Genomic DNA, 115,343 nt, shown 5'->3' on the forward strand with positions numbered 1-115,343 from the left:
TTTTGTCCCTGCCGGACGCAGGAAATAATCAGGCCGCTTGCTTACACTGGGAACCCTTCACCGCTCTCCCGGTTTTTTTGCATTCCGCAGCATCGCGCCTTACCCCGTCCCCATGACCGCCGCCACCATTAACGCCGGGCACAACGCCCCCGCCTCCACCCTGCTTCCCACGCTGTCGCTGATCGGCGCCATGGCCTCGCTGTGCATCGGCACCTCGTTCGCCAAATCCCTGTTTCCGGAAGTGGGCGCGCAGGGCACGACGGCCTATCGCATCGTCATCGGCGCCATCATCCTAATGGCGTTCTGGCGTCCGTGGCGTTTTCCGCTGACCCGCCAGAACGCCGCCAAGATCGCGCTGTACGGTGTGACGCTGGCGTGCATGAACCTGCTGTTTTACATGGCGTTGCGCACGCTGCCGCTGGGCGTGGCGATTGCCATTGAATTCACCGGGCCGCTGACGCTGGCGGTGGTGCTGTCGCGGCGCGCCATCGATTTTGTGTGGATCGCCTGCGCGCTGGGCGGCCTGGTGCTGCTGATCCCCACCGGCCAATCCCTCCACGACCTGGACCCGACCGGCATCGCCTACGCGCTGGCCGCCGCCGTGTGCTGGGCGCTGTACATCATCTTCGGCAAATTGGCCGGCAACGTGCATGGTGGCCAGGCGACGTCGTTAGGCTTGCTGGCGGCCACGATGGTGGCGCTGCCCGTGGGCGCGGCGCATGCGGGCATGGCCTTGCTGGACCCGTCGTTGATCCTGGCCGGGATCGGGGTGGGCATTCTGTCCAGCGCCTTGCCCTATTCGCTGGAAATGGTCGCGCTGCGGCGCTTGCCGCAGAAGACGTTTGGCGTGCTGCTCAGCATGGAACCCGCCATGGGCGCGCTGGCCGGCGTGATCGTGCTGAATGAACATCTGACCCAGACGCAATGGCTGGCCATCGGCGGCATCATCATTGCATCGGCGGGTTGCGCGGCCACGGCGCAGCGTGGCAAGAAGCGTCAGGCGCCGGTGCACGACTAGGGGCGCGCCCACTCGGCACGATCAGGCACGCACCCGTGCAAGGCCAAGCGCGCACCGGCAAGATCAAAGGGGCGCGCAACCGGCGCTTATTCCACCGAAATACCCTTGTGGCGGATCACCGCGCCCCAGCGCTCGCGCTCTTCGCTTGCATACTCGGCGAATTGCGCCGGCGTGCTGCCCGTGGGTTCCATGCCCTGCAACCGCAGTTGCTTGACCACGTCGGGTGATTGCAATGCCGCCACGATGGCGCGGCTGAGCTTATCGACGATGGGCGCGGGCGTGCCAGACGGCGCCACCACGCCTTGCCATGCCGCGGCCTCGAATGGGTTCGCGCCCGCTTCGGCAAACGTTGGCACGTCGGGCAATTGCGCCGAACGCTGCGCGGCCGGCACGGCAATGGCGCGCAGCTTGCCCGCCTGAATCAGCGGCCGGGCGGCGGCCAGGTCAGCCATCATCAAGGGCACCACGCCGGACGCCACGTCTTGCAACGCGGGCGGCGTGCCCTTGTACGGAATGGCGGTGGCGCGGCCGCCGATTGATTCCAGGAACAGTTCCATCGCCAGATGGTGCGGGCTGCCCACGCCTAAAGACGCATAACTGCCCGGCTGCTCGCTACGCAAATAACGCAAGACGGCCGGCATGTCGGTCAGATCGGAACCCGGCGAGGTCACCAACACGATGGGCAAGGCCACCAAGGTGGACACCGGCGTCAGGTTGCGGCCCGGATCGTAAGGCAGGTTCTTGTATAGCGAGGGGTTCAACGCCAAGGTGCTCATGCCCGCCGTCATCAAGGTGTAGCCGTCGGGCGCGGCGCGGGCGGTTTCTTGCGCCGCGACGATGGTGGCGGCGCCCGGTCGGTTTTCAACGACGACCGGTTGGCCCAGCGCGTCGCCCACGTGCTTGGCCACGATGCGGGTGGCGATATCGCTGCCGCCGCCAGCACTGAACGGCACGAGCCAGCGGATGGGATGATCGGGGAATTCCGCCGCCGATGCGGTGTCGGGCAACACGGTGAACGCCATGGCGCAAAGCGCGGCGGCGCCCCTCAATGCCACGTTGAAAAACGTCGCCTTCAACAACGCCGCCTTCAACACCACGCGCGGCAGGAAGCTGCTAGTCATGTCCTGGTCTCCTCGAACCACGATCGAATAAATTTTTATTAACATATTAATGATTATTGATGCGTACGCAAGCCCGGGAATTTACCGTAAACGGTCACCGGGACGCGGGCAGCGGAAGGTATGGAGACGAGAACAGCAGAAGCGCAAGGCAGGCAGGCCGCCTACCGATTACGCCGATCACGAACGCGCGGCATTGAGCCATCGCAGACCCATCGACGTATCGCTTGCCGGACGGTATTCGCAACCGATCCAGCCGGTGTAGTGCAATTCGCGCAGTACGCTGAACACCCATCCGTAATCGAGCTCACCCCGATCGGGCTCCTGGCGCAGCGGCACCCCCGCGATCTGCAAATGCCCCACCCTGCCGGTTGGCAGATATTCACGCAGTTTGGTGGTGACGTCGCCTTCCACGATCTGGCAGTGGTAAAGATCCATCTGCACTTTCAGGTTCGATGCATTGACGGCCTGCACGATCGCGTGCGCCTCGTCCTGGCGGTTCAGGATATAGCCCGGAATGTCGCGGGTATTGATGGGTTCGATCAGCAAGGTCACGCCGGCCGACCTTGCCTGGCGAGCGGCCCAGTCCAGGTTTTCGCGGTAGCAATCCAGCAGCGCCTCGCGCGGCACGCCGTCCGGCGCCAGGCCCGCCATGACGTGCACGTTGGAACAAGACAGCGTGGTAGCGTAGGCCAGCGCCTGTTCGACGCCTGCCTGAAATTCCGCCTGCCGCCCGGGCAGCGCCGCCAGCCCGCGCTCGCCACGGCTGGTCACGCCCGGTGGCGCATTGAACAGCACTTGCGACACCCCCACCGCATCCATGCGCTCGCGCACGAAGGCAGCGGGTTCCGCGTAGGGAAACATGCATTCCACCCCCATGAAGCCGTCCGACGCTGCGGCGGCATAGCGGTCCAGGAAGGCGTGTTCCTGATACATCATCGACAGATTGGCGGCGAATTTCAGCATGGCGGGGCTCCGGTCCGGGCGGGATTCCCGGCAACTTAGCACACGCCCACGCCACGCGCGCTATCCGGCGGCGTCCGGCGCCGGATGCAGGGTAAGCCGCGGTCCCGCCTTCAGAATCTGGCTGGGGATGTCGTGCCCAACCAGCGCGGGCAAGGTCGCCGCGATACCCAGGATGCGTGTCAGGTCCACGCCGGTGTCGTAGCCCATCAATGCCAGCATGTGCACCAGTTCTTCCGTGCAGACATTGCCGCTGGCGCCAGGCGCGTAGGGGCAGCCCCCAAGCCCGCCCAGCGATGCGTCGAAGCGGTCGATCCCCGCCTCCAGCGCCGCCACGGTATTGGCCAACGCCATGCCGCGCGTGTTGTGAAAATGCAGGGTTGTGGTCAGATCGGGAAACAGCCTGCGGACATCGCGGCTGATCTTGCCTACCTGCGTGGGGTACGCCATCCCAGTTGTGTCGCACAGGGTCACGCCGTCCACGCCCAAGGCGGCAAAGCGGCCCACAAGTTCCAGCACGTCGAAGGCGCTGATGTCGCCTTCCATCGGGCAACCGAACACTGTGGACAGCGACACATTGACCTCAACCTGACTGCCACGCACCGCATTCACCACATCGCTCAATTGCTCGAACGACTGTTCGCGCGACATGCGCAGATTGGCCCGGTTGTGCGTTTCGCTGACCGACATCACCAGGTTGATCTCGTCCACGTTGCACTCCAGCGCCCGTTGCGCCCCGCGTACGTTGGGCACCAGCACCGTGTAGACCACGTCCGGATTGCGCACGATCTGGTGCATCACCGCTTCGGCATCGCGCAGCGCCGGAATTGCCTTGGGAGACGTGAACGAGGTGGCCTCGATCTTGGCAAAGCCGCTTTGCGACAGCGCGTTGATAAAGTCGATCTTGTCCTGCGTTTCAATGAACTGCTTTTCGTTCTGGAAGCCGTCACGGGGCGCAACTTCCTGGATGTACAGCTTCTTGCGGCTTGCGTCCGGTTCGTTCATGTCGGTTCCTTTCAAATGATGCCGCGCTTGCGCCAGTCGGCCCGCTTGGCGTCGTCCACCCCCAGCCCGGCCAACACGGCGTCCGTATCCTGTCCGAGCGCTGGCGCGGCGCCGCGCACCTCACCTGGCGTTTCAGACAGCTTGGGCACAATGCCCGGCAGCTTGATCGGCGTGCCGTCAGACAGCACGTCGTCCAGGATCATGCCGCGCGCCAGGTAATGCGGGTCGGTTGCGATATCGGCTACGTCGTATATCTTGCCGGCGGGAACCTGTCCTTCGTTCAGGCGTTCCAGCACGACGTCCAGCGGATGCTGCCCGGTCCATTGCGAAATGGCCTCGTCCAGCATCACCACATGCCTCACGCGGCCCGCGTTATTTGCCAGGTCGGGCGAGGCCGCCAGGTCGGCGCGGCCGATCACGCCCATCAGGCGCTTGAAGATGCTGTCGCCATTGCCCGCGATCAGCACGTACTTGTTGTCCTGGCAACGGTAGGCGTTGCTGGGCGCGATGCCTGGCAGGCTGCTGCCGGCCGCTTGGCGGACTTCACCAAACACCGCATATTCCGGCAGCAGGCTTTCCATCATGTTGAAGACGGACTCGTACAGCGCCACGTCGATCATCTGACCCTGGCCATTCTGATCACGCGCCCGCAAGGCCAGCAGGATACCGATGACACCGTGCAACGCGGACAGCGAATCGCCAATGGAAATGCCCACGCGCACCGGCGTGCGGTCCGGCTCGCCGCTCAGATGGCGCAGGCCCCCCATGGCCTCGCCAATGGCGCCAAAGCCGGGCAGGTCACGGTACGGCCCCGTCTGGCCGTAGCCCGACACGCGCAGCATCACCAGGCGCGGATTGATCGCGCGCAAATCTTCCCAGCCCAGCCCCCAGTTCTCCATCGTGCCCGGCTTGAAATTCTCGACCACAACATCGATATCCTTGACCAGTGCGCGGATCAGGTCCTGTGCCTCGGGCTGGCGCAAGTCCAGGCTGACCGACTTCTTGTTGCGCGACTGCACCTGCCACCAGACCGACGTGCCGTCGTGGATCAGGCGCCAGTTGCGTAAGGGGTCGCCCTTGCCGGGTGGCTCGATCTTGATCACCTCGGCACCGAACTCGCCCAGCATCTTGGCGGCGAACGGCCCGGCGATCAACTGGCCCAACTCCAGTACGCGGATCCCGCTCAAAGGTTTGGATGACATGATTGCCTCGTCAGTTCTTGTGTTTACCCAAATAGGCTTCGCGCACACGCTCGCTCGCCAACAACTCCTGGCCGGTGCCTTCCATCACGATAGACCCCACTTCCAGCACATACGCGCGGTCCGAAATGGATAGCGCCTGGTTCGCCATCTGCTCGACCAGCAAGATCGTCATGCCGCGTTCCTTCAGCGACTTGATGATCTTGAAGATCTCGGACACGATCAGCGGCGCCAGCCCCAACGACGGTTCATCCAGCATCAGAATGCGCGGCTTGCTCATCAGCGCGCGGCAAATGGCCAGCATCTGCTGCTCGCCGCCCGACAAGGTGCCCGCATACTGATCCCGTCGCTCTTTCAGGCGCGGAAACATCGCAAAGCAACCTTCAATTTCGGCCTCCAGGTCGGCCGGTGATTCACGGCGCAGAAAGGCGCCCAGCATCAGGTTGTCGAACACCGTCTGGTCAGGGAACACCTGTCGTCCTTCCGGCACGTGGGCAATACCCAGCCCCACGCGCTTGTGCGCGCTGACGCCGCCCAGGTCCTGCCCAGCGAACGCGATGGACCCCGTTGATTTCTCAATGCCGGACAGCGCGCGCATCATCGTGCTCTTGCCCGCGCCGTTGCCACCGATGATGGTCACGATTTCGTTCGTGTCCACATGCAGTGACACTTGCTTCAACGCATTGACGGCGCCGTAGCTGACCGCCAGGTTCTTGATATCCAGTAATCGGCTCATGATGGTCTCCTATGCGGGCGCGCCCAGGTAGGCTTCGATCACTTTCGGATTCTCCTGGATGTGGGTCGGCAGGCCGGAGGCGATCTTCACGCCGTAGTCCAGCACAACGATATGGTCCGAAATCGCCATGACCAGATCCATGTGATGCTCGATCAGCAGGATGGTCAGGCCCATGTTCTTGAGCTTCACGATGAGGTCGGTCAGCTGCTCCGTTTCGGCCGGATTCAAGCCAGCGGCGGGTTCGTCCAGCAACAGCAGGTCGGGCATGGCCGCCACCGCGCGGGCAATCTCCAGGCGACGCTGCAAGCCATAGGGCAGGCTGTTGGCCATGTCATCGGCGTAGCGGTCCAGATCAAAGAATTTCAGGATGGCGTACGCTTCACGACGCATGCGCCGTTCCTCGAGCAGGCTGGCCGGCAGGCCCAGCAGATTCGCGAGAAAACCGGACTTCTGCACCCGGTAGAAGCCAACCATGACGTTCTCAAGCGCCGACAACCCGTCAAACAACTTCAAGTTCTGGAACGTGCGCCCAATGCCGGACGCCGCGATCTCGTTGGGAGACAAGCCCACCATTTGCTTGCCCTTGAAGCGAATGCTGCCCGCGTCGGGCGCGACCAGGCCCGACAACAGGTTCAGCGTCGTGGTCTTGCCGGCGCCGTTGGGGCCGATCAGCGACACGATCGAACCTTTCGCCAGGGAAAACGACACTTTGTTGGTCGGAATCACGCCGCCGAATGCTTTGTACAGATCATTCACTTCCAGGAAATCCGGGCCCGCGCTGCGCATGGACTGCCCGCTGGCAAGCGTCGGCGGCCATTCGGCGGCAGCCGCGCTGCGTTCCAATGCATCGTGCTGCCCGCGTTGCGGCAGCAAGCGGCGCAGCAGGCCAGCCAAGCCCTCCGGCATGGCATACAGCGCAAACAGCAAGATCAGGCCGTAGGCAAAGTGCTGCACCTCGGGCCAGCGCGCCAGCATGGCGTCCAACACCGTCAGCACCACCGCGCCCAGGAAAGAGCCCACCGGCGTGCGTCCCCCGAACAACACCAGCACCAGGAAGAACACCGACAGGTTGAAGTTGACGAAATCCGAGTTGATGTACTGATTCTGCTGCGCCACCAACCCACCGGCGATGCCGCAGGTGATGGCGCTGATCGCGAACGCAAGAATCTTGAAACGGTAGACGCTGATGCCCACACTTTCCGCCGCGATCTCGGAGGTGCGCACGGCGGCAAAGCCGCGGCCGAAGCGCCCGCGCAGCAGCAGCGACGTCATCGCATGCAAGGCCAGGCCCAGAACCACTACCACCACCACCCACTGGCGGCTGTCCAGCGTGGCACCGTTGAACGTCAGCGCGCTGATGCCGTAGAAGCCTTCCTGGCCCTTGAACACATCCGTCCATTCCGACACGATCTTTTCAATCAGCAGCCCGAACGCAATGGTGACCATGGCCAGGCTGGGGCCCTTGACCTTCAGCGCTGGAATGGCGATGGCCACGCCGAACACCGCCGATACGCCCGCGGCGCACAATAGCGCCAGCCAGGGGTTGACCTGATAGTTCACCGTCAACAGCGCCACGGTATAGGCGCCCACGCCGAACAGGCCCGCATGCCCCAGCGACTTCTGGCCGGTCTGCCCGACCAGGATGTTGAAGCCCGTGGCGGCAATGTAATAGACCCCGATATTGAACAGGATCAACAGATAGAAATCGTTCAGCCCCGAATAGGCGAACCCCACGGCAAGCGCCGCGATGACAAGCGGAATAAGCAGTTTTGACATGTTCACACCTTCTCCGCATGCACGCGGCCGAGGATGCCCGCCGGGCGGAAATACAGCACGACGATGATCAGCGCGAACACCGCGATTTCGCGCAGGTTCGAATACCACAGGCCGATCAGCGATTCCAGCAAGCCAATCAAAAAGCCGCCGAAGATGCAGCCGCGCGGATTCTCAAGCCCGCCCAAAATGGCGGCCGAAAACGCCTTCAATGACAGCAGCGTGCCCACGAACACCGATGCGGTAGCGATGGGCGCAATCATCACGCCGGCAATGGCGGCCAATGCCGAGCTGATGACGAACACCGCCACAGCTACTGCATTGGCATTGATGCCCATCAGGCTGGCGGTGGACTTGCTGAACGCCACCGCGCGCACCGCCTTGCCCATCTTGGTCTTGTGCAACGCCCAGTCAAACACAATCATCAACACCAGCGTCGTACCGAACACCAGGATCTCTTGAGGGCGCACCCCGGTGCCGAAAATGGTGACGATGCCGTCACCCAGCGGCGAGGCCACCGCGATAGGCGCCGGCCCCCAGATCAGCAGTGCCAGGTTCTGAATGATGATGCCAAAGCCAATGGTGCTCATCACCCACGACAGTCCGGCTTCGCCCACGAAGTGCTTGATGGCCGTGATGTACAGCACGAATCCCAGCAGGCCCAGTATCAGCATGGCCGCCAGCAGCGCGAACAGGAACGATCCCCAGGTCACGTCCTCCGGGTTGGGAAAGCCGATGAGCTTGCCCTGTGTGACCAGCAGGATGGCGCTGATGCCGATCAGGCTGGCCAAGGCCAGGAAGGCGCCCTGGCCGAAGTTGAACGTCTTGGTCGTGGTGTAGGTAATGCTGAACCCGAACGCGACCAGGGCATAGACGCTGCCCATGGCCAATCCACTCAATATGGCTTGTAGTATTTGCATGCTGAAGGCCCCCCTTTTGACGACTCCCGCGCAAGGCCTGCGTCGCGCGGGAGAGATCCTTGATGTCCGGCTGATCGACTTACTTACCGCTTCAGGTCTTCCGGTTTGATGGCGCGCGTGATCTCGTCGTCCACCGTCACCACCTTGCCATCGATCCAGCGCACCAGGCGGAAGTCATTCACCGACAGCGCTTCGTGGTTGCTGGCCGAAAACGGATGCTGATAGGTCTTGATCACGCCAGGCGCCTGCGCCAATTGCTCCAGCGCGGCTTGCACTGCCGGCCCGTCGGTGGACTTGGCCTGCTCCATGGCGGCGGCGATCAGCTTGACCGAGTCATAGGCCTGCGCGGCCATCACGTACGTCGGCACGCGCCCGCCGCGCTTCATCAGCGTGTCGTACAGCGCCTTCGATTGCGCCGACGAATCCTCGGTGATCGATGCGGTAAAGATCATCTTGCCCGCCAGTTCCGCGCCGGCAATGCGCAGGAACGGCGAGCTCAGGTTGGCCCAGGAGGCCAATGTGGTCGGGAAGTAGTTGATCTTCTCCAGGCTACGCATGACGTGCGCGTTGGAGTCCGCCAGCGCGTAGACGATCAGAGTGTCCGCGCCCGACGCCTTGATCTTGTTCAACTGCGAGCTCATGTCCGTGTCTTTCGGGCCGAATTTCTCGTTGGCGACCGGCGTGATCTGGTGCAACGCGAGGATCTCGATCGCGTCCTTCGCACCCTGCTGGCCGTAGCCGGTGGTGTCGGCAATGATCGCCACTTTGCCCGACTTGCTGGCGCGGGCGGCATAGGCCGCCAGCAGCGCGATCTGATCGCGGTCGCGCATGGACACGCGGAACACATAGTTCGGCGGTGTCTTGGCGTAGCGGCCGGTGATGTCGGTGGCCGTGGCCACCGGCGAGATCGTCGGAATCTTCTTCTGCTGCACGAGGTGCAACCACGCCAGCATGTTGCCGGAGTTCACGCCGCCCAACATCGCGTTGACCTTGACGTTGTCGACAAGTTCATTGGTATTCTGGATGGCCTTGGGCGGTGCGCCCACGTCATCGCGTTCGACGATGACGACTTTCTTGCCCAGCACGCCGCCCGCCGCGTTCAGGTCGTCGGCCGCCTGGCGCGCGCCGGCCAGCGCCGAAATGCCGAAGTCGGCCGAGCCAGTGGCCGACATGTCGCTGTTGAAGCCGATCTTGATGTCATCGGCCTGCGCCGCGGCGCTGACGCCTATCAGTGCCGCCGACAGCAGCAGCGCTTTCATGGTCTTGGGGAAATGCTTGGTATACACGTTGTCTCCTAGGGATCACTCGGGTGATCACGATGGCTTATTCAGGCGTTCTTGATCAGGTCGGCCGCCTTGTTGCCGATCATCATGGTGGCGGCGCAGATGTTCGCCGACGGCATGCAAGGCATGACCGATGAGTCGATCACACGCAGGTTCTGCACCCCATGCACGCGCAACTGCGCATCCACGACGGCGTAGGGGTCGCCGGCCGGCCCCATGCGGGCCGTGCCGTTGACGTGATAGGACGACACGCCGAAACGGCGCGCAAAATCCAGCAACTCGGAATCGGATTCGCAGAGCGGCCCGGGCAACGCCTCACCATCCGAAAATGGCGCCAGCGCTTGCGATTGCAGCAGCCGGCGCGCCAGTCGGATACCGCGCACCAGCGTGACCTGGTCACGCTCGTCTTGCAGGTAGTTGGCCAGGATGAGCGGGTCCTGCAAGGGGTCGGCCGAACGGATGCGTACTTGCCCACGGCTGTCTGGGCGGTGCTGCCACACGCCCGTCGTCATGCCCGGAAAATCATCCAGCACGCCGACATAGCCTTCCTTGTAGCTGGCCGGGGTGAACACGCCCTGCAGATCAGGCGCAGTGAGTTCGGGCGTGGACTTCCAGAAGTAGTGCAGCAGCGACGGACTCAGCGCCATGATGCTGGGCCGCTTCATCATCCAGCGGCTGATCTGGCCGGCCAGGCTAAAGCCCTTCACCAGCTCGTTCATGGTCTTGCTGTTCTTGACGCGCGCCACGATGCGCACCGAATAGTGATCGCTCAGGTTCTCGCCCACGCCGGGCAAGTCGCGCACCACCGCAATACCATGCTGACGCAGCAGGTCAGCCGGCCCCAAGCCGGATAGCTGCAGCAGCTTGGGCGTGTTGATGGCGCCGCAGGCCACGATGACTTCGCGGCCTGCGCGCACGGCGCGCACACGCTTGGGATGCGCCGGGTGGCAATACGCCACCCCCACCGCCCGCGTGCCCTCGAACAGCACGCGCGTGGCTTGCGCATAGGTACGCACGTCCAGATTCTTGCGCGCCATGGCGGGCTTCAAGAAACACTTCGCGGTGCTCATGCGCCAGCCGTTGCTGATGGTGCGCTGGAAGTAGCCCACGCCCGCCTGGTCCGCGCCGTTGTAATCGGGGTTGCGGGGCAGGCCCTGCTCCACCGCACCCGCGATGAACGCCTCGCAAAGCGGATGGATCCAGTCTATGTCGGTCACGGGCAACTCGCCCTGGCGGCCGCGGAAGCGGTCGTCGCCGCCCTCGCGGCGTTCCATGGACTTGAAGTAGGGCAACACGTCCGCATACGACCATCCCGGGTTGCCCAGGCTGGCCCAATGATCGAAATCCGCGGCTTGTCCGCGGTTGTAGACCAGCCCGTTGATGGAGGTCGAGCCACCCAGCGTGCGGCCTTGCGGGATCGGCACGCGCCGCCCATGGGTCTGCGTGCTGGCCTCGCTGGAAAACTGCCAGGCGTACTTCTTGTTGAAAACCGCCTTGATGAAGCCGGCCGGAATATGCAGGAAGGGGCTGTTGTCCGGCGGTCCCGCCTCCAGCACGCATACCGTTGCGCCATCGGCGGACAGACGGTTGGCCAGGATGGAACCGGCCGCGCCGGAGCCGACGATCACGTAGTCGAACGTGTCGGCATCCTGCAGGGATGCTTGCTGTGCTTGGCTCATATCAGGAATCCGGAAAGGGTTAGCGCGGCGCGTTGAACGCCTTGCCGGCCAGGCAGACGTATTTGATTTCGAGGAATTCTTCGATCCCGTACTTGGAGCCTTCGCGGCCCACGCCTGATTCCTTGACGCCGCCAAACGGGCCGACCTCATTGGACACCGCGCCCGTGTTCACGCCCACGATGCCGTATTCCAGCCCTTCCATCATGCGCCAGATTCTTTCCTGGTTGCTCGTGTAGAAATAGGCGGCAAGGCCCGAGGTGCTGTCATTCGCGCGCGCCAGCACGGCGGCTTCGTTCTGAAAGGTGCTGATGCCCACCACCGGACCAAAGATCTCTTCGTGCGCCAGCTCCATGGCGTCGGTAATGCCCGTCAGCAGCGTGGGCTCGTACAACAAAGTGTCTGGCGCACGCAGCTTGCCGCCCGCCAACAGCGACGCGCCGTGTGCCATGGCGTCTGCCGCCAGGCGTGTCACCTTGTCGACCGCCCGCTGGTCGATCAGCGGGCCTTGCGTCACGCCGTCTTCCAGCCCGCCGCCCACCTTCATGCGCCGGATCTCGGCCAGCAGCTTGTCATTAAAGGCGTCCGCGATGCGCGTGTGCACATAGACGCGATTGGCGCAGACGCAGGTCTGTCCGGCATTGCGAAACTTCGACAGCATCAGCCCGGCCACGGCTTCGTCCAGGTCGGCGTCTTCGAACACGATGAACGGCGCATTGCCCCCGAGTTCCAGCGACAGCTTCTTGATGTTGGATGCGCTTTGCTGCATCAGCAGGCGGCCGGTCTGGGTGGAGCCGGTGAATGTCAGCTTGCGTACCGTGGGGTTCTGCGTCAGCTCAGTGCCGATGGGCGCCGGATCGCCGATGACCACATTCAAGACCCCCGGCGGAATGCCGGCCTGCTCGCCCAGCCAGGCCAGCGCCAACGCGGTGAAGGGCGTCAGCTCGGAAGGCTTGAGCACCACGGTGCAGCCCGCAGCCAGTGCCGGGCTGACCTTGCGCGTGACCAACGCCGACGGAAAATTCCAGGCAATGATGGCGGCGCATACGCCCACGGGTTGGCGGATGGCCAACATGCGCTGGTCGCCGCGTGTGGAAGGCAGTACGTCGCCATAGATGCGTTTGGCTTCCTCGGAAAACCACTCCACGAAGGACAGCGCGTAGTTCAGTTCGCCGCGCGCCTCGGCCAGGGGCTTGCCCTGCTCAAGCGTCAGCAGCAGCGCCAGGTCGTCGCAATGGGCTTCGATCAAGCCATGCCAGCGACGCAGGATCGCGCCACGCTCCTTACCGGTCAGGGCGCGCCAGGCAGGCAGCGCGGCATCGGCTGCCGCGATGGCGCGGGCGGTCTCGGTCTGGCCCAGGTTGGGCACCGTGCCCAGCGCGCGGCCATCAAACGGGTTGCGCACGGTAAGGGTGGCGCCGCTATCGGCATCGCACCAGGCGCCGCCGATGTACGCCTGCTGCCGCAGCAGTTGGCTGTTCTGCAGATTCATTGTCTTCTCGCTCCATCCATCATTCTTGCGTCGCTCGTCCATCGGACGCCGACGCTATTTTTCGTGAGGATAGCCCTGGCCCTGGCGTCCCCAACAGCAGTCATTAACGATGCCGCCATCGCCAAACGCGATGGCAACAGCCGCGCGTGGCTACAATGGCCCGTCCTGTTCGATGCCTGTCCCGCCTCATGCGTTTAGACCCCACTTCCCTCAAGCTCTTCATCAGCGTGGTCGAACAAGGCACCATCGCGGCGGCCGCTGAACACGAGCACATCGCCGCGGCGGCCATCAGCAAACGCATCAGCGAGCTGGAACAAAGCCTCAAAATCCGGCTTCTGATCCGCACCAACAAGGGCATCCGTCCCACGCCGGCGGGCATCGCCCTGTCGACCATGGCACGCCGCGCCCTGCACGAGCTGGATGAGATCGCCGTCCACATGCGTGACTACTCGCGCGGCCTGCGCGGCTTCATTCGCGTCTATGCCAATATCTCGGCCATTACGCAATTCCTGCCGCAAGACATCAAGCTGTTCCTGAACGACTACCCCAATGTGCAGGTGGACCTGGAAGAAAAAATCACGTCCACCATCATCAAGTCGGTCGCCGAAAACGCGGCCGACGTCGGCATTTTTTCCGGCTCCCCGCCGGACCACGATGTTGAGATCCGCCCCTACCGGGAAGACACACTGGCGCTGGTCGTACCCGCCGACCATCCGCTGCGCGACAAGCCCGGCTTTCGCTTCGCCGACGCGCTGGAACACGACTTCATCGGACTGCATCGGGGCAGCGCCATCAACCGCATCCTGACCCATGCCGCCACCGACGAAAAGCGCAATATCCGGCTCAAGGTGCAGGTCACGGGCTTTGATGCCCTGTGCTTCATGGTGAATTCCGGGCTGGGCGTTGGCGTACTGCCGCTGGACATTGCGCGGCGTTACTCGGTGATGTTCGACTTGCGCATCATCCCGCTGTCCGAGCCGTGGGCGCGACGCAAGATCCAGATCTGCATGCGGTCATTCGATTCGCTGCCCACCGCCGCCAAGCTCTTCGTCAACCACTTGAGCAGCGGTCAGGCCCAGGCCTGACCGCTGCCCACAAGGGCCTATTGCTTCAGATCTTCGGGCTTGATTGCCTGCGTAATGGCGTCGTCCACGGACGTCACCTTGCCGTCCACCCAGCGCACCAGTCGGAAGTCCTTGTACGACAAAGCTTCGTGGTTTTCCTTGGTGAACGCGGGCGCGTAGGTCTTGATCACGCCATCGACCTTGCCCAGGTTCTCGAGTGCGTGCTGCACCTTGTCGCCGTCGGTGGATTTGGCCTGCGTCATGGCCGCCGCCAGGATCTTCACCGAGTCATAGGCGTGCGCGGCGAACACATAGGTAGGCAGCTTGCCCTCTTTCTTCATGATGGTGTCGTACAGCGCCTTGGACTGCGGCGTGGAGTCTTCCGTGATGGACGCCGAGAAAATCATCTTCTTGGCCAATTCGGGCCCGGCAATGCGCAGGAACGGGGGGCTGAGGTTCGACCAAGACCCCAACGTGGTCGGGAAGTAGCCGATCTTCTCCTGGCTGCGCATCAGGTGGCCATTGGAATCCGCCAGCGCGTAGACAATCAGCGTGTCCGCCCCGGTCGCCTTGATCTTGTTCAATTGCGAGCTCATGTCCGTGTCCTTCGGACCGAACTTCTCGTTGGCCACGGGCGTGATGCCGTGCAGCTTCAACACGGCGGCGGCGTCTTTCGCGCCCTGCTGGCCATAGCCCGTTGTGTCGGCAATGATCGCAACCTTCTGATTCTTCGTGGCGCGCGCCGCATACGCCGCCAGCAGCGTGATCTGGTCCAGGTCCCGCATCGACACGCGGAAGATGTAATTGGCCGGTTCCTTGCTGTAGCGGTTGGTGATCTCGGTGGCGGTGGCCGACGGCGAAATGGTCGGAATCTTCTTCTGCTGCACGATGTGCAGCCACGCCAGCATGTTGCCCGAATTCACACCGCCCAACATCGCGACAACCTTCTCGTTGTCCACCAATTCATTGGTGTTCTGGATGGACTTGGGTGGCGACCCTACATCGTCGCGCGGCACGATGACGATTTTCCTGCCCAATACGCCGCCCGCCGCGTTGATCTCTTCGGCGGCCTGCCGCGCGCCGGACAGCGCCGAAACACCAAAGTCGGCCGAACCACTGGCCGACATGTCGCTGTTGTATCCGATCTTGATATCACTCTGCGCCCAGGCGCCCTGCGCGGCGACCATCAGTGCGGCGGTGCACGCGAGGCGCAAAAGGGGATTTTGCTTGCTCATTGTTTTGTCTCCAGACTTTTAGGTAATGGTGCTTCAACTTGCCGCCGCCATCGGTCTGTCGCCGTTCGCGGTCCACCCTGCGCGCTGCTGTGTGGACACTGCCAGGAACCACGCTTCCACTCAGCCCGCTAGAGAATCAATTCGATGGGATGCTCCAGAAAATGCCTGACTTCCTTCAAGAACCGCGCCCCCACCGCGCCGTCCACCACGCGATGGTCCGCCGACAGCGTCAGGCTCATCACGTGGCCGATGGCCAGGGTGTCGCCGTCCACCACGGGCTGACGCGTTACCGCGCCCACCGCCAGAATGGCGGCCTGCGGCGGGTTGATGATCGCCGCGAACGACCGCACCCCATGCATGCCCAGATTCGACACCGTCAGGCTGCCGCCTTCGTATTGCTCGGGCCGCAAGCGGCCGCCCCGCGCCTGTTCGGTCAACTGCCGTACTTGCGTCGCAATGTCGTGCAGGCCCTTGCGGCCGGCGTCACGCAAGATCGGCGTGATCAAACCCGTATCCAGCGAAACGGCAATACTCAGGTCGATCTGCTCCAAGCGCAGCACGCCCTCGTCGGTCCATTGGGCGTTGATCTCTGGCACCCGCGCCACGGCGCGCGACACGGCCAACAGCAGCAGATCGTTCAGGGAATAACGGATAGGATCGGGGCCGACCTGTGCGTTGCGATTCAGCGATTCGCGCGCGGCCAGCATGCTGTCCATGCGGCAATCGACAGCCAGGTAGAAGTGCGGTATCTGCTGCTTGGACTGCACCAGGCGACGCGCGATGGTGGCGCGCATGGACGTGTGGGGCGTCAGCCTGCCGGCGTGGGCAGGGGTGGCGACCGCCGTATCCGAGGACGTCGCGGGTTTGGCGGTCGGCGCGGCGCGATCTTGCGCGGCGTGTTCGATATCCACACGCACGATGCGCCCGTTCGGGCCACTGCCCGTCAAGGCCTGCAGATCCACGCCCATCAAGCGCGCCAGGCGCCGCGCCGAGGGGCTGGCGAACAAGCGGTGCGAGGGCGCAGCCGCTGCGCCACCGGTAGCGGATAACGCCGCCGCGGCCTGGGCAACAGGCGTGGGTTCTACCGCGTTTCGTTCCACCTGTCGTTCCGCTTGCCGTTCCGCTTGCGCCTCAGCGCGCGGCTGCGCCATCAAGGTTGCAATCACGTCGCCCACGGGCACTGCCGTGTCGCCCGCTTCGACATGGATACGATCCAGCACGCCGTTGTCCACGGCCTCCAGTTCAATGACCGCCTTGTCCGTTTCAATTTCGGCCAGAATATCGCCCACCTTGACCGTATCGCCGGACTGCTTCAACCACTGGAGGATTTTCCCCTCTGTCGTGCCCGCGCCAATCGCGGGCATTACGACCTCGATATCCATGTCTCACTCGCTTTTAGGTTGGGCTTAAGTTACCCGTCTTCTCGATATAGGTAGCCGCATCGGAAATGTCCGCCACCACCGCGTCGCGCGCGCCATCGGCATCGCGGCGGCGCAGCGCTTGCAGCAGTTTGTCGTGATGGCTGAACGACTCCCAGCTTTCCGACTTGCGGTCCTTGCTGCTCATGCTCAATGAAAACAGCGGCGCGATCTGCAGCCAAATGTTCTCGATCATCGTCACCAGCAACGGCATCGATGCCGCTTCGTACAAGGTGAAATGCAGATTGCGGTTGGCCTGGATCGTCTTCAGCGTATCGATCTTGCGCTGATGTCCCAACTTGTCGAACTCCTGCGCGTAGTGTTCGATGCGCGCCACGGTCTCGTCGCTGATGATCTTCACGGCTTCCGCCGCGGCGAAACCCTCCAGGCAGCAGCGGATGCGCACCACTTCCCGAAATCTCGGCAGGCTGGGCTTGGGCACGCGCACACCACGGGTAGGCAGCATTTCCAATGCCCCTTCGGCCACCAGTTTGTTGACTGCTTCACGCACCGGCATCGGGCTGGTGCTCAGCGCCGCGGCCAGGCCGCGCAGCGTGACCTTTTCGCCGGGCGGCACGGCCCCGCTCATCAAGAGCTCCCGCGTGCGTTGATAGATCTGATCCGCGACGGTTACGCGTTCCTGCTTGTTTAGCAGGCCTTCCAGGATGCTGTTGTCCATCTGTACGCCTAAGTCATGTAGACGCCACCGTTCACGTCCAGCGTGGCGCCGCATAGGTAGCTTGCGCCATCGGAGCATAGAAAGGCGATGGGCAAGGCGATCTCGCGGGGCTGGGCCATGCGTCGCAGGGGAATTTTATTCGTATCCAGCGCAGCGCCGTGGGTCATTCCCGTATCGGTGGCCCCGGGCGCGACGCTATTGACGTTTACGCCGGACTCCGCCGCCTTGCGCGCCAGCCATTTCACGAATGCGTGCGTGCCCCCCTTGGCCGCCACGTAGTGCGGACTGGCCGCCAGCCCGCCCATGCGCGCCGCCACCGACGACACCAGCACCATGCGCCCGCATCCCTGGCCCGCCATCTTGGCCAGCGCGGCGCGCGTCAGGTGCATGACGCCCAGCAGATTGATGTCGATGACCTGATGAAACACCTGATCCCAGCCCTCGGCATTCCAGTCGTCCCAGGGGCAGTAACCCGCGTTGGCCACCAGGGCATCCAGCCGGTCGATGCCGGCAATGGCGGCCTCGGTGGCGGCGCGGTCGGTCACGTCGAACGCCACCGCGCGGGCCGGCACGTTGCGCGCGCGCAGTTCCGCCGCCAAGGCCTCCGGGGCATCACGATCCGCCAGCACGAGCGACGCGCCCTGCTCGGCGCACACGTGCGCGGTCGCGCTGCCGATGCCGCCGGCCGCGCCCGTGATCAATATGGTCTTGCCTTCAAGCGCGCAGGGCATGGACGTTTCCTGGTTGAGGGATCAGGCCGCTGTCTTGCAGCATGGTGCTCAGGCGCGAGCGGATATCGTCTTCGCCCGCCAGCGCCGCGCGCTCCAGGGCCTGCGACACCGTCGGCGGCGCCCAGCGGCCCGTCACTCGTTGCACGGGCTGATCCAGATAATCGAAGTAGCGGCGCTGGATCTCATCGGCGATCAGCGCGCCCAGGCTGGCCCCCCGCGTGGTCTGCTCGACAATCGCGACCCGGCCCGTCTTCATGACCGATGCGCCGATGGTGTCGTAATCGATGTCGCGCTGCGACAAGGTGCGCAGGTCGATGATGTCGGCGCTCACGCCCATCTCGGCCGCCACCTGCACGCAGCGGTCCACCATCGTCAGCGTGGCCAGCAATGTAATCTGCTCGCCTTCTTGCACCCGCTTGGCGCGGCCAATCGGAATGTAGTAGTCCAGGTTCTTGGGCACCGGGGTCTTGCGCTTGTGCAATTCTTGCGGTTCGATCACCAGCACCGGATCTTCGCAGCGCAGCGCCGAATTCATCAGGCCCACGTAATCAAAGGCATTGGACGGCGCCAAGATGCGCCATCCGGGGAACAACGCAAACACCCCGGCCGGATCCATGGAATGCTGCGATCCATAGCCCTCCGCGCCCGGGATGCGCGTGCGCAACACCAGCGGCACGCTTGCCGTGCCGTTGAACAGATGGCGGATCTTGCCCGCCTGGTTCAGCAACTGGTCGCCCGCCACCAAGAAGAAATCGCTGTACATCAGCTCGACCACGGGCCTCAAGCCCGACAGGGCCGCGCCGGTGGCCAGGCCGCAAAAGCCGTTTTCCGTGATGGGCGTATTGACCAGGCGCCCGGCATAGGTTTCCGTCAGGCCACGCGTGGCGCCCACTGTACCGCCGCCCATGTTGGCGACGTCTTCGCCAAAGACATAGATGCGTTCGTCCTCGGCCATGCGCGCGCCCATCGTGCGCGACATGGCTTCAATGTAGGAAAGGTCTTCCATGTCCTGGGCGGCGTAGTCTTCCGACTCCGCAAAGCGCACGCCCTCGAATTCCCGCATGTCGCTGTTCAGGTTAGCGTCCACGCTTGCCGCCTCGGGCCAGAGTTCGGGACGAATGCGCGCCGACGAACCCGCGCCCTCCACGCAGGATGCCGCAGCTGCGTCCATGGCATCGGACACCGCCGTGTCGATGGCGGCCAACTCATCGGCCCCCAGGATGCCGCGATCGGTCAGTTCACGTTGCAGGAACAGCCACGGGTCGCGCGCCTTCCAGGCGTTCTCTTCGTCGCGCGTGCGGTATCCAAATGCGCTGCCGGGAATGGAGGAGCTCTGGTGGTAATAGCGGTAGACCTCGGCCAGGATAAACGCCGGCTTGCCTTCGCGTTCGATGTGCTCGCGCGCCCAGCGCGTGGCGAGCCAGACGGCGTAGGGGTTCATGCCGTCGACCTTGACCGCCGCGATGCCGTGGCCCTGCGGGCGCGTCAGCAGCTCGGTCTGAAAAGTGGATTGCTCCACGCTCATCGACACGGCGTACTTGTTGTTCTCCAGGAAGAAGATCATGGGCAGGCCGTACAGCGCCGCCAGGTTCATGGCTTCATGGGTGGCGCCTTGGTGCACGGCGCCGTCGCCAAAGAAGGTGACCATCAGCTTGCCGGATCGGCGCTGTTTTTCCGCGAATGCGTGGCCGCACGCGATGGGAATTCCGCCCGCCACAATGGCGTTCGTGCCCATGATGCCCAGGTCGGCGCGGCGCAAATGCATCGACCCCCCGCGTCCCCCTGTCCAGCCGTCCTTCAGGCCCAGGATCTCTTGCATCAGGCCCTGGATCTCTTGGCGCATGCGCAAGCTCAGTCCGCTTGCGACCGGATCCGTGCTTTCGTCATACAGCGCGTTGACGGCCTTGGCCACACATTGGTGGTGCGCGCGGTGCGTGCCATTCATCAGCGTGTCGATCGGTAGCGCCGCGATGCAGCCCGCCGCCCCACCCTCCTGACCGATGCTGGAATGCGCGGGCCCGTGCACCAGGTTCAGCTTGTCCAGCAACAGAATCTTTTCTTCGAAGCGGCGCGCTGCCAGGAACAGCGTCGTCAGGCGCATGGCGTCGGCGCGGGTCAATTGCGCCCAGTCGCTCTCTTCCACGACCAGGGTGCGGGCCGGCGTCGTCTGACCGATGTCCTCAAGTTGCATGTCTCCTCCTTGTGCCGTGCCGGCTCTCGTGGGCCGGCTCGCTGCGTTCAACAATGCGCATTCAAATATGGGCGGTCACGCCGCCGTCCACGACGAGGCTTGCACCCGTCACGAAATCGGATGCGGCACTGGCCAGGAACAAGGTCGAACCGATAAGGTCTTCCGGCTCGCCCCAACGGCCCAGCGGCGTGGTGGCGACCACGCGCTCTGCGTGGCCGGGGATGTCCACGCGCGCCTGACGCGACAAGGCGGTGTCGATCCAGCCGGGCTGGATCACGTTGACGGTGATGCCATCCGAGGCCCAGGCGCAGGCCAGCGAACGCGTCAGTTGCAACACCCCCCCCTTGCTCGCCGAGTACGCCGCCGTAACAGCATTGGAGGCCAGCGCCAGAATCGAACCGATGTTGATGATCTTGCCCTTGCCACGCAGGCTCATTGTGGAGTGCACCGCCTGGCACATGTTGAACGTGCCCTTCAGATTGATATCGACGATGCGGTCCCATTCGTCTTCGGCGTAAAGCTCCGGCCGCATGCGCGTATTGACCCCGGCGCAGTTGATCAGCACATCGATGCCGCCGTACTTGGCAACCGCGTCGGCCACGGCGTTCGCGCAGGCTTCGCGGTCTTGCACGCGCAGCGCGATGGCGCCGGTCTTCACGCCGGCTGCGCGCAGCTCGGACGCCAGCGCGTCCAGCTTTTCCCCCGCCAGGTCGGCCAGCACCAGCGTTGCGCCACCCTGGGCGAATGCCCGGCTGAGCGCAGCGCCAATGCCGCCCGCGGCACCGGTAATCAATACGATCTTGTCTCGAACACTGAATAGTTGTTGGGTCATGCTCTGCTTCGCTGCTGACCGCGTGCCGGCGGATGCCGGACGATATTTCTGATATGTGATCACAAATTGGATTCTAGGAAGGCGAGGGACCAGCGTCAACCTGATTGGGCTCGGGGTCTACCCGTAGACCTTATCGCTCTCGCAATGCAACAAAAAAAGGCCGGGGCACCCCGCCCCGGCCTCGCTGCATCCCTGGGCGCCCCTTGTAGGGCACCCCGGCGCATCAATACGTCAACCGCACCCCCAGCAACACGCTGCGGCCCGGCAGCGGGGCCACCGACGAGATGAACGATGCGTGGTTGTAAGCCAGCTTGTTCAGCAGGTTGGTGCCGCGCAGATAGACTTCGTAGCCCGTCGTGTTGTAGCGGCCGCGATAGGCGACCACCGCGTTGACCAGGTTGTAGCCCGGCGTGCTGTCTTCATAGGCCGCGATGTCTTTCTGCGAGAACACGCGCGCGTATTCCACGCCGCCCGACCACTGCTGCCACTTCACGTTGCCGCGCACGCCCGCGCGCGCCGCCGGGATGCGTGGCAGATTGCCGTCGCCACCCGTCAGCTTGCCGCGCACGTAGTCGCCGAACACGGCGGCCGAGAATATCGGCGTGAACTGGTGGCGCAGTTCGCCTTCCACGCCCGTGAATTCCGCGTCGCGTTGCGTGTACTCGATCAGGCGGAAGTCTTCATAGCGGTCCAGCGTATTGGCGTAGATGTAGTTCTTCACGCGGTTGTGGAACACGCTGGCCGAGAACGTCGTGTCGCCGGCATGCTTGCGCAAGGTCAGGTCGATGTTGTGCGAGGTTTCGCGGCCCAGATCGGCGTTGCCCAATTCGTAGGTATTGGTGGCCAGGTGCACGCCATCGGCGTAGAGCTCCTGCGCGTTCGGCAGGCGTTGCGAACGCGACAGCGACAACGCCACGGAGTACTGCGGCGCAAAGTCCCAGATAGCGGCGGCCGACAGGGACGTGCCCGACAGGCTGCTGCGCGATGCGCCGCCTTCCGGCGAGATGTTTTGCCAGTCCTGGCGCGCGCCCACTTCGAAACGCCAGTCGTTCAACTGGTATTCCTCAAGCACGAACAGGCCGTTCGAGCGCGTGCGGCTGCGCGGCAGGAAGGCTTCTTCGCCGTCGGCGCGGAAATCGCTGTAGGCGTTCTGGAAGCCCACCACGCCACGCCAGCCGGCGATGGGCTTGTGCTGCAATTCCACGCGCAGGTCGTAGCCCTTGTTCTTGAAGCGCGTGCCGACTTCGCCGCCTTCGATCTCGTCGTGCTGATAATCGGTCAAGCCGCCGCGCACGCGGATCTTTTCAAAGCCGGCGAAGGGGTCCTGGTATTCCGCGCGCAGGTCCAGACGATTGCTGCGCAGCTTCACATAGGGCACGCCGCCGTGTTCATGGTCGTGGTCGTGGCCTTCTTCTTCATGGCCTTCTTCGTGGTCATGATCGTCGTGGCCGCCGCAGTGCAGGTGCGTGCCGTGCGGGTGGCAACCTTCATATTCGTGGTTGTGCCCCGGCAAGCCGTACTTGCTTTCCAGGTGCGTGAACGCCAGGCCGACGTAGCCACGCGGCGTAATCCACGACATGCCGACGGAGCCCTGGCTGGATTCGCTGTACGAGCCTTCCAGCTTGCCGCCCGGCCAATCGGGTACGTCGTAGTCGCTGGTGCGGCGCTTCATGCCTTCGACGCGCACGGCGAACTGGCCTTCGCCCGCGGTGATGCCGACGACACCCGCGCGTTCCTTCGTGCCGGTGGCGCCACGCAATTCCATTTCGGCTTCAACGCCTTTTTCCGGCACGGCGGTGGGCACCTTCTTGTCCACCACGTTCACCACGCCGCCGATGGCGCCGCCGCCATACAGCAGCGTCGCCGGGCCGCGCAGCACTTCGATGCGTTCGGCCAGCAGCGGTTCGACAGTCACGGCGTGGTCGGGGGAAATGCTGGAGGCATCCATCACTTCGGAGCCATCGGACAGCACCTTCACGCGCGGCGCGGTCTGGCCGCGTATCACCGGACGGCTGGCGCCGCCCCCAAACGTGTCGCTGTTGACACCGGGCAGGCTCGTCAGGGACTCACCCAGCGTGCCGCTACGCCGTTCGATCAGCTCGTTGCCTTCCAACACAGAGGCCGGCAGCGTGGTGCTGTTGAGGTCCAAGCCCAGCGGGTTGGCGGAAACCGTAATGGGCGCCAGCGTCTTGGCGCGCTTGCTGTCCGCCTCGGTCTCGGCTTGCGCGATAGGTGCGATCAGCATCAGCGAGCACACCAGCGGTTTGAGGCTGCCACGGCGTGTTGGCCGGGCAATTGCAATCTTGCGGCTTCCCTTCTTGAACCCCAGTTTCTTGCCTTTCATCGTATTCTCTCGGATGTTATATCATTACAAATTGCGGACGAATGATATAACATTTCAGAATCAAAGCGATGAAAGTTTGGCGATGAACTGACGCGAACATGCCACGGTTTAGGGATCAGGCGCTATCGAGCGGCCATTGCTGCGCGGCGTGCAGAATCGCCAGCAAATCCTCGCGAGCCGTTTCGCGCCATTCAAGAGCCGGCACGGCGCTTCTTCTTGCTGATCAGGGCACGAGCCTCGTCCATGACCGCTTCATGGGCGACCGGTGGTCGCGTATCGGCCAAGGCCTCATGTACCTTCGCGTGAAACCACGAGTCGTAGCTCCCGGCGTCGACGGCCAGGCCGGCGGGCAAACCGCCCTCTTTTGCCACTCTCGTTAGCAAGATACGCACCGCATCCGAGATGGTCAGGCCAACGTTGGCGAGCTTTTCCGCCGCTTCGGCCTTGAGCTTGTCGTCGACACGGACGTGCAACATTGAAGTGGGTGCCATGGAAGTCTCCGGGGATGGATCGGCCATTATGTATCTCAATTGAGATACATACAAACGGCTCCCCGTTTGCCACAAAAACCTGACAGTTGAAACGGGATTTGGCGAACGAGAATCGGCGCCACTGACCGAGTATCCTCAACACCACGAACCCCTGCACGTGATGTGCGCCGGTTGTTCGGGCGCCAGGCGTCGACGGGTTTTCAACCAACCAGGAGACCCCCGATGATTCCCAAGAACACCATTTGTCTTTGGTACGAAAGCGATGCGCTGGAAGCGGCGCAGTTCTATGCCAAGACGTTTCCCGATAGTGCCGTGGGCGCTGTGCACCATGCCCCATCCGACTACCCTTCCGGCGAGGAAGGCGATGTGCTGACCGTGGAATTCACGGTGATGGGCATCCCCTGCCTGGGCCTGAATGGCGGCCCGGCGTTCCAGCACAATGAGTCTTTCTCGTTTCAGGTGGCCACTGACGACCAGGCGGAAACCGACCGCTTGTGGGATGCCATCGTGGGCAATGGCGGGCAGGAAAGCGAGTGCGGCTGGTGCAAGGACAAGTGGGGAATTTCGTGGCAGATCACGCCGCGCGTGTTGACCGAGGCTTACACGGGCGCTGACCGCGCCGCCGCCAAGCGCGTGTTTGAAGCCATGATGACGATGGGCAAGATCGACGTTGCCACGATCGAGGCGGCGCGGCGCGGGTGAGGGTTTGCGCAGGGGCCAGCCGCGCCGGCCCCTGCCTTATCCACCTGCCAGATCAACCTGCCTTGAATTCCTTGTTCCAGAATTCCAGCATGTCGGCCTTGCCTTCGGTCAGGCCCTTCAAGTCGTACGCCTTCAAGAGCTTTACCTCGGCCTCGGTGAACCCAACGCGCTTCAGATTTTCCGGCAGCGACGCATTGGTCACGGTCGGCGCGTAGCCCATCTTTTCCGCGAAGCCAACCTGGCCGGTCGGGTCCAGCATGGCGTTCAGGTATTCCCACGCGGCGTCCTTGTTGCGGCTGTTCTTCGCCACGCCCGCTTCAAAAGACACCGGCACCGAGCCTTCCTTCGGGATCACGAAGCCCAGCGGCAGGCCGCTGTCTTTCCATTGCAGCGCGCGCGCCTTCCACATGCACGCAATGGCGATCTCGCCCGACTTGAAGGCGGACGCCACCGCTTCGTTGGACGGGTAGATGCGCGGCTCGTTGCCCTTGAGCTTGGCCAGAAAGCGCTTGCCGCCATCAAAGCTCTTGGTGTCGCCGCCCGCGCCCAGCCCGACGAACACCGAGTTGTACAGATACAGGATGTCCGAGAAGCCCACCTGGCCCTTCAACTTCGGGTCCAGCAGCACTTCCAGCGAGTCCGGCGGCGTGGGGAATTTTTCGGTGTTGTAGACCAGCGTCATGGCGCTGAAGATGTGCGGAATGGAATACGGCGTTTTCAGCGCGGCGATGGCGTGCGCCAGGTTGGGCAGCTTCTTCGCGTCGATGGGTTCCAGCGTGCCCGAGCGTTCGGCGTCGTACATGTCGACTTCGCCCAGCAGCGCCACGTCCATGCTGCCGCGCCGCGAGTTCTTTTCGGCGCGCAGCTTGGTCACGCGACCGACCGCGTTGCCGGTGTCGTACACCACGTTCACGCCCTGCTTGGTGACGATGGGGTTGATGATCTGTTGCAGCAGGTTTTGGTAATCGCCGCCCCACGTGCCCACGACGATCTGTTTGTCGGCGGCGAGCGCCATGCCAGGCACCCAGCCCAACGCGGGGGCCAGCGCCAGGCCAGAGGCGGATTTGATGAAGCCACGGCGAGTCAGGTTTTTCTCTTGCATAACAACCTCGTATCGAAGGGGGACTAGCAACTTGCTACGGTGCGGCTGCGCGGCGCGGCTGTGCCCGGCCGCGCAGCCAGGGTTCTTGCATACGTTCAGGCCAGCATTTCCACCGGCGCATCGGGCGCCAAGGCGCGGATCTCCTCCGCATCAATGTCGCGCGCGATCACGATGATGGCGGCGCTGGCGTCGGGTTGGCGCGTCAGCCGTTGCGGCGCGCTGAAGGTGGTGCCCACGGACTGGATCAGGATGGGCTCGGCGCAGTCAGCCACGCGCACCACTGCCTTCACGCGCAGCAGGCGTTCGCCGCACAGGCCCGCCAGGTTATCCAGCCATTCTGAAAAATCCGTCCAACTGATGTCCTCGCGCGCCCGTGCCGCCATGACGCGAATGCGCGGGTGCGGCAGGCCGGGTTTGCTTGCGGCCAACATCCGCGCGGCCAGCCCCGCCAGGTCGGCCACGCCTTGCGACGGCGCGAACGCGGCCTGTACGGCGCGGCGGCGGTCGGGTTCGGCGATCACGTCCGCCAGCGGATTCAGCAAGGCGGCGCGCGCGGCGCGGGCATCCAGCGCGGACGCCGGCAGCAGGTCAGTCTTGGTCAGCACAATGCGGTGCGCGGCGCCAAACTGCGCCATGGCTTCGTCCATCTCGGCCAGCGCATCGGGGTCGCGCGCGCAGTCGTCGGTGCAGACCACCGTCAGCCGCAGGCCACGGCTGGCCAGTTCAGGATCGGCCAACGACGCGATGATGGGGCCGGGCCGCGACAGGCCGCTGCATTCCAGGATCACGCGCTGCAAGGGCCCTTCGCCCTCGGGGCGCGGTGCGTCCAGTAGCGCGCTCAAGGTGTAGACCAGATCGCTGCGCAGCGAGCAGCACACGCAGCCATTGGCCATCAGCGTCATCGGCACGTTGTCGCTGTCGTTGGCCACAATGGCGCCGTCCACGCCGATTTCTCCCGCCTCGTTGACGATCACGCCCGTATCGCGAGAGGTCGGATCGCGCAGGTAATCCACCAGCAGCGTGGTCTTGCCGCTGCCCAGAAACCCGCACAAGAGGAACAGATCCACCGCCATGTCAGGACGCCTGATCCGCGCTGTCGCAAGGCGAGCCCGCGGGCGATCCACCAAACGGCGGACGCTCGCCATCGGGGTCGTCGGCCCAGCTGTCCTTGACCATCTTGCGCACGTCCGCCAGCAGTTCGGCGGTGTCATACACCACGCCGGACTTGATGGTGGTTTGCAGGCAGCGCTTCCATTCCACCTTGGCCGTATCGTCGTTCAGGCGCATGGCGCCGGTGCCGAACAGCAGCTTGAAATCGGTCAGTGGGTTCTGGTCGTGGATCAGCAGATCGGCGCGCTTTTGCACGTCGATGGAGCCGGTATCGTCATCGATGCCCAGCAGCGCGGCGCTTTGCGAGGTGGCGGCGCGCAGCACTTCAATCGGATGAAAGCCCGCTTCCTGCAGCAGTTCCAGTTCACGCACGAACCCAAAGCCGTAGATCTGGAAAATGAAGCCGGAGTCGCTGCCCGCGCACACGCGGCCGCCCAGGTTCTTGTATTCGTTGATGAACTGCATCCACAGGCGATAGTTCTGCTTCCACTCAATCTCGTTGGTGGTGCTCCAGCGATACCAGTAGGCGCCGTGCCCGCCGCGTTGCGGCTGGAAGTACTTCCAAACCGCCTTCCAGGTGTAGTCGTCGTGCCAGTCGGCCCGGCGCGCGCGCATCAGGTCGCGGTTGGCGTCGTAGATGTTGAAGGTGGGCACGAAGGTGTGGCCCAGCTCCAGAAACTGGTCCATCACCTGGCGCCACTTGGCCGACCCCGGTTGCGCCGCCTGCATGAAGGTCTGGCCGGCCACGGCGAAGCGGTAGTACTCGTCGCTGTAGTTGTAGTCGGTGGGAAAGGACTGCACGACGCGGTCTTCGAACAAGGCTTCGGGCAGGCCGTAATAGTGTTCGGAACTGGTCAGGCCCCAGCGCGCGGACTTCAGCGCGTTCACGCGCGTCACCGCCATCTGCGCGTGGTGGCAGCCCGAACGCAGGCCCAGTTGCGCGGCCTCGTCCAGCGCCGCTTCCATGATGGCGGGCGGCGCACCGAAGAACTTGATGCCGTCCGCGCCGCGCGCGGCCAGCTTGCGCACCCATTCGCGGCCCTGCTCGGGCGTGTGGATGGTCTTCACGCGGTCGTTCACGGCGGGAAACACCGAATGCACCACCATGCGCGGCGCGGCGATCTTGTTGGCGGCCGAGAGCTCGCGCTGCTCCATCGTCCAGCCCAGGCCGCCCATCGCGCCCATCTCACGCACCGTCGTCACGCCATGCGCCAACCACAGCTTGTAGATGTAGTCGGCGGGCGGCACGATGCCGCTCATGGCGTGATACGGCGTGCCGATGTGCGCGTGCGCGTCCACGAAGCCTGGCGTGACGAACTTGCCGTGGCAATCAATTTCGTGGTCGCCCGGGCCGGGCCGGCGCTTGGGGTCGATGGCTTTGTGCGGCGTGCCCACGTTGACCAGGGCGGTGATGCGGTCGTTCTCGATCACGATGTCCACCGGCCCCCAGGGCGGCGCGCCGGTGCCGTCGATGATGGTGGCGCCGCGCAAAATCAGCCTGGGAAACGGCCCCAGCCCCCGATCGCGCGACGCGGGCGCGGACGGCGGATGCCAGCCCTTGGCGGCGTTGACGTCGCGGGATTCCTCACCAACTTCCGACTGCGAAAACGTGGGATCGCTCATGGCCTTTACACCCCCAGCCCGTTATGTTCGATGACGCCTTCCTTCATGATGAGGTCGATGTGATCGCCCTGGCCCAGCAGGCAGGACAGGTCGCGATACGGGTTGCCGTCCACCAGCAGCACGTCCGCCAGCGCGCCCACCTGGATGCGGCCCAACTGGCCGACCTGGTTCAGCACTTCGGCGGCGGTGGTGGTGGCGCACTGGATCACTTCCTGCGCGGACAGCACTTCGTTGCGAATGCGGAATTCATCGCTTTGCAGGCGCTGCGACGGCCCGAGCAGATCCGAGCCATAGCCGATCTTCACGCCCGCTTTCTTGTAGATTTCCAGCGAATGCAGCCCGGCGGTGCGCACCGTGGCAATCTTCGCCACCGAATCGGGCGGCAGCCCGTAGTCGGCGCCCTCGTTGGCCAGCGCTTCGTAGGTCACCAGCGTGGGCACTACGAACGCGCCCTTCTCGGCCATGAAGCGCGCCACGCGCTCGTCCACCAGGTTGCCGTGTTCAATGGTGCGCACGCCGTTGCGAATGGCGCGCTCGATAGCGTCGGCCGTGTAGGAATGCGCCATCACATAGGTTTGGCGGCTGGCGGCTTCGTCGACGATGACGCGGATTTCTTCTTCCGAATACCCGTAGGACGCAATCGGGTCAGTCGGCGATGCCACGCCGCCCGAGGCCATCATCTTGATCTGATCCGCGCCCATCTGGAGTTCCTGGCGCACGGCCTTGCGCACGTCGTCGATGCCGTCGGCCACGCGGCCGATGTCGCCCGCGCGGAAGCAGCAGCCGCAAAAGCTCATCGGGCGCAGGTGGTCGGAACGCGGACGCGGGTCCCCATGGCCGCCCGTCTGGCTGATGGCGCGGCCGGAAATGAACAGGCGCGGCCCCTTCACCGTGCCTTCGTTGACGGCACACTTCAGGCCCCAGCCGGCGCCGCCCGCATCGCGCACGGTGGTGAAGCCCCGGCGCAGCATCGCCGCCATGATGGGCACCGCGCGCATCATCACCAGCGCATCGGGCAAGACGCCTTGCGTGCTCAGGTTCAGTTGCGTGGCCAACACGTGCACGTGCAGGTCGATCAGGCCAGGCATCAGCGTGCGGCCGGCGGCGTCGATCACCTGCGCCGACGCGCTGGTGATGGGCTTGTCCGACACTTCCTTGATGACGCCATCCTCGACCAGCACGTGGTGGCCTTCCTGCAGGTCAGCCAGCAAGGGGTCGAGCAGGTTCGCGTTCTTGAACAATACGGATGCCATGAAATTTCCTTGTTGTGGCTCGGGCTCAAGACGCCATGGTCTTGATGTAGCGCCGATGGATCAGCCAGTTCGAAAGCAGTGCAATGATCAGCGTGCCGCACACCAGAATGACGGCCAGCGCGGCGCCGAACGGCCAGTTCGATGCGCGCGTGATCTGGTCATACAGCGCGGGCGCCATCATCGTCAGGCCGGAACCGCCCAGCAGCACCGGCGTGGCGTAGGCGTTCATGCACAAGATGAACACCAGCATCGTGCCCGCCGCCACGCCCGGCGCGGCAATGGGCAGCACGATGCGGCGAAACGTGGTGAAGAAGCTGGCGCCGACGTTGCGCGCGGCTTCTTCCACCGACAGGTCCATGCCTTCCAGCACGCTTTGCAGCGTCAGGATCAGGTAGGGCATGACCACCGCCGTGGTGCCGATGACGACCGCCGTGGGCGTGTACATCAGCGAGATGGGCTTGTCGATCAGGCCCAGGCCCTGCAGCGTGGCGTTCAGCACGCCCGCATTGCCCAGCGCCACCATCCAGCCCGCCGCGCGCACCACGTTGCCCACCATCAGCGGAAACACGAGCAGGATCACGAACAGGCTTTTGTATTTGCTCTGCGTGCGCGCCAGAAAGTACGCCACCGGAAAGCCCAGCACCAGCGCAAGCAGCGTGCACAGCCCCGCCACCCACAAGGTGGTGAAGAAGATGTCGCGGTAATACGCATCACCAAAGAACTTGGCGTAGTTCTCGAAGGTGAAGGCGGTTTGCATCAGATCGACCGGGTCGAACTGGTTGAAGCTGTAGCGCGCCAGTTGCAGGATGGGCACCATGATGATCACCAGCACCACCAGCGATGCCGGAAAGGCCAGCCCCGGCCCCAGCCAGCGGCTGGGACGCCCGTCTACGGTTGCAGTTGTCATGGCGGCTCCTATTGCGTGAAGGCCACGCAGTCTTCGGGCTCGAAGCACGCGTACACGCGCGCACCGGGCGCCGGCTGCGCGCGGCCCGCGCCGCCATTGGCCACCTGGCTGATCATGCGGTTGCCGCCTTCCAGTTGCACGCGCACTTCCAGCACCGACCCCAGGTACAGCGACGACTCCACCACACCCGGCAAGGCGTTGCCGCCCGACGGCTGCTCGGCCAGGCGCACGCGCTCGGGCCGCACACCCACATGCGTGGCCCCTGCCCCGCCCGGCGTGGTGATACGCTGGCCCGCGTCGGTATGGAACTGGTTATCGGCCTGGCCGCGGCCGGTAAACACGTTCATCTTGCCCAGGAAGTCGGCCACGAAAAGATTGGCGGGGTGTTCATACAAGGTGTCGGGCGCGCCCACTTGCTGCACGATGCCGTCATGCATGATGGCCATGCGGTCGGCAATCGCCAGGGCTTCTTCCTGGTCGTGCGTGACGAACACGGTGGTCAGGCCCAGGCGCTGCTGCAAGGAACGGATTTCTTCACGCACTTCCAGCCGCAGCTTGGCGTCCAGGTTGGACAAGGGTTCGTCCAGCAAGAACACCTTCGGTTCGATGGCCAGCGCGCGTGCAATGGCCACGCGTTGCTGCTGGCCGCCCGACAACTGGCGCGGATAGCGGTCGCGCAATTCGGTCATGCGCACCATGTCGAGCACGCGGCGGATCTTGGCGTCGCGCTCGGCCTTGGGCACCTTGTGCATTTCCAGCCCGAAGGCCACGTTCTCGGCCACCGTCATGTGCGGAAACAGCGCGTAGCGCTGGAACACCATGCCGGTGTCGCGCTTGTGCACAGGCAGCCGGGTCACGTCGGTGTCGCCGATCAGGATGCGGCCGGCGGTGGGCGTGATGAAGCCGGCAATCATGCGCAGCGTGGTTGTCTTGCCGCAGCCGCTGGGGCCCAGGAACGTGACCAGCTCGCCTTCCGCGATTTCCAGTGAAAAGTCAGACACCGCCACTGCCGCACCGAATTGCTTGCGGATATTCTCGATTGAGACCTTCGCCATTTTCTTACACCACCTGACTGAGTTTCACATAGCGGTCGGTCACAAGCATGATGATGCCCAACAGCAAGATTTGCACCGAAGCCACCGAAGCGATGGTCGGGTCCAGATTGAATTCCAGGTACTGCATGATGGCGATCGGCAGCGTGGTGCGGCCCGGCCCCACCAGTGAGAGCGACAGTTCCAGGTTTTCAAAAGACACCACGAAACTGAACAGCGCGGCCGCCACGATGGACGGGCGCAGCATGGGCAGCGTCACGCGCATGAAGGCTTTGGGCGCGCTGGCGCCCAGGTTGCGCGCGGCTTCCTCGATGGAGCCGTCCAGCCCGGCCATGCCTGCCGTGACCAGTCGCACCGTCCAGGGAATCGTCAGGCAGACGTGCGCGATGATCAGGCCGCCGAAAGTGCCGACGATGTCCTGGTCCAACACTTCTTCAGCGCGCAGATAGAACAGGTAGATGCCCACGCCCGCCACGATTCCGGGTATCAGCAAGGGCGACAGCAGCAAGGTGTTGACGCCCTTGCTGCCCTGGAAGCGGTAACGCGCAATGCCGACGGCGGCCAGCACGCCCATCACCACGCCAATGGCGGCGGCCACCAGCGACACTTGCAGGCTGAACAGGAAGCCGTTGGCGAACGCGGGGTTGTCCCACGCTTTCACGTACCAGGACAGCGTGTAGCCCGACGGGGGGAAATAGAGGATGGCGTCCTTGAAAAAGCTCAACCAGACCACCAGCACGATGGGGCAGAGCATGAACGCATACATCAATACGACGAAGACCCGATGCAGCCACGTTGCCCACGGAATCACGCGTATGGGCGTGGCCTGGGCGGCAGTGGCGGCCGAGTTCAAGGGAGGCGCGCTATGCAAATCCTGTGTTCCTTGTCAGCGAGGTGCCGGCTCGGTTTCAAACTCCTCCGTTTGGAACTCTTTGATTCCTTCGGTTAACCGAAGCATATCGATGGGTTGCTGCGCGGTTCAACTAGGGATTACCCAACATGGTGCATGCCGCGCGGGTAATTCCGTAGCACGGTGCAAACGCGCGGGTGCAACCCGCCGCAACGTCTTGACGGCGGCAGGTTGCACCCGGGGTTTACATGCAGGATGGCGGCGCTAGACACGCGCCTGGGATCAATGCGCGGCTTCAAGCCCGCATAGCGCTTGCAGCACGGCCACGCGGCTTTGGCCCAGCACCATGCCGTGCCAGTCGTAGGCGTGGCAATAGAACGCATCTTGCGTGGCTTGCAGGATGTCTCGGCGCAGCGCCGCGGGGGCATCGGGGTTAGCCCGCAGCCAGTTGCGGCCGCGCAGCGCCAGCACCACGTCATCGAATGGCACGGTGCCGTATTCCAAGGCCATCAGCGTGGGCGAAGACCGCGGGCACGCCTGGTAGATCAGGCTGGCCAGGTGGCCGGTAATGTCCACCGATGCCGACGTGCCCTGGAACGGCACCGCGATGTCCAGGCCCCACCATTGGCGCGCGCGCGCCACTTCGGCGTCATCGCGACGGCCGGCGTAGATTTTTTCACCATGGCCGCGCGGACCCAGCCCGGTATGCACGTCGATCCAGCCGATATGCGCGTAGGGGCTGGCATGCGTGTCCAGGATGCGACGCAGGTTCTCGCGCGATGCGGCAGGTGCCGCGCCGCCGTAGAACAGGCCATCGGCATGGGTGTATTGGCCGCGCGACACCGCTTGCGCGAACGCGGCTTGCCCATGTTCGGCCACATACCGCGCGACGTCGCGCTGGTTGTCTTCCGACGGCGGCCATTGCGCCGGCAGCAGCAGCGGATGCAGCGCGCCGTAGCCCGGATTCGCCGGCGGCGGCGTGCCGTCAAAGGGCTGGACGTTGCGGTTCAAGTCGACGTTGCCTTCGTCGGTGCGCGCCATCCACGAATAACCGTGGGGGTTCACCGCGTGCACCAGCAGCAGGGCCACGCCCGCCTGGCGCGCGCGCTTCAACATCGGTGCATCGTCCATCAAGGAAAACTGGCAGCCCGCGCCGCAGAATCCTTCAACGCCATGCGTGGCGGACGTCATGATCAACAGACGTTGCGCGTTGGGCGCGCCGATCAGCGCCACGTCGGTGCCCAAGGCTTCGCCCTCGCTGCCGCGCGCCTCGATCGGGTAGGACGCGACCGAGGCGCCCAGGCGCTCGGCGTCGGCCAGGAATCGCTCACGCGATTCCGCGTAGCTGCGGGGAAAGTAGCTGGTACTGCTGGGCATCATGCCTCCTGAGTGTCGATTGCATGGCCGGTGCGGTCCTGTATCCAGAACAGCACCACGGTGGAAAGCGTCACGGTCACCATCAAGTACCAGGCGGGCGCCATGGGGTTGCCGGTGACGTGCAGCAGCCAGGTCACGAAGAACTGCGCAAAGCCGCCAAAAACCGAGATGCCCAGACCATACACGACAGACATGCCGGTGGTGCGCACCGCCTTCGGAAACAGCTCGGGCAGCATCGTGATGACCGGCGCCGTCTGCAAGGCCAGCAACACGGCCAGCAGCGCAATCACCGTCATCAGCCGCGCCGTGCTGGGCGCGGACACCAGCCACTGAAAGCAGGGCAGCAAGGCGCACACCGTGGCCGCGCGCGACCAGAAGATGACCTTCTTGCGGCCCACCCGGTCGGCCAGCATGCCGACAAAGGGCGCGATCACAAAGCCGATGGCGCCCAGCACCACGCTGGCGAACAGCGTGGACGTGGCGGGCAGGCCCAATTCCTTGTTGGCGTAGGCCGGCATGTAGAAGCCGATGATCTGCGCGCACACCATGCCGCCGATCACCAGCAGGATGCCCTTGACGACCAGCGCCTTGTGTTCGGTGAAGACGCGGCGCAGCGGCTGGTGGGTGGGCGCCTGGCGCGCCGTCTCGGGCGCATGCGTGGATGCTGGCGTGGGTTCCAGCGCGGGGGCCAACGCGGGTTCCAAGGTTTCTTCCAGGTTGCGGCGGATGTAGGCGCCCACCGGCACGGTCAAAATGCCGATCACGAACGGCACGCGCCAGCCCCAGGCTTGCATCTGTTCCTGGCTGAGCGTGGCGGTCAGCAACGCCACCGTCAGCGCGCCCAGCATCACGCCCAACGACTGGCTGCCGAACTGCCAGCTTGAGTAGAAGCCGCGCTGGTTCGCGGGCGCGTGTTCAACCAGCAGCGTGGTCGAGGCCCCCACTTCGCCGCCCGCGGCGAAGCCCTGGATCAAGCGCGCCAGCACCATCAGCACGGGGCCGGCCACGCCCATCTGCGCATACGTGGGCGCGGCGGCGATCAGCGCGCAGCCCAGGCCCATCAGCCACAGCGTCAGCGTCATGGCGGCGCGGCGGCCGTGGCGGTCGGCGTAGGACCCGATCAGCATGCCGCCCACCGGCCGCATCAGGAAGCCCACGCCAAAGGTAGCGGTGGTCAGCAGTAATTGACCGTAGCTGGAGGCGGCCGGAAAGAATAGCGGCCCAATGACCAGCATCAGGAACGTGAAGACGGTGAAGTCGAAGAACTCCAGCGCGTTGCCGATGGTGGTGCCGGCGATCACGCGCCGGCGCATCGTCGACGAATGCAAAGGCTGCTGCCGGCCGGACGCGGCGGCGATGGCGATAGACATGTTTTCCCCTTGATGTCCGTGGCGGGGCGGTGCGCGGACCACGCGGTCCCCAAGCCCGCCCCATCCGCGTGAATATACGGATGGCGCACGATAAGGAAAAGACAGTATTTTTGTTCCAGTGAAACCTTTTTGTTATACCCCTGCCCCATGAACCTTCGTCAGTTGCGCGCCTTTGTCCTGATTGCCGAACACGGCAGCATCCGCGCGGCCGCGCGCGCCCTGTTCGTGACGCAGCCGGCTGCCACGCGCAGCCTGCGCGAGCTTGAGCAAAGCGTGGGCGCCGAACTGGTGCGGCGCAGCGCGCGCGGGGTCGAACTCACGCCTTACGGCTCGGCGTTGTACAAGCGCGCCGTGGTGATCCTGCAAGAGGCCAGGCGCGCGCAGGAAGAGATCGGGCAAATGCGCGACGGCGAAGGGGGTTCCTTGAACCTGGCCATCAGTTCGGCCGCCTTGACGGTGCTGCCCGCCGCGCTGGCGGCATTCCGCGCGCGCATGCCGCGCGTGTCGGTGGCCTTCAACGAAGTGGCGCCGCCCTTCAGCCACGAACAACTGGAATCCGGCCGCTACGACTTCCTGGTGCAAACCGAATACGACGGCGAGATCGACGACGGCTTTGCCCGCACCACGCTCTTCACGCTGCCGCTGGCGGTGGGCGCGCGCGCGGGCCATCCGTTGCGGCATGCACAAACGCTGGCCGACCTGCACGACGCGCTGTGGCTGCTGCCCGGCAACATCCAGGCACCCGCCAACCTGCTGCGGCTGGCGTTTGCGGCGCACAAGCTGCCCGCGCCGCGCGACGTGATTCCGTGCCAGTCCATCGCGGTGGCGCTGGCCATCATTGCCGACAGCGACGCGCTGGGCATCTTCGTGCGCAATCTGTTTGACCATCGGCTGCTGCCGCGCGGCCTGCGCATGGTGCCCTTGTCCCACGAACTACCGGCCGCGCGCGTGTCCATCCTGACCCGGGCGGATTCCCCGCCCACGCCCGCCGCGCAGTGCTTCATCGACTGCCTGCTCGACGCCCATGCCGCGCCCACGCGCTAAGCCGAGCAAACGACCGGTTATCATGGGCGCCGGGCCGGCCGACGGCCTTGATAAGATAAGCGGCCACTCACCCCTGCCGGCCGCTCCCACCCTTGCACTCAAGATCCATGGTGTTCCCCCGACTTCCGTCCCCGCCCACGTTGACCGACACGGTCGCCAAGCGCCTGCTCGCCGAAATCGACGAAGGCCGCGTGCTGCCGGGTGAAAAGCTGCCCACCGAGGCCGCGCTGGCCGAGCAGTTTGGCGTGAGTCGCACCGTCATCCGCGAAGCGGTGTCGCGGCTGCGGCAGGACGGCATCGTGGAAGCGCGGCAAGGCAGCGGCGTGTACGTCACCGGGCTGACGGGCAACCGGGCCTTGCGCATCGACGCCACCGAACTCACATCGCTAGACGCAGTGCTGCACATTGTGGATCTGCGCCGCGCGCTGGAAACCGAAATCGCGGCCCAGGCCGCGGCGGTGCGCAAGAAGCGCGACATGGTCGAGATCGACCGCGCGCTAGCCGCGATTTCACAAGCCGTGGCGGACGGCGGCGACGGCGTGAAGGAAGACGTGGCGTTTCACCGCAGCATTGCGCGCGCCACCGGCAACCCCTATTTTCTGACCACGCTGGCGTTCGTCAGCCAGTTCCTGGAAGCCGCCACCCGCGTGACGCGTGGCAACGAAGCCCGCCATGCCGATTTGATGCGCGACGTGCTGCACGAACACGTCGCCATCGTCGAAGCCATCCGCCAGCAAGACGTGGAAGGCGCGCGCGAGGCAGCGCGCATCCACATGGTGAACGCGGCCAAGCGCCTTAGCCAGGCGCACCGCTGAGCTGCTCGCGCCGCTGGCGGGTGCCGATGCCCCAGCGCTGCGCGATCAGACCCATCAGCACAATCACCCCCGCCAGCAAGGACGTGTAGGCAACTTCGTTCCGGTAGGTGCCTTCCACCACCATCGTGATCAACGCGGCGATGATGCACACGATGACCGCATAGGTCAGCCACGGAAACAGCCACATCTTGAACGTCAGCTCAACGCCTTGCGCTTGCAGCCGATAGCGCATGCGCAACTGCGACAGCGCAATGGCCAGGTACACGAACAACGCGATGGTGCCGGTGGCCTGCATCAGCACGTCGTACAGATCCATCTTGGACGTGGCCATCATCCACACCGCCACGAACGCGAACGCGCTGGAGATCAGCACGCCCACATACGGCGTGCCGGTGCGGCGGCCGGTCACCTGCATGATGCGATGCGCGTCGCCACGCCGCGACAGCGAATACAGCATGCGCGAGGCCGTGTACAAGGCCGAATTGAAGCAACTGCACACAGACGTCAGCACGATGAAGTTGACGATGGCCTGCGCGTACGGCACGCCCAACCTGCTAAGCGCCACGTTGTAGCTGCCGTGCGTGGGCTGCGACAGCAGCGGGTCGTTGTACGGCACCAGGCAGACGATGATGAAGATGGAGCCCACGTAGAACAGGCAGATTCGCCACACCACCGAGCGCGTGGTCTTGATGATTTCACGCGCGGGGTCGGCCGATTCGGCGGCGGCCACCGTGACGATTTCCGCGCCGATGAAGGCGAACATCACCCCCAGCATGGCCACCACCACCGACTTGATGCCATTGGGCATGAAGCCCTGCGCGGTCAACTGCGATACGCCGCGCGCTTCGCCCCACGGCCACAGATGCACCACCGCCAGGCTGCCGATGACCAGGAACGCCACGATGGCAATCACCTTGATCAGCGCGAACCAAAACTCGAATTCACCGTAGTTGCGCACGTTCATGAAGTTGACGACGATAAGCGCCACGGTGATGAAGAGCGCATAGCCCCAGTCCGGCACCATCGGAAACCAGCCGTGCAGGATCTGCCCGGCCACATAGGCTTCCCAGCCCATCAGCAAGGCCCAGAAATACCAGTACAGCCAGCCGATGGTGAAACCGGCCCAGCGCCCGATGGCGCGGTCGGCGTAGGTGGAAAACGACCCTGTGTCGGGCTGCGCCACCGCCATCTCACCCAGCATGCGCATGGCCAGAATGACCAGGATGCCGCCACCCAGATAGGCCAGGATGACGGCCGGCCCCGCCAGCGCGATCTGCTTGCCGGACCCGACGAACAACGCCGCCCCGATGACCCCGGCGATCGACATCATCGTCAGGTGGCGTGATTTCAAGCCACCCTTGAGCTCGGTATTTTGTTTGCTGGCCAATGCCCTGCTCCTGTTTCTGTTGCTGCTGCTGTTGCTGCTGCTGCGGCGTCTGCGTCTGCCGCTGCTTCGATGTCCGGCCTCAGCCGAATGCCTTAGTGAAGAAGTCCCGCGTACCGAAGTTGCCGGACTTCAGCGCGATGCTGACCTCGCCACGCGCCACCGGTGAGTAGCCCGCGCACCACGGCACGCCCGGGTCGATCTGCTCGCCGATGGCCATCTGCTGCAAGCCCAACGCCTGCACCACCGCGCCCGAGGTTTCGCCGCCCGCGACAATCAATTGGCGCACGCCGCGCTCAACCAGCCCAACCGCGATGCGCGCAATGGCCGCTTCGATCAGCGCGCCCGCATGCGCCACGCCCAGCGCGCCTTGCGCCGCCTTGACCGCCTCAGGCTCGGCGGTGGAATAGACCAGCACCGGGCCGTGCTGCATGCGCGGCTCGGCCCAGCCCAGCACCTGCGTCACCACGTTCTCTTCCGATGCCAGCCGCATCGGGTCCAGCGCCAGCGCCGGCCGGCCGCTTTCGATGAAAGCCGCCACCTGTGCATTGGTGGCGCTGGAGCAGCTACCCGCCACCACGGCCTGCAAACCGGGCACGCGTGCCTGGCTGGCCGCGCTGGCCGGCGCCAGGCCCCAGTTGCCCGGCAGACCGATCGCCACGCCCGAACCCGCCGTCACCAGCGGCATGCCGCGCAGCGCCGGGCCAAGCCGCAACAGATCATCGTTGGACACCGCGTCCACAATCGCAATTTCCACGCCCTCGTCTTGCAAGGCCTGCATACGCGCAAGAATCGCGTCGGCCCCCGCGGCCACCACGCTGTAGTCGATCAGCCCGACCTTGCGCGCGGTCTGCGCCTGCAACACGCGCACGAGGTTCGGGTCGGTCATCGGCGTCAGCGGGTGATGCTGCATGCCCGATTCGTTCAGCAGCACGTCGCCCGCGAACAGGTAGCCCTTGAAGACGGTGCGCTTGTTGTCAGGAAACGCGGGCGTGGCGATGGAGAAGCGCGTGCCCAGCCGCGTCATCAAGGCATCGGTCACCGGGCCGATATTGCCGTCCGGCGTGCTGTCGAAGGTGGAGCAGTATTTGAAGTAGATCTGCTCGGCGCCTTGCTGCTGCAACCATTCCAGCGCGGCCAGGGATTGCGCCACGGCGTCTTCCACCGGCTGCGTGCGCGTTTTCAAGGCCACCACCACGGCGTCCGCATCGGCGCGCAGGGGCTCGCCCGGTACGCCAATGGTTTGCACCGTGCGCATGCCCGCGCGCACCAGGTTGTTGGCCAGATCGGTGGCGCCCGTGAAGTCGTCGGCGATACAGCCTAGCTTGATAGTCATTTGGCCTCCGGCAAGCTGATGCCAGGAAAAATCTTGATGACGGCGCTGTCGTCCTCGCGGCCATGCCCCGCCGTGGACGCCTGCATGAACATCTGATGCGCGGTGGACGCCAACGGCAGCGGAAACTTGCTGTGCCGCGCGGTGTCCAGCACCAGCCCCAGGTCCTTCACAAAAATATCCACGGCCGACAAGGGCGTGTAGTCCGCCGCCAGCACATGGGGCATGCGGTTTTCGAACATCCAGCTATTGCCGGCGCTGTGCGTGATGACCTCGTACAGCGCGTCCGCGTCTACTCCCTCCCGCAAGCCCAGCGCCATGGCTTCGGCCGCGACGGCAATGTGCACGCCAGCCAGCAGTTGGTTGATGATCTTGACCTTGCTGCCCGCCCCCGCGCGGTCGCCCAGCCGGTAGACCTTGCCGGCCATGGATTCCAGCACCGCGCCGCAGGCGGCGTAGGCCGCCGCGCTGCCCGCCGTCATCATCGTCATCTGGCCGGCGGCGGCCTTGGCCGCCCCGCCCGAGATCGGCGCGTCCAGGTACAGCACGCCCAGTTCGGCCAGGCGTGCTTCCTGCGCAATGGACCAGTTGGGGTCGACGGTGGAACACATCACAAAGACGGCGCCGGCGCGCAGGGCGGCGGCGATACCGCCGTCGCCATACAGCACGGCCTCGGTCTGCTGCGCGTTGACGACCACGCTCACAACGATGTCGCAGGCGGCGGCCATCTCGGCCAGCGTGGCGCAGGCCACGCCGCCTTCGGCGGCGAAGGCTGCGGCGGCCTCGGGGCGGATGTCATAGACGTGCACATCGTGGCCGGCGCGGCGCAGGCTTTGGGCAATGCCCGCGCCCATGGCGCCCAGGCCGATAACGCCGACGCGGCGGGGGGAAGGTTGCGGATGGCTCATGGCGGTGTCGTCCGGAATGTCGATGGGAATGGCGATAGGAAAGTGTCGGTACGGAATAGCGGTACGGTGTATCGATGCCGTGTATCGATGCGGTGTATCGATGCGGTGTGTCGATACGGAGGCGTCGCGCCGCGCTTTACCGCGGCAGGTCGTCGGCCAGATAGGCGCGGATGATGTCGGCAAAGCTCTTATCGCCCGCCAAACCCAACCGGTTGGCGCGCGTGGTGTCCCAGCGGCCAGGCCAACTGCCCACGATGCGTTCCACCTTTTCATCCGGCCGCCAGGTGATGCGGTCGGCCACGGCGTCGCCCGCCACGTCGCGCAGCGCCTGTTCCATGTCGGCCACGGTGACGGACACGCCCGGCAGGTTGATCGGCGCGCGGTCGGCCACGGTATCGGCGGGCAGTTCGCAACCGGCAATCAGCGCCTGGATGGCGCCGCGTGGCGACAGCAGCCACAGGCGCGTATCGGGGCCGACCGGACACACGGCGGCTTCGCCGTTGAGCGGTTCGCGGATGATGCCGCTGGCAAACGACGAGGCGGCCGCGTTGGGCCGGCCGGGGCGCACGCTGATCGTCGGCAGACGCAGCACGCGCCCATCCACAAAGCCGCGCCGCGTGTAGTCGGCCAGCAGCAGTTCGGCAATGGCCTTCTGCGTGCCGTAGGACGACTGCGGGCACAACGCGGTGTCGTCGCGCACGGTGTCGGGCAAGTCGCCGCCATACACCGCCACCGAACTGGTGAAGATCACGCGCGGCTGGTGGCCCAGCGCGCGGCACACGTCCAGCAAGGCGCGCGATGCATCCAGGTTGATGCGCATGCCCAGATCGAAATCCGCCTCGGCCTGGCCGCTGACGATGGCCGCCAGGTGAAAGATGGCGCGCGTATCGGTGTCGATGGCGTCGCGCAGCACGGCGGGGTCGGCGATGTCGCCCACCCGCGAATGCACGCGCGGGTCAGTGAAGGCGTCGGTCTTCACGACGTCCAGCAGGTCGATGCGCGTGATGGTTTGCGGGCCGCTGGCGTCCAGCGTCAGCGTGCCTTGCTCAAGCAGTTGTCGAGCCAGCCGCTGGCCCAGGAATCCGGCGCCGCCGGTGATCAGGATTTTCATGTGGAGCTCGCTTCTTGTTGACTCAGTGCGTGGCCAGATAGGCTTGGGCCCAGCCCAGGCCCGCGCGCGTGCCGGCCTTGGGGCGGTATTCGCAGCCGACCCAGCCGGCATAACCCAGCGCATCGATGCGGTCGAATAGATAGGGGTAATTCAGTTCGCCCAGGTTGGGCTCGTGACGGTCGGGCACGCCGGCAATCTGGATGTGCCCAATGCCAGCCATATCGCGTTCCAGCTTCACGGCGATGTCGCCTTCGACGATCTGGCAGTGATAGCAATCGAACTGCACTTTCAGGTTGGCCGCGCCGACTTCTGCGCAAATGGCCTGGGCCTCATCTTGGCGGTTCAGAAAGAAGCCGGGGATGTCGCGCGTGTTGATGGGTTCGATCACCACCGTGATGCCCGCCGACGCGGCGGCGCTGGCGGCTCGCGCCAGGTTCCGCACATAGACCTCGCGATGCGCCGCGCGATCCTGATCAGGCCGGATCAGGCCCGCCATCACGTGCAGGCTGCGGTTGCCCAATTGCGCCGCATAGCTCAGCGCCTGGTCCAGGCCGCGCAGGAATTCGTCTTCACGGCCAGGCAGCGACGCAATGCCGCGTTCGCCGGTCGCCCAGTCACCGGGCGGCGCGTTGAACAAGGCTTGAGTCAGCCCGTTATCCTGCAACCGCGCGCGGATGTCAGCGGCGGCGAAGTCGTAGGGGAACAGAAACTCCACCCCCTGGAACCCGTCGCTGGCGGCGGCCTGGAAGCGGTCCAGGAAGGGGTGCTCGTTGTACATCATGGTCAAATTGGCGGCCAGGCGCGGCATGGCGGGTCCTTATCTATCGGGGTTGCGTGGGCCGTCGGGCCATTAGCGGTTGACCAGCTTGGCGGGTGTGAACCAGACCGCGATGGCGCCGATGACCAGCACGGCGGCCAGCACGTACATGCCGGACGCGGTGGATTGGGTCAGGTCTTTCAGGTAGCCAATCATGTAGGGGCTGGCGAAGCCCGCCAGGTTGCCCACCGAGTTGACGATGGCGATGCCCGCCGCCGCCGCGGTGCCCGACAGAAAGGCCGTGGGCAAGGACCAGAACAGCGGCGCGCACGTCAGCACACCGGCCGCGGCCAGGGACAGGCAGATCAGCGAAATGACAGTGCTGTCGGCAAAGGACGCCGCGGCGGTAAAGCCCACCGCGCCCGCCAGCGCCGGCACGATCAGGTGCCAGCGGCGTTCGCGCCGCTTGTCGGCCGAGTGGCCCAGCAGGTTCATCACGATGATGGCGCAGATGAACGGAATGGCGCTGAGCAGGCCGATGTTGAACGCGCCCGTCACGCCCGTCGATTTGATCAGCGTGGGCATCCAGAAGGTCAGGCCATATTGGCCCGCGACGAAGGCGAAGTAGATCAGGCACATCCACCACACGCGCTTGTCAGAAAACACCGCGCGCAGCGAGTGCTTTTGCGTGCCCGTCTGCTTCTGGTCCTGTTCGATCTCGCGTGTCAGCAACTGCTTTTCATCGGCCGTCAGCCATTTGGCGCTGGCGATGCCGTTGTCCAGGTACATGATGGTGACCACGCCGATGAGCAGCGCGGGTATGGCCTCGATCAGGAACATCCACTGCCAGCCCTGCAAGCCGTGCGTGCCGTGGAAGGCTTCCATGATCCAGCCCGACAAGGGGTTGCCGAAGATACCGGCCACGGGAATGGCGGACATGAACAGCGCGATGATCTTGGCGCGGCGGTGCGCGGGATACCAGTAGGTCAGGTACAGGATGACGCCGGGGTAGAAACCCGCTTCGGCCAGGCCAAGCAGGAAGCGCAGGATGTAGAAGCCGGTGGGCGTTTCCACGAACATGAACATGCCGGAAAGAATGCCCCAGGTGATCATGATGCGCGCGATCCAGACGCGCGCGCCCAGGCGATGCATGAGCAGGTTGCTGGGCACTTCAAAAAGGAAGTAGCCAATGAAGAACACGCCGGCGCCCAGGCCGAACACGGTTTCGCTGAACCCCAGGTCTTGCGACATTTGCAGCTTGGCGAAGCCGACGTTGACGCGGTCCAGGTAAGCGATGACATAGCACAGCATCAAGAACGGCACGAGCCGCCAGAACACCTTGGCGTAGGCGCGCGCGGTTTCCAGGGAATCCGGCTGCGGCGCGCCAGCGGTGGCGGCGGTGCCGGGGTTGCCGGGTTTGCCAGGCACAGCGCCGGACGTCAAATCCATCGGGGGCATGCATCGTCTCCAAAAGAGTGCGCCGACCCGGTCCGCAGCAGGGCGGCCAGGCGGCTTTGTACAGGTGAGGGAATCAGTAACGCGTGCCGAAGGTGGCTCGAAGTTCATCGATGGCCTGGGCGGACAGCGGCGCGGGGCGCGGCTGGCTCATCAGCCACAGGCGGGCGGTTTCTTCCAGCTCTTCCAGCGCGTATGACGCATGCGCCACCGAGCGTTCCCACACCACCGGCCCCAGCCTTTCGAACAGCGCGCCGCGCACCTGGCCCGCCACGGCGGCAACTTCCGCGGCGGCTTGCGGGTCGCCCGGCCGGCGATAAGCAATCAAGGGAATGCGGCCCACTTTCATGACCTGGTAGGGCGTGATGGGTGGCAGCACTTCATCAGGCCGCCACACGCCGGCAAGCGTCAAGGCCACCAGATGCGTGGAATGCGTGTGGATGATGCCGCGCGATTCGGGGCTGGCGCGATAGATGCCCTGATGCAGCACCAGCGTCTTGGACGGCTTGGCGCCGGACACCCAATTGCCGTCCAGGTCGACCTTGGCCAGATCGGCCGGGTCCAACCGCCCGAGGCAGGCGTCGGTGGGGGTGATGAGCCAGCCATCATCCAGCCGGGCGCTGATGTTGCCGGCCGCGCCCACGGTGTAGCCGCGTTGGTAGAGGCTGGCGCCGACGACGCAGATTTCTTCGCGGATGCGGGCTTCATCAGTCATGAAAAAACCCCTGATTGGCAGGGGTGCATGTCTGGAGTAAACGGCGCGAAAGGTTCGGCGCGAAACGCAGCGGCTGGGCCAGCATGATGGGATGTCTCTTGTATTGAATTTATCGGGTCATCATACAAATTTAATGATCACGACCATATCGGGTAAACCCCTATACAGCAAACAAAAGGCCCGGGCAGATGCCCAGGCCCCAGGGACGAAAACTAGCGCGAACAGCAGCGCAAACGCAGCGCAAAAACAGCCTGCGCGACGCTTATTCCAGCACGCGCCCCTTCGTCTCGGGCAGCAGCAGCGCCGTTACGATCACCACCGCGTACGCCCCCGTGGCAAACGCGCCGATGGCCCAACCCAGCCCGTGCGTCTGGCTAAGAAAGCCGACCAGGCTGGGAAACAGCGCACCAATGCCGCGCCCGAAGTTGTAGGCGAAACCTTGGCCCGACGCCCGCACGCCTGACGGGAACAGCTCGGTCAGGTAAGCGCCGATGCCGCTGAAAATGCCCGACGCCGCAAAGCCCAGCGGAAAGCCCAGGAACAGCATCTGGTGATCGGTCAGCGGCAATTGCGTGTACACATAAACGCTGATGGTCGACAGCACCGAGAAGATCAGCAGGTTTGCGCGACGGCCCAGGCGGTCGGCCAAATAGGCCCCCGCAATGTAGCCGCAGAACGAACCGAAAATAATGACCATCAGGTAACCGCCCGTGTTCAGCACCGACAGTTGGCGCTCCACTTTCAGGTAGGTTGGCAACCAGGTCGTGATGGCGTAGTAACCGCCCTGCACGCCCGTGCAAAGAATGGCCGTGATGACGGTGGTCTTGATCAGCGCGGGCGAAAAGATCTTCCAGAACGACGCGCGCGCCTCGCCCGCATGCACCCTGGCCTGCGCGCGCTTGAACACTTCGGGTTCGGGCACGTTCTTGCGGATGTACAGCACCAGGAACGCGGGCAGCACGCCGATCCAGAACAGGCTGCGCCATGCCCATTCCGGCGGCAACAACGAGAACGCCACGGTGTACAAGACCGCCGCCGCGCCCCAACCTACCGCCCAGCCGCTTTGCACGGTGCCCACCGCTTTACCCCGGTGTTCGGCGCGCACGATCTCGCCCATCAACACCGAGCCCACGGCCCACTCGCCGCCAAAGCCCAAGCCTTGCAACGCGCGCAGTAAAAACAACTGCTCGAAGTTCTGCGCGAAGCCAATGGCCACGGTGCAGGCCGAAAACCACAGGATCGTGTATTGCAGGACGCGCACGCGGCCGTAGCGGTCGGCCAGGATGCCGGCCAGCCAACCGCCGATGGCGGAGAACAGCAGCGTGACCGTGCCCAGCATGCCCGCCTGGCCCTTATCGATGCCCCACAGGCTCATCAGCGTGGCGATCACGAAGGTGAACACCATGAAGTCCAGGGCGTCGATGGCCCAGCCGCCGAACGCGGCAATGAAGGTGCGGCGTTCGGTCTTGTTCAGCTCTCTATACCATTGCATGGCTTGTCTCTTGAATCGTTCTGAAGGGGCTGGCGCTTAGCGCGCCGGGGTGAATCCGTACAGGCGTTCGGGGTTGCTGACCAGGATGCGGTGGCGCACGTCGGCATCCGGCGCCCACTGCGCAAGCTGGTTGCGCAGGCGGCCCGTGTTGACCATGCGCGTTTGATGCACATGCGGCCAGTCGCTGCCCCACAGCATGCGGTCGGGCGCGGTGTCGATCAGCGTTTGCGCCCACGGCGTCACGTCGCTGAAGTCATCGAAGCGATCGCTGATGCGGTAGGCGCCCGACAGCTTGACCCACCAGCCGTGGTCGCGCACCAGGTGCTGCAGGGCCAGAAAGCCCGCGCTGTCAGTGCCATCCGCCACCGGCATGTGCCCCATGTGGTCCACCACGCCCGGCACCGGCAGCTTGCGCATGCGCGGCAGCAAATCGGGCAATTGGCGCGCATCCATCAGGAATTGCATGTGCCAACCCAGCCCGGCAATGCGGTGCGCCAGCGTTTCCATGGCGTCAAAGCCAATGCCGCCACCAAACAAGACGTTGATGCGCAGGCCACGCACGCCAGCGGCATGCATGGCTTCCAGCTCCTGGTCGCTGACGTCGGGCGCGACGACGCCAACCCCGCGCAGTTGGTCGGGATGGCGGCGCAGCACTTCCAGCATGTAGCGGTTGTCGGTGCCATAGACGCTGATCTGCACCAGCACGCCGCGCGACATGCCGGTCTGGCGCAGCATGCCCAGGTAAGCGGACTCGGGCGCGGGCGGCGGTGTGTAGGTGCGCTCGGGCACGAGCGGATACGCGCTGCTGTCAGCGGCGACCACGTGCGCATGCGTGTCGCAGGCGCCGGGCGGGATGTCGAAGGTGGCGGCGTCCATGTCGGGCAAGGGTGCCAGGCACAGCGGGGGCTGGCTGGCAGTCGAAGGGGAAGAGCTCATGCGTGGGTCTCCTTGGTTCGTGATCGTCTTGTGATCATGCCAGCGGACCGGGGTGGCGCCAAAGGGGCTGGCAACAACGCGGCTGGCGCCACCCCGGCCTTCAATTGACGGTGATGTTGGCGTCCTGGATCAAGGCCGCGAAATGCGGCACGTCGCGCGCGATCAGCGCCTGGAAGGCCGCCGCGCCCTGGTCTTTGCCGACGGGTGCCTGCGCCGCCAGCTTGTCCAGCGAGTCCTGCACGCCGGGGCTGTTCAGCGCTGCCGCCAAGGCCTGTTCCAAACGCGCGATGACGGCGGGCGGCGTGCCGGCCGGCGCGGCGATGCCGTTCCAGACGCTCATGTTGAACGCCGGCACGCCGGCTTCCGCAAAGGTCGGCACATCGGGAATCTGCGGCAGGCGCGATTCGCTGGCCACGGCCAGGGCCGTGACGCGCTTGCCTTCGTGGATGGGAATCATCGTGACGGTCTGGTCGATCACCGCGTCCACCGTGCCGGCCATCAGGTCGGCGATGGCCGGCCCCGCCCCGCGATACGGAATCTGCATGCCCTTGGTATTGGTCACGTGCATGAAGTAGGCGGCCGCGATGTGGCTGGTGGAGCCCGAGCCCGCGTTGCCGAAGTTCACGTCCGCACCGTTCTTCTTCATGCGCGCAACGAAGTCGGGCAGCGTGGTGATGCCGCTTTTCTTGCTGACCGACAGCACCATCGGCACCGTCGCCACCAGGCCGATGGCGGCCATGTCGCGGCGCGGATCGAACTTGGCCTTGGGATATAGCGACGGCGCAATCGCCAGCGACCCCATGTTGCCGAAGGTGATGGTGTAGCCGTCGGGCGCGGCGCGCGTCACGCGTTGGTTGCCGATCATGGTGCCGCCGCCGCCCAGGTTTTCCACAACAATGGTCTGGCCCAGGTTCTCGCCCATGGCCTGCGCCACGATGCGGGCCAGGCCATCCGTGGAGCCGCCCGCCGCATAGGGCACCACCATCGAGATGGACCGCGTGGGGTAGTCCTGCGCGCTTGCGTTGGCGCCAAGCGCCATCAGGCCGACGGCCAGGGCCGCCCGGAATGTCTTCTTCATGTCTCGCTCCTTGCTATGTGTGCCGGCAATAGCCGGCCCCTCCGCCTGGTGCCGGCGGTTATGGGTGATGCAGGTTGAAAAAAAGCGGCGCGGACCATGCCGCGCCGTAGGTCTGAATCTAGGAATCCGCTTTCTTTGCGCTCAACTCCACGCCCGCCAACTGTTCGGACAGGCGCGCCACGGCGGTGTGGTCCTGCCCCTTGCCCAGCGTCTTGCCCGCCGAGGCCCAGAGCTCGCGGCACAGCGACGCAAACGGCGTGGGCGTGCCGGTGTCGGTGGCGATGCCCAGCGCAATGCCCAGGTCTTTCACCATCAGGTCCAGCCCGAAGCCCGAGTTGAATTCGCGTGACAGCACGAACTGCTTGAACTTCTTTTGCGTGGAATTGTTCATGCCGGTGGACGCGTTCAACACATCCACGATCACGTTCGGGTCCAGGCCGAACTGCTGGCCGATCAGCATGGCTTCCACGCCGATCAAGAAGCCGCCCGCGGACACCAGATTGTTCAGCGCCTTCATGGCATGGGCGCTGCCCACATCGCCCACCGGCGTGATGGATGTGCCCATGGCCGACAGTGCCGGGCGCACGCGCTCAAGCGTGGCGGCCGGGCCGCCGAACATGATGGAGAGCTCACCGGTGCGCGCGCGCGGCACGCCACCGGACACGGGCGCATCCACCATCTGCCCGCCCGCCTCGGCCACAGCCTGGGCCAGGCGCTGCGTATGGGCCGGCACGCCCGAGCTCATTTCCACCACCACGCTGCCGGCACGCAGGCCCGCCAACACGCCATCGGCGCCGCTCAGCACTTGTTCAACGATGCCGCTGGTGGGCAGCATGGTGACGATGATGTCGCTTTGCGCGGCCAGCGCCGCGCAGGTGGCGGCTGCCTGCCCGCCGACTTCCTGCGCGAACTTGTCGGCCTGGCCCGGCACGGCATCAAACACCGTCACCGCGAAGCCGGCCTGCACCAGCCTCGCCGCCATCGGCCAGCCCATGCTGCCGATGCCGATCAGCCCCACGCGCTCTTGCGCTGCGCTCATGCTTGCTGCTCCTTGAAGGCGCCCTCTTCTTCCAGTACCTGGTTGGCCACCTTGAAGGCGTCCAGCCCCGCCGGAATGCCGCAGTACACGGTGGCTTGCAGCAGGATCTCTTTGATCTCTTCCACCGTGACGCCGTTGTTCAGCGCGCCCTTGACGTGCAGCTTGATCTCGGCCGGGCGGTTCAGCGCCGTCAGCATGGCCAGGTTCAGCATGCTGCGCGTCTTCTTCTCCAGGCCCGGACGGCCCCAGGTGTAGCCCCAGCACCATTCGGTGGTGATGTTCTGGAACGCCATCATGAAGTCGTTCGCGCGCGCCAGCGAACCGTCCACGTACTCGGTGCCCAGCACCTCGCGACGCAGGTTCAGACCTTGGTCGAACAGGGCTTGGGTTTCGGATTTGATGTCTGCCATGAGTTCCTCACTGGTGATGGATGAAAGGCGATTACGTGATCGATTACGCGATGGATTGTCTGCCCATTTTTGTCAGATCGTCAATAGTCGGATTGTCGGACAATATGCTTGACTGCGTAAATATTGAGCACAATAATGCGGCAAAGCGCCGGGCTGGCTGCCGTGCGCCCATTTCCCATAAAAGCCAGGAGACAAGCATGAAAAGCAACCCCAAACAGGCCGTGCACCCCGCAGTCGTACGCCACGGGCGCCGGGAATTTGTCGCTGGGCTGGGCGCCGCCGCGCTGGCGGCCTCGCTGCCGGGCATGGCACGGGCGGCACCGGCCGAGATCAATGTCGGCGTCATCCTGCCGCTATCCGGCGCCAACGCGCAGTTCGGCATCAATTCCCGCCAGGGGCTGGAATTGGCCGCGGACGAGATCAACGCGGCCGGCGGCATCAAGTCGCTGGGTGGCGCCAAGCTCAAGCTGATCATCGCGGACGCCACCTCGCAGCCCACCACCGCCGCCACCGTGGCACAGCGCCTGATCACGCAGAACCGCTGCGTGGCGATCATTGGCGCGTACGCCTCGTCGTTGACGCTGGCGGTGTCGGAGGTGACCGAACGCCGTGGCATCCCGCTGTTGACCATGTCGTTCTCGGACATGCTCACCGAGCGCGGCTTCAAGCACATCTTCCAGGTGGTGTCCAAGGGCTCGGTGCTGGGCCGCGCTCAGTACGATTACGCCGCGTCGGTCGTGGCGGGCGCGTCAGACATCAAGAAGATCGCGCTGCTGTACGAAGACACCGCCTATGGCACCTCGCAGGCGGTGGGCGTGCGCAACGCGGCCAAGGCGGCCGGCGCCCAGATCGTGCTGGACGAGGCCTATCCGCTGGGCATCACCGACGTGACGCCGCTGATCAGCAAACTGCGCGGCTCCGACGCGCAGATCGTGTTCCCCATTTCGTATCTAAACGACAGCCTGTTGATCATCCGCGTGATGCGCCAGCAACGGCTGACGGTGCCCGTGGTGGGCGGCGCGGCGGGCTACGTAATTCCCGACTTCGCCCGCGCGTTGGGCCAGTACGCGCAGGCGGTGCTGTCGATTGCGCCGGCCAACTACGACCAGGCGCCCGAATACACCGAACGCTATCGCAAGCGCTTCGGCACCTTCATGCCGCACGAAGCGCTGGAACACGCCGTGTGCGCGGGGGTGCTGGCCGCGGCGCTGGAGGTGGCGGCGTCCGACAAGCCCGAGGCAGTGACCAAGGCGTTGCGTGCGCAGAAGTACGACCAGGGCTGGGCGGGCGTGATGTCGGGCGGCGGCGTGCATTTCGACGCCAAGGGCCTGAACACGCTGGCCCAGCCCGTCATGGTGCAGTGGCAGAACAACGAACTGGTGTCGGTCTGGCCGCAGGCTTTGGCCAAGGGTCGAGTCATCAGCGCCACTTGAGCGGCATCTAGGCGGCATCACGCAAGACGGAGGGGGACGGTCATGCAATTCTTGCAGGCGCTGGTGGACGGCATTCTGCTGGGCGGCGTTTACGCGGTGATCTCGATTGGGCTGACGCTCGTCTTCGGGGTGGTGTCCATCGTCAACTTCGCCCAGGCAGAATTCCTGATGGTGGGCATGTTCGTGGCGTACTTCGCCTGGAAGCTGCTGGGGCTGGACCCGTTGGTGGGGTCGCTGCTGTCATTCGCCGTGGCCTTCGTGCTGGGCGTGCTGACGCAGAAGTTCCTGATCAACCGGGTGATGAAGGCGCCCGCCGTGGCGCAGATTTTCCTGACGGTGGGCTTGCTGATCGTCATGGAAAACCTGGCGCTGATCCTGTTCGGATCAGAGTTCCGCTCGGTGCAAACGCCCTACCAGATGACCGCGCTGGCCGTGGGCCCCATTCTGTTCAGCGCGCCGTATCTGCTGGCTTTCGTGGTGGCGTCGGTAGCCGGGCTGACGCTGTGGTGGGTGCTGAAGAAAACCTGGTGGGGCATGGCCGTGCGCGCCACCGCCCAAGACCCGATGGCCGCGCGGCTGTCGGGCATCTCCACCCACCGCGTGCATCAGTTGGCCTTTGGCCTGGGCGTGGGGCTGACGGCCCTGGGCGGCGGCATCATCCTGCCGTATCTCACGGCGTCCACCACCGTGGGCGCGCAGTTCAGCGTGCTGATGTTCACGGCGGTGGTGCTGGGCGGCCTGGGCAGCGTGCTGGGCGCGGTGGTGGGCGGTGTGGCGGTGGGCGTGATCCAGTCGCTGTCGTCGCTGGTGCTGCCCATGCAGTTGCAGAACCTGGTGCTGTTCGTCATCTTCATTCTGGTCCTGGCCGTGCGCCCGGAAGGTCTTTTGAAAAGGGCCGCATGATGCGCATGAATCGACAACTCCTGCCTTGGGCGCTGCTGCTTGCGGTGGCGCTGGCGGCTCCCTGGCTGATGGAAGACCAGGGCTATGCCATACGCGTAGTGACGCTGGTGCTGCTGTTCGCGGCGATGGGCCAATCGTGGAATATCGTGGGCGGCCTGGCCAACCAGATCTCGTTGGGCCATGCGGCCTTCTTCGGCCTGGGCGCGTATACGTCCACTCTGCTGCTGATGCGCTATGGCATTTCACCCTGGCTGGGCATCGTGGCCGCAATGGCGGTGGCGGCGGTGGCCGGCGCGCTGCTCAGCCTGCCCACCATGCGGCTGCGCGGGCATTACTTCGCGCTGGCAACGCTGGCGTTTGGCGAAGTGCTGCGCGCCATCGCCAATACCTGGGCGTCCGTCACGGGCGGGCCGGTGGGCCTGTCCATTCCGTTTGCCGAAGGCTGGGCGCAGATGCAGTTCAAGTCCAGCATTCCGTACTACTACCTGATGCTGGGGGCCGCCATCATCACGTCCGTGGTCTTTGCGCTGATCAGCCGGTCGCGGCTAGGCTACCGCCTGCGCGCGGTGAAGGCCAACCCGCAAGCGGCGGAAGTGATCGGCGTGAACACCGCGCAAACGCGCATCCTGGCCGCCGTGGTGTCCGCCGCGCTGATGGGCGCCTGCGGCACGCTGTACGCGCAGTTCATCTACTTCTTCGACCCGGACACGGTGTTCTCGCTGGTGGGCGTGTCGGTGCGCGTGGCGCTCATCTGCATCATCGGCGGCGTGGGCACGGTGGCGGGGCCGCTGATCGGCGCGCTGGTCATCATTCCGTTGGAAGAGGTGTTCAACGATTGGCTGTCGGGCCACACGGCCGGCGTGTCGCAGTTGGCGTTTGGCCTGATCCTGATCGCCATCATCCTGATCGAGCCGCGCGGCCTGTCGGCACTGTGGACGCGGCTGCGCAACCTGAAGCGGGGCCAGCATGCCTGACATCCTGAAAGTCTCGAACATCCAGCGCCGCTTCGGCGGCCTGAAGGCGGTGGACGACGTGTCGTTCAGCGTGGCGCGCGGCGACATCCTGGGCCTGATCGGGCCGAACGGCGCCGGCAAGACCACGGTGTTCAACCTGCTGATGGGTTTGTACGCCAGCCAGGGCGGGCGCATCGAACTGGAAGGCCGCGACGTCAACGGCCTGCGGCCCCACCAGATCGCGGCGCTGGGCATGACCAAGACCTTCCAGAACGTCGCGCTGTTTCCCGAGATGACGGTGCTGGACAACGTGCTGGTGGGCGGCCTGCTGCGCCACGACGTGCCACGTGCCCGCCAGGTAGCGCGCGACAGCCTGGACCGCGTGGGCCTGTCCGCCATTGCCGCCAAGCCCGCCGGCGAACTGTCGTTTCCCGAACAGGCGCGGGTGGAACTGGCGCGCGCGCTGTGTACCGACCCCAGGGTGTTCCTGCTGGACGAGGTGATGGCCGCGCTGAACGAAGCCGAGATGGACACCATGCTGGACCTGATCCGCACGCTGCGCGATGAATCCGGCATCAGCTTCATCGTGGTGGAACATCACATGCGCGCCATCATGCGGTTATGTAACCGCATCCTGGTGCTGTCGTTCGGGCAGAAGATCGCCGAGGGCAGCCCGGCCGAGATCGCGGCGAACCCCACGGTGATCGAGGTGTACCTGGGCAAGTCGATGGAACACGTGGAGGCCAGCGCATGAGCCTGTTGCAGATTCAGGGGCTGACCGCCTCTTACGACCGCAGCCCGGTCCTGCACGACGTGTCGCTGGACGTGCCGCAAGGCGGCTTCATCGCGGTGGTGGGTGCCAATACCGCGGGCAAGAGCACGCTGCTGCGCTGCGTATCGGGCTTGCTGGACAAGGTCAGCGGCAGCATCGTCTTCGACGGGCACGACATCCTGCGCCTGCCGCCGCACCGCATTCCCGAGCTGGGCATCGCCCATGTTCCGGAAGGCCGCCATGTTTTCCCCGAGATGACCGTGGAAGAAAACCTCTACCTGGGCGGCTACACCCGCCGCCGTGACGGCGCGGCCCTCAAACGCGGCTGCGACGAGGTCTATGCCTTGTTTCCCCGGCTACTGGAGCGCCGTCGGCAGGCCGCCGGCACCTTGTCGGGCGGCGAGCAGCAAATGGTGGCGTTCGGCCGCGCGCTGATGCTCAAGCCCCGGCTGCTGCTGCTGGACGAGCCCAGCCACGGTCTGGCGCCCAAGGTGGTCGAGGAAATGCACCAGGCCATGATCGACATCCACCGCAGCGGGCTGACCATTTTGCTGGTGGAACAGAACACGCGGCTGGCGTTGTCGGTGGCAGAACACGCTTACGTGCTGCAATCCGGCGCGATGGTGCTGTCCGGCCCCAGCCACGCGCTGATGGAAGACAGCCGCGTGCGCGAAGCGTACCTGGGGCTGTAGCGATGGGGCCATGGCGATGGGGTCGAAGCGATGAGGGTGAGGCTAAGGCTATGAGGTTAAGGCTATGACCCGTCGGCGGGATATATTGCGTCTTTACGTTGAATCGGCGGTGCGCGGCGCCCTGGCCAAAAGCCTGGATGACGCCTTGCGCCCGCCGCCACGCTAAGCGAGAGACAGCCATGCCCACCCCCACCGGTGCGATTTTCGAGAAGCCCACCACCCTGCGCACCCGCGTCGAGGAATATCTGCGCGGCGCCATCATGGACGGCCACATCAAGGGCGGTGAACGCCTGCGCGAAGTGGAGCTCTGTGAGCAACTGAGCATCAGCCGCAGCACGCTGCGCGAGGCCCTGCGCACCCTGGAGGCCGAAAGGCTGATTTCCATCGAACCCCATCGTGGTCCCACGGTGGTGCGCATCACTGAAAAGGCGGCGCACGACCTGTATGCCCTGCGCGCGCTGCTGGAAGGCTTTGCCGCGCACGAGTTCGCGCGCCTGGCCAGCGATGCCGACGTTGACCGGCTGCGCAAGGCCGTCGATGCGCTGCACCGCCAGGCCAAGGGCAGCAACAAGTCGGCCCTGCTGGCCGCCAAGCGCGATTTCTACGACGTGCTGCTGTCGGGCTGTGACAACGACCTGATCAAGGACATGCTGCCGGGGCTGCTGTCACGCATCAACCTGCTGCGCGCCACCTCGTTCGCGCGCCCCGACCGGCTGCCGGAAAGCATGGCCGAAATCGACGACATCTACGAGCGCATCCGTGCTCGGGACCCACAAGGCGCCCAAGCGGCCGCACAGAGCCATATCGTGAACGCGGAACGCACCGCGCTCGACGTGCTCAGGCGCCAACAAGAGGAGGCATCAACCCGTGAAGGCGACCGTCCAGGAACTGAGGGCCGTGGCGGCCCTGGCACAGCAGGATAGCGAATTCATCGGCGCAGCCAGGGGCCTGCCCTGCGCCATCTGGCTGCAAGTGGGCGCGGATCCGGAAGACCGGATTTGCGCCTGGGCCGGCCAGCCCGCCGCGCCCTCGCAGTGCATTGTCATCAGCGCCTTGCCGGACACCTGGCACAAGCTGATGACTCCCACCCCGCCCCCCGGCTACCACTCATTCACCGCCGCGCATCGGCAGGCTCAGGGCCTGCGTGTCAAAGGCGACGCGCTGGCCATTGCGCAAGCACTGCATCCCCTGGAACGGCTGTTTGAAATCCTGCGCGGGCAGATCGAAGACGCAGCGCCCGACCTGCTTGATCGCTCCTGCATCGCCGGCCACTACGCCACGCTGGACCTGGGCGACACCCGCACTTCGCTCTACGTCGAAACCAGCGGCCTGGCCAACGGCCCGCCGCTCTTGATGCTGCATACCGCCGGCGCCGATTCACGCCAATACCACGCGCTGATGGCCGATGCCGAGCTGCGCGCCCAATGGCGGATGATGGCCTTCGACATGCCCGGCCATGGGCGCAGCATGCCCCTGCCCGGCCACGCCTGGACCGATACCGGGCTGACCCGCGAAGCCTATCTGCGCACCTGTCTGGCCGTGATCCGGCAACTGGCGGGCGCGCCCGTCGTCTTGCTTGGCTGCTCGATGGGCGCGGCGATGGCCCTGGTGATTGCCGCCCGCAGCCCGGCGGACGTGGCGGGCGTGGTGGCGCTGGAAGCGCCGGACAAGGCCGTTGGCCGCCGCACACCCATGCTGTGCCATCCCCAGGTGAATCAGGCGGCGCACAACCCGGCCTATGTGCGCGGGCTGATGGGCCCAGCCGCCACCTTGCAGGCGCGCCGCGAGGCGGCCTGGATCTATGCGCAAGGCGGCTACAACGTGTACGCCAACGACCTCTGCTTCTACAGCGAAGACTTCGACGCTTCCCTGCATCTGGACGGCCTGGACACGCGCGCGTTCGGTATATCGCTGCTGACGGGCGCCTACGACTATTCCGCCAGCCCGGAAGATTCTCGCCGCGTTGCGGCGCGGATTCCCGGCGCGCGCTTTACCGCCATGCCGGACCTGGGCCACTTCCCCATGGTGGAAAGCCCGCGGCGCCTGATGCACTACCTGAAGCCCGAACTCGACCACATCCGAACCATCCGAGGAATCGCATGATGCTGCCTGAATACGAAGTCTATGCCCTGCGCTATGCCACCGTGGCGCGCCGCCGCGCGCAGAACTTCATCACGCCGCCCGATCCGCACGACGGCCCGATGCCCATGGATTATTTCGTCTGGGTCATACGCCGCGACCAGCGCGTCTGGCTGGTCGACACAGGCTTCAACCAAGCCGCCGCCGACGCACGCGGCCGCGAACTCCTGCGCTGCCCGATCGAGGCCTTGAAGACCTTGGGGCTGGCGCCCGAAGACATCCAGGACGTCATCGTCACGCACCTGCACTACGACCACGCCGGCAACCTTCGCAAACTGCCGCATGCCCGCCTGCATCTGCAGGAAAGCGAGCTGCACTATGCCTGCGGCTGCAACATGCGCTTCGACATGCTGCGCCACGCCTATGCGGTTGAAGACGTGCTTGATGTGGTGCGGGGCGTGTACGACAAGCGGGTGGCGTTCCATCACGGCCACGACGAAATTGCGCCAGGCCTGCAACTGCTGCACATCGGCGGACACACGCAGGGGCTGCAAGCGGTGCGGGTGCATACGGCGCGCGGCTGGATCGTGCTGGCCTCGGATGCCAGCCACTACTACGACAACATGGGCCTGGATGCGCCGTTTCCCATCGTGCTGAACGTGGCCGACATGCTGGCCGGGTACGAAACCTTGCTACGCCACGCCGAATCGCCGGACCACATCGTGCCGGGACACGACCCGCTGGTTCGAAGCCGCTACCCCGGCATCGTTCAGGGCAACACCGAAGTCGTGGCGCTGCACCTGCCGTGCCTCCCTTCGGATTGAGCCCTTACAGCGAATACCGGTACTCGCAATTCAGCGTGGCGGTCAACGGCGTTGCCGTCTGCACGCCCGTGGCCGAGCGTGGGCGGGGCGCGGTCAATTTGGCCTGGAAGGTACCTGAGCGGTCGCCGCTGTCGCTCGTCTTTTCCACCGCCATGGTCGCGGGCAGCGCGTGCAGCGTCAGCGCGGTGCCGGGGGATGGCACCAATAGCACGAACACCGATTGCGGAAAATCCGAGACCACGTAGCTGCCGTCGGTGGTGCTGTCGTTGAAGCTGAGCTGCGCGTCGAAGTAGCTCAGCGTCAGGTTCAGGTCTTCGGATGAAGGCGACGGGATGACGCCCTTCAAGGCCACCTTGCCGCTGTCCGACAGGCACGACAATTCGGCCGGGGCCGACCCGGCGTGGGCGGCTCCCGAAAGGGTCCCCCCGGCAAGGGCTGCCCCGATCAACACCATGCAGGACAAAAGCGAAAGCGCGCGTGCGGGCATGTGGGATTCCTTGCTGGGTCGGCGGGTGATGAAGCCGCCAAGTTTATGCGCAATTTCCGCCCTGCAATTTCTGCCGCAATGCCCGCCGCGCTTCCCCCCCGACCCGCGCGGCCTTCAATAGCGCAGTTGCGCGTCCCGTCCGGCCGAGGCCGCCTGCGCCAGCGCCCGCGTAATGATGCTGGTGGACACGTTGGCGAAATAGCGGGCGCCCATTGCGCCGTACTTTGCTTCGTCCTCAGGCGTCAGCGCAATGATGCCGGGGCATTTTCCGGCTGATGCAATGGCCTTCAAGCCCTGCTCGATGGCCTGCTGCACGGGCGCGGCCGTCCAGTCGCTGCCATGGCCCATCGCGTGGGCCAGGTCATTGGGGCCGATGAAGACCGCATCCACGCCCTCCACCGCCGCGATCTCCGCCGCCACGGCAATGGCTTCGGGGGTTTCGATCATGGCGATAAAGCCGATGCCGTCGTTGCTGCGCTGCGTGTGCCCTGCCCCGCCGAACGCGCCATAGCCGGCCGCGCGCGTGCTGAAGGCGCTGCCACGGCGGCCCAGGGGCGGGTAATGCACCATGGCCGCCAGCCGCCGCGCCTGCTCGGCGCTTTCCACCATGGGCACCTGCACCGCGCTGGCCCCCATGTCCAGCACGCGCGGCAGGTCGTGTTCAAAGCAGCGCACCACCGGCACGATGCCCGCCGCGCGGGCGGCGCGCAGCATGTGTTCGGTGGTGCCGAGATCAGCGCTGCCGTGTTCGTTATCAAGAATGATGAAATCAAAACCGGCATACGCGCACATCTCCACGATGGCCGGGCTGGGCAGCCCGTTGAACAAGCCGCGCAAGGGCTTGCCGCTGCGCAGCATGTCCGGCAGGCGGCCGTCCAGGGGATGGTGGGAAGGGGTCATGGAAGTCTCCTGCGATGGCTGGGAAAAGCGATCAGTCTGCCTGGATACCGGCAGCCTTGATCACTTTGCCCCATTTCTCGATTTCGCTGCGCTGAAATTGCGAGAACGCCGCCGAGCCGCGCCCGTCCGGCGCCACGCCCAGCGTCAGCAGCTTGGCGCGCACTTCAGGCGTTTTCACGATGGCCGCGATTTCGCGCGCCAGTCGGTCCACCACGGGCTTGGGCGTGCCGGCAGGCGCGAAGATGCCTTGCCAGGACTGCATTTCAAAGCCGGGCAAGCCCAGTTCGGCCAAGGGCTTCACGCCCGGCAGGTCGGCCAGCGGCGCGGCGGACGTCACGCCCAGCACCTTGACGCGCTTGGCGTCGATCATCGGGCGCGCGGCGGCCACGGTTTCAAAGACCATGTCGATCTGCCCGCCAATCAAGTCCACCATGGATTGCGAGCCGCCCTTGTAGACGATCTGGCGCAATTGCGTGCCGGAGATGGACTGGAACAGCTGACCCGACAGATGTTGCGAGGTGCCCGCGCCCGCCGTGCCATAGGTCAGCGTGTCCGGCTTGGCGCGCGCCGCATCGATCACCTGCTGCACCGTGTTGAAGGGGCTGTCGGCACGCACCACCAGCGCGTTGCTGACCATGCCCACCAGGGCAATCGGCGTGAAGTCCTTGACCGGGTCGTAGCCCAGCTTTTTGATGAAGAACGGGTTGACGGCGTGCGTGGTGATGGTGCCACCTTCGATCGTGTAGCCGTCGGGCTCGGCGCGCGCGGTCAACTGCGTGCCCACGATGCCGGATACGCCCGGCTTGTTTTCAACGATGACGGATTGCCCCAGCCGCGCGCTCAGTTGCTCGGCCATCAGGCGCGCCACGCCGTCAGACACGCCCCCGGGTGAGAACGGCACGATGTATCGGATGTTCTTGGTGGGCCAGGCGGCGGCGTCGCCTTGGGCGTGGGCCAGGGTGGCGGTCAGGCCGAACGCCGCGACGGCGCTCAGGGTACGGATGAAAATGCTGCGCATGGGTATGTCTCCTGCTGAGTGTGTTGAGCGCATCTGTTGCGCGCTTTGCGTTGTTGCCGGTAAAAAAATCAAAGGGAAATCAGGGTCCTGCGCGGACGGTGGCGCGTTCCATCAAGGTGCAGGGCACGACGATGTCGCGCGGTCGTAGTTCGGCGTGCATCTGTTCGCGCAGCAAGGCCACGGTCGCGTCCACCATGGGTTCGACCTGCTGGCGTATCGTCGTCAGGCGGTAAGCGCCCCATGCCGCTTGCGGCACATCGTCGAAACCCACCACGGCCACGTCTTGCGGCACGCGCACGCCAAGCTCCTGGCGTAGTACATCCAAGGCCGCGATCGCCATGTGGTCGTTGCCGGCAAAGAGCGCGTCGGGCGCGATGGACGCATCGTCGGCAAACAGCCGGCGCACCGCCTCCTGCGCGCGGTCAAAGTCGTAGTGCCCCACCTCGCGGCGGTGCAGCGCGTGGCCCAGTTCATGCAGGCCGTCGACAAAGCCGCGTTCGCGTTCGATGCTGGTCGATGAATCTTCCAGGCCCGCCAGATAGGCAAAGCGCCGGTAGCCGCGTTCCACCAACAAGCGCGCCGCCATCTGGCCGCCCGCGTAGTTGTCGGACGTGACCGAGCTGCTGGCGTACCGCGCCAACCCGCCCAGAATGGAAACGCGGTTGAACTGCACCACCGGCACGCCGACCTCGGCGCAACTGCGCGCCACGTTCGAGGACAACATGGCGGACGCCATGACGATGCCGTCCACCTGGTATTGCAAAATTTCCGCCAGCACCCCGTCGGCCGCCTCATCGACTTCGGCGATGAACATCAGCACGTGATAGCCCTCTTTCTGCAGCTTCTGCGACAGCTTCTCGATGACCAGCGGATAGAACTGGTTTTCCAGATAGCTCATCACCAGGGCCACGATGCGGCTGCGCCGCGTGATCAGGCTGCGGGCCAGCGCGTTGGGCCGGTAGCCCAGCTTCTGCGCCGCCGCCAGCACCTTGCGGCGCGTGGCTTCCGACACGCTGGCCCCCGGCGTAAAGGTGCGGCTGACGGCGGACTGGGACACGTCCGCCAGGTCCGCCACGTCTTGTGCGCGGGGCGCGGTCTTCATGCGGCCGTCCATCCCGCGTCCAGCATCAGCGCGCTGCCCGTCATCAGGCTGGACGCCTCGCTGGCCAGGAACACAATGGCGCCCATCACTTCTTCCAGCCGTCCGACGCGGCCCAGCGCGTTGCGCGCGCAGACCCAATCGCGAAAGCCGGGCTGCTCCAGCATGCCGGCGGTCATGGGGGTTTCGATGAAGGTCGGGCACACGGTATTCACGCGGATGCCCGCCCCACCCACTTCCCACGCCAGCGCGCGCGTCATGCCTTCCAGCGCGTGCTTGCTGGCGCAGTACAAGGTGCGGCGGGGGCTGCCCACATGCCCCATCTGCGACGACACGTTGATGATCGACCCCGGCTGGCCTTCCTTGAGCAGGCGGCGCCCCACCGCGCGGCTCATGTAAAACGCTGCCTTGACGTTCAGGTCCAGCACCGCGTCGATATCCTCGTCGGACTGCTCCACCAAGGGCTTGGGGCGATTCATGCCGGCGTTGTTCACCAGGATGTCGAAGGGGTCGGCTTGCGCCACCGCAGCGTCCACAGCAGCAGAGTCCGTCACGTCCAATATCAGCGGCGCGCAGCCGATGCCTTCCGCGCGCAAGGCCTCACAGACTTGCAGCAATTCAGGCTCGCGGCGCGCCGCCACGGTCACGTGCGCACCGGCGCGCCCCAGTGCGGCGGCGGCAGCCAGGCCGATGCCGCCGCTGCCGCCCGTCACCAGGGCACGGCGTCCGTCCAGACGGAAGTCGGGTCCTTTGGGCAGCGCAATCATGCCTGCGCCTCAACGGGCTGATACCAGGGCAGGTCGGGCCGGTCGCCATAGCGGCGCACGCGGATGTTGGCCTGTTCGCCGTGGCCGGCGAAATTCTCCATATGGCACAGGCGCGAGCAGTACTCGCCCATCGTCGCGCTGGCGGCGTCGGTCAGCACGCGCTGGTAGGTGCAGGTCTTCAAGAACTTGCCCACCCACAAGCCGCCGGTGTAGCGCGCGTTGCGGTTGGTCGGCAGCGTGTGGTTGGTGCCGATCACCTTGTCGCCGAAGCTGACGTTGGTGCGCGGGCCCAGGAACAGCGCGCCGTAGTTGGTCATGTTGTGCAGGAAGTAGTCGGGGTCGCGGGTCATGACCTGTACGTGCTCGAAAGCCAGTTCATCGGCCACTTGCAGCATTTCCTCGATCGTGTCGCAGACGATGACCTCGCCGCAATCCGCCCAGGCCTGCGACGCGATGCCGGCGGTGGGCAGGATGGCCAGTTGGCGTTCGACTTCGGCCAGGGTGTCCTGCGCCAGTTGTTCACTGTTGGTCAGCAGCACGGCGGGTGAGGTGGGGCCGTGCTCGGCCTGCCCCAGCAGGTCCACCGCGCACAATTCGCCGTCCACGCTGTCGTCCGCGATCACCAGCGTTTCAGTGGGGCCGGCAAACAGGTCGATACCCACGCGCCCGTACAGTTGCCGCTTGGCCTCGGCCACGAACATATTGCCCGGCCCGACCAGCATGTCCACGGGCGCCACGCTGGGCGTGCCCACCGCCATCGCCACCACGGCCTGCACGCCGCCCAGCACCAGGATCTCGTCCGCGCCGGCCATGTCCATGGCGGTCACGATGGCCGGATGCGGCTTGCCTTGATACGGCGGCGCGGTCGACACAATGCGCTTCACCCCCGCCACCTTGGCGGTCAGCACGCTCATGTGCGCAGAAGCCAGAAGCGGATACTTGCCGCCCGGGATGTAGCAACCCACCGCGTTCATCGGCACGTGCTTGTGGCCCAGCACCACGCCGGGATACGTTTCCACTTCCACGTCGCGCATCGAATCGCGCTGGATCTGGGCAAAGTTGCGCACCTGGGATTGGGCGAACGCGATGTCCTCGATTTCCCGCGCCGACAACTGCTTGCGGGCGGCTTCGATTTCCGCGCGCGACAGGCGGAAGTCCGCCGGATCCCAATTGTCGAACTTGCGGCTGTAGTCGCGCACGGCGTCGTCGCCGCGTGTCTCGATGTCGCGGATGATGGCTTCGACGGTGGCGCGTACCTTGGCGTCATCGTCGGTTTTTACGGCGGCGGTGCGGCCGCGCTTCAGATAGCGAATCATGGTTTTCTGGCCCTGCAATCGTGAGTGGTTCAACAAAGTGAGGCCACTTTCGAAGGCTTGCATACGTATGCAAATAGGGAGAAACCCGGATAAGGAACGCCGCCGCTTAGCCGCCCATCGCCCGGCAAAACGCCTGCGCGTCGCCGTCGATGATGACGCCCGACGGCAGATAGCCTTCGCGCTGCCTGGTCGCGCGCAGTTGCTGCGCCAGGGCCGCGTCGCCGCCCACCGCGTACACGAAGACGCGCACCGATTGCGCCGCCGCGTCGCGCAGCAATTGCGGGTTGGCGGCAAGCGTCATGGCGTCCACATGCACACCCACGGGCGCGCCGACCGTGGCGGCCAGGTTGGCCAGCCATGGCCGGGTGAGCTTGGGCGCCGTGGCGCGCTGCGACACGTACTTGCCCAGCGGATTCGCGCTGACGGATTCCGCATGGCGCGGGTCGAACACGATCAAGCCCAGATAGCCCTGCGGGTCCGTGCCGCGCACGCAGCGCAGCGCTTCGGGAAACGCCGACGTAATCATCCAGTTGCCATGCGGCAGCGCCTGCTGCAGGTTGGCAACCAGCTTGCCCACCGGCGCGCAGTCGCGGTAGACAACCTTGAGTTCGGCGTTGAACGTCTTGGCCGGCTGCGTGGCCGCGACTTGCAGGGCGTCGTCCAGGAACGGTGGCGGCTGCCCGCCGCCCTGCCCCGTCAGCTTGGCACCGCGCCAGTCCGCGCTGCTCAGTTGCAGCACCGCGCGGCGGCCGACGCCGCTTACCGTCCTGCCCGTCAGCAGGTCGTGATGCAGGACCCAGCGGCCGTCCTTCAGGCGCTGCATGTCGATTTCCACGCCGTCCCAGCCGCCCGCATACGCCGCGCGGATGGACGCCAGCGAATTCTCGGGCAGCGTGGGCGCGCCGCGATGCGCGTGCACCTGCATGCCCAGGCAAGCCGCGCCGGCGTCCGCCCAGGGCAATATCGCGGCCAGCGCCGCGACCATCAAGCGCCTAGCTTGCATCGCCGTGATATCCGTATTTGATGCCGCCCAACACGCGCGTGCGCAGGGCTTCGTTGAAGGGATAGGTGTAGGCCTGACCCACCACCACCACGTGCGCCACATTCGCCAGCACGCGGCGGCGCAGCGCCTGGCCAAGGGATTCGTCGTCGCGCCCGGACTCCGCGCGCGACATCTGCTGGAACAGCTCGCTTTGCGTGACGCCGTTCTGCATGAAGGAAAACGCTGTCCACACGCAGACCAGCGTCAACACCAAGGCCGCGCCCGCCGCGCGTGTCGCGGTGCGGCCGGGTTCCTGGCCCGCGGGCGTGCGCAGCCAGACGACCAGCTTGGCAATCAGGTACAGCAGCTTGGCGAAGTGACCCACCGCGCCCAACAGCGAGCACAGCAGGGCCACGGGCGGCACGATGGCCGCGCGGGCCGCGTCCTGGCCCAACTGCTGATGCTGTCCGCCGCGCTGAAAGTCCGCGGTTTGCGCGGAAAAGCGGGGCATGGCTTCGTCCACCGCGTGGTCCAGCATGCCGTCGTACAGCCGCTTGAAGCTGGCGGCATCGGTGTAGTTGGCCGCCACGTTCATGTTGGCCGGCACCAAGAGCGCCTGCCGCAACAGCTTCTGCACACCAGGACGGGCCACGAAGTCTTCATACGACAGACCAGGCGGAATGGCATCGCCTTCAACATGTACGGTACGGCTGCGCAGGGTCTTCCAATACTGCTGCGCGACCGCGTCGTTGAAAGTCGCGCGGTCATACGGCTGCCAGTCGGCCGGCACCGGCACACGCTTGCGCACGTCGCGCACCACGCGGCTCTCGTAGCGCGCGGGCACCGTTTCCGGGGTCCAGCCGCGCCGCGATAAATTCTTGCGGTAGTCGCTCCAGGCGCGGTCCTGCTCGCGCGCCAGGCCGATGTCGGAGGCCACGGGCACCCCGGCGTATTTCTTCCAGCGCTCGGCCACGGACTGCATCACCGTGGTGTAGACCTGGTGATAGCCACGTATGCCCGGCGCCGTCATGCGCACGTCGCGGCCATCGAACGTGAAGGTCTTCATCTGGCGTTGCAGATCGGCGCGGATGACCTGGCGCTTCTTGGGTTCGACCTTCTCGTCCAGGTTATCGATGTTGGACAGCAGCACCTGGAACACCGCCAGGAACGCCTTGCCCTCGGGCCGCGCATAGACCGCGTCATCTACCAGACCGTCCAGATGCAGATCGCCCTGCACCAGCGAGCGCTGCAGCAAGCCGGCATTGGTGGCGATGCGGCGGAAGTCCCCATCGCGCGTATCCACCAACACATTCACCAAGGTCTTGATGGCGCCGAACACCACGAACGCGGTCACGGCGCAGGCGATGGTGATCTTCAGAAACGAAGGCTTGCCGGTACGCAAGCGCCGCGTCCACAGCACCTGCAACACCACCAGCGCGGCGGCAATGCCCGACAGGCTGCGGCCGAAGAACTCCAGTTCTTCGATGTCGTGCGGCGTGGCGCGGCTGCCCACCACGTCAAGCAGGCGCGCGTTGAAACCAAGCTCAAAGCTCAGGTAGACGACCGTCAGCGCGATCAGGATAAGAATCTGGCGAATCTGGGCTTGCCGCACGTCAATCTCTCAGGTCGATTCGGGTCGAGGTGATTTCCTCGTCGGGCAGGTCCAGCTTGGCGGGCGTGCGCGAGGCGCCGGCGCGTGGCGACGAGACGCTGGCGCTGGCCGCCGTCGCGTTGCCGCCCGACACGGGGGCAGGCGGCGCGGGCACGACGCGACCCGCGCTCTGTGATGGCGCGGTGGCGGGCGTTGCCGGCGTCGGCGCGGGGGACTTGTTAGGCCGACCGGACTTGCCCGACTTGCCCTTGGCGGTCGGCGCGGCCGGTGGCGGATACACGCCGTACTGACGGATCGATTCCAGATAGCCCGAGGGGTACAGCGATTCGTCGGCGAAGGGTTTGGCGCGCGGGTTCATGCCCGCCACCGACTTCACGTCGCCACGGCGCATGCGGCCGTCCTGCGTGTAGACAAAGCGCTCAATCGCGGCGCCTTTGGGAAAGTCCAACGTCATGGCGCTGCGGTCGTCTTGCACCAGCACGGCCGGGCGGTCGCGGCAATTGCCCAGGTCCCAGGACAGCACGTCCGAGCCCTCGATGGCCAGCACCGTGTAGCGGTAGTCGCAACGGCGGGTTTGCGTCTCGATGAGCACCACCGTGCGCGGGCCCACGTTCTCGGTGCGCGCCACTCGGGCCGATTCCACGTTGTTCAAGGGCACCACGCGCTGGTTGCCCGAGAGCTTGACCGAGAAGTTCTTGCCTTCGCGCCGCAACGTGCCCAAGCCCCCGTCTTGCAAGGGAAACTGGCCGATCTCGGTGCCGAACAAGGCCGCGGTATCGACGCTATAGACGAAGTTGCCACGGGAATTGGTCTTGATCGCGCAGGCGCTCAAGCCCCCCAGCAACAGCAGCATCGCCGCAAGGCGCAGGGTCAACGAACGGAACAAGAACGGGTGCATCGAAATCATCGTGGTATCTGGAAGGCCCCGCAATGTATCTCAAAGTTACAAGGCGAGGCCAGGCTTGTTTCAATTCCGCGAACGCCGCAGCGCCCGCATTTTTTAATCAGCTTGCGCTGACGCCGCCTTGCTTGCTTTCCAGCGCGTCCTTGACCAGTTCGCCCGCGCTATGGCGGATGACCGACACGCAACGCGCCACGATGGCGCGCAGCAAGGCTTCGGCCGGCAGCGTATCGGCGGCGGCCACAAAGCTCTCGAGCGATGCCGTCACGCGTCCGGGCTTGCCGTCGCGGTCTTGCTGCAAGCTGAGCTTGACCGCCTTGCAGCGGTGATTGACCGCGTTGATGACTTCCAGCAGTTGCACGCGGCTCAGGCCCAGTTCCTCGGCATCGACGAAGCTCGGGTACACCAGGCGCAGGAACTCCGGATCCGACTCGCTCAGGCTGAAGAACATGGTGCCCAGGTCGGGGTGGCGAAACAGCACGTCGCCGTCTTCGTCAATGCGGGCGACCAGGCCCAGTTCTTCCTGGACCACGTTCTGGTACAGGACGGTCAGCGGGGTGGGGTTGGACATGAGGGGACTCTCCGTGGGGGTGTGGCAAAGGGGATATGGCGGCGCGACAATCCGCGCCCTTGCCCTCTGCTACGCACCCGGCGCGGAAAGGTTCGAAAAATATGTTTGAGGAAACCCCATAAAAATAAATCGAACCTTTTCGCGCGCCGCGCATAGCGATGGGTACAGGCACACATGTGCCGCCACCCACAAGGAAAGACCATGCAAGAGAAAGCGCTGCGCGACGCCCTGACCCAGGCCAAAACCCTTGGCGGCCGTTTGGCGGCCATGGCCGCCCCCGCCGCCGCCCGTGTCAACCGCGGTGACGCCGTGGGCGCATTGCTGTTTTTGCTGGCCACGACTGTGTTCTCGGTGCTCACCGTGCGCATGATGGGGTCCAACGCCAGCCTCAGCTTCTATGACCTCTTGTGCCTGCAAAACGGCGGCAGCGCGCAAGGCGCGATGGCGGGTGAAGCGTCGGGCGCGGGCATCTATGCGCTGCTGTGGCTGCTGGCGGTGGTGGGCCCCCTGCTGCCGTCGCTGATGCCGCAGCGCGCCGCCCGCCTGGGCTACTTCCTGCCGCTGGCCTTATGGGGCATTGCACTGGCCGGTGTGGTCTCGCAAGTGCGCGAACTGATGGAGGCCACGCGCCAGTTCGCCGGCTTCATGGGGAATTCGCGCGCCAGCCGCAACATGGCGGGCGACATGGCCTCCACGCTGTGGAGCAGCCTGAGCTTTGGTTTCGGCTTCTATCTGTCGCTGGCGATCGTGGCGGGCTTCACCATTCGCGGCATCGCCGTGCTGCGCCGCCGCGCTTGATTTTCCTGGCTTGCACGGCTAAGGTGCCGCTGCCCTCGCCTTGCAGGGCGGCGGCGTCCCGCGCCGATGGGCTGACGTCACGCGCGTCCAGTTCGCCAACAACAAGCTGAACCATGAACTCGCTCGAACCCAAGCGCTACGTCATCACCAATGTCGACGCGCTGTTGCGCATCATGCATGCCGACCCGCGCTACGCGCTGGAGTTCCGCAACAAGGCCGAACAACACATCACGCTGAAGCTGCGCAAGAAGTTCTTCAATACCTCGCCGGAAGGCGTGGTGGACGCATTCAACAACGCGCTGATGAAGTTCCTGCAAACCCGCACGTTCAAGGACGAAGGCTTTCAGCACGGCCAGCCGCCGGGCGGTTGGGCGGCGCATGAGTTGGCGGTCAGCAAGCTGGGCGGCTACCTGTACCGGGGTTCATTGCACGAGCTGATTCAGATGCATCGGCGCACGCGGCACGAAGTGCGCTGGAGCGGACCGAACGCCGACGGCGATGCGGACGACAACGTCTTTGACGACGCCGAAGACGTTGGCGACCCCTCGCCGTTTGCCGACCCGGCGCATGCCTACGAGCACCTGTCGGTCGTGCAGCGCATGCGCGACTGCCTCAACAAACTAAGCGATACCTTGCGCGCCACGATGTTCCTGTATCTGGACGAAGTGCCAATGGAACAGATCGCCAAGCAGCAAGATCTGCACGTGCCCACCGTCAAGAGCCGCCTGCATGCGGCGCGCAAGCTTGTGGCGGACTGCACGCGCAAAGGAATGGACTGATCATGTCTGAAGACCGCGTACTGTCCTACCTGTCGGGCGAGCTCGACGACGACGCGCGCCGCGCGTTCGAGGCCGACCTGGCGCGCGACCCCGCGCTACAGGCCGAAGTCGACGACTGGCGCACGCTGGCGCAAGCGCGCCAGATGGCGCACAACGACATCGGCCAGGCCGCGCGCGACACCGGCTTTCTGCGGGCACTGGCCGAGCAGGCGCGGATAGCGTCCACGCCGAAGCCCGAGATCAAAACCACCCGTGCCCGCCTGTGGCAATGGCTGTGGCCCACGCCTGCCAGCCCGCTCATGCCTTTGGGCTGGGCGCTGGCGATTGCACTGTCGGTCGTGGTCGTGCTGCAAGCGCCGCACGACGGCAGCGTGACAGGCGCAGGATCGGGTGCACTGCCGGGCACCATGTCCGACGGCGTGCCGCTATCGGGCGGCACGCTGACCCGGGGCGGCGGCGCTTGCCCGCGCCTGGTGGTGGATTTGCCCGACGGCGTGACCGCCAAGCAACTGCGCAACACCTTGTCCCAGTACGCCGTGTCGATCGTCGCGGGCCCTGACGAAGACGGCCGCTCTGTGTTGAGCGCCGCGCGCGAGTCCTCCCTGCACGACGCCGCGCAGGCGCTGGGCGCGCGGTCCGTGTCCGTGGCGCCGGCCGGCGCCTGCCCCAAACCATGAAAGCGCCAGTGATTGTCATGCCCCCCTCGATTTCGCACCAGCCCGCGCGACGCCGTCTGCTGGCCGCCTCCCTCGGCGCCGGCCTGCTGGCCTGGCACGGCATTGGCTTGAGCAACCCCGCACCAACCCCGGTGCCGGCCAAGCGCCGCTTTGCCCTGGTCATCGGCAACGCCCGCTACGCACTGCCCGCCAACGCCTTGGCGAACCCGGTCAACGACGCGCGCCTGATCGCGGACACGCTGCGCAAGCGGAACCTGGACGTCACCTTGCTGACCGACCTGACCACCGCCCAGATGGAAGCGGCGGTGGACGAGTTCGCCACCCGCGCCACGGGCGCCGATCTGGCGCTGGTGTACTTCGCGGGTCACGCGGTGGCCGTGGACGATGTGAACTATCTGTTCGGCGTGGAGCTTCCCGTGCCGCTGGCCGAGGTGCGCATCCGTACCGCCCAGCAAGGCTCGCTGAGCTTGAAGCGCGTGTCGCAGGCCCTGCGCCGCGCGCAAGTGCGCGCCCGCCTGCTGGTGCTGGACGCCTGCCGCACCAACCTGACGCGCGGCGCGCCGTCGGCGGGGCTGGTCCATACCGTGCCCGCGGGCGGTGAACTGATCGCGTTCTCTACCCAGCCCGGCGCCACGGCCGAAGACGGCTTTGGCAACGAGGGGCCGCGCCACAGCCCCTATGCGTTCTACTTCGCGCAAGGCCTGGCCGACTTGCCCGCGTCCGCACCGGTGGAAACGTTCTTCAAGCAATTGACGGGCGACGTGCAGGTGGCCACCGCCTATCGGCAGATTCCACACTACGCCAGCAGCCTGGTCGGCACCATCACCTTCACCAGCCTGGCGGACGGCCAGACGCCGGCCGTGCCCGGTGCTAATCCCGCCAAACCGGCCAACGCTGGCGCGTCCGGCCGAGGCCCGTCGCCCACGCTGGGCCGCGATTTGATCAAGGCCCGCATCAGCGCCTGGGAATATGAAATCGAACGCGGCGCGCAATACCTGGACGAGCCGCGTCTGGCCTCATTACAGGCGCGCGCGCAAGCGGGCGACGTGGTGGCCATGACCACGCTGGGCCTGATCGCCGAAAACGGCGAACACGTCACGCAGGACTACAAGGCCGCTGCCCGCTGGTATCAACGCGCCGCCGACCAGGGCTTCGCGCCCGCGCAGACCTATCTGGGTGAATTGGCCGGCATGGGGCGCGGCATGCCCAAGAATTACAACGTGGCGGAACGGCTGTTTCGCGATGCCGCCGAAGCCGGCCACCGCCGCGCGGCGCTGAATCTGCTGGACCTGCGTGTTCGCATGGGCGAACCCCTGGACCCGCGCGAATGGGCCGAGGTATTGCAAGACGCGGTACGCAACCCCGTCGGGCTGCCGCTGCCAGGCATGCCGCCCATCCAGGGTCTGCCCGACATGCCCTGGATGCGCGCCCTGGGCGTGCGCCCGCCCGGGCAGCCTTGAGGCGAACGGCAGGCGCCACTTCGGCTAGGATAAAGGCGTTGCCCAACCGCAGGAGTTTGCGATGCCCTCACTGAGACACATCATCCTGGCGGCCGCCGCCGCCCTGGCCATGCCGCTAGCGGCGCACGCCGAAAGCGTTACCTTGCACGCCGAACGCGCCACCGCCAGCGCTGACAACACCGGCGCCCGCGTGGTCGACGTTGAACTCAAGCCCGACAGCCGCAAGGCGCTGGCCGACTTCACCCGCGAGCGCGTCGGCAAGCGCATTCAACTGCGGTCCAACGGCATCCTGCTGTCGTCGGCCACTTTGATGAGTCCACTGGAAGGCGATAGCTTTCGCATCACGGCCGGCGAACACGGCTTTGCGGGCAAGTCCGCCGAAGAGATTGCCCAAGGCATCATGAAAGACGGCGGCCTGACCGTGGACGACGAGAACACGGCCAAGTAGCGGCTGGCTGGCTGGCGTCACGCAGCAAGCGTCATGCGCCAACGTGCCGGTGGCCATCTTCGGCGAAATGGATTCGCACGCCGTGCATCACCCGTCAAACCCGCGCGGGCCGGTTCAGCCCGCGATTTCAAACAGGCCGGCCGCGCCCATGCCTCCGCCCACGCACATCGTGACGACGGCGTAGCGCACGCCGCGCCGTCGGCCTTCTATCAACGCATGCCCGGCCATGCGCGCGCCCGACATGCCGTAAGGGTGGCCGATGGCGATGGCGCCGCCGTTGACGTTCAGGCGGTCATCCGGAATGCCCAACTGATCCCGGCAGTACAGCACCTGGCAGGCGAAGGCTTCGTTCAGTTCCCACAAGCCGATGTCATCGACCTTCAAGCCGTGCCGTGCCAGCAAACGCGGCACGGCATGTACTGGCCCGATGCCCATCTCTTCCGGTCCGCAGCCCGCCACGGCCATGCCCCGATAGATGCCCAGCGGTGTCAGCCCACGACGGCGCGCCTGCGCGGCTTCCATCACCACGCAGGCCGAGGCGCCGTCCGACAGTTGCGAGGAATTTCCGGCAGTGATGTGGTGGCCAACTTCCAAGCGCTGACCGTTCTTGAACACGGGTTGCAGCGCGGCCAGGCTGTCCAGCGACGTGTCGGGCCGGTTGCCCTCGTCGCGGGTCAGCGTCACGGCCTGCGCGGAAGTCTCACCAGTGGCACGGTCCGTCACCTGCTTGACGGCGGCGAGCGGCACGATCTCTTCATCGAAGCGGCCAGCGGCCTGGGCGGCGGCCGTGCGTTGCTGCGAGCGCAGCGCATAGGCGTCTTGCGCGGCACGGGGAATGCCGTAGCGGCTGGCCACGATCTCGGCCGTTTCCAGCATGCTCATGAATATTTCCGGTTGCTCGCGCATCAGGGCATCGTCGAACCAGCGGCTGCGATTCATGCGGTCGTTCTGCACCAGCGAAATGGATTCCAGCCCGCCCGCCACCACGATGTCCATGCCTTCCTGCGTGACCTGCCGCGCGGCCGTGGCAATGGCCATCAGGCCAGAGGCGCACTGGCGGTCCAGCGTCATCGCGGCCACGTGCACGGGCAGGCCCGCCCGCAGCGCCGCCTGCCGCGCCACGTTCATGTGGGTGGTGCCTTGCTGCAAGGCGGCGCCCAGGATCACGTCTTCCACCTCGCGGGGGTCGATGCCCGCGCGCGCCACCGCATGCGATATCGCATGGCCGCCCAGCGTGGGTGCGGTGGTGTCGTTGAACGCCCCACGATAAGCCCGACCGATCGGCGTGCGGGCAGTCGAAACGATGACGGCTTCTCTCATGATGAAATCCCAGGTCTTGATCGCATTGACCGTGCTGGTCGTGCCGATCGTGTTGATCTTGCTGGTCTTGCGGATCTTGCTGAACGCGCTTGTTTTTCAAGGGCGCCAGACGGTATGGCTTTGTTCGCGTGCGAATTGCGTCACGTAGTACGGCCCCAGCCCGCCCTTGCCGGTCATGCCCGACCCCTTCCAGCCGCAAAAGGTTTGTATGCCTGGCCAGGCGCCGGTGGTCGCGCCGCTGGCGCGGTTCACGTACAGGGCGCCGGCATGCGCCTGGTTCAGAAACAGGTCAATCTCGTCTTTCTCTTGGGCGTAGCAGCCGGCGGTAAGGCCGTAGTCGACCGCGTTGCCGTCATCGATGGCCGTTTGCAGGTCGTTAAACGGCAACACCGAGACAAACGGCAGGAACAGTTCCTTGCGGTTCAAGCGGTGGTCGGCGGGCAGGCCGGCCGCCACGGCTGGGCGCACGTAATGGCCATAAGCCAGTTCGCCCGCGCTCAAGCGGCGCCCGCCCGACAGCAGCCGACCGGAGGCGTCCACGTCTTCGCAAGCCGTGCGATAGCGCCGCCACGCCGCTTCGTCGATCAGCGGCCCCATGAACACGCCGCGCTCCCGCGGATCGCCCACCGTGACGGCCTCGGTTGCCGCGCACAACCGTTCCAGAAAGGTGTCGTGCACCGCCGCGTGCGCGTAGACCTTCGACCCCGCCGAGCACTTCTGCCCTTGCAGCCCAAAGGCGGAACGCAACACGCCTTGCACGGCCACGTCCAGGTCCGCGCTGGCGGTGATGTAGGTGGGGTTCTTGCCGCCCATCTCGGCAATGACGGGCCGCGCGTGGCGGCCCGCCGCCACCGTTTGCAGCAGCTCCATGCCCACGTCCAGGCTGCCGGTGAAGGCGTAGCCGTCGATGCCCGTGTGATGCGCCAACAGCGCGCCCGTCTTGGCGCCGCCATACACCCCGTTCATGCAACCCGATGGCACGCCCGCCGCGTCGCAGGCGCCCAGCAGCAGCGCGCCCGTCAACGCGGCGCGGGGCGACGGCTTATAGACCACGGCGTTGCCCGCCAGCAAGGCGGCGCACATCATGTTCACCGACAAGGCCAAGGGAAAATTGAAGGGCGCGATCACCGCGAACACGCCATACGGACGCAGCACATCGTGGGTGCTTTCGTTATCGAAGGCGCGCGCCAGCGGTTGCCGATAGCCGTCGTTGCGTTCGGCTTGATCGCAGTAGTAACGGATCAGGTCCACCGCTTCTTCGGCCTCGCCCAGCGCTTCCAGGCGCGACTTGCCGATCTCGACGATCGTCGCCATGGCGAAGTCGTACTTGCGTTCGGACAGCACCATCGCCAAACGCCGCAGCACAGCGATACGCGCCGCCCAACCCTGCGCGGCCCAAGCCGGTTGCGCATGCCGGGCGCAAGCGATGGCGCGGTCCACGGTGTCGGCATCCGCGCAAGGAAAGCGGCCGATCAACAACCAATGGTCGATCGGCGAATAGCATGCGTGCAGGTCTTCGCCCGCCACCGCCTGACCATCAAAACGATGGCGATGGTCGTGGCCCAGCATGCGCGATTCGAAGTCGGGCAGGCGCTGGTCCAGCAGGTCGTGCACCGCCGAAAAGTCGGTGTGGATGTTCGAGTAGGTGACGCGAGGCAGGGTGTGGTCGATCACAGCAGCTCCCAGGGCGGCGTTTGGGTCAGTGCGGCCGGCTGGGCGCGGCAGTCGGGCTCAGGCCGCGCGCAACAACGGTTCCAACGCGCGGCGCAAGGCCGGCGGCAGTTCGACGGGCTTGCTGGATTCACGGTCCACATAGGCGTGGGTGTAGCTGCCCTGTGCAGCCGCCGTCTCATCATCCTCGCGAAACATCGCGAACTCGTAGGTGACGCTGCTGCGGCCCAGGCGCCCCACGCGCAAGCCAAGCACGACGCGGTCGGGGAACGTGATCGGGCGAAAGTACGAGGTCTGGCTGTGCACCACCAGGCCGATCACGGCGCTGACGCGCAGGTCCAGCACGCCCAGCTCGATCAGCGTCTGGTTGACCGCCGTGTCGAAGTATTCGTTGTAGACCACGTTGTTCATGTGGCCGTAGACGTCGGTATCGCGCAGCCGTGTCGTCATCGGCAACAGACGCGGGTAGTCACCACGCGCATGGGGTGCTGCGCGCTGCGGTTGCGGTTGCGGTTGCTGCTGTTCTGCGCTGGCGTTCATGCGGCCTCCTGTGCGCGCTTCAAGATACGGGCAACGTGGGCCAGCCCCTCGGGCGGCTCGATCAGCGTTTCCAGGCTGGCGATGTCATCAAAGTGCGCGGCGATGCTTTCCGGCGTGCGCTCGCTTTCCGGGAAATACATGCCCTCGCCTTCCACAATGGCCAACCGCGCGTAGGTGCCCGCGCCCGCCAGCAACGCGGTGCGGCTGGGTGCGCCTTCGGCCACCAGGAACAAGGCGGCGGGCGTCACATAGGCGGGGTCCAGCGCGCGCAGGGCGTCGGCGTCGAACATCTCGGCGGTCATGCGGGTGGCGGCGGTGGGCACCAGCGCGTTCACATGGATGCCGTGCTTCTGGCCTTCCAGGTGCAGCACGTTCATCAGGCCAACCACGCCCGCCTTCGCAGCGCCGTAGTTGGATTGGCCGAAGTTTCCATACATGCCTGACGTGGACGTGGTCATCAGGATGCGGCCATAGCGTTGCTCGCGCATGATGGGCCAAACGGCGCGCGCGCAGTTGGCCGAGCCCAGCAGATGCACGTCGATAACGGCGTTGAAGTCGTCGGCGCTCATCTTGGCGAAAGTCTTGTCGCGCAGAATGCCGGCGTTGTTGATCAGAATGTCGACACGCCCCCAGGCGTCCATGGCGCTTGCCACCATGGCGTCCACGGCCGAGACATCGCAGACATTGCCGCCGTCGGCAATGGCCTGCCCGCCCGCCGCGCGGATCTCGTCGACCACGGCTTGCGCCGCGCCGCCGAAATCATTGACCACCACGCGGCAACCGCGCGCGGCCAGTTGCAGCGCGTGGCTGCGGCCCAGCCCTTGTCCGGCGCCTGTCACGATGGCGACGCGTTCGTCAAAGCGTATGGTCATGGCGGTCATCCTTGAAGCACGGTCATGGTGATCCAGTCAGCCACCAAGGCGGGACGCGCGGCGCCCTCGATCTCGACGGTGACGGCGTAGCGGGTGGTGAATTCACGGTCGTTGCGGGACGTGAATTCGCTAAGGACAAAGCGGCCGCGAATCCGTGCACCCACGGGCACCGGCGTCAGAAAGCGGACTTTGTCGAAACCGTAGTTGATCCCGATGGCCCCTTCGAATACCGGCAGCACCTGCAAGCTGAACCGGGTCAGCAGCGACAACGACAGAAAGCCATGCGCGATCGGCCCACCAAACGCGCTTTCACGCGCGGCGCGCGCCGGGTCCACATGAATGAACTGGTGGTCGCCGGTGGCATCGGCAAACAGGTCCACCTGCGCCTGGGTGACGGTGAGCCAATCCGACACACCGATTTCTTGCGATACCTGGGCGGCCAGGGTTTGCGGAGGGGTGAGGGGCGAGGCAAGGTCTGTCGTCATGGATGGCCGTTGAAAGCTGCGTGAGCGGGCTTGGTCATGCAATTAAGCACGAAAACATACCGAGTAGTATAAACTTCGTTTTTGCGATTTGCATAGCGCGCCGATCAACGTCGCGCCCCGATGCAAAAGTGTCCCGCCACCCGGCGTGACGCGGGGCGATTGGCTAAACTGGCGCTTTGCCGCGACGCATGGATGGAGATAGGCGCAATGAATGGGGAACCTACGGTGACGGCTGCACGCGATGACGGCATGGGCAACATTGAACTGCTGACCGCGGCGGCCGAATGCTTCATGGAGCAGGGGTTCCACGCCTCCAGCATCGACGACGTGGCGCGCCGGCTGGGCGCCACCAAGGGCCGCGTCTACCACTACTACCGGTCGAAAACCGACCTGTTCTTCGACGTGCACCGCGAAGGCATGCGGCGTAACTTCGAGGCCGTGCGTCCGGTCATGAAGGAACCGGGCACCGCCGCCCATCGGCTGGCGCTGATGCTCAAGCACCATGCGCTGTCCATGATGGAAAACCTGGCGTTTGAAACGGTGGTGGTGCAAGGCGTGCACATGCATCGCCTGGGCGCGACCACCCCCGCGCAGCGTCAGACGCTGGCTGACCTGATGACCATCCGCGACGATTTCGAAGCGCTGTTCAAGCGCGTCGCCTATGAAGGAGTGGAAGACGGCTCGCTGGCCATTGACGACGTGTCGGTCGCCATCAAGGCGGCGCTGGGCGCCATCAACTGGCTGGCCGTCTGGTATCGCCCGCGCCTGGGCGAAACTCGCGACGACCGCGAAATCCTGGCCAACAAAGTCGTCCACACCATCATCGCCGGCCTAGGCACCCGCCCCTGACGCCAAACGTCGCGGTCACCCCGCGACGCCCCTACCGCCTCTGCCGCCTCTGCCGTCTCTACCGTAGGATGGGTGAAGCGCGAGAATCTTTAAACACGAACAACGCCCCACAACGCGCGCAACCCATCAAGCAGCCACGGAGTTTTTAACGGACGGAGCCACAACGCCAAATGGGTTACGCGCGATCCGCATCCGATTCCTTTTGGAATGCTTCCCGCGCTTCACCCATCCTACGGCAGGGCACTTGTAGGATGGGTGAAGCGCGCGATGTCCTCAACAAGAACCCCAAGGTCCAACGCGCGCAACCCATCACCGCAACCTAATCCCCCTCACCCCAACCTCTCCCTTCGCAACCGAACCCCCGCCCGCTCTCGATCCCACGTCCCCGCCGCCACCCCCTCGCTGCGCAACACATGCTTTTGCAGCTTGCCACTCGCCGTCTTAGGCAATTCCTCCACCACCCTCACATACCGCGGCACCATGTAATGCGGCACCCGCTCGGCCAACCACGCGATCAACTCGCCCGGCTCCACCTGCGCACCCTCCACCGCCGTCACCACCGCCAGCACCTCATCCTCACCGTGCTCACTCGGCACCGCCACCGCCACCGCTTCCCGCACCGCCGGGTAAGCGCAAATCTCCCCCTCAAGCTCAAACGACGAGATGTTCTCGCCGCGCCGCCGAATCACGTCCTTCAAGCGATCAACAAAGAAAAACGTGCCATCCGCCTCGCGCCGAAACGCATCGCCCGTATGGAACCAGCCGTTGCGCATCGATGCGGCGGTGGCTTCAGCGTTTTGGTAGTAACCCGAGAACAGCGCCCAGGGCCGATGCGAACGAATCAGCAATTCGCCCACCTGGCCGTCCGGCAGCGCGCGGTCCTGCGCATCGCCCACGCGCAGTTCGAACCAGGGCCGGGGCTTGCCGCAGTGCCCGGCCTCGGTCAGACCCGGTCCCGCGCTTAGCGGGCTGGCAATCTCGGTCATGTTGTAGACCGTGTAAAGATCCACCCCAAAGCGCGCCTGAAACGCTGGCGCGTCTTCGCCAAACGGCACGATGAACGCGCGGCGCAACGTATGCTCGCGGTCGCGTGGCGACGGCGCTTGCTTGAGCAGGAAGTTGGCCATCACGCCCAGCAGCAGCACCACCGTGCTTTCGGTGTCGCGGATGGCGTCCCAGAATTCGGCGGTGCGAAACTCGGGCACCATGGCGATGGACCCGCCATAAGCCAGCATGGCGTACACGTACAAGGTGCTGCCGCAATGGAAGATGGGGCCCGCGATCATGCAGCGGTCATCCGGCGTGATGCAGTCAAAGGCGTCCGGCCCCATGGTGTAGATCTGCACGTAGGACGTCACCACGCCCTTGGACAACCCGGTCGTGCCGGACGTGTACATGATGGACTGCGTATCCCAGGGTTCGATGGGCGTCTCGGTGGCCAGCAGATCCGGCGCGGGGTCGCCCGGTTCATCCACCAGTGGGGCGAACGACACGCCGGCCGGTGGCTCGGACGGGTTGGTCGACATGCCGCCATCGCCGTCGCCCGTCAGCAGCACCTGGCGCAGCGCCCCCGGCGGCAATTCCTGCAAGCGCCCCACCAGCGCCGGGTGCGCCAGCATCAGCGAAGCCTGGGCGTTTTCCAGCACGTGGGCCAGCGGGCGGCCGCGCAGCGCGGTGTTCAGCGGCACATACACCGCGCCCAGATAGTTAATGGCGAACCAACTGACCAGCAGCTCAGGCCCATTGCCCATCCAGCACAGCACGCGATCGCCCTGCTTCACGCCGGCACGGCGCAGCGTCGCTGCCCGTTGGCGCACCTGCGCCAGCGTCTGGGCATAGGTCCAGCCCGGACCCCGATGGAATTGGACAAAGATTCTGTCCGGTATCTTTTTCGCTTGCGCTTCCAGCAAATAGCGCAGCACGCATGCCTGGCGCTCGGGAACGGCCGCCCCAGCCTCGTCGTTCATCAACAGTCTCCTCATCTTGTGGTTTTGCCTTATTTTTCATGACTTCCCGACGGCTATCCAGCGTTGATGGATACGGACTTACCCGCACCCGACGCCAGGAACCGCCAGGCAAGCCTTGCGGCTTTCAACATACTTGGTAGTATATCCACCAAATTCCTCAAAACAAGCACGGAAAAATCCCATGAGCATGGTTTCAATCGAACGTGACGATGGCGTGGCGGTGGTGCGTTACGACCGTGGCGGCAAGGCCAATGCGCTGAACCTGGCGGCCATGGATGCATTGATCGCTGCCGCCGCCGAGCTAGCCCGCGACGAACACATCCGCGCCGTGGTGCTGACCGGCACGCCCGCCGTCTTCAGCGCCGGCATCGATCTGAAAGACCCCGCCCTGTGGACCCATGACGATCCTCTGGCCACGCAGCGCGCGTTGGCGCGCGGCGAAGCGCTGTGCCGCGCGTGGGCAGAGTTGCCGCAGGCCACCATCGCCGCCATTGAAGGCGCGGCGGTCGGCGGCGGCGCGGTGCTGGCGCTGGCGTGCGACTGGCGCGTGCTGTCCAACCACGCTTTTCTGCGCCTGCCGGAAGTGCGGCTGGGCCTACCCTTGGCCTGGGGCGGCCTGCCCCGCTTGGCCAGCCTGGTGGGGCCCGCGCGCGCCAAGCGGGCGCTGTTCACCGACCTGCAACTGGACGCCGACACCGCTCAGACCTGGGGCCTGGCGGACGCAGTGGCTCCCGCCGGCGATGCGCTGCACGCCGCGATGGCTTTGGCGCGCGACGCCGCCGCCTGCCCGCCGCTGGCGCTACGCCTGAGCAAACGAGCCATCGACGCGCAATTCGACGCGAGCCGCCTGGCGCACGCGCAGACCGATCAGTTTCTGTTGTGCCATCTGCTGTCCCAACCCACCGCCGTATCACCAATGCCGCAAAGATCCGCGTAAACAGCGGACGCCCCCCTTGGAGGAAAGACATGAACCATTACCTACGCGCCCTGCTTATTGCCGGGGCATTCGCCGTGCCGGCCGCGCATGCGCAGTCCGACAAACCCATCCGCATCGGCGTCCTGACCGATCTCTCCGCCATGAACGCCGACCTGTCCGGGCAAGGCTCGGTGGAAGCTGCCCGCATGGCCGTCGAAGACTTTGGGCCGACGGTGCTGGGCCGCAAGATTGAAGTCATTGCGGGCGACCACCAGAACAAGGCGGACGTGGGCTCGGCCACCGCGCGTCGCTGGATCGACCAGGAAAACGTCAAGGCCATTGTCGACGTGCCGACCTCTTCCGTGGCACTGGCGGTGCAGGAAATCACGCGCACCGCCAACATCGCCTTCCTGGCGTCCACGGCCGGCAGTTCGGACCTGACGGGCAAGGCCTGCTCGCCATCCACCGCGCAATGGACCTACGACACTTATGCGCTGGCCAACGGCACCGGGCGCGCGCTGACCGAGTCCGGCATGAAGAAGTGGTACTTCCTGACGGCCGACTACGCCTTCGGCCACGCCTTGCAGGCCGATACCGAAAACGCCGTCAAACAGGCGGGCGGCCAGACCTTGGGCTCGGTCAAGCATCCGCGCGCATCGAACGACTTTTCGTCGTTCCTCTTGCAAGCGCAGGCGTCCAAGGCCGAGATCGTGGCGCTGGCCAATTCGTCGGGCGACACCACCATGGCGATCAAGCAGGCCAATGAATTCGGCCTGATCAAGGGCGGGCAAAAGCTGGCAGGGCTGCTCATGTTCATTACCGACGTGGATGGCGTGGGGCTGGAACAGGCGCAAGGCCTGGTGTTGACCAGCGGCTTTTACTGGGACATGGACGAGCGCACGCGCGCATGGTCCAAGCGCTATGCCGAACGGATGAAGGGGCGTGTGCCGACGATGGCGCAAGCCGGTGTCTATTCCGCCGTGCTGACGTTCCTGAACGGCGTGAAGGAAAGCGGCAAGCTGGAAGGTGACGCGGTGATGACGCAGATTCGCGGCATGAAGATCGACGACATGTTCGCGCGCAATGCCTATCTGCGCGCAGACGGCCGACTGGTGCATGACATGTACCTGGTGGAAGTGAAGAAGCCGTCTGAATCCAAGGCACGCTGGGACTACTTCAAGATCCTGCGCACCATTCCGGGCGACAACGCCTTCCGGCCGCTGGACCAGGGCGGGTGCCCCCTGGTGTCGTCCAAAACGGTGGCGTCGAAATCGGTCACCGCCACCACCAAATAATCGCGCTTGCTTGCGTTTGGCCGGCTCCGTGCAAACGGCGCCGGCTTTTTTTTCACGCCTCGACAACCCATCCATGCTTTCAGCGTAGTGTCATTAACCTTTCATTTGCGGCTTCTAGTATTGCTCGTCCATTCAGGCACAGCCCCCAACGCCAGGAATCCACATGAGCAAATCCATCTCCGACAAAATCGTCCGCAACCCCAGCCAGAGCAGCCCTTTCAGCGAGATTCTGGAAAAGAACCTGTCGCGCCGCATGGTGATGCGCGGCGGTCTTGCCGCCGCCTTCGCCACGATGACCAGCCTTGGCCTGGCCGGCTGTAACGGCAGCGATGACGATGATGACGACAACGTTGGCGGCGAACCGAACCCCGCACCCGAAGTCCCGGGTGGCGAAACGCCTGCCCCCACGCCGCTGAAGCTGGCCTTCGACTCGCTGCCCACGTCGATGACCGACGCTTGCGTCGTGCCGCAAGGCTATGTGGCCCACGTGTTCGCACCGTGGGGCACGCCGTTGAACGACAACGCGCAGCCCTGGGACCAGAACGGCAACAACACGTCCAACGACCTGCTCAATTCCATGGGCATGCATCACGACGGCATGCACTTCTTCCCCATCGAAGGCAGCTCCACCGAAGGCCTGCTCGCGGTCAACCACGAATACATCGACCAGAGCGCCCTGCATCCGGCCGGCCCCACGTCGGTGGCCGGCAAGCGTCCCGCTGAAGAAGTGCGCAAGGAAATCAACGCGCACGGCGTGGCCATCCTGCATGTGCGCCGTGAAAACGGCCGCTGGAACATCGTCAACAACTCGCGCTACAACCGCCGCTTCACGTCGGCCACCGCGATGAAGCTGGCCGGCCCCGTCGGCGGCACGGACTGGGTCAAGACGCCGTTCTCGCCCAACGGCATGCAGGTGCGCGGCACCAACAACAACTGCGGCAACGGCTTCACGCCGTGGGGCACCTACATCACCGCCGAAGAAAACTGGGCGGCCTGCTTTGTGAACACCGGCACGCGCCCCGCGCACCAGCTTCGCGTGGGCGTATCGGGTGGCCCCGCCGGCCGCTACCAGTGGGAAACCGCCGCGGGCGACGCGACGGAAGTGCTGGGCGAATTCGCGCGCTTCAACGTCACCGAAACGGGCATCGACGCCACGCAAGATTGGCGCAACGAGGTCAACGGCTTCGGCTACCTGGTTGAAATCGACCCCTACGACCCCACCAGCATCGCCACCAAGCGCACCGCCATGGGCCGCTTCGCCCACGAAGGCTGCTCTTACAGCAAGCCCGAAGCCGGCAAGCCGCTGGCCTTCTACAGCGGCGACGATTCGCGCTTTGAATACATCTACCGCTTCGTGTCGGAAGCCGTGTGGGATCCGAAGGACGCAGAGCGCACCGACCGTCTGGCCGTGGGCGCCAAGTATCTGGACAAGGGCACGCTGTATGTCGCCCGCTTCGATGCCGATGGCACCGGCGAATGGCTGGCATTGACCGGCACCACCGTCGGCGCCGGTGGCCGCACGCTGGCCGACGAATTCGGCAGCCTGGACGCCATTCTCATCAACACGCGCGGCGCGGCCGACTTCGTGGGCGCCACCCCGATGGACCGCCCGGAGTGGACCGCCACGCATCCCACCAACGGCGACATCTACCTGACGCTGACGAACAACAGCAGCCGCAACGCCGGCACGGGCACCAACCCGCCCAACCCGCGCTTGAACAACGTCAACGGCCACATCATCCGCTGGCACGACGAAGCCGGCTCGACCAAGTTCGACTGGGATATCTTCGTGTTCGGTTCGGATGCCGGCGCCGATGCCGACACCAACCGCTCGGGCCTGACCGCGCTGAACCAACTGGCCAGCCCCGACGGCATCGCCTTCGACACCCGCGGCATCCTGTGGATTCAGACGGACAACGGCATCGACGGCGGCCGCAACAACAACGTGGCGCGCGCCACCAACGACCAGATGCTGGCCGTCATCCCCGGCGCGCTGGCTGACAGCACCGGCACGGGTCCCGCCATCAACGCGTCCAACCAGTCTGAACTGCGCCGCTTCTTCGTTGGTCCCAACGAAGCCGAAATCACCGGCTTCGCGTTCACGCCGGACTACACCAGCATCTTCCTGAACGTCCAGCACCCGGCCAACTGGCCGGCCTACGCCACGGACGACGCGACGATTGCAGCCAGCGGCACCGTGCGCCCGCGCGCATCGACGGTGGTGATCCAACGCGCCGATGGTGGACCGATCGGGGTGTGATAGGCAAGGCGCCGCCCTGTGCGGGGCGGCGCCGTTAACCCGCCAGCGGCCACATGCCTTCCGATTGCAGCAGACGCCCCATGGCGGCTTCCAGAATGCCGCGCGCCTGGCCCGCGGCCTGCTCCAGCGCCAGATGCAATTGCGCGTCGGCGTCATTGCGTGAGGCGCACTGGGCACTGTAGCGCTCGAAGCTGCCCACCATCATAAGCAACTCGGCAAGATGCCTGGGGCACTCGCAGGCGATGGGGTTGCGCAGCGCCATGATCTTGGCCAAGGCCTCTTCATTGAACGTAATGGCCGAGGCCGGGGCCAGCGCGGCAAGGTTCGACCCCGCGACCGCCGAACGGCACAGCGGCGCAAGTTCCGTCAACTGCGCCGGAATGCGCGCAACCAGGCATCCCTGCGCACGCAGGGTACGTATGGTGCTGCTGGCGCTAAAGCGGTAGAGCACGACCACGGCACCGGTCTCGGTCTCGGTCGCGTCGCGCGCGCGCTGGATGGGCGCGAGCGCATCGGCATCCAACTCGGAAATTTCAATGATGAGCACGTCGGCATGGCGCGGCAGCGACCCGGCGTCTTCCAGGTGCGCGCACGCGCCGACCACATGGACGTCAGGCCCGGCCATGTAGCCAGAGCCCCCGTCGTGGCCCGTGCCCCCGGCCAAGAGGCGAGGGGTAAGGGTCGCGCCGACCGCCACGGCGCGCAAGGGCGGGCCGCCCAGGCTTGGCTGCGCGCCAAGCATGGCTTGCAACTGCTCCAGCGTCAGCAGCGCAAGCGTACCAATGGCGTGCCCTTGATCCACCAGCTGCTTCAACAGGCCGAGCCGTCGGACTTGCTCCGCCGAGTACAGCCGCTGACCGTGTGGCGAGCGTGCCGGCGAGGACAGCTGATAGCGCCGCTCCCAGACGCGCAGGGTTTCGACGGGCAGCCCGGCCAGCTTGGCGGCAACCCCCGTGCGATAGGCCGCGGTTGAACCGGCGTCGTCTAGGTCAGTGTTTGAGATATTTGGCATTTTGACCCGCCTATGAACCGTTAAAGACAATATTTACAGGTTCAAAACATGGACGAAGTGAAAGATGCCGCCTACTCTACCCTCACGCGTCGCGTTTTCCAAGTTGCGAAGCGATATTGAGGGCCCCCCAGGACGCGGGCGCCTGATTCCCTCACTTTCTGGAGCACAACATGAAACGATTTCTGATTGGAACGACGATTGCCCTGGCTTGCGGCTGGGCCAATGCCGCCGACATCGTGGACACGGCCAAATCGGCGGGCGGGTTCACCACCTTGACGACTGCGGTACAGGCCGCCGGCCTGACCGACACACTGAAGGGACCGGGCCCCTTCACCGTTTTCGCGCCGACTGACGCGGCGTTTGCCAAGGTGCCGAAGGACAAGCTGGACGCGCTGCTGAAAGACAAGGCCGCGCTGACCAAGGTGCTGACGTATCACGTCGTGCCGGGCAAGGTCATGGCCAAGGACGTCAAGGCGGGCAAGGTCAAGACCGTTGAAGGCAGCGAGGTGACCGTGACCGTCGCCGACGGCAAGGTCAAGGTGAATGACGCCAATGTGGTCAAGACGGATATTGCCGCCGACAACGGCGTCATCCACGTCATCGACACGGTTCTGATGCCGATGTAATCCGGGACAGTTGCGGGTCACCCCGCAGCCACCTTGTCGCAAGCAGTGCAGGGCCGCCTTAGGGGCGGCTTTGCGCTTGGCGCAAGCAATCGGAACGTCAGAGGAAATGCGTCAGGGAACGCAAACGCAGGGGAGACAGCAGGAGCTTCTTATGGATACGCAAGAATTGGTCGCCCAGATGATCACCAGAACATCTGGCGCGCGGCGCTTCGAAGACTGGCCCGAAGTCCTGGCCGCCTACGCCGCCTGCCTGGACACGGTGCAGCACAAGCTGACCCGGCAGGAGATGGAAGATTTCATCAACCTGGGCGCGGACTTTTATCGAACCTTGGCTCGGGCCGAGGACTATCGGCGAGGGTGTAGCTTGGGGTCGGGAAGCTGATTCGTGTACTGCGGGTTTGCACCGGCGGAGAATGGCCATAGGCGCCCGTGACCAGCAAGGCTGCGGAACCGTCGGCAACGACAATGTAGGATGGGTGCAGCGCGCCAGATCCGCAAAAAGAACACCGGCGTGTATCGCGCGAAACCCATCAACCGGCGCCTGACGAAACGTAGACCGCCAAAAGCAAAAACAGCCGGCAGATTGGATAGACCTAGTCCATCATCTATCGGCTGTTTTCCTGCGGTAAGCCTTAGCCTGCGTTCACCGCTGCTTGATGGGTTCCGCGCGTTCGGCGTTCATGTTCTTGCCTACACCATGCCGCGCTACACCCATCCTACAAGGCAAAGTCGCGGGGCGCGGCGCGGTTTTTCGCTACATCCGGGCATCCAGGCATCCAGGCATCCAGGTATTTTCGACCTGTTGTCTCCTTAGTGCCCCGCCGACTGGGCGTGGGCGCCCGATTTGTCGTGAACCGCAAAGCGGCCAATCAGGGTGGCACTGGCGGCGTTCAAACCGACGACATCCACGGCCTTGCCTTCACGCCGCAGCTTGATCACGACCTTGTCCAAAGCGCCGACGGCGGAGATGTCCCAGAAGTGCGCGGCGGACACATCCAGCACGACTCGGTCGACAACCTCTTTGAAATCAATGGCTTCGGCAAACCGTTCCGTGGACCCGAAAAACACCTGGCCCGCGTAGTAATAGGTGCGGGTGCGTCCGTCCTCCGACAAGGCCGAAGTCACCGCGAAGAGCCGCTTGACCTTGCCCGCGAAGAACACGCCGCTCAACAGCACGCCCGCCAGCACGCCCCGGGCCAGGTCATGCGTCCAGACCACCACCACAACCGTCGCCAGCATGACCACCGACGACTGCCAGGGATGCGAACGCAGATTGCGAATCGAACCCCAACTGAACGTGCCGATGGACACCATGATCATGACCGCGACCAGTGCCGGCATGGGAATCCTGGCCACCAAAGGCCCCAGCACCACAATCAGGAACAGCAGAAAGGAACCCGCCACGAAAGTGGATAACCGCGTCGAACCGCCCGACTTCACGTTGATGACGGATTGGCCGATCATGGCGCAACCGCCCATGCCACCGAAGAAACCCGTCACGAAATTCGCGATGCCCTGGCCCTTGCATTCGCGCCGCTTGTTGCTGGGCGTGTCGGTCAGGTCGTCCACGATCTGCGCGGTCATCATCGATTCCAGCAGACCCACCGCCGCCATGGTCAGCGAATACGGAAAAATGATCTGCAAGGTTTCAAGGGTGAAGGGCACGTCGGGGATCAGGAACGACGGCAGTGCCGACGGCAGCTTGCCCATGTCGCCCACTGTATTGACGGGCAGGCCCCAGTAAATGGAGATGATCGTCAGCACGATGATGGCAATCAAGGGGGACGGCACCGCCCGGGTCAGGCGAGGAAACAGATAGATGATCGCCAGCCCGCCCGCCACCATCACATAGGTGACCCACGTGACGTTGATCAACTGCGGCAACTGGGCAATGAAAATCAGGATTGCCAGCGCATTCACAAACCCCGTGACAACCGAGCGCGACACGTATTGCATCAGCAGATCAAGCCGGAGGAAGCCGGCGATGACCTGGAAGACGCCCATCAGGATGGTGGCGGCGAACAGATATTCGACGCCATGCTGCTTGACCAGAGGCCCCACCAGCACCGCGACGGCGGCAGTCGCCGCCGAGATCATGCCCGGCCGACCACCCACCAACGAGATGATCACGGCAATGGAGAACGAGGCGTAGAGCCCCAGTCGCGGGTCAACACCCGCGATGATGGAAAAGCCGATGGCTTCAGGGATAAGCGCAAGGGCAACGACGATGCCCGCAAGAATATCGTTACGAGGATTGGACATCCATTCGCGACGAAACGAGGAAAAAAAAGACATTGTTTGGCTAACCTGACGTTAGCAAGCGATGCCTCACACCGAGGGTGATGGGTAGTTGGTCCCGGAGCGAGCCGTGATTCGCTTGGAGTTGTCCGAGGGATAGGCGCCCGGCCGAGCCACCCGGCGAAGCCGAGTCCACTGGTATCGCTGTCGAAGCGATGCGCATCCATTGCAGATGCCGCGAGGCCGGATTTTACACGGATTGCGGGACATGCTTGTCTTGCAGAGTCCACCACCAAGCGCGCCGCGAAAAAAAAGGCGGCCCGCTAGGCCGCCTGTGGTGCACCGTCCCATATTCGGGATTCCGCCTTCCTGGCCGACATGGACAGGCCCAGGCGGCGGCTTTCCGTCAAGGCTTGCCGCCAGCACGCCACGGCCCGCACGCCATCGCCCCGTTTTTCCCAGGTATCACCCAGCAAACGAAGGTATTCGCCGCGCAGGGACTCGGTGCCGAACTTCTCGATCAGCCCCCCGGCGCGTTCAATGGCCGCCGTGGCCGCGTCCGTCTGGTTCCAGGCCAGGTGCGCCTGCGCCAGCATCAGTTCCATCGTGGACTGCATGACCGGCAGGTCCTTGCCGCATGCCGCGGCCGCGCGCTCGATGTCGGCTACGGCCGACCTGTCGCCATTGCGGGCATTCACCCATCCGGTCCAGCCCAGGGCAAGTTCCTTCCAGATGGAAAAGTCTGCTTGCCCGGTCAGGAATGACATGCGAGCCGCCGCCTCGCGCGTCGCGTCGTCGTCGCCCCGTAGCCAATGCAGCCTGACCACCAGGCTAAGGCACAGCACGCGACTGGCCAGGTGGTCCAGCGCATCGGCGCTTTCCAGGGCGGCCCGCGCGCAGGCCAGCCCTTCCGCGTCGCGCCCCTGAAGCGTCAAGGCCAGGCCCAGCATCGCCTTGGCCAGGCTGGCGCCGTCCGCGCCACAGCAGGCGAAGCGCAGGCTGTGATCCGACTGGCTGCTTAGCGTCACAACGGATGAGCGCAGCCAACGCTCCGCATTGGCGGCATCGCCCATCCACAGACGACTGTCGCCGTAGGCGTATTGCGCCCAGCCCAGGTGCAGTCCATCGGCTGTCAGCTCGGCGTGGCGGTGTATGCGTTCGGCGAATTGCACGCTTTCCGCATGCGGGCGCGTGCACAGCGCCACGACCCAGTCGCCCCACATCTGGCGGAACTGGATATGCGGGCTATCGTCGCTGACGCGCAATTTGGCGGTACGAACATAGGCCTGCGAGGTTTCGCGCGCGCCCCCGCCCTTGATCGCCGTGAACAAGGTCCCCCGCAAGAGTTGGCAGTCGAGTTCGGCCTTGCGGCGCAGATCCGCGTCCGCGATCAGCGGCAGCGCGCCCAGCGCGCGCTCGCTCAAGGCCTGCGCTTCCCCCACGGCCGACTGCGCCAACGCGTCGCGCATGGCCAGGCACCACCAATGCGCGGCATCCGCGTGCCGCGCATGATCAAGGTGCAGGGCGATATGCGCGGGCTCCGGCGCATTGGTGCGCGGATCCTGGCTCATCAGGTACTGCGCAACCTGCTCATGCTGGCGCTGGCGCTCTTGCGGAGCAAGAGATCGGTAAATGGCGGTGCGGATCAGTTCATGGCGGAAGTTGGCCGGGATGCCGTCGTCGATCAGACCGTGGCGGTGCAATTCACCCAGCAAGCGCGGAATGTCGCGCCGGTTCAATCCGGCGGCCAGGGCCGCGCGGGCGAGCAAGGCATCGTCCAGGCGGCCGGCCACGGCGGCGAACTGGATCAGGTGGCGCGCCGCGTTATCCAGCGCGGACAGCCGCGACGCGACCAGGTCGGCAATGACGGGAGTGACCCCGATATCGGTGCCAAGCGCGACCTGACGCACCATTTCTTCCGCGTACAAGGGAACCCCCTCGGCGCCGTCAACGATCCTGGCGCGCAGCGCGGGCGCCAGGCGCTGCCCCCGCGAGCGGTGGGCAACAAGTTCCCCCATGGCTTGGCGGTCCAGGTGGCTAAGGCGCAGATCGTGGGCTTCCCACGTGCGCACGAATTCTTCGCGCGCCGTGGTCAGGAGCATCATCGGCCCGCGTACGGTCCGGCGCATCAAGGCCTCGATCAGAGACAGGCTGGAGCGATCCGCCCAATGCAGGTCTTCCCATATGAGCAGGCGCGGCCCTTCGCCCTTTTCGTGATGCGCCAGGATGGCGGCCAACGCATCGACCAGCGCGCCGTGCGGAGTGTGGCCTGACACCGGGGCGCCGGCTTCGCCGCGGCTATTCTCGGGAAACAGCACCCGCTTGAGTGCTGACCGCAAGCTGGGATCCAGCCCCGCGCGCTTGCACAGAATATCGACCGAGCGCGTCGGCAGGTCGGCCGACCCCGGTTCGGCGCTATCGACCGTGCCCCATTCCAGCGACAGGCGTTGCAGCAAATGCTCGCGCACCGGATGGAAAGGCGTTTCGCTATGGCCTTCGTAACACGCAAGCACGCACACTTCGCCGCCCGTGCGGCGCACATATTCGGCCGTCACGCCGGCAAGCAGCGACTTGCCTATGCCGGGCTCGCCACGCACCATCATGGCCGTCGGCGGTTGCGCCATGGGCAGGCGCGCCCACATGCGCACCAGGCTGTCGAATTCACGCACCCGGCCGAACATGCGATGCACCGCCGCGGCCTCGAGCTGCGCGTCCAGCAAGCACAGCTCGCGCCCATGCCGCTTTTCACGACGCACGGCGAACTGATCCATCAGGCGTTCACGAACTGCCGACCCGATCAGTATCTCGCCCGCCTCGGCAAGGTAGCTAAGCCGCATGGCCTCTTGCGTGACGAGCGCGCCACCGTCCGGCCGCTCGTCGGCGTGCACCAGCGCGATATCCGCGTGCAAGCCCATGCCGACACGCATGCCCGGCGGCAAGGCCAGGTCGCGAATGGCGCACGCCAGCCGGGCAGCGGCGTGCGCGGGCCGCTCGGTCAGAACCGGGTGGCCAAAAACGATCGCCATATTGCTGGCCAGGCCGAGCAGCACCTGCCCCCCTTCCTTGCGCGCCAGATCCTGCAGGTGCCTGCGTGCCATCTGCATGCCATGCAGCGTTTGCTCGGGCTGCAGGGTGGGGTCGTCGGCCGATACGGTCACGGCCAGCACCGCCAGCGGGCGGTAGTGCCTTTGCTCGCGCAAGGTCACGCCGCCCAGCTCCGCCGGCGGCACGATGTTTTCCATAAGCGCGCGGGTTTCTTCCGAGGGCTCGGTGTCGAAGCGATCGCGCATCAGGCTGACGCAATCGCGGAAAGCCAACATGGCGGCATCGCGATTGCCGCTGTCCAGCAGCAGGCGTATCAGTTGGCGATGCGCGCCTTCATCCTCGGGATGGGTCTGCACCCATTGCTTGGCATGCTCCATCGCCTCGGCCTGCCTGCCCTGCTGGCCCAGGCGCGTCAACAATGTCTTGCGGCATTCCGAGATCTCGCGCTCGATACGCGATTGCCAACTGGTGTGCCAGCTGCTGAACGCCGCGCTTTCGGGTAGCTCCGAATATTCCAGCAGTCGGCCCCTGTCATAGGACAAGCGCTCTTCCAGGCCAAGCGCCTCGTAGCCGGCACTGCCGGTAACGGCCAGGACGTCCACCATGATGACTTTGGGATTGAGCGCCAGGGTGCTGTTCGTGCCCGACCACACATCCGGCACGTTTTCGAACAAGCGCCGCAGCACGAACAAGGCGTGCCGGAGGTTGGCGCGCCCATTGCCCAATTCATCCGGCCACAGCATGTCGGCCAGATCCGCCCGTGCGTATGGCTTGCCTTGCGCAAGCGCGAGCAATGCGAGCAATAGCTTCGGTTTGTTGTAAGTGATGGCGCGCGCACCACTAACGTCCCCCACGGCGACATCGAATTCGCCCAACAGACGTAGTTGCACGGGCCTCAGCAGGCTGGGATGCATGGGACCCTGATAGACCAAGCAGCCGCGCCTAAAGGGTTTGCCCTAGGCGCCTTGTACTGATGAGCATTCTTTCTTTTCCCCGTGACAGTCGTTGTGTCTTTTGACGGTTATGCCTTCATTCTTGCGGAAGGTAACACCCGCTGGTTTTACTTTGCAAACGTTTAATAAACGTTTAATTGCTTCCGCAATGTAACAACACGGGAAGCAATTGCTTCAACGGTTTCTCAACGCGGGGTCGATAGCATCATTTCCAAAGCGGAAGTAACAACGGTTACGCCATCAGGATAAGAGGGTGGGCCGGCATCCGAGTCAGGGAAATCCCGCTCGTATCGGTTTATTACAGGTGAGACATAGTGTCTGCAGTGCTTTTCGACCGCGATGTAGGGCAGCACCCCATACAGGCCGACCACCCCGCCGGCGTGAGCCCGCGCGACGGTGAAGCATACGCGGCATTGAAGGCGCACATCGACCAGTTGACCGACATCCACGCAAGCACCGCCGTGGACTGGACCTCGGTGGTCGCGCTGGCCAACGGCATTCTCAAGCAGGAAGGCAAGGATCTGGCGGTAGGCACCTGGCTCGTCGCCGGCCTGCTTGAAACGGCAGGCCTGACAGGCCTGGGCGAAGGCATCCGTGTCTTGCGCGACCTGGTCTCGACCTACTGGGACGACATGTCGCCCGCCGTCACCCGCATGCGCGGCCGACGCAATCAGATCCAGTGGCTGCTGGACCATTTGAACGAACGCCTGCAGGCGGGGCGCGACAGCTACCCCGCAATGCCGGCCGCCGCGCACGCGGCCATGCTTGAAGATTGGGAAGCGCTGGACAGCGAATGGCAGCGTCACGATGACGAAGCCCCTGCCTTCTACGGCTTGCGTTCCGCCCTGCGGAATTTGCCGGTCGAGGCGCCTCCGCAACCTGAACCCGTCGTTGAGGCCGCGCCGCAAGAAGCCGAGGGCGTCGCCCCCGCGAACGCACCCGCCACCGCGCCCGCGTCCCTCCGATCCGTTGCGCCGCCGGTCGCCAGCGTCGCGACGCCCCCTGCCGCGGGCGCCGACCCGGGCGCCGCCGCCGATGCGGCACTGACGGGCCTGCGCCCGCTGGTCGACTGGTATCTGCAGACGCAGCCCACGCTGCCCTTGTTGTTCCGCCTGAATCGTGTGTGCGCCTGGGCCACGCTGGAACAGACACCGCCCGCGCAAGGCGGCGTCACCTTGCTGATGCCGCCGCCCTTGCAGATCGTGAGCAGCTTCGAGCAGATCGCGCAGACCGGCGAACCGCAGGCCGTCGTGCAGTTCGCGGAGTCGCACCTGAACACACATCGCTATTGGCTGGACCTGAACCGCGCAAGCCATGCCGCGCTGACCCGCCTGGGCGCCGCCGATGCCGCGGCCTGCGTCGGGTTCGAGACTGGCCGCCTGATCGCCCGCCTGCCCCAACTGGCCGGCATGAAATTCAATGACGGCCAGCCTTTCGCTGACGCCCAGACGCTTGCCTGGCTGGAGAGCTTCACCAGTGCTGGTGAAGGCGCATCCGCCAGGCACGATGACGCCGACGACCTGCAATCGCTTGCCACGGCCGCCGAGGCCGATGCGGCTGCCGGACGCCTGGGCGATGCCCTCGAACGCCTGCAAGAGGCAGCGCGCCGCACGGAAGGGCTGCGCAAGCGCTTTCGCCTGCGGCTCGCGCAATGCTCGCTGCTGCACCGCTTCGACGACCGTGCGGATATCCGCGCGCTGATGTCCCCCCTGATTGATGAACTCGACGCCCACCGCCTGCAGCAATGGGAGCCGGAGCTTGCCCGGCAAGCCCTTGCCCTGGCGGCGGCCGTCGAACTGCGATACGGCGCGGAAGACGCCGGGCCCTCCCATCCCTTGCTGGCCAAACTGGCCAGCCTGGATTGCCGGGCCGCTTGGCAACTTTCGCAGTCAACCGCCGCCGCCTGACCCACCGGAACCTAGGAGAAAACCATGGCCAATGAAGGATCAGTAGCCCCCAAGGAACGCGTCAATATCGTCTACAAGCCGGCCACCGGCGACGCACAGGAACAAGTCGAACTGCCGCTCAAGCAATTGGTGCTGGGCGACTTCACGTTGCAGGAAACCGAAACCCCGCTGGACGAGCGCAAGCCCATCCAGGTGGACAAGGACAACTTCAACGATGTGCTCAAGGCGCAGGGCCTGAACCTGACGCTGTCGGTGCCGAACCGCCTCGCCGAAGGCGAGTCCGACGAGGCGATTCCCGTATCGCTCAAGTTCGAGAACCTGCGCGACTTCGAGCCTGATGCGTTGGTGGGCCAGGTGCCCGAACTGCGCCAGTTGATCGAACTGCGCGAAGCCCTGAAGGCGTTGAAGGGTCCGCTGGGCAATCTGCCCGAATTCCGCAAGAAATTGCAGGCATTGATCCAGGACGAAGGAGCCCGCGAACGGCTTCTGGGCGAACTGGGCGTACAGGAATCCGACGCTGAGTCGGGCAAGGCCAAGGAGTAAGTGATGAGCCAGGAATCCCCGCAACAGCAAGAAGGCGCGCAAGGCGCGGCACAAGAAGGCGGTTCGCTGATTGATCAGCTGATCGAATCGACCCGCGTCAAGCCGGGCGACGAAGCCTATTCGATTACGCGCCAGGGCCTGGAGGCCTTCGTTGCCGAATTGCTGGAGCCCAGCCGCTCGCAGGAAAAGGTCAGCCAGGGCCTGATCGACGAGATGATCGCCGGACTGGACCGCAAGCTGTGCCGCCAGGTCGACGCCATCATGCACAACGAGCAATTCCAGAAGCTGGAATCCTCGTGGCGCTCGTTGAAGTTCCTGATTGATCGCACGGACTTCCGCGAGAACAACCGTATCGAGATCCTGAACGTTTCCAAGCAGGCGCTGCTGGAAGATTTCGAGGATGCCTCCGACATCACGCGTTCCGGTCTGTACAAGGCGGTCTACACCGCCGAATACGGCCAGTTCGGCGGCGAGCCTTTCGGCACCATCATCGGCAACTACGCCTTCAGCCCCGGCGGCCAGGACGTCAAGCTGCTGCAATCGATCGCCAGCGTCGCCGCCATGGCGCACACGCCGTTCATTGCTTCGGCCGGCCCGCAGTTCTTCGGCATGGATTCGTTTGCCGACCTGCCGAACCTGAAGGATCTTTCGGCTGTCTTCGAAGGCCCGCAATACACCAAGTGGAATGCCTTCCGCCAGACGGAAGACGCGCGCTTCGTGGGCCTGACCATGCCCAACTTCCTGCTGCGCGTGCCCTACGGCGACGATACCGTGCCCAGCAAGAAGTTCCGCTACAACGAAGACGTGTCGGGCGGGAACAAGGATTTCCTGTGGGGCAACGCGGCGTTCACCTTCGCCAGCCGCCTGTCGGACAGCTTCGCGCAGTACCGCTGGTGCGCCAACATCATCGGCCCCCAAGGCGGCGGCACGGTGGGCGACCTGCCGGTCTACAACTACGAGGCCATGGGTGAAACCCAGAGCAAGATCCCGACCGAAGTGCTGATTTCGGAACGCCGGGAATTCGAGCTGGCCGAGCAGGGATTCATCGCGCTGACCATGCGCAAGAACACCGACAACGCGGCGTTCTTCTCGGCCAACTCGGTGCAGAAACCCAAGTTCTTCGGCAACAACAAGGAAGGCAAGGACGCGGAGCTTAACTACAAGCTGGGCACGCAACTGCCCTACATCTTCATCGTCAGCCGCCTTGCGCATTACATCAAGGTAATCCAGCGCGAAAACATCGGTACCTGGAAGGAAAAGACCGACCTGGAATCGGAGTTGAACAACTGGATTCGCCAATACGTGGCCGATATGGACAACCCGGCGCCGGGCGTGCGTAGCCGCCGTCCGCTGCGTCAGGCGGAAATCACGGTATCGGACGTGGAGGGAGATCCCGGCTGGTATCGCGTGGGCCTGAAGGTTCGTCCCCATTTCAAGTACATGGGTGCGTCTTTCACGCTATCGCTGGTGGGCAAACTCGAAAAGAGCTAACCCGTTAATCCAGCGGAACCGGCGTGCCGGCTGCCACCGGCACGCCTCCGGTTTCGTCTGCAATTGCATTCAGACTCAACAACTGCAAGGAGAAATTTACCATGGCCATGCCGTGCTACCTCACGCTTGAAGGACAGAACCAGGGCAAGATCGAAGGATCCTGCGAAATCAGCGGGCATCAGGGAAAGATCCTGGTGCAAGCGGTCGAGCACAAGATCGAGATCCCCAAGAACCCGCAGTCCGGCCTGCCCTCGGGCAAGCGCCAGCATCTGGGCCTGACCTTCGTCAAGGAAATCGATAAGTCCTCGCCGAAGATCTACCAGGCGCTGTGCTCGGGCGAACAGCTCAAGGACGTCACGCTGGAGTTCTACCGTATCAGCCCCAAGGGCACGGAAGAGAAGTACTACACCATCCAGCTGACCAACGCGGTGGTCGTCGGTACCCGCCTGTGGGTGCCGAACTGCCTGCAACCCGACAATCGCCAACTGGGTCACATGGAAGATGTGGAGCTGACCTACGAGAAGATCGTCTGGACGTGGGAACCCGACGGCATCGAGTCCGAAGACTCCTGGCTCGCGCCGAAGGCGTAATGGCGAGCGGCGGGCGCATGCGCCCGCCCCGCCTGCATCCCCATGCGAGAACACCGCCTGCTTGAACGCATCGCCAGCCTGGGTTCGGACGTTGAACGTTCGCACATCACGCGGGCGGAGGTTCTCGTCGACTCGATCCTGGACCACTTGCGCCGCATCCTGAACACGCGTCAGGGCAGCGTGCCGATCGACCTGTCGTTTGGTGTGCCCGACTTCACCAATCTGGCGGGCTCCTTCAGCAGCGGCACGACCACGCAGATGATCGAGGACATAGGCCGCATGATCCAGCGTTACGAACCCCGTCTGCGCCAGCCGCAGATCACTTTCACCAATACGCAGGACGAAGTCCTTTCCCTGGGCTTCGCCATTTCAGGCTTCATCGCGGTGGACGACCGCGAAATTCCCGTGCGGCTGGCGTCGCACGTGGCGTCCAACGGCAAAGTTTCACTGCGAAGGCAATAAGGCATGTTGAACCGCTACTACGAACAGGAACTGGGCTATTTGCGCACGCTTGCGGCTGAATTCGCCGCGAGCAACCCCGCGCTGGCGCCGCTCCTGGGCGCGGATAGCGCAAGCGACCCCGACGTCGAGCGTCTGCTCGAGGGCGTCGCCTTCATGACCGGCCTGATTCGGCATCGCCTGGATGACGACTTCCCCGAATTCATTCAGAACCTGGCGCAATTGCTGTTTCCGCATATGTTGCGGCCCTTGCCCTGCATGACGATCATGCGCTACGAGCCGCGCTCGACACTGGAAGGCCCTGTCACGATTCCCGCGGGCACGGAATTCGCCTCGGTGCCCGTGGACGGACAGCGCACGATTTTCCGCGCCTCGTTTCCCGTCACGCTTGAACCCGTTGAACTGAAGTCCGCGCAGTGGGAAGGCGGCGGCACGCGGCCGCGCTCGCTGCGCCTGCAATTCACCATGTCAGGACCCGCCGCGGCCGACTGGAAAGGCGACCGGGTACGCATGTTCCTGGGAGACGCCCCGGCAGATGCCGCGCGGCTGTTCCTGCTGCTGCAACGCTACGTGCGCGAGGTGCGCGTCAGCGCCGAGAACGGCCCCATCACCGTGCTGCCGCCGTCCAGCATCGAGCCCGCGGGCCTGCGCCCCGATCTTGAGCTGCTGCCGTGGCCGCCCGGCGCGCACCCGGCCTGGCGCGTGCTGCACGAATACTTCGCCCTGCCGGAGAAGCTGCTGTTCCTGGATTTCACAGGCCTGTCGACATGGACCGCGCGCGGCGCCGCGAAAGGCTTTTCGATACAGCTTGTGTTCGACCAGGTGCCGGACTGGGCGCCCGCGGTCGGCCCGTCCAGCTTCATCATGAACGCGACGCCGGCCGCCAACCTGTTCAGCCAGGATGCGCACCCGATCAGGGTGGACCACCTGCAGCCGGACTACCGCATCCATCCCGTTGCCCGCACCAGCAAGGCCGCCGAGCGGATTTTTTCCGTCGATGCCGTCAGCGCGCGCGGCGCCGATGGCGCCGAGCGTGAATACCATCCCTTCTCCGCTTTCCGTGGCGGCGACCAGGCCTCGTACAACATCAGCATCCGGCCTTCCGCCCTGCATCGCGGCTACGACCACTACCTGAGCCTGCCCTACACCGAAGGCGGCGTGCCGCAGATGCAAACGCTTTCCACGCGGCTAACCTGCACCCACGGCGACCTGCCCGAAGGCCTGCGCCTGGGCGATATCTGCGAGCCCACGGACAACTCGCCCCCCCGCGTGGGGTTTCGCAACATCCATGGCGTGACGCCGCATTGCCCGCCAGTCATCGACAGCGCCTTGCTATGGCGCGTGCTGTCGCACCTGAACGCCAACCATCTGGCGCTCGCCAGTGAAGGACAACTGCGCGATCTGCTGTCGCTCTACGTGCCACCACGCCAGGTGGACGCGCAGCGCAACGCGGCGGCGCGCCGCAGCATCGAATCCATTACCAGCGTAAGCGTCGAGTCGGCACGCCGCATCGTGCGCGGCATGCCGGTGCAAGGCAGCGAAGTGCGCATCGAATGCCGGGGTGATCATTTCCCCGGGCCCGGCAGCCTGTTCCTGTTCGGCACGGTGCTGGACGAATTCCTGGCCGGCACCATCGCCCTGAACACCTTCAGCGCCCTGACGCTGGTGGATACCGTCAACGGAGAGACCCTGACATGGCCCGCCAAGATCGGCCGCTATCGCCTGCTGTAGCGGTGTCGGGCACCGACCCGCTGCTGGAAGAAGGCCATCGCTATGCCTTCTTCCAGGCGTTGCGCCTGCTGCGTTTGCGCAACCCCGACGAGGCGGTGTTCAACCGCGATGTGCGCGTGCGCCCGTCGGTGTCGCTGTCTTTTCCCGACCGCGATATCGAGACGATCGAGCGCGACGACGCGGGCAAGTACCGCATCACGGCCAATTTCTTCGGGCTGTATGGGGTTACCTCGCCGCTGCCCACGTTCTATACCGAAGACCTGATCGACCAATACCTGCAGGGCAACTCCACCGCGCGCGACTTTCTCGATATTTTTCACGCGGCGCTGTATCCGTTGCTGTTCCGCGCATGGGAAAAGAACCGGCTGTGGCTGGCCGTCGCCGAAAGGCGCGACTCCTCGCGCCTGGACCAGTTGTTCGCGCTGGTCGGCCTGGGCGGCAAACGCGGTACGCGCTGGCAGGCCGCGCGCGCCCTGCTTCCGCATGCGGGCAACTTCAACCAGTTCCCGCGTTCCGCGCTGGGCCTGCAGTCGCTCGTGTCGGGGCTGCTGGACAACCTGCCGGTGGAAGTAGAGCCGTGCGTGACGGAAACGGTGTCCATCCCCGAGGCCGCGCAGTGCCTGCTGGGCGAACAGGCATGCCGCCTGGGAGAAGACACCCTGCTGGGCAGCCGCATCGACGAACGCGCGGGCGCCCTGCGGGTGCATGTCGGCCCCGTATCGGCCGAACGCCTGGCCGGTCTGCTGCCAGGCACGGAGCGTTACACCGAACTGGTGAATGCGATTGCGCTGTATCTGAAAACGCCTTTGCGCTGCGAGCTGGCGTTGAACGTAGACCCCCAGCGGCCCGGCGCAAGCCTGGGCGAAGGCTGGCACACATTGGGACTGAACACGTGGTTGCCGGAGCAGGTACCCGGCGATACCACAGGGCCGTGGCCGCGCTACGACCAGATCTTCCTGCCGATTGAAACCGAATCAACACGAATCTCCGAGAGGCCTTTGCAATGATGCTGGTGGAACTGAAACCCCTGTTCGCACGCCTGAACCCCACTTGCTCGGCCGCGCTTGAAGGCGCCGCCGGCTTGACGTTGGCCCGCAACCATTACGAAATTGCCGTCGAACACATGCTGCGCAGGCTGGTTGAAGAGCCCGGCGGCGACGTGCATTGCATCCTGGCCCACTTCGATATCGACCCCTTGCGCCTGACCGCGCAACTCGACGAAAGCCTGGCCCAGTTGAAGAACGGCAACCCTGGCCGGCCGGTGTTCGCGGGCCTGCTCACCGAGTGGGCGCAAGAGTCCTGGTTGACCGCCTCGATCACCCTGGGCGAAAGCCGCGTGCGCAGTGGCGCGATGCTGCTGGCGCTGGTCTCGCGCCTTAGCTATTACGGCGCCGGCACCCGCTACGCCGAAACGCTGCGCGCCATCTCGCGCGACAAGCTGACCAGCGACTTCGACACGATAGTCAACGGCTCGAACGAGGCCAGCACGCAAATCGCGGACTCGGCCTCGGGCGGCTCGGCCCGGCCCGCCGCGGCGGGCGATGCCGCCATCAACCGCTTCTGCGAAGACTTCACGGCCAAAGCCGCCGCCGGCAAGATCGACCCGGTGTTCGGGCGCGACAGCGAAATCCGCCAGATGATCGACATCCTGGCGCGCCGCCGCAAGAACAACCCCATCTGCGTCGGTGAACCCGGCGTGGGCAAGACCGCGGTGGTGGAAGGCCTGGCGCTGCGCATCATCAATGGCGACGTGCCCGAGTTCCTGCGCGACACGCGCCTGCTGGGCCTGGACCTGGGCTTGCTGGAAGCGGGCGCCAGCGTCAAGGGCGAATTCGAAAACCGCCTGCGCGGCGTCATCGACGAGATCAAGGGTGCGTCGCGCCCCACCATCCTGTTCATCGACGAAGCCCACATGCTGATTGGCGCGGGTGGCCAGACCGGTGGCTCCGATGCCGCCAACCTGCTCAAGCCCGCGCTTGCGCGCGGCGAGTTGCGCACCATTGCCGCCACCACTTGGAGCGAATACAAAAAGTACTTCGAGAAAGATCCGGCGCTGGCGCGCCGCTTCCAGGTCGTCAAGCTGGATGAGCCGGACGTGCCCACCGCCGTGCAGATCCTGCGTGGCCTGAAAGACCGCTACGAGGCGGCACACGGCGTCACAGTGCGCGACGACGCCATCGTGGCCGCGGCCGAACTTTCCAACCGCTATATCACCGGCCGCCTGTTGCCCGACAAGGCCGTTGACCTGCTGGACACCGCGGCCGCGCGCGTGCGCATTGGCTTGGGCATCAAGCCCGCCGAACTTGAAAACCTGGAAAGCCGCCTGGCGGGGCTGGAACGCGAGCGCCAGGCGCTGGCGCGCGATGTCCGCTACGAACCCGGCAGCCACAGCGAGCGCCTGGAAGCCATTACCGCCGAGCGCGCCGAACTGGAAAGCAGCCGTGACGCGCTGCACGCGCGCTGGACCGAAGAGCGTGACGCCGCGCAAGCCGTACTCGAGCTGCGCCGAAAGGTGGGCGAGGCCGAGGCAGCCGCCGAGGCAAAGGCTCAGCAAAGCGCCAGCGCGGCGACCAATGACACCGCGCAGGCTGCCGCGGGCGCGGATGCCGCAGGCGCGGATGTTGGCGCAGACGCCGCTGCCGCTGACGCACAACAAGCGCCCGCCGACGCCGCCACCCTGAACGCGCAACTCGAAGCGGCGCGTGCAAAATTGAAAGCGCTGCAAAGCCACGAGCCCCTGGTGTTCATCGAGACCGACCCCGACGCCGTGGCGCGGGTGGTATCCGACTGGACCGGCGTGCCGCTGGGCAAGATGCAGCGCGACGCGGTCAACGGCGTGCTGGCCCTGGCGGACCACATCAAGGAACGCATCCGCGGGCAGGACCATGCCGTGGACCAGATCGCCGCCACCGTGAAGGCCGCGCAATCGGGCCTGCGCGATCCGCAGCAGCCCATGGGCGTGTTCCTGCTGGTCGGCCCGTCCGGGGTCGGTAAAACCGAAACCGCGCTGGCCATTGCCGACCAACTGTTCGGCGGCGACCAGGCCCTGGTCTCCATCAACATGAGCGAGTTCCAGGAAAAGCACACGGTCAGCCGGCTGGTGGGCTCGCCCCCGGGCTACGTGGGCTACGGCGAAGGCGGCGTGCTGACCGAGGCCGTGCGCAAACGGCCCTACTCGGTGGTGCTGCTGGACGAAGTGGAAAAGGCCCACCTGGATGTCGTCAACCTGTTCTACCAGGTCTTCGACAAGGGCACGCTGGCCGATGGCGAAGGCCGCATCATCGACTTCAGCAACACGGTGGTGTTCCTGACCAGCAACCTGGCCACCGAGGAAATCACGCGCCTGGCGCAGGACGGGCGTCCGGATCCCGATACGCTGGCAAGCGCGATACACCCGGTGCTGGCGCGCCACTTCAAGCCGGCCTTGCTGGCCCGCATGACCGTCGTGCCCTACTACACGCTGCCCGCGTCCGAACTGGCGGGCATCGTCAAGCTGAAGCTGGCCAAGCTGCAACAGCGGCTTGCCGCCGCCAACCGGATAGCGCTGACGTTCGAGCCGACCGTGGCCGACACCATCGCCGCGCGTTGCACGGAAGTCGACAGCGGCGCGCGCAACATTGACTTCATCCTGCGCAAGAGCCTGACACCGGTGCTGTCCGACACGGTCCTGTCCGCCTTGGCCGAAGGCCGCTCGCTGAGCGCGCTGCATGTCGAGGCAGACACGGACGGCAGCTGGAAGATCACACCGACGGAGGCCTCTGCATAATGTCCAACGCCTACGACTATGCCTTCGATTGCGCCGCGCTGAGTTCAATGCTGCACGGCCAGGCGATGCCCGCCGCCAACGTCATCGTGACGCATTGGCAGGGCACCGAGGCAGTGTCGCGGCCGTATCGTTTCGATATCACCTTCGCGGTCGCGCAAGGCGACCTGGCCCTGGAGAAACTGCTGGACCAGCCCGCGACGCTGACGGCGAAGGCGCCGGACGGCACGTTGCGCCAATGGCACGGCATCATCACCCAAGGGGCGGAGCAAGGGCGCGACGAGACCCACTACTACTATCAGGTGGCGCTGGAGCCACGGCTTGCGCGCCTGCGTTCGATGCGCTGGTCGGACATCTACCTGAAGCGCGACCTGGCCGACCTGATCAAGCAGTTGCTCGGTTATGCCGGCCTGACAGAGCCCTACAGCAACGACGACACGGCCTGCGACTACCGGATCGCCGCGACGCAGCTGGCGCAGACGCAAGCCGATTTCACCTGCCAGTTCGAGGAAACCTGCCTGGATTTCCTGATGCGCAAGCTGGAATACTACGGCGTCTATTTCTGGTTCGAGCAGGGTTCCCAACAGGAGTCCGTGGTGTTTGCCAACAGCGTCGAGCAGCAGCCTGCCGACCCGGACACCGCCGTGTATTACCCCCGGGGCATGATCGACCCCGACGTGCACGAAATCGCCATCATGCAGTTGAACCGGCGTGTCGGCCTGACGCCGAACATGGTGGTGCTGCACGATTCGCAGGAACAGGGCAACACCACCATCACCCTGTCGAGCCAGGCCAGCGTGCCGAAGCCCGCCACGGTCCTGGGCCTGGGCGAGGTCCATCAGTCGGACGATCATTTCGAACAGCTGGAAAGCACCTCCGCCATCTCGGGCTCGGCGCTTGCCTCCTGGCGCGCCCAGGAGCTTTCCTGCCAGCGTGTGCGCCTGGAGGGCGAAGCGCATACGCCCGGCATCCGCGCGGCCAGGCTGCTTGCCGTCTCGGAATATCTGCGCGGTGTGGACCCGCGGCAGTACTACGTGATCGAAGTCACGCACGAAGGCACGCAAACGGTCGAAACCTCGCCTCAAACCGATATTCCGGCCTACCGGGCCACCTTCGTGGCGCTGCCACGCTGGCTGGACGTTGACGATCCCTCGTCGCCTCCCCTGCAGTACCGCGCACCGCGCATTACCCCCGTGCCGCAGGTCAGCCGCCTGGTCAACGGTTTTGTCGACGTCGCCACGCCCGGACAACCCCGACGGTTCGCCCAACCTGACACCAACGGCCTGTACAAGATCCGCTTCCTGTTCACCAAGCAGCGTTACGACGGTGAACAGAATTCCGCCTTCGTGCGCATGGCCACGCCCTATGCGGGCGGGGCGTCGTCGCAAGGCCTGTCGGATGCGGGCATGCATTTTCCGTTGCGCGAAGGCACGGAAGTCCTGATCGCGTTCCTGAACGGCAATCCGGATCGCCCTGTGATCGTCTCGTCGCTGCCCAATACCGAGGCGCCCAGCGTGGTCAACGCCCAGAATTCGGCGCACCACAGAATCGGCACGCCTGGCGGCAACACCATGGTGCTGGCCGACGCGCAGCCGGGCGGCGACGGCGCACCGGCCATCCGGCTATACAGCCCCACGCAGGAATCGTCGATGAACCTGGGCCAGTCGGACGAGGAAGGCGTGGACGACGGCTTCCACATCAAGACAGAGCTGCACGGCGAACTGTATGCGGGCAGCAGCATGCTGATTGAAGTGCCAGGCCACTACCGCGTGTGCGCGGGGTCCGACTCCAACGAAACCCAGGCCAACTTCCTGGGGTCGGAGGCGCAGGACATGCCGTCCGGCATTTCGGTGGGCCAAAGCGGCGGGATTGTCGTCGAGAACTTCATGGGCATGAAGATCGAAAGCGTGGAAGCCCTGACGCTGGGGCACTTCTTCGGCGGCAAAGTGGAGTTCAACGAAGCCGCGACCTTCGAATCGACGCTGGGCGTGAAGCTCAGCATGGAGTGCGTGGCCGCCAAGGAGATCAACCTCCTGGAAAAGAACATCGTGCGCGACAACGCCAATTACGCCAACGCCTTCACCAAGTGGGTCGCCGGAAAATGGAACGGCGTCCTGGCGGAGAAGACCGAGGAAATCGGCATGATGCAGACCACGGCACTGGAGACCTACAAGCTCTTCACGCCCGACGCCTGGATGGGCTCGGTGGCGTCGTCGCTGTCGCTGGAACCGGCGGGCGCCACACTCAGCAGCTCGATCGCCACGCTTGACGGCTGGACCAAGGCCACGGTGACCAGCCTGACGGAAACACTGGTCGAAGGTGGCATTTCAACCGTCAACCTGACCAGTGCCAGCGCGTCCATCACCAGCCCGTCGATCGAGCTCACCGCCACTGCGGACGTGGCGGTGACAACGGGCGGCGACGTCACGATCAACGGCACGATCGTCATGCTCGGGTAACGCCATGCACGTGCACAAACCCGCCGACGCCATGCTGCTGCTGGGATATCAGTCCCGGGGGGCCAGTCGTCCCTGACCGTGACGGTAGGCTACTGTTGCGGCGCGGACGGCACGCGCGTGTCCGAACCGGACGCCTGGAAAACGCTGACGGCGCTCTTCACCGACGAACCCTTCGACCTGGCGCAGAAAAAAATGCGCGGCGGCTTTGGCGTGGCCGGTGCGGCCAAGGCTCCTCAAGGCCAGCCCGTGACCGGCCTGACCGTGCGCGCCGGCGTGGGCGGCCTGCAAAAATCGGTGCTGGTGCTGGGCGACCGCTACTGGTCGCGCGGCGTTGCCGGCTGGCAGCCGAGCGCGCCGCAGCCTTACACCGACATGCCCATCGGCCTGGCACGCGCCTACGGCGCCAAGGGCTGGGCGGCCAATCCGCACGGCCGTGGCCATTGCGCCCAGGCGGACCAGGCCGACGGCGTTGCCCTGCCCAATATCGAAGACCCCGCCGCACCGGTCCTGCGGCCAGGCGATGCCCCCCGGCCCGCCAGCCTGGGCGTGCTGGCCCAGGGTGCGCCTGAACAGATCCGCTGGCTAGGCACGCTGGACAAGCGCTGGGAGCGCGCGCGGCTGCCCTGGTTGCCCGACGACACCGACCCGCGCTGGTTCGACCGTTTCGCGCCGGATCAATGCCAGGAAGGCTATTGGCGCGGCGACGAAAGCTGGTTCGCCGAGAACATGCACGCCGATCATCCGCTGCAACGCGGCACCCTGCCCGGCTTGCGGCCGCGTGTGCTGGTGCGCACCGATGCGGCGCCCGAACGGCGCGTGGAATTGCCGCTGGACCTGGACACCGTCTGGCTGCTGCCGAACGACGAGCGCGTGCTGGTGCTGTACCGGGGCGAGCTCGCCACGCGGCGCGAGGATGCGGAGGACGTGCTCGGCCTGGGCATCTTCACCGAACGCATGAGCGAACCGCCGCAAACCACCCAGCACTGGGCGCTGATATGGCAAGAGGCCGGCGAAGCCGCAACGCCGGCGCAAACACAAACGCTGGCCGCGCCCGAGCCCGGTCCCGAGGCCGCGGCGAAAACGGCCGCGGCAGGCAAGGCGATCGAAGAGATGGGCAAGGCGGCGGCCGCGCATCGCGCGACGGTCGCCAAGACCCTGGCCGACACCCGCCAATCGGCCATTGCCGAGACCGACCAGACCATGCAGCGCTACGGCCTGGGATCGTTGCAGGCCAAGATGGCGCAAAGCGAGGCCCCGCCCAACACCTTGGCGCTGCCGACCCCCGAATGGCCCAAGGAACCGACGGCGTTCAAGGCTGCCGTGCGCCAGTACGTGGCGGACGCATTGGCCGCTGGCGAAGCCGAGACGCGCGAACAATGGCGCGCCCACGGATTGGACTACGACGCCGCGCTGGCGCGTTCGCGTGCCCGGCCGCCCATCGTGCTGGACCCGGCCGATGCCGTCGCAAAAATGAAGTTGCCACCCGACGCCAAGGCGGCGTTGATGGAACGGTACCAGGCATTCCAGATCAAGATGGACGCGCTGCAACTGAACGCCAAGAAAATCTCCAAGCAGGCAGAAGCGCTACAGGCCCAGGAACCGCCGTCATTGCCCTTGCCGGATGAAGCCCTGCCGCGCGGCCCGCGCACCGCACTGGACCGCGAGGCCCTGCTTGAGCGCCACGCGCGGCACGCCTCGGCGCAATGGTGCGAACTGCAAGGGCTGGACCTGAGCGGCGTGGACTTGGCCGGCCTGGACCTCAGCACCTCGCTGCTACGGGGTTGCGTGTTGCGCGGCGCCAATCTGGAGGGCGTCAATTTCACCGACTGCCAATTAGAGGACTGCGATCTTGGAGAGGCCCAACTGAGCCGCGCCCGTTTCCCCCGCGCCCTGCTGAAGGGGTGCCAGGCGGCTGGGGCGAAGCTGCCCGGCGCGGACTTTTCACAAGCCCGCCTGGAGAAATGCGTGTTCACCCACGCCGACCTGTCCGCCACCGAGTGGGCAACGGCGCAGGCCAAGGAATGCGACTTCAACAAGGCGGTTCTGCGCCAGGCCCAGGGCCAGGAGGCGCGTTTTACGGCATGCGGGTTTGCAGGCATCGACGCGGCGTCAAGCCGCTTCCCCAAGGCCATGTTCAGCAAGTGCATGCTGGAGGACGCCACGCTGGATGGCGCCGACCTGCAAGGCGCGACCCTGATGACCTGCCAGGCCGCGGGTTCGCGTTACGACGGCGCCAGCATGGCGCAACTGCGCACGCTGAAGGGCACCGATCTACGCCGCGCCAACCTGAACCGCGCGCTGTTGGACAGGGCCAGCCTGCAGGATACGAACCTGGGCAAGGCCACGCTGCGCGAGACGCACATGGACCGCGGATTCCTGAAGAATTGCGACCTCTCGGGCACCGACGCCTGGCATCTGGTGGCGCGCGTCTGCGACTTCACCGGCAGCCGCATCGAGCAGGCCAGCTGGCGCGGGGCCAACCTGATGAAGGCCCGGCTGCGCCAGGTGGTGCTGCAGGACGTGGACCTGACCGGCGCCAACCTGCACGCGGCCGACACCCGCACCGCGACCGCGCAAGGCGTGCAACTGGACCAGGCCCTGCTGACCCGCTGCCGCCTGCTGGAGGATTACGGCCGTGAGTGACGCGACCCAGAATCGCGAGTCGCTGCTACAAGCGCTGCGCGCGGGCGAACGGCTGGCGCCCGACGCGCTGGCCGGCGTCGATTTCCGCAATGCCGACCTGTCCGGTCTGCGCCTGGCCAACCTGGACGCGCGTGGCGCTCGCTTCGATAGCGCCGACATGCGCAAGACGGTCTGGAACCGTTGCCGGCTTGACGAGGTGAGCCTGGACGGCGTGGCGCTGGATGGGGCGTCCTTCACCGCCTGCAGCGGCCACGCGGTGTCGTGGCGCGAAACCAAGGCCATCAAGGTCTGGATGATGGACTGCGTGTGGCAGGACGCCGATTTCCACCTTGCTGAACTGACCCGCCTGGCTGCCCAGAACACGGCCTTCCCGGGCGCCCGGATGAGAACGGCCAAGGTGGACAAGGCATGGCTGTCGCGCTGCGACCTGTCTGGCCTGGATCTTTCGGGCGCGGTCTGGCGGCAAAGCCATCTGCCGGACAGCAAACTGACGGGCTCCACGCTGGCTGGCGCCGTGTTGGCGCAATGTTCCTTCAACCGCGTCCAGGGCGCCGATGTCGATTTCAGCGGGCTGGTGGCGCCGGGCGTGTCTTTCTACCAGGCCGCCCTGCAGAACGCACGCTTTGATGGCGCGATGCTGGATGGCGCCATCTTCGACCAGGCACGTCTGGACAAAGCCAGCTTCGCGCGAGCGTCGCTACAAGGCGCCCGCTTTCAGGCCGCCAATTCCACGGGAATATCGTTCGGCGAATCGAAGTTGATGGACGCCGACCTGTCGCACCTGCGGGTCGCGCATGCGGACTTTGCGCGCGCCGACCTGACGGGCGCGCGCCTGCACGCCGTCGAACTGCCCGATGCCTCCTGGCGCGAAACCGTGCTTGAAAACGTCCGTCGCGATGACCCCGAATTGCGGGCCGCCGAACTGTGGCGCCCCCCCGTCTAACCCGATGCCATTGGACTCTCGATGAACCATCCTAATCCCGCATTGGACCCGGCCGTCAGCCAGCCTGACGCCGCGCCTGCCTATTCGCCGGACCAGGGCGCCCGTCTGCATCACGCGCGGCTGGTCATGCGCGACGGTCGCCGCTACGCCGCGCTGACCGGTGCCGGCGCCATCTGGGTCACCCCCGCCGCCGGCTGCCTGCTGCAACCCGAAGTCGGCGACATCGCGCTTGTCAGCCTGGCCGCGGGCCAGGGCTACATCCTGACCGTACTCGAACGCGGCGCGCCGGCATCCGCCGCCCGGGTGGAAGTGCCGGGCGATTTGCAGTTGTCGCTGCCCGAAGGAAAGCTGTCGATCCAGGCGGCCGACGGCGTGGCGCTGGACGCCGGCCCCGCGCTGGACGTCAATGCGGCGCATGCCACGGTCACCTTGGACGAAGCCGACCTGCGTTGCCAGACCCTGCGCGTCGCGGGCGACAACGCGCACACGCACTGGAACACACGCAATGACGTCAGCGTCGAGCGCATGGAAATCTCTGGCCGCGCCGAAGTGCATCTGGGGCAGAGCGTACGCCGCGTCGCCGGACATGATGACGTCACGACGGGGTCGCAGCGCACCGTCGTCAACGAAGACTGGTCGGTGCATGCCGCAACGGCCGACCTGAAAGCACGCGACCGGGTGGCGGTGGATGCCGACTCGGTACAGATAGGTTGAAAGGGGAACGCCATGTTCATGCTGAATAACGCCGGCGCGATGACCACGGCAACCGTGCCCGACGTTTGTCTGACGCCCGCGGTGCCTTCGCCGATTCCGATGCCCTACCCCAACATCGCCATGAGCGACATGGCCGACCCGGGAGGCATCGTCGAGAACGTGCTGGTCGGCGGCATGCCGGCGCTGAACCAGGCCAGCACCATCATGCTCAGCAACGGCGACCAGGGCGGCGTGGCGGGCGGTGGTGTGGCCTGCGGAGAAATCATGGGCGAGGCCGCGTTCGTGACCGGCAGCATGAAGGTCATGGTGGGCGGACCGCCGGGCGTGCGCCTGACCTGCATGACCACGCAGAACGCCAACAACACGGTCGGTATCGTGGCTGCCCCCAGCCAGGTGATCGTGATGCTGGTCAGTTGAGGAAAGCCGCCATGCTCAAGCTCCAGGCTTCGATTCCGCGTCTGTTGTCCATCGTGCTGTGCACCATGGCGCTGGCTTCGTGCAGTTCCTTGAACAGCATGATGGGCGGCACGTCGGAAGAAGATGCGCTCAAGGCGCTGAAGTGGACGTATGCGGCCGACGGCGTGCAGCTGGCCATTGAAGCCGACCCGAAGTTGAATCAATCGACCGACCAGCCGCATACGCTGGCGCTGTCGGTGGTGCAGATGGAAGACCCCAGCGCGTTCGCCCCCTACGCCGCCAATTCGGCCAAGATGTCCACGCTGCTGCTGGCCGACACCCCGCCCAAGGGCCTGCTGTCACTCGACCGCGTGTTCGTATCGCCCGGCGAGAACCGCACGGTCACGCTGCCGCGTGTTGAAAAGGCCAAGTACGTGGGGCTGGTGGCCGGTTACTTCCACCTGGACCCGACGCGCAGCGCACGGCTGTACCGCATCGGCGTGGAAGTGGATTCCAGCGGCATCGTGGTCAAGACACGCAACGCGTCGCCCGAGCCCTTGAAGATCGAACTACACCTGGGCGCCGACGGCATTCTCCAAGCAGTCGGCACCCGCACGCCGCCCGTCACGCCCACCCGCCCCGTCGGCGGGCTGGTGACGCCCCCCGCGACGACGCCCGCCGCCGGCAGTACGCCGGCCAAACAATGAACCGGCCCCGCAAAGCATGAGTACGCATCTGAAACAACCACTGTTCTGGCATCAGGGCCTGTTCCTGCAGCCCCATCATTTCCAGTATCAGGACGCCTGGACCGAACGACTCCTGGCACGGCAGGTCGAGCTGACCGCGCCGTGGTGCTGGGGTTTTGGCGCGCTGGAAATCAATGAAGCCGCCCTGGCCGCGCGGCAAGTGGTGGTGGACCACATGGCCCTGCGCTGGCAGGACGGAACGCTGACCGAAATCCCCGGCAATGCCCGCATCGAATCGCGCCGCTTCGAGCTGGCCGAATTCTCGCAAGGCCCGCGCACGCTGTACGTAGGCCTGCGCCGTCATGTCGTGGACCAGCCCAGCGTACAGAAATACGAGAACCTGGACGACGCGGCACGGGCGGAAGCGCGGCTGGTGGCGCCGGCAGATCCGCAACAGGTGCCCGACCGTTATGCCAGCGGCCCGTCCGGACGCGTGACGCTGATGACGTATGTGCTGCGCCTGTTCTGGGAAGAAGAGATCGGCGCGCTGGGCGATTACGACCTGATGCCGCTTGCGCGCCTGGAGCAGGATGGCGAAGTCGTCAGGCTCGCGCCCCGCTTCGTGCCGCCCTGCCTGAACCTGGCCGCGTCCACGTCGCTACAGCACATGCTGATGGAATTGCGCGACGAAGTCATTGGACGCGCCCGGCAGCTTGAAGTCTTCAAACAGCCCATTGCCAACCGCTCCGGCGAGGACGGCCAGTTCGGCCCGGTGCTGGCCCTGTCTGTTCTGAACCGCTACGGACCGCAGATTACGCATCTGGTCGAGGCCGCGCAGACCCATCCCTGGGCCGTCTATGGCGTGCTGCGTCAGTTGGCGGGCGAGCTGAGCACGTTCTCGGACTATTGCGACCTGCTGGGCGAAACGCGGGACAACCGGCAATTGGTGGCGCCCTACAAGCACACCGATATCGGCTCCGTGTTCATGGGCGTGCTGGACCTGGTGCGCCGCCTGCTGAACGAAATCACGATCGGCCCCGAGATGCTGGTGCATTTCGAGCAGGACGGCGCCGCGGGCAATCTCTACCGCGCCGACATGCCGGCCGCGTTCTTCGGCCCGCGCCATCGCTATTACCTGATGGCGCGCAGCGGCCTGGAGCCTAAGGAACTGGCCGAACACATGGTGCTGGAAGCCAAGCTGGGAACCCCGGACGAGATCGAGACACTGGTGACGCGGTCGCTGCCTGGCATCGAAATCATTCCGCTGCAGACGTTGCCGCTGGGCATGCCCCGCCGTGCCGGCAGCGCGTATTTCCGTATCGAAAGCCTGTCGGACGGCTGGGATGCCGTCGTTCGTGATGGACGCCTGTCCCTGTCGCTGCCGGAGCCGCCGCCGGACCTGCGGCTTGAACTGATCGTGATCAAAGGATAGCAACGTGCGCCTGAGCAATATCTGGATTGCCTCCATGGAGTTGGCCCGCACGGCAATCACCGGCGCGGGCACCGACGCAACGCCTGACGCCGAAGTGGTGCGCGGGCAACTGAAGGCGTCTTTGGACGCCGCGGTCGAGCGCGTGCAGGCCCATGGGTTCACCGCCGCCGACGCGCAGGCCAGCCTGTTCGCCGTGGTTGCCTGGATCGACGAACTGGCGATGTCGCGCGACTGGGCGGCCAGTTCGTCCTGGCGGCTGGCGCCCTTGCAGCGCCATTACTTCGCGACGACACGAGCGGGCGTGGCGTTCTTCGAAAAGCTCGAAGCCCTGCCCGATGACGCCGTCGAAGTGCGCGAGGTCTACGGCCTGGCTTTGCTGGCCGGCTTCAGCGGCCGCTACACGCATCGTCCGCCCGCCGAACTCGCGGAGTACCGCGCGGCCCTGCTGGCACGCATCGCCGAAGAACGCCGCATGTCGCCGCTGGATCCCAGCCTGCCGCTGTTCCCGCAGGCGGGTGGCCGCGCGCGAAAAATGGCGCCCTACCGCCGCGGTATCGGGCCGTCGCTGGCGACCTTTTTCCTGGTGGTCGTGCCCTTGTGCCTGCTGCTGGGCCTGTACCTGTATCTGGACTATCGCGTTGCGGGCGAGGCGGCGCAGGTAGCCGTGCCCACCGCCACCCGCTCCTGACCTGACCTGACTCGAAATGCTAACGCTGCTGTCTGTGCAATGATCAAAAAACTGCTTGTCGCGATCGCCTGGCTGTTGGGGCTGCTACTGCTGGCACTGGGGTGCTGGGTGCTGGGCCTGTACCTGGGCTGGCCTCTCTGGCGCTCCATCGCCCTGTTCCTGGGCGTACTGATCGGCCTTGTGCTGCTGCGCTGGCTGCGCGGCCTATGGCTGGCCTGGCGGCTAAGGCGGCGCCTGGCTCGCCCCGTCGGCAGCGTCACCGTCAACACCGAACGGCTGGACATGGACTGGCGCGCGGGCTTGAGCGCGCTGAAGCAGTCGCGCCTGTCGCGCTTCGGATCGCCGCTGTATGTGCTGCCCTGGTACATGGTGCTGGGCCCCCACGACGCGGCCAGGACCGAACTGCTGCGCCGCGCGGCGGGCGCGGCACCGGTACAGGCCCGAGGCGACGACCCGGCCGAACTGCAATGGTGGCTGCTGCGCAACGGCGTCGTGCTGGATCCCACCGAAACGCTGGGCGAAGAGCACAAGGCGCCTGATTCGCCGAAATGGCGCCGTTTGCTGCACTGGATGATGCGCACACGCCGCCGCGAACCCTTGAACGGCCTGATCCTGGCCTTCAACGCGGCGTGGCTGACCAGCGGCAGCGATGCCGATCTGAACGAGACGGGCCAGGGACTACGCAAGCGCCTTGATGAGCTGACCCGCATCTACGATGCGCGCATTCCCGTGTATGTCGTCTTGACTGACTGCCAGCTGCTGCCGGGCTTCGCCGCCTGGGCGAAAAGCCTGGGGCCCGACCTGACCAACCAGGCGATGGGCTTCGTGAACCCCGTGCCCGCCGCCAGCGTCGGACAGTTCATCAACGATGCCTTCAACAACATCGTGCATCGGATGTTCGATCTGCGTGTGCTGCAAGGCGTGCACGGCCGGCCCGCCCCAGAAGTCTTCGGCCTGCCGGAGCGCCTGGTGCCCTTGGCACGGCAACTTGCCAAGGTGATGCGGCCGGCATTCCAGGCAACGCCCTATGCCGAAACGCCGTTGATGCAGGGCTTGTTCCTGACCGGTCAGCCGGCTGGCAACGACCGCAGCCAGCCCGACTGGTTCAGCGCCGGCCTGTTCAACCATGCCTTGCCCGCGCAGCGGCACGCGTGGAAGCCCGTTGAGCGGTGGCGCCATTGGCGCCGCTTCCTGCGCCATGCCGCCGTGGTTGCGTGGCTGGGCCTGTGCGTGGGTGTCGGATTTCTGCTGGTGCACTCTAGCAACACCGCGCAGGACGAACTGCGCGCCGCCGCGGCCGGCACGTCGGACAAGCCGGACTTTTCGGGGCCGATGTCGACAGACCTGCATGCCCTGCAAGACGAACGCAACGCCATACACACGCTGCTGAAGCGGCCGGCATGGCAGCGCCACTGGATGCCGTTTCAGCGACGTGTGAACCAGGTCGAGCGCCGCATGATGGACCACTACACGCGTGAATTCCATCGCGAGGTCATCGCCGCCAATCTCGACCCCCTGCTTATCAGCAGCCTGCCGCAGTTGGCCAAGGGCAACAACGACATGCTGCTTGCCGCCTGGGCGCAGACCCTGGTGAGGCGCATCAACCTGATCGATGCCGCCACCGAGGGTCGTAGCGTGTATGCGCTGCCCGCGCCCGGCAGCGAGCTGCCCCTGCTGCTTGCCAGCGTCCACCAGACGCTGCGCGACTCCATGGATGCCATCCTGCTCGGCGACATGTACCGGGATTACCTGACATGGCAAGACGACCACACGACGCTTGATGACGAGCGGCGCGCGCTGCGCCAGGTTCTGGCGGGGCTCAACCTGACCACCCGCCCCATCCCCTGGCTTTACTCCTGGGTCGACCTGCAGGGCACCATCAAGCCGGTGCGCCTGACGGACTTCTGGAACATTCCGGACAAGCCGAACCTGCCGTTTATTCCCGCCGGGCTGACGCCCGACGGCGAGCGTGCCGCGATCGGCTTCCTGGACGAACTGGGACGCGCCACGGACAACACGCAGGAATGGTCGGCGCGGCGCAGTGAGTTCCAGCAGCATTACCAAAGCGACGGACTGGATGCGTGGTACCAATTCACCGACATCTTCCCGCACGTGCCCGACCTGCTGGCCGACGGCACGGCCCGGCGCGCTGTGCTGTCGTCGCTGTTGACGGCTGACGACCCCTACCAACGCCTGATACACATGCTGGCAGCCGTCGGCGAGCGCCTCCCCGAGGCATCCCGGCCGGACTGGATCGTGCAGGCTGGCCGGCTGGACGCGCTGGACGGCCTTGCGCATTCCAGCCAGCAGAGCACGGCCACCAGCGCGCTGCAGAAGATCGACGTCGTACAGCGCTTTGGCGGCGACGTCATCAAGAACCTGCCGCAAGGCGGTTCGCTGGGACAGGGCATTACCCGCCTGCGCAATGAAGGCAGCTCGCTGCAATTGCTGCAAGCCTATCGCCAGGGCGTGCGCGACACCATCGTTCCGCTGCAACAGGGCGATGGCACGGCGATGAAGGCCGCCATCGAGATCTGGTCGTTCGGCCACGATCCCAATGTGAAAAGCGTGCCCCTGGTCAATGCACGCACGGCGATTGGCACGCTGCGCCAACAACAGGGCACGACGGGCCCGCGCACCAGCGTCATCTGGGACGTCGCCGAAGGGCCGATGAATTTCGTCCTGGATTACGCCGGCCGCAACGCCGGTTGCCGCTTGCAGCAACAATGGGAGAACACGGTGCTTAGCGCCATCCAGGGCGTCACCGACGGCGAGCTGGCCGATCAACTGCTCTATGGCGACCGTGGCCAGGTCAAATCCTTCCTGGACGGCGACATCAAGAACTTCGTGGATCACGATAGTGTCCGTTACGAAGCGCGCCCGGCGATGGACAGCAAGGTTCCCCTGAATGGCCAGTTCTATGCCTTTGCCAGCATGACGCAATTGCGCCAGGTGACGCTGGCGACCCAGCAACTGCACTCCAAGCGCTCGTCCACTGAAGTCCAGGCGCTGACGCAGCAACAGGCCGAGTTGGAGAAGCAGATCACCAAGCTGGAGACCACGACTGGCACGGTGACGCTGAATACGGTCCCGCCACAGACCAACGCCGATGCCCGCGCGCTGCCGGAAAGCGTGAACCTGACCCTGCAATGCGCCAGCGGCGCGATCACGCTGGAAAACCTCAACTTTCCCAACAGCGCGGTTTTCCCCTGGTCGCTCGCCACATGCGGCGACACCACGCTACGCATCCGCTATTCGGATTTCGAGCTGACTCGCCAATGGACCGGCGCACGCGGCTTCATCGACTTCCTCAAGGAGTTTGCCAGCGGCCGCCACCGCTATACGCCCGCCGACTTCCCTGACCAGAAGACGCTGCTGTCGGTTGCC

At 65.3% G+C, this 115,343-nt stretch carries 99 protein-coding genes and 1 other annotated feature (1 of these 100 running past the window's edge); of the genes, 41 read left to right on the forward strand and 58 right to left on the reverse strand.

The annotated features are described in order from the left end of the window. Positions 1-112: 112 nt before the first annotated feature. On the forward strand, positions 113-1,018 hold the full coding sequence (locus P8T11_RS17285) for an EamA family transporter (RefSeq protein WP_268080820.1): 906 nt from the start codon (positions 113-115) through the stop codon (positions 1,016-1,018). Between the two features lie 86 nt (positions 1,019-1,104). On the opposite strand, the gene P8T11_RS17290 is transcribed toward P8T11_RS17285, so the two are convergent. The 10 genes from P8T11_RS17290 to P8T11_RS17335 form a co-directional block, all read right to left on the reverse strand. Beyond that, positions 1,105-2,139: a Bug family tripartite tricarboxylate transporter substrate binding protein gene (locus tag P8T11_RS17290; RefSeq protein ID WP_268080819.1), complete on the reverse strand. Its 1,035-nt coding sequence runs from the start codon at positions 2,137-2,139 to the stop codon at positions 1,105-1,107. Between the two features lie 177 nt (positions 2,140-2,316). Then, a complete protein-coding gene (gene otnI / locus P8T11_RS17295) occupies positions 2,317-3,102 on the reverse strand; it encodes a 2-oxo-tetronate isomerase (RefSeq protein ID WP_268080818.1) in 786 nt (261 codons plus the stop codon). A gap of 60 nt (positions 3,103-3,162) precedes the next feature. Beyond that, a complete protein-coding gene (locus tag P8T11_RS17300) occupies positions 3,163-4,104 on the reverse strand; it encodes a hydroxymethylglutaryl-CoA lyase (RefSeq protein WP_268080817.1) in 942 nt (313 codons plus the stop codon). 11 nt (positions 4,105-4,115) lie between these two features. Continuing rightward, complete coding sequence (locus P8T11_RS17305; RefSeq protein WP_268080816.1) at positions 4,116-5,306, reverse strand: CaiB/BaiF CoA transferase family protein; 1,191 nt, start codon at positions 5,304-5,306, stop codon at positions 4,116-4,118. A gap of 10 nt (positions 5,307-5,316) precedes the next feature. Then, complete coding sequence (locus tag P8T11_RS17310; protein WP_268080815.1) at positions 5,317-6,039, reverse strand: ABC transporter ATP-binding protein; 723 nt, start codon at positions 6,037-6,039, stop codon at positions 5,317-5,319. A gap of 9 nt (positions 6,040-6,048) precedes the next feature. Continuing rightward, the gene (locus P8T11_RS17315) at positions 6,049-7,821 is read right to left on the reverse strand and encodes a branched-chain amino acid ABC transporter ATP-binding protein/permease (RefSeq protein WP_268080814.1); all 1,773 of its coding nucleotides are present in this window, start codon (positions 7,819-7,821) and stop codon (positions 6,049-6,051) included. Then, on the reverse strand, positions 7,818-8,732 hold the full coding sequence (locus tag P8T11_RS17320) for a branched-chain amino acid ABC transporter permease (RefSeq protein WP_268080813.1): 915 nt from the start codon (positions 8,730-8,732) through the stop codon (positions 7,818-7,820). Before P8T11_RS17320 ends, P8T11_RS17315 begins: the two co-directional genes overlap by 4 nt. Positions 8,733-8,815: 83 nt before the next feature. Beyond that, positions 8,816-10,018 (reverse strand): ABC transporter substrate-binding protein, encoded by a 1,203-nt coding sequence (locus P8T11_RS17325; RefSeq protein ID WP_268080812.1) that lies wholly within the window; start codon positions 10,016-10,018, stop codon positions 8,816-8,818. Between the two features lie 41 nt (positions 10,019-10,059). Beyond that, complete coding sequence (locus P8T11_RS17330) at positions 10,060-11,694, reverse strand: GMC family oxidoreductase (RefSeq protein WP_268080811.1); 1,635 nt, start codon at positions 11,692-11,694, stop codon at positions 10,060-10,062. A gap of 19 nt (positions 11,695-11,713) precedes the next feature. After that, complete coding sequence (locus tag P8T11_RS17335) at positions 11,714-13,183, reverse strand: NAD-dependent succinate-semialdehyde dehydrogenase (protein ID WP_268080810.1); 1,470 nt, start codon at positions 13,181-13,183, stop codon at positions 11,714-11,716. A 188-nt stretch (positions 13,184-13,371) separates the two neighbouring features. On the opposite strand from P8T11_RS17335, the gene P8T11_RS17340 reads away from it, so the two are divergent. Next, on the forward strand, positions 13,372-14,268 hold the full coding sequence (locus P8T11_RS17340; RefSeq protein WP_100854130.1) for a LysR substrate-binding domain-containing protein: 897 nt from the start codon (positions 13,372-13,374) through the stop codon (positions 14,266-14,268). A gap of 17 nt (positions 14,269-14,285) precedes the next feature. On the opposite strand, the gene P8T11_RS17345 is transcribed toward P8T11_RS17340, so the two are convergent. From P8T11_RS17345 to P8T11_RS17380, 8 genes are all read right to left on the reverse strand, one after another. Beyond that, a complete protein-coding gene (locus P8T11_RS17345) occupies positions 14,286-15,482 on the reverse strand; it encodes an ABC transporter substrate-binding protein (RefSeq protein WP_268080809.1) in 1,197 nt (398 codons plus the stop codon). Positions 15,483-15,610: 128 nt separating this feature from the next. Continuing rightward, positions 15,611-16,864 carry a dihydrolipoamide acetyltransferase family protein gene (locus tag P8T11_RS17350; protein ID WP_268080808.1) on the reverse strand — a complete coding sequence of 418 codons (1,254 nt, stop codon included), beginning with the start codon at positions 16,862-16,864 and terminating at the stop codon, positions 15,611-15,613. A 13-nt stretch (positions 16,865-16,877) separates the two neighbouring features. Continuing rightward, positions 16,878-17,579: a GntR family transcriptional regulator gene (locus P8T11_RS17355; protein WP_268080807.1), complete on the reverse strand. Its 702-nt coding sequence runs from the start codon at positions 17,577-17,579 to the stop codon at positions 16,878-16,880. An 8-nt stretch (positions 17,580-17,587) separates the two neighbouring features. Further along, on the reverse strand, positions 17,588-18,310 hold the full coding sequence (locus tag P8T11_RS17360; RefSeq protein ID WP_268080806.1) for an SDR family NAD(P)-dependent oxidoreductase: 723 nt from the start codon (positions 18,308-18,310) through the stop codon (positions 17,588-17,590). Beyond that, positions 18,294-20,501: an alpha-ketoacid dehydrogenase subunit alpha/beta gene (locus P8T11_RS17365; RefSeq protein WP_268080805.1), complete on the reverse strand. Its 2,208-nt coding sequence runs from the start codon at positions 20,499-20,501 to the stop codon at positions 18,294-18,296. The genes P8T11_RS17360 and P8T11_RS17365 overlap by 17 nt, the downstream gene beginning before the upstream one ends. Before the next feature lie 61 nt (positions 20,502-20,562). Then, complete coding sequence (locus P8T11_RS17370; protein ID WP_268080804.1) at positions 20,563-21,333, reverse strand: SDR family NAD(P)-dependent oxidoreductase; 771 nt, start codon at positions 21,331-21,333, stop codon at positions 20,563-20,565. A gap of 223 nt (positions 21,334-21,556) precedes the next feature. Continuing rightward, positions 21,557-23,578, reverse strand: a complete 2,022-nt coding sequence (locus tag P8T11_RS17375) for a TonB-dependent receptor domain-containing protein (protein ID WP_268082333.1) — start codon at positions 23,576-23,578, stop codon at positions 21,557-21,559. 290 nt (positions 23,579-23,868) lie between these two features. Then, on the reverse strand, positions 23,869-24,168 hold the full coding sequence (locus P8T11_RS17380; RefSeq protein WP_268080803.1) for a type II toxin-antitoxin system RelB/DinJ family antitoxin: 300 nt from the start codon (positions 24,166-24,168) through the stop codon (positions 23,869-23,871). A 222-nt stretch (positions 24,169-24,390) separates the two neighbouring features. Here P8T11_RS17380 and P8T11_RS17385 point away from each other — a divergent pair, with 222 nt between their 5' ends. Beyond that, the gene (locus P8T11_RS17385; protein WP_268080802.1) at positions 24,391-24,870 is read left to right on the forward strand and encodes a VOC family protein; all 480 of its coding nucleotides are present in this window, start codon (positions 24,391-24,393) and stop codon (positions 24,868-24,870) included. A gap of 52 nt (positions 24,871-24,922) precedes the next feature. Here the strand turns inward: P8T11_RS17385 and P8T11_RS17390 are convergent, their stop codons facing one another. From P8T11_RS17390 to P8T11_RS17430, 9 genes are all read right to left on the reverse strand, one after another. Next, positions 24,923-25,972 (reverse strand): ABC transporter substrate-binding protein, encoded by a 1,050-nt coding sequence (locus P8T11_RS17390; RefSeq protein ID WP_268080801.1) that lies wholly within the window; start codon positions 25,970-25,972, stop codon positions 24,923-24,925. A gap of 95 nt (positions 25,973-26,067) precedes the next feature. Further along, complete coding sequence (locus P8T11_RS17395) at positions 26,068-27,045, reverse strand: CobW family GTP-binding protein (RefSeq protein WP_268080800.1); 978 nt, start codon at positions 27,043-27,045, stop codon at positions 26,068-26,070. Position 27,046: 1 nt separating this feature from the next. Beyond that, positions 27,047-28,705: an amidohydrolase family protein gene (locus P8T11_RS17400; protein WP_268080799.1), complete on the reverse strand. Its 1,659-nt coding sequence runs from the start codon at positions 28,703-28,705 to the stop codon at positions 27,047-27,049. A gap of 5 nt (positions 28,706-28,710) precedes the next feature. After that, on the reverse strand, positions 28,711-29,958 hold the full coding sequence (locus P8T11_RS17405) for a metal-dependent hydrolase family protein (RefSeq protein ID WP_268080798.1): 1,248 nt from the start codon (positions 29,956-29,958) through the stop codon (positions 28,711-28,713). A gap of 25 nt (positions 29,959-29,983) precedes the next feature. Then, the gene (locus P8T11_RS17410; protein ID WP_050445859.1) at positions 29,984-30,865 is read right to left on the reverse strand and encodes an ABC transporter permease; all 882 of its coding nucleotides are present in this window, start codon (positions 30,863-30,865) and stop codon (positions 29,984-29,986) included. Positions 30,866-30,873: 8 nt separating this feature from the next. Then, positions 30,874-31,920: an ABC transporter ATP-binding protein gene (locus tag P8T11_RS17415; protein WP_050445858.1), complete on the reverse strand. Its 1,047-nt coding sequence runs from the start codon at positions 31,918-31,920 to the stop codon at positions 30,874-30,876. Between the two features lie 4 nt (positions 31,921-31,924). Next, a complete protein-coding gene (locus P8T11_RS17420; RefSeq protein ID WP_230695578.1) occupies positions 31,925-32,788 on the reverse strand; it encodes an ABC transporter permease in 864 nt (287 codons plus the stop codon). Between the two features lie 261 nt (positions 32,789-33,049). Continuing rightward, on the reverse strand, positions 33,050-34,147 hold the full coding sequence (locus P8T11_RS17425) for a M14 family metallopeptidase (RefSeq protein ID WP_268080797.1): 1,098 nt from the start codon (positions 34,145-34,147) through the stop codon (positions 33,050-33,052). Then, positions 34,144-35,514 (reverse strand): MFS transporter, encoded by a 1,371-nt coding sequence (locus P8T11_RS17430; RefSeq protein ID WP_268080796.1) that lies wholly within the window; start codon positions 35,512-35,514, stop codon positions 34,144-34,146. The genes P8T11_RS17425 and P8T11_RS17430 overlap by 4 nt, the downstream gene beginning before the upstream one ends. A gap of 147 nt (positions 35,515-35,661) precedes the next feature. On the opposite strand from P8T11_RS17430, the gene P8T11_RS17435 reads away from it, so the two are divergent. Then, complete coding sequence (locus P8T11_RS17435) at positions 35,662-36,558, forward strand: LysR substrate-binding domain-containing protein (protein ID WP_268080795.1); 897 nt, start codon at positions 35,662-35,664, stop codon at positions 36,556-36,558. 107 nt (positions 36,559-36,665) lie between these two features. Next, positions 36,666-37,373 (forward strand): FadR/GntR family transcriptional regulator, encoded by a 708-nt coding sequence (locus tag P8T11_RS17440; RefSeq protein WP_268080794.1) that lies wholly within the window; start codon positions 36,666-36,668, stop codon positions 37,371-37,373. Here P8T11_RS17440 and P8T11_RS17445 read toward each other — a convergent pair. From P8T11_RS17445 to P8T11_RS17500, 12 genes are all read right to left on the reverse strand, one after another. Further along, positions 37,354-38,703, reverse strand: a complete 1,350-nt coding sequence (locus P8T11_RS17445) for an amino acid permease (protein WP_326494530.1) — start codon at positions 38,701-38,703, stop codon at positions 37,354-37,356. The genes P8T11_RS17440 and P8T11_RS17445 overlap by 20 nt on opposite strands. Positions 38,704-38,839: 136 nt before the next feature. After that, positions 38,840-40,093, reverse strand: coding sequence for a 3-oxo-tetronate kinase (gene otnK, locus P8T11_RS17450; RefSeq protein ID WP_268080792.1), 1,254 nt, complete (start codon positions 40,091-40,093; stop codon positions 38,840-38,842). Further along, positions 40,090-40,998: an L-threonate dehydrogenase gene (ltnD, locus tag P8T11_RS17455; protein WP_268080791.1), complete on the reverse strand. Its 909-nt coding sequence runs from the start codon at positions 40,996-40,998 to the stop codon at positions 40,090-40,092. The genes otnK and ltnD overlap by 4 nt, the downstream gene beginning before the upstream one ends. A 136-nt stretch (positions 40,999-41,134) precedes the next feature. Continuing rightward, positions 41,135-42,109 carry a D-erythronate dehydrogenase gene (denD, locus tag P8T11_RS17460; protein WP_268080790.1) on the reverse strand — a complete coding sequence of 325 codons (975 nt, stop codon included), beginning with the start codon at positions 42,107-42,109 and terminating at the stop codon, positions 41,135-41,137. A gap of 22 nt (positions 42,110-42,131) precedes the next feature. After that, positions 42,132-42,917 carry a 2-oxo-tetronate isomerase gene (otnI, locus tag P8T11_RS17465; protein WP_268080789.1) on the reverse strand — a complete coding sequence of 262 codons (786 nt, stop codon included), beginning with the start codon at positions 42,915-42,917 and terminating at the stop codon, positions 42,132-42,134. A gap of 42 nt (positions 42,918-42,959) precedes the next feature. Next, on the reverse strand, positions 42,960-44,324 hold the full coding sequence (locus P8T11_RS17470; protein WP_268080788.1) for an MFS transporter: 1,365 nt from the start codon (positions 44,322-44,324) through the stop codon (positions 42,960-42,962). Between the two features lie 73 nt (positions 44,325-44,397). Further along, positions 44,398-45,036, reverse strand: coding sequence for an aldolase (locus tag P8T11_RS17475; RefSeq protein ID WP_268080787.1), 639 nt, complete (start codon positions 45,034-45,036; stop codon positions 44,398-44,400). A 262-nt stretch (positions 45,037-45,298) separates the two neighbouring features. Beyond that, positions 45,299-46,528, reverse strand: coding sequence for an MFS transporter (locus tag P8T11_RS17480; RefSeq protein ID WP_268080786.1), 1,230 nt, complete (start codon positions 46,526-46,528; stop codon positions 45,299-45,301). Between the two features lie 36 nt (positions 46,529-46,564). Continuing rightward, entirely contained in the window at positions 46,565-47,464 is a 900-nt protein-coding gene (locus tag P8T11_RS17485; protein WP_268080785.1) for an amidohydrolase family protein, read from the reverse strand. 100 nt (positions 47,465-47,564) lie between these two features. After that, entirely contained in the window at positions 47,565-48,542 is a 978-nt protein-coding gene (locus P8T11_RS17490) for a Bug family tripartite tricarboxylate transporter substrate binding protein (protein WP_268080784.1), read from the reverse strand. 118 nt (positions 48,543-48,660) lie between these two features. After that, positions 48,661-49,581 carry an NAD(P)-dependent oxidoreductase gene (locus P8T11_RS17495; protein WP_268080783.1) on the reverse strand — a complete coding sequence of 307 codons (921 nt, stop codon included), beginning with the start codon at positions 49,579-49,581 and terminating at the stop codon, positions 48,661-48,663. After that, the gene (locus P8T11_RS17500; protein ID WP_268080782.1) at positions 49,578-49,991 is read right to left on the reverse strand and encodes a carboxymuconolactone decarboxylase family protein; all 414 of its coding nucleotides are present in this window, start codon (positions 49,989-49,991) and stop codon (positions 49,578-49,580) included. The genes P8T11_RS17495 and P8T11_RS17500 overlap by 4 nt, the downstream gene beginning before the upstream one ends. Positions 49,992-50,188: 197 nt before the next feature. Between P8T11_RS17500 and P8T11_RS17505 the strand changes: the two genes are divergently transcribed. The 8 genes from P8T11_RS17505 to P8T11_RS17540 all read left to right on the forward strand — a co-directional run bounded on the left by P8T11_RS17505 (position 50,189) and on the right by P8T11_RS17540 (position 57,647). Further along, the gene (locus P8T11_RS17505) at positions 50,189-51,424 is read left to right on the forward strand and encodes an ABC transporter substrate-binding protein (protein WP_268080781.1); all 1,236 of its coding nucleotides are present in this window, start codon (positions 50,189-50,191) and stop codon (positions 51,422-51,424) included. 42 nt (positions 51,425-51,466) lie between these two features. Then, positions 51,467-52,327: a branched-chain amino acid ABC transporter permease gene (locus P8T11_RS17510; protein ID WP_268080780.1), complete on the forward strand. Its 861-nt coding sequence runs from the start codon at positions 51,467-51,469 to the stop codon at positions 52,325-52,327. Between the two features lie 5 nt (positions 52,328-52,332). Further along, positions 52,333-53,301: a branched-chain amino acid ABC transporter permease gene (locus tag P8T11_RS17515; RefSeq protein WP_232311982.1), complete on the forward strand. Its 969-nt coding sequence runs from the start codon at positions 52,333-52,335 to the stop codon at positions 53,299-53,301. Then, positions 53,294-54,034 carry an ABC transporter ATP-binding protein gene (locus tag P8T11_RS17520; RefSeq protein ID WP_268080779.1) on the forward strand — a complete coding sequence of 247 codons (741 nt, stop codon included), beginning with the start codon at positions 53,294-53,296 and terminating at the stop codon, positions 54,032-54,034. The genes P8T11_RS17515 and P8T11_RS17520 overlap by 8 nt, the downstream gene beginning before the upstream one ends. After that, a complete protein-coding gene (locus P8T11_RS17525) occupies positions 54,031-54,744 on the forward strand; it encodes an ABC transporter ATP-binding protein (protein ID WP_268080778.1) in 714 nt (237 codons plus the stop codon). Before P8T11_RS17520 ends, P8T11_RS17525 begins: the two co-directional genes overlap by 4 nt. A gap of 179 nt (positions 54,745-54,923) precedes the next feature. Continuing rightward, the gene (locus P8T11_RS17530; protein WP_268080777.1) at positions 54,924-55,667 is read left to right on the forward strand and encodes a GntR family transcriptional regulator; all 744 of its coding nucleotides are present in this window, start codon (positions 54,924-54,926) and stop codon (positions 55,665-55,667) included. After that, positions 55,612-56,847, forward strand: a complete 1,236-nt coding sequence (locus P8T11_RS17535; RefSeq protein ID WP_268080776.1) for an alpha/beta fold hydrolase — start codon at positions 55,612-55,614, stop codon at positions 56,845-56,847. Before P8T11_RS17530 ends, P8T11_RS17535 begins: the two co-directional genes overlap by 56 nt. Beyond that, positions 56,844-57,647 carry an N-acyl homoserine lactonase family protein gene (locus tag P8T11_RS17540; RefSeq protein WP_268080775.1) on the forward strand — a complete coding sequence of 268 codons (804 nt, stop codon included), beginning with the start codon at positions 56,844-56,846 and terminating at the stop codon, positions 57,645-57,647. The genes P8T11_RS17535 and P8T11_RS17540 overlap by 4 nt, the downstream gene beginning before the upstream one ends. A gap of 4 nt (positions 57,648-57,651) precedes the next feature. Here the strand turns inward: P8T11_RS17540 and P8T11_RS17545 are convergent, their stop codons facing one another. From P8T11_RS17545 to P8T11_RS17590, 10 genes are all read right to left on the reverse strand, one after another. Continuing rightward, entirely contained in the window at positions 57,652-58,134 is a 483-nt protein-coding gene (locus P8T11_RS17545) for a hypothetical protein (RefSeq protein WP_268080774.1), read from the reverse strand. A 114-nt stretch (positions 58,135-58,248) separates the two neighbouring features. After that, on the reverse strand, positions 58,249-59,034 hold the full coding sequence (locus P8T11_RS17550; RefSeq protein WP_268080773.1) for an HpcH/HpaI aldolase family protein: 786 nt from the start codon (positions 59,032-59,034) through the stop codon (positions 58,249-58,251). A gap of 31 nt (positions 59,035-59,065) precedes the next feature. Next, a complete protein-coding gene (locus tag P8T11_RS17555; RefSeq protein WP_268080772.1) occupies positions 59,066-60,052 on the reverse strand; it encodes a Bug family tripartite tricarboxylate transporter substrate binding protein in 987 nt (328 codons plus the stop codon). 79 nt (positions 60,053-60,131) lie between these two features. Further along, positions 60,132-61,154, reverse strand: coding sequence for a LacI family DNA-binding transcriptional regulator (locus P8T11_RS17560; RefSeq protein ID WP_268080771.1), 1,023 nt, complete (start codon positions 61,152-61,154; stop codon positions 60,132-60,134). After that, a complete protein-coding gene (locus P8T11_RS17565) occupies positions 61,151-61,918 on the reverse strand; it encodes an SDR family NAD(P)-dependent oxidoreductase (protein ID WP_268080770.1) in 768 nt (255 codons plus the stop codon). Before P8T11_RS17565 ends, P8T11_RS17560 begins: the two co-directional genes overlap by 4 nt. After that, positions 61,915-63,234 carry a histidinol dehydrogenase gene (gene hisD / locus P8T11_RS17570; RefSeq protein ID WP_268080769.1) on the reverse strand — a complete coding sequence of 440 codons (1,320 nt, stop codon included), beginning with the start codon at positions 63,232-63,234 and terminating at the stop codon, positions 61,915-61,917. The genes P8T11_RS17565 and hisD overlap by 4 nt, the downstream gene beginning before the upstream one ends. Positions 63,235-63,340: 106 nt before the next feature. Next, entirely contained in the window at positions 63,341-64,237 is an 897-nt protein-coding gene (locus tag P8T11_RS17575; protein ID WP_268080768.1) for a glycerophosphodiester phosphodiesterase, read from the reverse strand. Further along, a complete protein-coding gene (locus P8T11_RS17580) occupies positions 64,227-65,828 on the reverse strand; it encodes a hypothetical protein (protein WP_268080767.1) in 1,602 nt (533 codons plus the stop codon). The genes P8T11_RS17575 and P8T11_RS17580 overlap by 11 nt, the downstream gene beginning before the upstream one ends. 1 nt (position 65,829) lies before the next feature. Then, positions 65,830-66,735, reverse strand: coding sequence for a hypothetical protein (locus P8T11_RS17585; protein WP_268080766.1), 906 nt, complete (start codon positions 66,733-66,735; stop codon positions 65,830-65,832). A gap of 97 nt (positions 66,736-66,832) precedes the next feature. Beyond that, complete coding sequence (locus P8T11_RS17590) at positions 66,833-67,300, reverse strand: hypothetical protein (RefSeq protein WP_268080765.1); 468 nt, start codon at positions 67,298-67,300, stop codon at positions 66,833-66,835. Between the two features lie 201 nt (positions 67,301-67,501). On the opposite strand from P8T11_RS17590, the gene P8T11_RS17595 reads away from it, so the two are divergent. From P8T11_RS17595 to P8T11_RS17615, 5 genes are all read left to right on the forward strand, one after another. After that, positions 67,502-68,098, forward strand: coding sequence for a hypothetical protein (locus P8T11_RS17595; RefSeq protein ID WP_268080764.1), 597 nt, complete (start codon positions 67,502-67,504; stop codon positions 68,096-68,098). A 113-nt stretch (positions 68,099-68,211) separates the two neighbouring features. Next, positions 68,212-68,877 carry an RNA polymerase sigma factor gene (locus tag P8T11_RS17600; protein ID WP_268080763.1) on the forward strand — a complete coding sequence of 222 codons (666 nt, stop codon included), beginning with the start codon at positions 68,212-68,214 and terminating at the stop codon, positions 68,875-68,877. A 2-nt stretch (positions 68,878-68,879) separates the two neighbouring features. Continuing rightward, a complete protein-coding gene (locus tag P8T11_RS17605) occupies positions 68,880-69,554 on the forward strand; it encodes a hypothetical protein (protein WP_268080762.1) in 675 nt (224 codons plus the stop codon). A gap of 17 nt (positions 69,555-69,571) precedes the next feature. Then, positions 69,572-71,014 carry a caspase family protein gene (locus P8T11_RS17610; RefSeq protein WP_268080761.1) on the forward strand — a complete coding sequence of 481 codons (1,443 nt, stop codon included), beginning with the start codon at positions 69,572-69,574 and terminating at the stop codon, positions 71,012-71,014. Positions 71,015-71,075: 61 nt separating this feature from the next. Further along, on the forward strand, positions 71,076-71,462 hold the full coding sequence (locus P8T11_RS17615; RefSeq protein WP_268080760.1) for a SecDF P1 head subdomain-containing protein: 387 nt from the start codon (positions 71,076-71,078) through the stop codon (positions 71,460-71,462). 114 nt (positions 71,463-71,576) lie between these two features. Here the strand turns inward: P8T11_RS17615 and P8T11_RS17620 are convergent, their stop codons facing one another. The 5 genes from P8T11_RS17620 to P8T11_RS17640 form a co-directional block, all read right to left on the reverse strand. Then, positions 71,577-72,782, reverse strand: coding sequence for an acetyl-CoA C-acyltransferase (locus tag P8T11_RS17620; protein WP_268080759.1), 1,206 nt, complete (start codon positions 72,780-72,782; stop codon positions 71,577-71,579). A 96-nt stretch (positions 72,783-72,878) separates the two neighbouring features. After that, positions 72,879-74,456, reverse strand: coding sequence for an aldehyde dehydrogenase family protein (locus P8T11_RS17625; RefSeq protein WP_268080758.1), 1,578 nt, complete (start codon positions 74,454-74,456; stop codon positions 72,879-72,881). Positions 74,457-74,513: 57 nt separating this feature from the next. After that, on the reverse strand, positions 74,514-74,993 hold the full coding sequence (locus P8T11_RS17630; protein WP_268080757.1) for an acyl-CoA thioesterase: 480 nt from the start codon (positions 74,991-74,993) through the stop codon (positions 74,514-74,516). Then, the gene (locus P8T11_RS17635) at positions 74,990-75,865 is read right to left on the reverse strand and encodes an SDR family NAD(P)-dependent oxidoreductase (RefSeq protein WP_268080756.1); all 876 of its coding nucleotides are present in this window, start codon (positions 75,863-75,865) and stop codon (positions 74,990-74,992) included. Before P8T11_RS17635 ends, P8T11_RS17630 begins: the two co-directional genes overlap by 4 nt. Before the next feature lie 5 nt (positions 75,866-75,870). Further along, positions 75,871-76,350: a MaoC family dehydratase gene (locus tag P8T11_RS17640; RefSeq protein ID WP_268080755.1), complete on the reverse strand. Its 480-nt coding sequence runs from the start codon at positions 76,348-76,350 to the stop codon at positions 75,871-75,873. A 207-nt stretch (positions 76,351-76,557) separates the two neighbouring features. Between P8T11_RS17640 and P8T11_RS17645 the strand changes: the two genes are divergently transcribed. Further along, entirely contained in the window at positions 76,558-77,199 is a 642-nt protein-coding gene (locus P8T11_RS17645; RefSeq protein ID WP_100854077.1) for a TetR/AcrR family transcriptional regulator, read from the forward strand. Positions 77,200-77,528: 329 nt separating this feature from the next. Here the strand turns inward: P8T11_RS17645 and P8T11_RS17650 are convergent, their stop codons facing one another. Beyond that, the gene (locus P8T11_RS17650) at positions 77,529-79,166 is read right to left on the reverse strand and encodes an AMP-binding protein (protein WP_268080754.1); all 1,638 of its coding nucleotides are present in this window, start codon (positions 79,164-79,166) and stop codon (positions 77,529-77,531) included. Between the two features lie 181 nt (positions 79,167-79,347). On the opposite strand from P8T11_RS17650, the gene P8T11_RS17655 reads away from it, so the two are divergent. The 3 genes from P8T11_RS17655 to P8T11_RS17665 all read left to right on the forward strand — a co-directional run bounded on the left by P8T11_RS17655 (position 79,348) and on the right by P8T11_RS17665 (position 83,637). Then, a complete protein-coding gene (locus tag P8T11_RS17655) occupies positions 79,348-80,103 on the forward strand; it encodes an enoyl-CoA hydratase/isomerase family protein (RefSeq protein ID WP_268080753.1) in 756 nt (251 codons plus the stop codon). Positions 80,104-80,132: 29 nt separating this feature from the next. Continuing rightward, positions 80,133-81,377: an ABC transporter substrate-binding protein gene (locus tag P8T11_RS17660; protein ID WP_268080752.1), complete on the forward strand. Its 1,245-nt coding sequence runs from the start codon at positions 80,133-80,135 to the stop codon at positions 81,375-81,377. A 163-nt stretch (positions 81,378-81,540) separates the two neighbouring features. After that, on the forward strand, positions 81,541-83,637 hold the full coding sequence (locus P8T11_RS17665) for a PhoX family protein (protein ID WP_268080751.1): 2,097 nt from the start codon (positions 81,541-81,543) through the stop codon (positions 83,635-83,637). A 34-nt stretch (positions 83,638-83,671) separates the two neighbouring features. On the opposite strand, the gene P8T11_RS17670 is transcribed toward P8T11_RS17665, so the two are convergent. After that, positions 83,672-84,649 carry a MerR family transcriptional regulator gene (locus P8T11_RS17670; protein WP_268080750.1) on the reverse strand — a complete coding sequence of 326 codons (978 nt, stop codon included), beginning with the start codon at positions 84,647-84,649 and terminating at the stop codon, positions 83,672-83,674. 170 nt (positions 84,650-84,819) lie between these two features. Here P8T11_RS17670 and P8T11_RS17675 point away from each other — a divergent pair, with 170 nt between their 5' ends. Together P8T11_RS17675 and P8T11_RS17680 are read left to right on the forward strand one after the other, a co-directional pair. Next, complete coding sequence (locus P8T11_RS17675) at positions 84,820-85,275, forward strand: fasciclin domain-containing protein (RefSeq protein WP_268080749.1); 456 nt, start codon at positions 84,820-84,822, stop codon at positions 85,273-85,275. Between the two features lie 151 nt (positions 85,276-85,426). After that, a complete protein-coding gene (locus P8T11_RS17680; protein WP_268080748.1) occupies positions 85,427-85,657 on the forward strand; it encodes a DNA-3-methyladenine glycosylase in 231 nt (76 codons plus the stop codon). 428 nt (positions 85,658-86,085) lie between these two features. On the opposite strand, the gene P8T11_RS17685 is transcribed toward P8T11_RS17680, so the two are convergent. Together P8T11_RS17685 and P8T11_RS17690 are read right to left on the reverse strand one after the other, a co-directional pair. Beyond that, the gene (locus P8T11_RS17685; RefSeq protein ID WP_268080747.1) at positions 86,086-87,570 is read right to left on the reverse strand and encodes a SulP family inorganic anion transporter; all 1,485 of its coding nucleotides are present in this window, start codon (positions 87,568-87,570) and stop codon (positions 86,086-86,088) included. An 86-nt stretch (positions 87,571-87,656) separates the two neighbouring features. After that, positions 87,657-87,710, reverse strand: a sequence feature (sul1 is cis-regulatory element that is thought to sense ions involved in sulfur or methionine metabolism; They are found in Alphaproteobacteria). 126 nt (positions 87,711-87,836) lie between these two features. Further along, on the reverse strand, positions 87,837-91,472 hold the full coding sequence (locus P8T11_RS17690; protein WP_268080746.1) for an AAA family ATPase: 3,636 nt from the start codon (positions 91,470-91,472) through the stop codon (positions 87,837-87,839). 353 nt (positions 91,473-91,825) lie between these two features. Here P8T11_RS17690 and tssA point away from each other — a divergent pair, with 353 nt between their 5' ends. The 17 genes from tssA to P8T11_RS17775 form a co-directional block, all read left to right on the forward strand. Continuing rightward, positions 91,826-93,418, forward strand: coding sequence for a type VI secretion system protein TssA (tssA, locus tag P8T11_RS17695; protein WP_268080745.1), 1,593 nt, complete (start codon positions 91,826-91,828; stop codon positions 93,416-93,418). Positions 93,419-93,442: 24 nt separating this feature from the next. Beyond that, positions 93,443-93,961, forward strand: a complete 519-nt coding sequence (gene tssB / locus P8T11_RS17700) for a type VI secretion system contractile sheath small subunit (protein ID WP_050445816.1) — start codon at positions 93,443-93,445, stop codon at positions 93,959-93,961. A gap of 3 nt (positions 93,962-93,964) precedes the next feature. After that, positions 93,965-95,452: a type VI secretion system contractile sheath large subunit gene (tssC, locus tag P8T11_RS17705; protein WP_100854064.1), complete on the forward strand. Its 1,488-nt coding sequence runs from the start codon at positions 93,965-93,967 to the stop codon at positions 95,450-95,452. A gap of 101 nt (positions 95,453-95,553) precedes the next feature. Beyond that, positions 95,554-96,042, forward strand: coding sequence for an Hcp family type VI secretion system effector (locus P8T11_RS17710; protein WP_050445814.1), 489 nt, complete (start codon positions 95,554-95,556; stop codon positions 96,040-96,042). Positions 96,043-96,084: 42 nt separating this feature from the next. After that, positions 96,085-96,504: a type VI secretion system baseplate subunit TssE gene (gene tssE, locus P8T11_RS17715; RefSeq protein WP_100854063.1), complete on the forward strand. Its 420-nt coding sequence runs from the start codon at positions 96,085-96,087 to the stop codon at positions 96,502-96,504. 3 nt (positions 96,505-96,507) lie between these two features. Then, the gene (tssF, locus tag P8T11_RS17720) at positions 96,508-98,232 is read left to right on the forward strand and encodes a type VI secretion system baseplate subunit TssF (RefSeq protein ID WP_268080744.1); all 1,725 of its coding nucleotides are present in this window, start codon (positions 96,508-96,510) and stop codon (positions 98,230-98,232) included. Continuing rightward, on the forward strand, positions 98,196-99,239 hold the full coding sequence (gene tssG / locus P8T11_RS17725) for a type VI secretion system baseplate subunit TssG (protein WP_268080743.1): 1,044 nt from the start codon (positions 98,196-98,198) through the stop codon (positions 99,237-99,239). Before tssF ends, tssG begins: the two co-directional genes overlap by 37 nt. Further along, positions 99,236-101,998 (forward strand): type VI secretion system ATPase TssH, encoded by a 2,763-nt coding sequence (gene tssH / locus P8T11_RS17730; RefSeq protein WP_268080742.1) that lies wholly within the window; start codon positions 99,236-99,238, stop codon positions 101,996-101,998. Before tssG ends, tssH begins: the two co-directional genes overlap by 4 nt. Continuing rightward, positions 101,998-104,454, forward strand: coding sequence for a type VI secretion system Vgr family protein (locus tag P8T11_RS17735; protein WP_268080741.1), 2,457 nt, complete (start codon positions 101,998-102,000; stop codon positions 104,452-104,454). Before tssH ends, P8T11_RS17735 begins: the two co-directional genes overlap by 1 nt. A gap of 78 nt (positions 104,455-104,532) precedes the next feature. Next, positions 104,533-107,097 (forward strand): DUF2169 family type VI secretion system accessory protein, encoded by a 2,565-nt coding sequence (locus tag P8T11_RS17740; RefSeq protein WP_278072142.1) that lies wholly within the window; start codon positions 104,533-104,535, stop codon positions 107,095-107,097. Continuing rightward, positions 107,090-108,040, forward strand: coding sequence for a pentapeptide repeat-containing protein (locus P8T11_RS17745; protein ID WP_268080739.1), 951 nt, complete (start codon positions 107,090-107,092; stop codon positions 108,038-108,040). The genes P8T11_RS17740 and P8T11_RS17745 overlap by 8 nt, the downstream gene beginning before the upstream one ends. Positions 108,041-108,061: 21 nt before the next feature. Further along, the gene (locus P8T11_RS17750) at positions 108,062-108,754 is read left to right on the forward strand and encodes a DUF3540 domain-containing protein (RefSeq protein WP_268080738.1); all 693 of its coding nucleotides are present in this window, start codon (positions 108,062-108,064) and stop codon (positions 108,752-108,754) included. Between the two features lie 12 nt (positions 108,755-108,766). After that, on the forward strand, positions 108,767-109,171 hold the full coding sequence (locus tag P8T11_RS17755; protein WP_100854055.1) for a DUF4150 domain-containing protein: 405 nt from the start codon (positions 108,767-108,769) through the stop codon (positions 109,169-109,171). Between the two features lie 11 nt (positions 109,172-109,182). Further along, on the forward strand, positions 109,183-109,857 hold the full coding sequence (gene tssJ, locus P8T11_RS17760) for a type VI secretion system lipoprotein TssJ (protein WP_268080737.1): 675 nt from the start codon (positions 109,183-109,185) through the stop codon (positions 109,855-109,857). A 16-nt stretch (positions 109,858-109,873) separates the two neighbouring features. Further along, positions 109,874-111,268 (forward strand): type VI secretion system baseplate subunit TssK, encoded by a 1,395-nt coding sequence (tssK, locus tag P8T11_RS17765; RefSeq protein ID WP_268080736.1) that lies wholly within the window; start codon positions 109,874-109,876, stop codon positions 111,266-111,268. Positions 111,269-111,272: 4 nt separating this feature from the next. Further along, the gene (locus P8T11_RS17770; protein WP_268080735.1) at positions 111,273-111,956 is read left to right on the forward strand and encodes a DotU family type IV/VI secretion system protein; all 684 of its coding nucleotides are present in this window, start codon (positions 111,273-111,275) and stop codon (positions 111,954-111,956) included. Positions 111,957-111,995: 39 nt separating this feature from the next. Further along, a protein-coding gene (locus tag P8T11_RS17775) for a type VI secretion protein IcmF/TssM N-terminal domain-containing protein (RefSeq protein ID WP_268080734.1) crosses the window boundary here: on the forward strand, positions 111,996-115,343 show its 5' portion. 579 nt of this gene lie beyond the right edge of the window; 3,348 of the gene's 3,927 nt are visible here — the first part of the coding sequence; its start codon is at positions 111,996-111,998; its stop codon lies off the right edge, out of view.

It is taken from the genome of Achromobacter spanius (genome assembly GCF_029637605.1).
Classification (GTDB): Bacteria; Pseudomonadota; Gammaproteobacteria; order Burkholderiales; family Burkholderiaceae_B; genus Achromobacter; species Achromobacter spanius_E.

Coding starts and splice junctions, on each gene's coding strand:
- P8T11_RS17380 (WP_268080803.1), bottom strand. CDS start 24,168: ATGGCACCCACTTCAATGTTGCACGTCCGTGTCGACGACAAGCTCAAG.
- P8T11_RS17645 (WP_100854077.1), top strand. CDS start 76,558: ATGAATGGGGAACCTACGGTGACGGCTGCACGCGATGACGGCATGGGC.
- P8T11_RS17640 (WP_268080755.1), bottom strand. CDS start 76,350: ATGACGACAGACCTTGCCTCGCCCCTCACCCCTCCGCAAACCCTGGCC.
- tssJ (WP_268080737.1), top strand. CDS start 109,183: ATGCTCAAGCTCCAGGCTTCGATTCCGCGTCTGTTGTCCATCGTGCTG.
- P8T11_RS17620 (WP_268080759.1), bottom strand. CDS start 72,782: ATGAGAGAAGCCGTCATCGTTTCGACTGCCCGCACGCCGATCGGTCGG.
- P8T11_RS17510 (WP_268080780.1), top strand. CDS start 51,467: ATGCAATTCTTGCAGGCGCTGGTGGACGGCATTCTGCTGGGCGGCGTT.
- P8T11_RS17365 (WP_268080805.1), bottom strand. CDS start 20,501: ATGCAACTTGAGGACATCGGTCAGACGACGCCGGCCCGCACCCTGGTC.
- P8T11_RS17550 (WP_268080773.1), bottom strand. CDS start 59,034: ATGACCCCTTCCCACCATCCCCTGGACGGCCGCCTGCCGGACATGCTG.
- P8T11_RS17650 (WP_268080754.1), bottom strand. CDS start 79,166: ATGAACGACGAGGCTGGGGCGGCCGTTCCCGAGCGCCAGGCATGCGTG.
- P8T11_RS17680 (WP_268080748.1), top strand. CDS start 85,427: ATGGATACGCAAGAATTGGTCGCCCAGATGATCACCAGAACATCTGGC.
- P8T11_RS17495 (WP_268080783.1), bottom strand. CDS start 49,581: ATGAGCGCAGCGCAAGAGCGCGTGGGGCTGATCGGCATCGGCAGCATG.
- P8T11_RS17610 (WP_268080761.1), top strand. CDS start 69,572: ATGCCCCCCTCGATTTCGCACCAGCCCGCGCGACGCCGTCTGCTGGCC.
- P8T11_RS17600 (WP_268080763.1), top strand. CDS start 68,212: ATGAACTCGCTCGAACCCAAGCGCTACGTCATCACCAATGTCGACGCG.
- P8T11_RS17415 (WP_050445858.1), bottom strand. CDS start 31,920: ATGGCGAAGGTCTCAATCGAGAATATCCGCAAGCAATTCGGTGCGGCA.
- P8T11_RS17490 (WP_268080784.1), bottom strand. CDS start 48,542: ATGAAGAAGACATTCCGGGCGGCCCTGGCCGTCGGCCTGATGGCGCTT.
- P8T11_RS17485 (WP_268080785.1), bottom strand. CDS start 47,464: ATGAGCTCTTCCCCTTCGACTGCCAGCCAGCCCCCGCTGTGCCTGGCA.
- tssF (WP_268080744.1), top strand. CDS start 96,508: ATGTTGAACCGCTACTACGAACAGGAACTGGGCTATTTGCGCACGCTT.
- P8T11_RS17285 (WP_268080820.1), top strand. CDS start 113: ATGACCGCCGCCACCATTAACGCCGGGCACAACGCCCCCGCCTCCACC.
- P8T11_RS17660 (WP_268080752.1), top strand. CDS start 80,133: ATGAACCATTACCTACGCGCCCTGCTTATTGCCGGGGCATTCGCCGTG.
- P8T11_RS17525 (WP_268080778.1), top strand. CDS start 54,031: ATGAGCCTGTTGCAGATTCAGGGGCTGACCGCCTCTTACGACCGCAGC.
- P8T11_RS17595 (WP_268080764.1), top strand. CDS start 67,502: ATGCAAGAGAAAGCGCTGCGCGACGCCCTGACCCAGGCCAAAACCCTT.
- tssK (WP_268080736.1), top strand. CDS start 109,874: ATGAGTACGCATCTGAAACAACCACTGTTCTGGCATCAGGGCCTGTTC.
- P8T11_RS17290 (WP_268080819.1), bottom strand. CDS start 2,139: ATGACTAGCAGCTTCCTGCCGCGCGTGGTGTTGAAGGCGGCGTTGTTG.
- P8T11_RS17690 (WP_268080746.1), bottom strand. CDS start 91,472: ATGCATCCCAGCCTGCTGAGGCCCGTGCAACTACGTCTGTTGGGCGAA.
- otnI (WP_268080789.1), bottom strand. CDS start 42,917: ATGCCGCGCCTGGCCGCCAATTTGACCATGATGTACAACGAGCACCCC.
- P8T11_RS17375 (WP_268082333.1), bottom strand. CDS start 23,578: ATGCTGATCGCACCTATCGCGCAAGCCGAGACCGAGGCGGACAGCAAG.
- P8T11_RS17685 (WP_268080747.1), bottom strand. CDS start 87,570: ATGTCTTTTTTTTCCTCGTTTCGTCGCGAATGGATGTCCAATCCTCGT.
- P8T11_RS17665 (WP_268080751.1), top strand. CDS start 81,541: ATGAGCAAATCCATCTCCGACAAAATCGTCCGCAACCCCAGCCAGAGC.
- P8T11_RS17630 (WP_268080757.1), bottom strand. CDS start 74,993: ATGAACGCCAGCGCAGAACAGCAGCAACCGCAACCGCAACCGCAGCGC.
- P8T11_RS17655 (WP_268080753.1), top strand. CDS start 79,348: ATGAGCATGGTTTCAATCGAACGTGACGATGGCGTGGCGGTGGTGCGT.
- P8T11_RS17445 (WP_326494530.1), bottom strand. CDS start 38,703: ATGATGTCGATCGCCGGGGTCATCGGGGCGGCGTTGTTCGTCGGGTCC.
- P8T11_RS17670 (WP_268080750.1), bottom strand. CDS start 84,649: ATGCCAAATATCTCAAACACTGACCTAGACGACGCCGGTTCAACCGCG.
- P8T11_RS17750 (WP_268080738.1), top strand. CDS start 108,062: ATGAACCATCCTAATCCCGCATTGGACCCGGCCGTCAGCCAGCCTGAC.
- P8T11_RS17300 (WP_268080817.1), bottom strand. CDS start 4,104: ATGAACGAACCGGACGCAAGCCGCAAGAAGCTGTACATCCAGGAAGTT.
- P8T11_RS17320 (WP_268080813.1), bottom strand. CDS start 8,732: ATGCAAATACTACAAGCCATATTGAGTGGATTGGCCATGGGCAGCGTC.
- tssC (WP_100854064.1), top strand. CDS start 93,965: ATGAGCCAGGAATCCCCGCAACAGCAAGAAGGCGCGCAAGGCGCGGCA.
- P8T11_RS17590 (WP_268080765.1), bottom strand. CDS start 67,300: ATGTCCAACCCCACCCCGCTGACCGTCCTGTACCAGAACGTGGTCCAG.
- P8T11_RS17395 (WP_268080800.1), bottom strand. CDS start 27,045: ATGGCGGTGGATCTGTTCCTCTTGTGCGGGTTTCTGGGCAGCGGCAAG.
- P8T11_RS17545 (WP_268080774.1), bottom strand. CDS start 58,134: ATGCCCGCACGCGCGCTTTCGCTTTTGTCCTGCATGGTGTTGATCGGG.
- P8T11_RS17410 (WP_050445859.1), bottom strand. CDS start 30,865: ATGACAACTGCAACCGTAGACGGGCGTCCCAGCCGCTGGCTGGGGCCG.
- P8T11_RS17360 (WP_268080806.1), bottom strand. CDS start 18,310: ATGCCCTGCGCGCTTGAAGGCAAGACCATATTGATCACGGGCGCGGCC.
- P8T11_RS17335 (WP_268080810.1), bottom strand. CDS start 13,183: ATGAATCTGCAGAACAGCCAACTGCTGCGGCAGCAGGCGTACATCGGC.
- otnK (WP_268080792.1), bottom strand. CDS start 40,093: ATGACTATCAAGCTAGGCTGTATCGCCGACGACTTCACGGGCGCCACC.
- P8T11_RS17575 (WP_268080768.1), bottom strand. CDS start 64,237: ATGCAAGCTAGGCGCTTGATGGTCGCGGCGCTGGCCGCGATATTGCCC.
- tssE (WP_100854063.1), top strand. CDS start 96,085: ATGCGAGAACACCGCCTGCTTGAACGCATCGCCAGCCTGGGTTCGGAC.
- P8T11_RS17470 (WP_268080788.1), bottom strand. CDS start 44,324: ATGCCCCCGATGGATTTGACGTCCGGCGCTGTGCCTGGCAAACCCGGC.
- P8T11_RS17635 (WP_268080756.1), bottom strand. CDS start 75,865: ATGACCATACGCTTTGACGAACGCGTCGCCATCGTGACAGGCGCCGGA.
- P8T11_RS17755 (WP_100854055.1), top strand. CDS start 108,767: ATGTTCATGCTGAATAACGCCGGCGCGATGACCACGGCAACCGTGCCC.
- P8T11_RS17515 (WP_232311982.1), top strand. CDS start 52,333: ATGAATCGACAACTCCTGCCTTGGGCGCTGCTGCTTGCGGTGGCGCTG.
- P8T11_RS17390 (WP_268080801.1), bottom strand. CDS start 25,972: ATGCAAGAGAAAAACCTGACTCGCCGTGGCTTCATCAAATCCGCCTCT.
- P8T11_RS17615 (WP_268080760.1), top strand. CDS start 71,076: ATGCCCTCACTGAGACACATCATCCTGGCGGCCGCCGCCGCCCTGGCC.
- P8T11_RS17505 (WP_268080781.1), top strand. CDS start 50,189: ATGAAAAGCAACCCCAAACAGGCCGTGCACCCCGCAGTCGTACGCCAC.
- tssH (WP_268080742.1), top strand. CDS start 99,236: ATGATGCTGGTGGAACTGAAACCCCTGTTCGCACGCCTGAACCCCACT.
- P8T11_RS17440 (WP_268080794.1), top strand. CDS start 36,666: ATGGTGTTCCCCCGACTTCCGTCCCCGCCCACGTTGACCGACACGGTC.
- P8T11_RS17540 (WP_268080775.1), top strand. CDS start 56,844: ATGATGCTGCCTGAATACGAAGTCTATGCCCTGCGCTATGCCACCGTG.
- P8T11_RS17435 (WP_268080795.1), top strand. CDS start 35,662: ATGAACCTTCGTCAGTTGCGCGCCTTTGTCCTGATTGCCGAACACGGC.
- P8T11_RS17500 (WP_268080782.1), bottom strand. CDS start 49,991: ATGGCAGACATCAAATCCGAAACCCAAGCCCTGTTCGACCAAGGTCTG.
- P8T11_RS17530 (WP_268080777.1), top strand. CDS start 54,924: ATGCCCACCCCCACCGGTGCGATTTTCGAGAAGCCCACCACCCTGCGC.
- P8T11_RS17430 (WP_268080796.1), bottom strand. CDS start 35,514: ATGTCTATCGCCATCGCCGCCGCGTCCGGCCGGCAGCAGCCTTTGCAT.
- P8T11_RS17520 (WP_268080779.1), top strand. CDS start 53,294: ATGCCTGACATCCTGAAAGTCTCGAACATCCAGCGCCGCTTCGGCGGC.
- P8T11_RS17605 (WP_268080762.1), top strand. CDS start 68,880: ATGTCTGAAGACCGCGTACTGTCCTACCTGTCGGGCGAGCTCGACGAC.
- tssB (WP_050445816.1), top strand. CDS start 93,443: ATGGCCAATGAAGGATCAGTAGCCCCCAAGGAACGCGTCAATATCGTC.
- otnI (WP_268080818.1), bottom strand. CDS start 3,102: ATGCTGAAATTCGCCGCCAATCTGTCGATGATGTATCAGGAACACGCC.
- P8T11_RS17480 (WP_268080786.1), bottom strand. CDS start 46,528: ATGCAATGGTATAGAGAGCTGAACAAGACCGAACGCCGCACCTTCATT.
- P8T11_RS17710 (WP_050445814.1), top strand. CDS start 95,554: ATGGCCATGCCGTGCTACCTCACGCTTGAAGGACAGAACCAGGGCAAG.
- P8T11_RS17355 (WP_268080807.1), bottom strand. CDS start 17,579: ATGGACAACAGCATCCTGGAAGGCCTGCTAAACAAGCAGGAACGCGTA.
- P8T11_RS17400 (WP_268080799.1), bottom strand. CDS start 28,705: ATGAGCGATCCCACGTTTTCGCAGTCGGAAGTTGGTGAGGAATCCCGC.
- P8T11_RS17425 (WP_268080797.1), bottom strand. CDS start 34,147: ATGATGCCCAGCAGTACCAGCTACTTTCCCCGCAGCTACGCGGAATCG.
- P8T11_RS17555 (WP_268080772.1), bottom strand. CDS start 60,052: ATGCGCAGCATTTTCATCCGTACCCTGAGCGCCGTCGCGGCGTTCGGC.
- P8T11_RS17340 (WP_100854130.1), top strand. CDS start 13,372: ATGCGTTTAGACCCCACTTCCCTCAAGCTCTTCATCAGCGTGGTCGAA.
- P8T11_RS17350 (WP_268080808.1), bottom strand. CDS start 16,864: ATGGATATCGAGGTCGTAATGCCCGCGATTGGCGCGGGCACGACAGAG.
- P8T11_RS17310 (WP_268080815.1), bottom strand. CDS start 6,039: ATGAGCCGATTACTGGATATCAAGAACCTGGCGGTCAGCTACGGCGCC.
- P8T11_RS17585 (WP_268080766.1), bottom strand. CDS start 66,735: ATGATTTCGATGCACCCGTTCTTGTTCCGTTCGTTGACCCTGCGCCTT.
- P8T11_RS17345 (WP_268080809.1), bottom strand. CDS start 15,482: ATGAGCAAGCAAAATCCCCTTTTGCGCCTCGCGTGCACCGCCGCACTG.
- ltnD (WP_268080791.1), bottom strand. CDS start 40,998: ATGAGCCATCCGCAACCTTCCCCCCGCCGCGTCGGCGTTATCGGCCTG.
- P8T11_RS17565 (WP_268080770.1), bottom strand. CDS start 61,918: ATGATTGCGCTGCCCAAAGGACCCGACTTCCGTCTGGACGGACGCCGT.
- P8T11_RS17305 (WP_268080816.1), bottom strand. CDS start 5,306: ATGTCATCCAAACCTTTGAGCGGGATCCGCGTACTGGAGTTGGGCCAG.
- P8T11_RS17370 (WP_268080804.1), bottom strand. CDS start 21,333: ATGACCCAACAACTATTCAGTGTTCGAGACAAGATCGTATTGATTACC.
- P8T11_RS17385 (WP_268080802.1), top strand. CDS start 24,391: ATGATTCCCAAGAACACCATTTGTCTTTGGTACGAAAGCGATGCGCTG.
- P8T11_RS17735 (WP_268080741.1), top strand. CDS start 101,998: ATGTCCAACGCCTACGACTATGCCTTCGATTGCGCCGCGCTGAGTTCA.
- denD (WP_268080790.1), bottom strand. CDS start 42,109: ATGAAAATCCTGATCACCGGCGGCGCCGGATTCCTGGGCCAGCGGCTG.
- hisD (WP_268080769.1), bottom strand. CDS start 63,234: ATGATTCGCTATCTGAAGCGCGGCCGCACCGCCGCCGTAAAAACCGAC.
- P8T11_RS17475 (WP_268080787.1), bottom strand. CDS start 45,036: ATGACTGATGAAGCCCGCATCCGCGAAGAAATCTGCGTCGTCGGCGCC.
- P8T11_RS17560 (WP_268080771.1), bottom strand. CDS start 61,154: ATGAAGACCGCGCCCCGCGCACAAGACGTGGCGGACCTGGCGGACGTG.
- P8T11_RS17405 (WP_268080798.1), bottom strand. CDS start 29,958: ATGGCATCCGTATTGTTCAAGAACGCGAACCTGCTCGACCCCTTGCTG.
- P8T11_RS17675 (WP_268080749.1), top strand. CDS start 84,820: ATGAAACGATTTCTGATTGGAACGACGATTGCCCTGGCTTGCGGCTGG.
- tssG (WP_268080743.1), top strand. CDS start 98,196: ATGGCCCGCCAAGATCGGCCGCTATCGCCTGCTGTAGCGGTGTCGGGC.
- P8T11_RS17330 (WP_268080811.1), bottom strand. CDS start 11,694: ATGAGCCAAGCACAGCAAGCATCCCTGCAGGATGCCGACACGTTCGAC.